119 protein-coding genes and 5 pseudogenes (1 of these 124 cut by a window edge) are annotated in these 115,343 nt (G+C 47.1%); 77 read left to right on the forward strand and 47 right to left on the reverse strand.

Annotated elements, in window-relative coordinates:
* Positions 1–110: 110 nt before the first annotated feature.
* From cls to NQ534_RS05685, 10 genes are all read right to left on the reverse strand, one after another.
* Positions 111–1,730 (reverse strand): cardiolipin synthase, encoded by a 1,620-nt coding sequence (cls, locus tag NQ534_RS05640; protein ID WP_006860123.1) that lies wholly within the window; start codon positions 1,728–1,730, stop codon positions 111–113.
* 112 nt (positions 1,731–1,842) lie between these two features.
* Complete coding sequence (gene ytvI, locus NQ534_RS05645; protein ID WP_006860121.1) at positions 1,843–2,949, reverse strand: sporulation integral membrane protein YtvI; 1,107 nt, start codon at positions 2,947–2,949, stop codon at positions 1,843–1,845.
* Positions 2,950–2,988: 39 nt separating this feature from the next.
* A complete protein-coding gene (locus tag NQ534_RS05650) occupies positions 2,989–4,371 on the reverse strand; it encodes a radical SAM/SPASM domain-containing protein (protein ID WP_006860120.1) in 1,383 nt (460 codons plus the stop codon).
* A gap of 71 nt (positions 4,372–4,442) precedes the next feature.
* Positions 4,443–4,604, reverse strand: a complete 162-nt coding sequence (locus NQ534_RS05655; protein ID WP_006864459.1) for a hypothetical protein — start codon at positions 4,602–4,604, stop codon at positions 4,443–4,445.
* 292 nt (positions 4,605–4,896) lie between these two features.
* Entirely contained in the window at positions 4,897–5,754 is an 858-nt protein-coding gene (locus NQ534_RS05660) for a DegV family protein (protein WP_006864461.1), read from the reverse strand.
* 38 nt (positions 5,755–5,792) lie between these two features.
* The gene (locus tag NQ534_RS05665; protein WP_006864462.1) at positions 5,793–6,506 is read right to left on the reverse strand and encodes a putative ABC transporter permease; all 714 of its coding nucleotides are present in this window, start codon (positions 6,504–6,506) and stop codon (positions 5,793–5,795) included.
* 17 nt (positions 6,507–6,523) lie between these two features.
* Positions 6,524–7,063: a hypothetical protein gene (locus NQ534_RS05670; RefSeq protein WP_006864463.1), complete on the reverse strand. Its 540-nt coding sequence runs from the start codon at positions 7,061–7,063 to the stop codon at positions 6,524–6,526.
* Complete coding sequence (locus tag NQ534_RS05675; protein WP_143115911.1) at positions 7,060–7,671, reverse strand: hypothetical protein; 612 nt, start codon at positions 7,669–7,671, stop codon at positions 7,060–7,062. Before NQ534_RS05675 ends, NQ534_RS05670 begins: the two co-directional genes overlap by 4 nt.
* A 537-nt stretch (positions 7,672–8,208) precedes the next feature.
* Entirely contained in the window at positions 8,209–8,397 is a 189-nt protein-coding gene (locus NQ534_RS05680) for a helix-turn-helix domain-containing protein (protein ID WP_040785465.1), read from the reverse strand.
* A 2-nt stretch (positions 8,398–8,399) separates the two neighbouring features.
* Positions 8,400–8,747: a sigma-70 RNA polymerase sigma factor region 4 domain-containing protein gene (locus tag NQ534_RS05685; protein WP_242655427.1), complete on the reverse strand. Its 348-nt coding sequence runs from the start codon at positions 8,745–8,747 to the stop codon at positions 8,400–8,402.
* Between the two features lie 496 nt (positions 8,748–9,243).
* Here NQ534_RS05685 and NQ534_RS05690 point away from each other — a divergent pair, with 496 nt between their 5' ends.
* On the forward strand, positions 9,244–9,594 hold the full coding sequence (locus tag NQ534_RS05690) for a helix-turn-helix transcriptional regulator (RefSeq protein ID WP_242655428.1): 351 nt from the start codon (positions 9,244–9,246) through the stop codon (positions 9,592–9,594).
* A 124-nt stretch (positions 9,595–9,718) separates the two neighbouring features.
* On the opposite strand, the gene NQ534_RS05695 is transcribed toward NQ534_RS05690, so the two are convergent.
* The 12 genes and pseudogenes from NQ534_RS05695 to NQ534_RS05755 form a co-directional block, all read right to left on the reverse strand.
* Entirely contained in the window at positions 9,719–10,105 is a 387-nt protein-coding gene (locus NQ534_RS05695; protein WP_050778387.1) for a hypothetical protein, read from the reverse strand.
* Positions 10,106–10,110: 5 nt separating this feature from the next.
* Positions 10,111–11,043: a ParM/StbA family protein gene (locus NQ534_RS05700; protein ID WP_040785492.1), complete on the reverse strand. Its 933-nt coding sequence runs from the start codon at positions 11,041–11,043 to the stop codon at positions 10,111–10,113.
* Positions 11,044–11,174: 131 nt separating this feature from the next.
* A pseudogene (locus NQ534_RS21870) lies at positions 11,175–12,287 on the reverse strand (phosphoadenosine phosphosulfate reductase domain-containing protein).
* A gap of 24 nt (positions 12,288–12,311) precedes the next feature.
* Positions 12,312–12,725, reverse strand: coding sequence for a hypothetical protein (locus NQ534_RS05715; protein ID WP_006864473.1), 414 nt, complete (start codon positions 12,723–12,725; stop codon positions 12,312–12,314).
* Positions 12,718–13,479, reverse strand: a complete 762-nt coding sequence (gene srtB, locus NQ534_RS05720; RefSeq protein ID WP_006864474.1) for a class B sortase — start codon at positions 13,477–13,479, stop codon at positions 12,718–12,720. The genes NQ534_RS05715 and srtB (NQ534_RS05720) overlap by 8 nt, the downstream gene beginning before the upstream one ends.
* Before the next feature lie 101 nt (positions 13,480–13,580).
* Positions 13,581–14,783 (reverse strand): CHC2 zinc finger domain-containing protein, encoded by a 1,203-nt coding sequence (locus tag NQ534_RS05725; RefSeq protein WP_006864475.1) that lies wholly within the window; start codon positions 14,781–14,783, stop codon positions 13,581–13,583.
* Positions 14,784–14,837: 54 nt separating this feature from the next.
* Positions 14,838–15,776, reverse strand: a complete 939-nt coding sequence (locus NQ534_RS05730; RefSeq protein ID WP_006864476.1) for a hypothetical protein — start codon at positions 15,774–15,776, stop codon at positions 14,838–14,840.
* 141 nt (positions 15,777–15,917) lie between these two features.
* Positions 15,918–18,137: an SF1B family DNA helicase RecD2 gene (gene recD2, locus NQ534_RS05735; RefSeq protein ID WP_006864477.1), complete on the reverse strand. Its 2,220-nt coding sequence runs from the start codon at positions 18,135–18,137 to the stop codon at positions 15,918–15,920.
* Positions 18,130–18,531, reverse strand: coding sequence for a DUF7768 domain-containing protein (locus NQ534_RS05740; protein ID WP_040785475.1), 402 nt, complete (start codon positions 18,529–18,531; stop codon positions 18,130–18,132). The genes recD2 and NQ534_RS05740 overlap by 8 nt, the downstream gene beginning before the upstream one ends.
* The gene (locus NQ534_RS05745; protein ID WP_040785478.1) at positions 18,531–19,574 is read right to left on the reverse strand and encodes a YqaJ viral recombinase family nuclease; all 1,044 of its coding nucleotides are present in this window, start codon (positions 19,572–19,574) and stop codon (positions 18,531–18,533) included. The genes NQ534_RS05740 and NQ534_RS05745 overlap by 1 nt, the downstream gene beginning before the upstream one ends.
* A 25-nt stretch (positions 19,575–19,599) precedes the next feature.
* Entirely contained in the window at positions 19,600–20,742 is a 1,143-nt protein-coding gene (locus NQ534_RS05750; RefSeq protein WP_040785496.1) for a hypothetical protein, read from the reverse strand.
* Between the two features lie 425 nt (positions 20,743–21,167).
* Positions 21,168–21,362 carry a hypothetical protein gene (locus tag NQ534_RS05755; protein WP_006864481.1) on the reverse strand — a complete coding sequence of 65 codons (195 nt, stop codon included), beginning with the start codon at positions 21,360–21,362 and terminating at the stop codon, positions 21,168–21,170.
* Positions 21,363–21,555: 193 nt separating this feature from the next.
* Between NQ534_RS05755 and NQ534_RS05760 the strand changes: the two genes are divergently transcribed.
* The gene (locus tag NQ534_RS05760; RefSeq protein WP_006864482.1) at positions 21,556–21,870 is read left to right on the forward strand and encodes a helix-turn-helix transcriptional regulator; all 315 of its coding nucleotides are present in this window, start codon (positions 21,556–21,558) and stop codon (positions 21,868–21,870) included.
* A 410-nt stretch (positions 21,871–22,280) separates the two neighbouring features.
* Here the strand turns inward: NQ534_RS05760 and NQ534_RS05765 are convergent, their stop codons facing one another.
* A complete protein-coding gene (locus tag NQ534_RS05765; protein ID WP_040785292.1) occupies positions 22,281–24,008 on the reverse strand; it encodes an IS1634 family transposase in 1,728 nt (575 codons plus the stop codon).
* A 298-nt stretch (positions 24,009–24,306) separates the two neighbouring features.
* Here NQ534_RS05765 and NQ534_RS05770 point away from each other — a divergent pair, with 298 nt between their 5' ends.
* Complete coding sequence (locus NQ534_RS05770; RefSeq protein WP_040782624.1) at positions 24,307–24,501, forward strand: DUF3173 domain-containing protein; 195 nt, start codon at positions 24,307–24,309, stop codon at positions 24,499–24,501.
* A gap of 35 nt (positions 24,502–24,536) precedes the next feature.
* Positions 24,537–25,721, forward strand: coding sequence for a site-specific integrase (locus NQ534_RS05775; protein ID WP_006861256.1), 1,185 nt, complete (start codon positions 24,537–24,539; stop codon positions 25,719–25,721).
* A gap of 305 nt (positions 25,722–26,026) precedes the next feature.
* On the opposite strand, the gene NQ534_RS05780 is transcribed toward NQ534_RS05775, so the two are convergent.
* The 9 genes and pseudogenes from NQ534_RS05780 to NQ534_RS05820 form a co-directional block, all read right to left on the reverse strand.
* A complete protein-coding gene (locus NQ534_RS05780; protein ID WP_006861257.1) occupies positions 26,027–26,206 on the reverse strand; it encodes a cysteine-rich KTR domain-containing protein in 180 nt (59 codons plus the stop codon).
* 2 nt (positions 26,207–26,208) lie between these two features.
* Complete coding sequence (locus tag NQ534_RS05785) at positions 26,209–26,586, reverse strand: thioredoxin family protein (protein ID WP_006861258.1); 378 nt, start codon at positions 26,584–26,586, stop codon at positions 26,209–26,211.
* Between the two features lie 18 nt (positions 26,587–26,604).
* Positions 26,605–27,618 carry a permease gene (locus tag NQ534_RS05790; RefSeq protein ID WP_006861259.1) on the reverse strand — a complete coding sequence of 338 codons (1,014 nt, stop codon included), beginning with the start codon at positions 27,616–27,618 and terminating at the stop codon, positions 26,605–26,607.
* Between the two features lie 88 nt (positions 27,619–27,706).
* The gene (locus tag NQ534_RS05795) at positions 27,707–28,015 is read right to left on the reverse strand and encodes an ArsR/SmtB family transcription factor (protein WP_006861260.1); all 309 of its coding nucleotides are present in this window, start codon (positions 28,013–28,015) and stop codon (positions 27,707–27,709) included.
* Between the two features lie 133 nt (positions 28,016–28,148).
* Entirely contained in the window at positions 28,149–28,526 is a 378-nt protein-coding gene (locus NQ534_RS05800) for a TnpV protein (protein WP_006861261.1), read from the reverse strand.
* A gap of 9 nt (positions 28,527–28,535) precedes the next feature.
* Complete coding sequence (locus NQ534_RS05805) at positions 28,536–29,705, reverse strand: plasmid recombination protein (protein WP_006861262.1); 1,170 nt, start codon at positions 29,703–29,705, stop codon at positions 28,536–28,538.
* Between the two features lie 267 nt (positions 29,706–29,972).
* Positions 29,973–31,115 (reverse strand): AAA family ATPase, encoded by a 1,143-nt coding sequence (locus tag NQ534_RS05810; protein WP_006861264.1) that lies wholly within the window; start codon positions 31,113–31,115, stop codon positions 29,973–29,975.
* The gene (locus tag NQ534_RS05815) at positions 31,105–31,440 is read right to left on the reverse strand and encodes a plasmid mobilization protein (RefSeq protein ID WP_040782627.1); all 336 of its coding nucleotides are present in this window, start codon (positions 31,438–31,440) and stop codon (positions 31,105–31,107) included. The genes NQ534_RS05810 and NQ534_RS05815 overlap by 11 nt, the downstream gene beginning before the upstream one ends.
* A pseudogene (locus NQ534_RS05820) lies at positions 31,430–31,612 on the reverse strand (site-specific integrase); the annotation flags it as partial. The gene NQ534_RS05815 and the pseudogene NQ534_RS05820, both read right to left, overlap by 11 nt.
* 257 nt (positions 31,613–31,869) lie before the next feature.
* Between NQ534_RS05820 and NQ534_RS05825 the strand changes: the two are divergent.
* From NQ534_RS05825 to mobQ, 17 genes and pseudogenes are all read left to right on the forward strand, one after another.
* A complete protein-coding gene (locus tag NQ534_RS05825; RefSeq protein ID WP_006861269.1) occupies positions 31,870–32,391 on the forward strand; it encodes a DUF5720 family protein in 522 nt (173 codons plus the stop codon).
* A 30-nt stretch (positions 32,392–32,421) separates the two neighbouring features.
* Positions 32,422–33,294, forward strand: a complete 873-nt coding sequence (locus NQ534_RS05830) for a DUF6017 domain-containing protein (RefSeq protein ID WP_074679971.1) — start codon at positions 32,422–32,424, stop codon at positions 33,292–33,294.
* A 72-nt stretch (positions 33,295–33,366) separates the two neighbouring features.
* Entirely contained in the window at positions 33,367–34,350 is a 984-nt protein-coding gene (locus NQ534_RS05835) for a toprim domain-containing protein (protein ID WP_006861271.1), read from the forward strand.
* A gap of 16 nt (positions 34,351–34,366) precedes the next feature.
* On the forward strand, positions 34,367–34,651 hold the full coding sequence (locus NQ534_RS05840; RefSeq protein WP_006861272.1) for a helix-turn-helix domain-containing protein: 285 nt from the start codon (positions 34,367–34,369) through the stop codon (positions 34,649–34,651).
* Positions 34,652–35,566: a hypothetical protein gene (locus NQ534_RS05845; RefSeq protein WP_006861273.1), complete on the forward strand. Its 915-nt coding sequence runs from the start codon at positions 34,652–34,654 to the stop codon at positions 35,564–35,566.
* A 30-nt stretch (positions 35,567–35,596) separates the two neighbouring features.
* Positions 35,597–37,621 (forward strand): LPD1 domain-containing protein, encoded by a 2,025-nt coding sequence (locus tag NQ534_RS05850; RefSeq protein WP_006861274.1) that lies wholly within the window; start codon positions 35,597–35,599, stop codon positions 37,619–37,621.
* Between the two features lie 16 nt (positions 37,622–37,637).
* Positions 37,638–38,468 (forward strand): hypothetical protein, encoded by an 831-nt coding sequence (locus NQ534_RS05855; RefSeq protein WP_006861275.1) that lies wholly within the window; start codon positions 37,638–37,640, stop codon positions 38,466–38,468.
* Positions 38,465–39,568 (forward strand): DUF3846 domain-containing protein, encoded by a 1,104-nt coding sequence (locus NQ534_RS05860; RefSeq protein ID WP_006861276.1) that lies wholly within the window; start codon positions 38,465–38,467, stop codon positions 39,566–39,568. Before NQ534_RS05855 ends, NQ534_RS05860 begins: the two co-directional genes overlap by 4 nt.
* A 6-nt stretch (positions 39,569–39,574) precedes the next feature.
* Positions 39,575–40,375 (forward strand): hypothetical protein, encoded by an 801-nt coding sequence (locus tag NQ534_RS05865; RefSeq protein WP_006861277.1) that lies wholly within the window; start codon positions 39,575–39,577, stop codon positions 40,373–40,375.
* Positions 40,376–40,426: 51 nt separating this feature from the next.
* Positions 40,427–40,897 carry a PcfB family protein gene (locus NQ534_RS05870; protein WP_040782631.1) on the forward strand — a complete coding sequence of 157 codons (471 nt, stop codon included), beginning with the start codon at positions 40,427–40,429 and terminating at the stop codon, positions 40,895–40,897.
* Positions 40,894–41,196: pseudogene (locus NQ534_RS05875) on the forward strand (conjugal transfer protein TraG); the annotation flags it as partial. The gene NQ534_RS05870 and the pseudogene NQ534_RS05875, both read left to right, overlap by 4 nt.
* Before the next feature lie 55 nt (positions 41,197–41,251).
* Complete coding sequence (locus NQ534_RS05880) at positions 41,252–43,102, forward strand: recombinase family protein (protein WP_087359840.1); 1,851 nt, start codon at positions 41,252–41,254, stop codon at positions 43,100–43,102.
* A gap of 80 nt (positions 43,103–43,182) precedes the next feature.
* Positions 43,183–43,398, forward strand: coding sequence for a transposon-encoded TnpW family protein (locus NQ534_RS05885; RefSeq protein WP_006861281.1), 216 nt, complete (start codon positions 43,183–43,185; stop codon positions 43,396–43,398).
* Positions 43,399–43,532: 134 nt separating this feature from the next.
* Positions 43,533–43,829 (forward strand): hypothetical protein, encoded by a 297-nt coding sequence (locus NQ534_RS05890; protein ID WP_006861282.1) that lies wholly within the window; start codon positions 43,533–43,535, stop codon positions 43,827–43,829.
* A gap of 130 nt (positions 43,830–43,959) precedes the next feature.
* Positions 43,960–44,583, forward strand: coding sequence for a VanZ family protein (locus tag NQ534_RS05895; protein ID WP_006861283.1), 624 nt, complete (start codon positions 43,960–43,962; stop codon positions 44,581–44,583).
* A 110-nt stretch (positions 44,584–44,693) separates the two neighbouring features.
* Positions 44,694–44,990 (forward strand): DUF3847 domain-containing protein, encoded by a 297-nt coding sequence (locus NQ534_RS05900; protein WP_040782633.1) that lies wholly within the window; start codon positions 44,694–44,696, stop codon positions 44,988–44,990.
* A gap of 242 nt (positions 44,991–45,232) precedes the next feature.
* A complete protein-coding gene (gene mobQ, locus NQ534_RS05905) occupies positions 45,233–46,750 on the forward strand; it encodes a MobQ family relaxase (RefSeq protein WP_006861285.1) in 1,518 nt (505 codons plus the stop codon).
* 77 nt (positions 46,751–46,827) lie between these two features.
* On the opposite strand, the gene NQ534_RS05910 is transcribed toward mobQ, so the two are convergent.
* Positions 46,828–47,247 (reverse strand): nuclear transport factor 2 family protein, encoded by a 420-nt coding sequence (locus NQ534_RS05910; RefSeq protein WP_029679608.1) that lies wholly within the window; start codon positions 47,245–47,247, stop codon positions 46,828–46,830.
* A gap of 89 nt (positions 47,248–47,336) precedes the next feature.
* Between NQ534_RS05910 and NQ534_RS05915 the strand changes: the two genes are divergently transcribed.
* From NQ534_RS05915 to NQ534_RS05990, 16 genes and pseudogenes are all read left to right on the forward strand, one after another.
* The gene (locus tag NQ534_RS05915; protein WP_006861287.1) at positions 47,337–49,214 is read left to right on the forward strand and encodes an AAA family ATPase; all 1,878 of its coding nucleotides are present in this window, start codon (positions 47,337–47,339) and stop codon (positions 49,212–49,214) included.
* Positions 49,215–49,370: 156 nt separating this feature from the next.
* A pseudogene (locus NQ534_RS05920) lies at positions 49,371–50,924 on the forward strand (VirD4-like conjugal transfer protein, CD1115 family); the annotation flags it as partial.
* A 239-nt stretch (positions 50,925–51,163) separates the two neighbouring features.
* A complete protein-coding gene (locus tag NQ534_RS05925) occupies positions 51,164–51,379 on the forward strand; it encodes a Maff2 family mobile element protein (RefSeq protein ID WP_006861290.1) in 216 nt (71 codons plus the stop codon).
* A 6-nt stretch (positions 51,380–51,385) separates the two neighbouring features.
* Positions 51,386–52,249, forward strand: coding sequence for a VirB6/TrbL-like conjugal transfer protein, CD1112 family (locus NQ534_RS05930; RefSeq protein WP_006861291.1), 864 nt, complete (start codon positions 51,386–51,388; stop codon positions 52,247–52,249).
* Between the two features lie 44 nt (positions 52,250–52,293).
* Entirely contained in the window at positions 52,294–52,737 is a 444-nt protein-coding gene (locus NQ534_RS05935) for a SpoVG family protein (RefSeq protein WP_006861292.1), read from the forward strand.
* Positions 52,737–53,294, forward strand: coding sequence for an MT-A70 family methyltransferase (locus NQ534_RS05940; protein WP_006861293.1), 558 nt, complete (start codon positions 52,737–52,739; stop codon positions 53,292–53,294). Before NQ534_RS05935 ends, NQ534_RS05940 begins: the two co-directional genes overlap by 1 nt.
* A 28-nt stretch (positions 53,295–53,322) precedes the next feature.
* Positions 53,323–53,757, forward strand: a complete 435-nt coding sequence (locus NQ534_RS05945; RefSeq protein ID WP_006861294.1) for a PrgI family protein — start codon at positions 53,323–53,325, stop codon at positions 53,755–53,757.
* Complete coding sequence (locus NQ534_RS05950) at positions 53,696–56,125, forward strand: VirB4-like conjugal transfer ATPase, CD1110 family (RefSeq protein ID WP_375339236.1); 2,430 nt, start codon at positions 53,696–53,698, stop codon at positions 56,123–56,125. The genes NQ534_RS05945 and NQ534_RS05950 overlap by 62 nt, the downstream gene beginning before the upstream one ends.
* 35 nt (positions 56,126–56,160) lie before the next feature.
* Positions 56,161–58,833 carry a CD1108 family mobile element protein gene (locus NQ534_RS05955; protein WP_040782642.1) on the forward strand — a complete coding sequence of 891 codons (2,673 nt, stop codon included), beginning with the start codon at positions 56,161–56,163 and terminating at the stop codon, positions 58,831–58,833.
* An 18-nt stretch (positions 58,834–58,851) separates the two neighbouring features.
* Positions 58,852–59,097: a DUF4315 family protein gene (locus NQ534_RS05960; RefSeq protein WP_006861297.1), complete on the forward strand. Its 246-nt coding sequence runs from the start codon at positions 58,852–58,854 to the stop codon at positions 59,095–59,097.
* The gene (locus tag NQ534_RS05965; RefSeq protein ID WP_006861298.1) at positions 59,087–60,331 is read left to right on the forward strand and encodes a DUF4366 domain-containing protein; all 1,245 of its coding nucleotides are present in this window, start codon (positions 59,087–59,089) and stop codon (positions 60,329–60,331) included. Before NQ534_RS05960 ends, NQ534_RS05965 begins: the two co-directional genes overlap by 11 nt.
* Complete coding sequence (gene srtB / locus NQ534_RS05970) at positions 60,216–64,616, forward strand: class B sortase (RefSeq protein WP_242655333.1); 4,401 nt, start codon at positions 60,216–60,218, stop codon at positions 64,614–64,616. Before NQ534_RS05965 ends, srtB (NQ534_RS05970) begins: the two co-directional genes overlap by 116 nt.
* 66 nt (positions 64,617–64,682) lie before the next feature.
* Positions 64,683–65,165: a hypothetical protein gene (locus tag NQ534_RS05975; protein ID WP_006861300.1), complete on the forward strand. Its 483-nt coding sequence runs from the start codon at positions 64,683–64,685 to the stop codon at positions 65,163–65,165.
* Positions 65,166–65,186: 21 nt separating this feature from the next.
* A complete protein-coding gene (locus tag NQ534_RS05980; protein WP_006861301.1) occupies positions 65,187–65,570 on the forward strand; it encodes a hypothetical protein in 384 nt (127 codons plus the stop codon).
* A gap of 46 nt (positions 65,571–65,616) precedes the next feature.
* Positions 65,617–66,339, forward strand: coding sequence for an FAD-dependent thymidylate synthase (locus NQ534_RS05985; protein ID WP_006861302.1), 723 nt, complete (start codon positions 65,617–65,619; stop codon positions 66,337–66,339).
* Positions 66,320–66,733 (forward strand): dUTP diphosphatase, encoded by a 414-nt coding sequence (locus NQ534_RS05990; RefSeq protein ID WP_006861303.1) that lies wholly within the window; start codon positions 66,320–66,322, stop codon positions 66,731–66,733. The genes NQ534_RS05985 and NQ534_RS05990 overlap by 20 nt, the downstream gene beginning before the upstream one ends.
* Before the next feature lie 139 nt (positions 66,734–66,872).
* On the opposite strand, the gene NQ534_RS05995 is transcribed toward NQ534_RS05990, so the two are convergent.
* The 3 genes from NQ534_RS05995 to NQ534_RS06005 all read right to left on the reverse strand — a co-directional run bounded on the left by NQ534_RS05995 (position 66,873) and on the right by NQ534_RS06005 (position 67,847).
* A complete protein-coding gene (locus NQ534_RS05995; protein WP_006861304.1) occupies positions 66,873–67,142 on the reverse strand; it encodes a type II toxin-antitoxin system RelE/ParE family toxin in 270 nt (89 codons plus the stop codon).
* Positions 67,139–67,399, reverse strand: coding sequence for an AbrB/MazE/SpoVT family DNA-binding domain-containing protein (locus NQ534_RS06000; protein ID WP_006861305.1), 261 nt, complete (start codon positions 67,397–67,399; stop codon positions 67,139–67,141). The genes NQ534_RS05995 and NQ534_RS06000 overlap by 4 nt, the downstream gene beginning before the upstream one ends.
* Positions 67,400–67,532: 133 nt before the next feature.
* Complete coding sequence (locus NQ534_RS06005) at positions 67,533–67,847, reverse strand: helix-turn-helix domain-containing protein (protein ID WP_033143530.1); 315 nt, start codon at positions 67,845–67,847, stop codon at positions 67,533–67,535.
* Between the two features lie 148 nt (positions 67,848–67,995).
* Here NQ534_RS06005 and NQ534_RS06010 point away from each other — a divergent pair, with 148 nt between their 5' ends.
* From NQ534_RS06010 to NQ534_RS06185, 36 genes are all read left to right on the forward strand, one after another.
* Positions 67,996–68,505 (forward strand): SLOG family protein, encoded by a 510-nt coding sequence (locus NQ534_RS06010; RefSeq protein ID WP_006861307.1) that lies wholly within the window; start codon positions 67,996–67,998, stop codon positions 68,503–68,505.
* Between the two features lie 81 nt (positions 68,506–68,586).
* Positions 68,587–68,721 carry a DUF3789 domain-containing protein gene (locus tag NQ534_RS06015; RefSeq protein ID WP_006861308.1) on the forward strand — a complete coding sequence of 45 codons (135 nt, stop codon included), beginning with the start codon at positions 68,587–68,589 and terminating at the stop codon, positions 68,719–68,721.
* On the forward strand, positions 68,718–69,743 hold the full coding sequence (locus NQ534_RS06020; RefSeq protein WP_006861309.1) for a DUF5688 family protein: 1,026 nt from the start codon (positions 68,718–68,720) through the stop codon (positions 69,741–69,743). Before NQ534_RS06015 ends, NQ534_RS06020 begins: the two co-directional genes overlap by 4 nt.
* 52 nt (positions 69,744–69,795) lie before the next feature.
* Entirely contained in the window at positions 69,796–71,904 is a 2,109-nt protein-coding gene (locus NQ534_RS06025) for a DNA topoisomerase 3 (RefSeq protein ID WP_040782654.1), read from the forward strand.
* Complete coding sequence (locus NQ534_RS06030; protein ID WP_040782657.1) at positions 71,901–72,272, forward strand: cysteine-rich VLP protein; 372 nt, start codon at positions 71,901–71,903, stop codon at positions 72,270–72,272. The genes NQ534_RS06025 and NQ534_RS06030 overlap by 4 nt, the downstream gene beginning before the upstream one ends.
* Positions 72,273–72,411: 139 nt before the next feature.
* Positions 72,412–72,936, forward strand: a complete 525-nt coding sequence (locus NQ534_RS06035; protein WP_006861312.1) for a hypothetical protein — start codon at positions 72,412–72,414, stop codon at positions 72,934–72,936.
* Between the two features lie 50 nt (positions 72,937–72,986).
* Entirely contained in the window at positions 72,987–73,580 is a 594-nt protein-coding gene (locus NQ534_RS06040) for a hypothetical protein (RefSeq protein ID WP_006861313.1), read from the forward strand.
* A 13-nt stretch (positions 73,581–73,593) separates the two neighbouring features.
* Entirely contained in the window at positions 73,594–74,526 is a 933-nt protein-coding gene (locus NQ534_RS06045) for a DUF4316 domain-containing protein (protein ID WP_006861314.1), read from the forward strand.
* Positions 74,526–75,227: a hypothetical protein gene (locus NQ534_RS06050; protein ID WP_006861315.1), complete on the forward strand. Its 702-nt coding sequence runs from the start codon at positions 74,526–74,528 to the stop codon at positions 75,225–75,227. Before NQ534_RS06045 ends, NQ534_RS06050 begins: the two co-directional genes overlap by 1 nt.
* Positions 75,224–75,568, forward strand: coding sequence for a plasmid mobilization protein (locus NQ534_RS06055; protein ID WP_006861316.1), 345 nt, complete (start codon positions 75,224–75,226; stop codon positions 75,566–75,568). Before NQ534_RS06050 ends, NQ534_RS06055 begins: the two co-directional genes overlap by 4 nt.
* Before the next feature lie 91 nt (positions 75,569–75,659).
* Positions 75,660–75,950 carry a CD1845 family protein gene (locus NQ534_RS06060; RefSeq protein ID WP_006861317.1) on the forward strand — a complete coding sequence of 97 codons (291 nt, stop codon included), beginning with the start codon at positions 75,660–75,662 and terminating at the stop codon, positions 75,948–75,950.
* Positions 75,951–76,039: 89 nt separating this feature from the next.
* On the forward strand, positions 76,040–76,807 hold the full coding sequence (locus NQ534_RS06065) for a DUF3849 domain-containing protein (protein ID WP_006861318.1): 768 nt from the start codon (positions 76,040–76,042) through the stop codon (positions 76,805–76,807).
* Between the two features lie 32 nt (positions 76,808–76,839).
* On the forward strand, positions 76,840–78,249 hold the full coding sequence (locus NQ534_RS06070) for a relaxase/mobilization nuclease domain-containing protein (RefSeq protein ID WP_006861319.1): 1,410 nt from the start codon (positions 76,840–76,842) through the stop codon (positions 78,247–78,249).
* A gap of 368 nt (positions 78,250–78,617) precedes the next feature.
* Positions 78,618–81,026: an ABC transporter permease gene (locus NQ534_RS06075; RefSeq protein WP_006861321.1), complete on the forward strand. Its 2,409-nt coding sequence runs from the start codon at positions 78,618–78,620 to the stop codon at positions 81,024–81,026.
* A gap of 86 nt (positions 81,027–81,112) precedes the next feature.
* Positions 81,113–81,805 carry a response regulator transcription factor gene (locus tag NQ534_RS06080; protein ID WP_006861322.1) on the forward strand — a complete coding sequence of 231 codons (693 nt, stop codon included), beginning with the start codon at positions 81,113–81,115 and terminating at the stop codon, positions 81,803–81,805.
* Positions 81,802–82,833 carry a sensor histidine kinase gene (locus NQ534_RS06085; RefSeq protein WP_006861323.1) on the forward strand — a complete coding sequence of 344 codons (1,032 nt, stop codon included), beginning with the start codon at positions 81,802–81,804 and terminating at the stop codon, positions 82,831–82,833. Before NQ534_RS06080 ends, NQ534_RS06085 begins: the two co-directional genes overlap by 4 nt.
* A gap of 167 nt (positions 82,834–83,000) precedes the next feature.
* Complete coding sequence (locus NQ534_RS06090) at positions 83,001–83,261, forward strand: hypothetical protein (protein ID WP_006861324.1); 261 nt, start codon at positions 83,001–83,003, stop codon at positions 83,259–83,261.
* A 5-nt stretch (positions 83,262–83,266) separates the two neighbouring features.
* Positions 83,267–83,932: an ABC transporter ATP-binding protein gene (locus tag NQ534_RS06095; RefSeq protein WP_006861325.1), complete on the forward strand. Its 666-nt coding sequence runs from the start codon at positions 83,267–83,269 to the stop codon at positions 83,930–83,932.
* 14 nt (positions 83,933–83,946) lie between these two features.
* Complete coding sequence (locus NQ534_RS06100) at positions 83,947–86,331, forward strand: ABC transporter permease (protein WP_006861326.1); 2,385 nt, start codon at positions 83,947–83,949, stop codon at positions 86,329–86,331.
* 187 nt (positions 86,332–86,518) lie between these two features.
* The gene (locus NQ534_RS06105; RefSeq protein ID WP_006861328.1) at positions 86,519–86,779 is read left to right on the forward strand and encodes a hypothetical protein; all 261 of its coding nucleotides are present in this window, start codon (positions 86,519–86,521) and stop codon (positions 86,777–86,779) included.
* A 5-nt stretch (positions 86,780–86,784) separates the two neighbouring features.
* Complete coding sequence (locus NQ534_RS06110) at positions 86,785–87,450, forward strand: ABC transporter ATP-binding protein (RefSeq protein WP_006861329.1); 666 nt, start codon at positions 86,785–86,787, stop codon at positions 87,448–87,450.
* Between the two features lie 14 nt (positions 87,451–87,464).
* Complete coding sequence (locus NQ534_RS06115; RefSeq protein WP_006861330.1) at positions 87,465–89,882, forward strand: ABC transporter permease; 2,418 nt, start codon at positions 87,465–87,467, stop codon at positions 89,880–89,882.
* A gap of 190 nt (positions 89,883–90,072) precedes the next feature.
* Positions 90,073–90,330, forward strand: a complete 258-nt coding sequence (locus NQ534_RS06120; protein ID WP_006861331.1) for a hypothetical protein — start codon at positions 90,073–90,075, stop codon at positions 90,328–90,330.
* Between the two features lie 260 nt (positions 90,331–90,590).
* Positions 90,591–90,974: a GntR family transcriptional regulator gene (locus tag NQ534_RS06125; RefSeq protein ID WP_006861332.1), complete on the forward strand. Its 384-nt coding sequence runs from the start codon at positions 90,591–90,593 to the stop codon at positions 90,972–90,974.
* Positions 90,967–91,827: an ABC transporter ATP-binding protein gene (locus NQ534_RS06130; RefSeq protein WP_006861333.1), complete on the forward strand. Its 861-nt coding sequence runs from the start codon at positions 90,967–90,969 to the stop codon at positions 91,825–91,827. The genes NQ534_RS06125 and NQ534_RS06130 overlap by 8 nt, the downstream gene beginning before the upstream one ends.
* Positions 91,820–92,470: an ABC-2 transporter permease gene (locus NQ534_RS06135; protein WP_006861334.1), complete on the forward strand. Its 651-nt coding sequence runs from the start codon at positions 91,820–91,822 to the stop codon at positions 92,468–92,470. Before NQ534_RS06130 ends, NQ534_RS06135 begins: the two co-directional genes overlap by 8 nt.
* A 128-nt stretch (positions 92,471–92,598) precedes the next feature.
* Entirely contained in the window at positions 92,599–92,787 is a 189-nt protein-coding gene (locus NQ534_RS06140; protein WP_006861335.1) for a cysteine-rich KTR domain-containing protein, read from the forward strand.
* A 66-nt stretch (positions 92,788–92,853) separates the two neighbouring features.
* Positions 92,854–93,579 (forward strand): ABC transporter ATP-binding protein, encoded by a 726-nt coding sequence (locus NQ534_RS06145; protein ID WP_006861336.1) that lies wholly within the window; start codon positions 92,854–92,856, stop codon positions 93,577–93,579.
* Entirely contained in the window at positions 93,576–94,304 is a 729-nt protein-coding gene (locus NQ534_RS06150) for an ABC transporter permease (RefSeq protein ID WP_006861337.1), read from the forward strand. The genes NQ534_RS06145 and NQ534_RS06150 overlap by 4 nt, the downstream gene beginning before the upstream one ends.
* A gap of 81 nt (positions 94,305–94,385) precedes the next feature.
* Positions 94,386–94,643 carry a DUF3592 domain-containing protein gene (locus NQ534_RS06155; protein ID WP_006861338.1) on the forward strand — a complete coding sequence of 86 codons (258 nt, stop codon included), beginning with the start codon at positions 94,386–94,388 and terminating at the stop codon, positions 94,641–94,643.
* Between the two features lie 131 nt (positions 94,644–94,774).
* Positions 94,775–95,167, forward strand: coding sequence for a winged helix-turn-helix domain-containing protein (locus NQ534_RS06160; protein ID WP_006861339.1), 393 nt, complete (start codon positions 94,775–94,777; stop codon positions 95,165–95,167).
* 504 nt (positions 95,168–95,671) lie between these two features.
* On the forward strand, positions 95,672–96,121 hold the full coding sequence (locus NQ534_RS06165) for a sigma-70 family RNA polymerase sigma factor (RefSeq protein ID WP_006861340.1): 450 nt from the start codon (positions 95,672–95,674) through the stop codon (positions 96,119–96,121).
* Between the two features lie 571 nt (positions 96,122–96,692).
* Positions 96,693–96,908: a DUF6870 family protein gene (locus NQ534_RS06170; protein ID WP_005361189.1), complete on the forward strand. Its 216-nt coding sequence runs from the start codon at positions 96,693–96,695 to the stop codon at positions 96,906–96,908.
* 135 nt (positions 96,909–97,043) lie between these two features.
* Positions 97,044–98,672, forward strand: coding sequence for a recombinase family protein (locus tag NQ534_RS06175; RefSeq protein ID WP_006861343.1), 1,629 nt, complete (start codon positions 97,044–97,046; stop codon positions 98,670–98,672).
* Positions 98,673–100,322 (forward strand): recombinase family protein, encoded by a 1,650-nt coding sequence (locus NQ534_RS06180; RefSeq protein WP_006861344.1) that lies wholly within the window; start codon positions 98,673–98,675, stop codon positions 100,320–100,322.
* A complete protein-coding gene (locus NQ534_RS06185) occupies positions 100,307–101,848 on the forward strand; it encodes a recombinase family protein (protein ID WP_040782674.1) in 1,542 nt (513 codons plus the stop codon). The genes NQ534_RS06180 and NQ534_RS06185 overlap by 16 nt, the downstream gene beginning before the upstream one ends.
* Before the next feature lie 89 nt (positions 101,849–101,937).
* On the opposite strand, the pseudogene NQ534_RS06190 reads toward NQ534_RS06185, so the two are convergent.
* Both NQ534_RS06190 and NQ534_RS06195 read right to left on the reverse strand, forming a co-directional pair.
* A pseudogene (locus NQ534_RS06190) lies at positions 101,938–102,861 on the reverse strand (tyrosine-type recombinase/integrase); the annotation flags it as partial.
* Positions 102,861–103,049: a hypothetical protein gene (locus NQ534_RS06195; RefSeq protein WP_006861347.1), complete on the reverse strand. Its 189-nt coding sequence runs from the start codon at positions 103,047–103,049 to the stop codon at positions 102,861–102,863. The gene NQ534_RS06195 and the pseudogene NQ534_RS06190, both read right to left, overlap by 1 nt.
* Positions 103,050–103,357: 308 nt before the next feature.
* On the opposite strand from NQ534_RS06195, the gene NQ534_RS06200 reads away from it, so the two are divergent.
* A complete protein-coding gene (locus NQ534_RS06200; RefSeq protein ID WP_006861348.1) occupies positions 103,358–103,891 on the forward strand; it encodes a helix-turn-helix domain-containing protein in 534 nt (177 codons plus the stop codon).
* A 224-nt stretch (positions 103,892–104,115) separates the two neighbouring features.
* Here NQ534_RS06200 and guaA read toward each other — a convergent pair whose 3' ends face one another.
* From guaA to NQ534_RS06240, 8 genes are all read right to left on the reverse strand, one after another.
* The gene (guaA, locus tag NQ534_RS06205) at positions 104,116–105,660 is read right to left on the reverse strand and encodes a glutamine-hydrolyzing GMP synthase (protein WP_006861349.1); all 1,545 of its coding nucleotides are present in this window, start codon (positions 105,658–105,660) and stop codon (positions 104,116–104,118) included.
* A gap of 1 nt (position 105,661) precedes the next feature.
* Entirely contained in the window at positions 105,662–105,949 is a 288-nt protein-coding gene (locus tag NQ534_RS06210; RefSeq protein ID WP_006861351.1) for a hypothetical protein, read from the reverse strand.
* A 144-nt stretch (positions 105,950–106,093) separates the two neighbouring features.
* Positions 106,094–107,128: an SDR family oxidoreductase gene (locus NQ534_RS06215; protein WP_040782677.1), complete on the reverse strand. Its 1,035-nt coding sequence runs from the start codon at positions 107,126–107,128 to the stop codon at positions 106,094–106,096.
* A 16-nt stretch (positions 107,129–107,144) separates the two neighbouring features.
* Positions 107,145–108,470: an MATE family efflux transporter gene (locus tag NQ534_RS06220; protein ID WP_242655329.1), complete on the reverse strand. Its 1,326-nt coding sequence runs from the start codon at positions 108,468–108,470 to the stop codon at positions 107,145–107,147.
* Between the two features lie 125 nt (positions 108,471–108,595).
* A complete protein-coding gene (locus NQ534_RS06225; RefSeq protein ID WP_006861354.1) occupies positions 108,596–109,099 on the reverse strand; it encodes a DNA-deoxyinosine glycosylase in 504 nt (167 codons plus the stop codon).
* Positions 109,100–109,280: 181 nt separating this feature from the next.
* On the reverse strand, positions 109,281–110,759 hold the full coding sequence (locus NQ534_RS06230) for a M20/M25/M40 family metallo-hydrolase (RefSeq protein WP_260043420.1): 1,479 nt from the start codon (positions 110,757–110,759) through the stop codon (positions 109,281–109,283).
* Positions 110,760–110,977: 218 nt separating this feature from the next.
* Positions 110,978–111,178: a hypothetical protein gene (locus tag NQ534_RS06235; RefSeq protein ID WP_006861357.1), complete on the reverse strand. Its 201-nt coding sequence runs from the start codon at positions 111,176–111,178 to the stop codon at positions 110,978–110,980.
* Positions 111,179–111,186: 8 nt separating this feature from the next.
* Entirely contained in the window at positions 111,187–111,813 is a 627-nt protein-coding gene (locus NQ534_RS06240) for a hypothetical protein (RefSeq protein WP_040782679.1), read from the reverse strand.
* Positions 111,814–112,053: 240 nt separating this feature from the next.
* Between NQ534_RS06240 and NQ534_RS06245 the strand changes: the two genes are divergently transcribed.
* On the forward strand, positions 112,054–113,445 hold the full coding sequence (locus NQ534_RS06245) for an alanine/glycine:cation symporter family protein (RefSeq protein WP_006861360.1): 1,392 nt from the start codon (positions 112,054–112,056) through the stop codon (positions 113,443–113,445).
* Here the strand turns inward: NQ534_RS06245 and trxB are convergent, their stop codons facing one another.
* A complete protein-coding gene (gene trxB, locus NQ534_RS06250) occupies positions 113,446–114,366 on the reverse strand; it encodes a thioredoxin-disulfide reductase (RefSeq protein ID WP_040782681.1) in 921 nt (306 codons plus the stop codon).
* Between the two features lie 250 nt (positions 114,367–114,616).
* On the opposite strand from trxB, the gene NQ534_RS06255 reads away from it, so the two are divergent.
* Both NQ534_RS06255 and NQ534_RS06260 read left to right on the forward strand, forming a co-directional pair.
* Complete coding sequence (locus tag NQ534_RS06255) at positions 114,617–115,192, forward strand: TetR/AcrR family transcriptional regulator (RefSeq protein ID WP_006861362.1); 576 nt, start codon at positions 114,617–114,619, stop codon at positions 115,190–115,192.
* A gap of 39 nt (positions 115,193–115,231) precedes the next feature.
* Positions 115,232–115,343 carry the 5' portion of a flavodoxin domain-containing protein gene (locus NQ534_RS06260; RefSeq protein ID WP_006861363.1) on the forward strand. It continues 434 nt past the right edge of the window, so 112 of the gene's 546 nt are visible here — the first part of the coding sequence; the start codon lies at positions 115,232–115,234; its stop codon lies off the right edge, out of view.

Below are 115,343 nucleotides of genomic sequence, written 5' to 3' on the forward strand. Positions count from 1 at the left end.
ATACAGGCGCCTTGTTTGTTTTTTCTATATCCGGATTATGGCATTCTTTTGTTTCTGTTTTGTCCGGATTTGGTTTCTGAATTATTAATTATCCATTCCTTCTGTTTTTTTTAAAAAAGTGGGGTAAACAGCTTCAAAGTTTCCGCCGGAAGACGCTTCCAGAGCTTCAGGCGCGCCTGTTCCAACAAAATCTCCTGGGATGCCTCCAGGGTTTTTCGGAAATCCTCCTTCATATTCCCAATACAGCCCGTCCGGTACATCCAGACGCCGCATTCATAATGGTGCGCAAGGGAGCGGTAATCCAGATTAATTGTCCCGCATACTGCAAACCGGTCGTCACACACAAAGTTTTTGGCATGAATAAACCCCGGCGTGTATTCATAGATTTTTACTCCCGCCTGGATCAGGGACGGATAATTTGATTGTGTCATCAAAAACACGATCTGCTTATCCGGGATATGAGGCACGATAATCCGCACGTCCACCCCTTTCCCCGCTGCAAGCCGGAGGCTGTTTAATATTTCATGATCGCAGATCAGATAGGGGCTGGTGATATAAAGGTACTCCCTGGCTGTATGGATGATATTCAGATAGACATTTTTCCCAATGCTTTCCGGATATAACAGGTCCGGACCATCCCCGAACGGGATTACCGCTCCCTCCCCTGTTTTCTTTTCCTCTGATGTTTCCATATAGATTCCATAATCAAGGGTATCCTCTGATGTTTCCATATAGATTCCATAATCAAGGGTATCCTCTGTTTTTTCACACTGGGTATTCCAGAAGCTTAAAAATAACGCCGTCAGGCTTCCCACAGCGTCACCCTCCAGCTTTACCGCCGTATCCTTCCAGTATCCGAATTTTTCCACGGCGTTGATGTATTCGTCCGCCAGGTTAATTCCGCCGGTAAAACCTGTATTTCCGTCAATCACCGTGATCTTCCGGTGGTCCCGGTTATTATGTACATTTGACAGCACCGGCCTGAAACGGTTTGACACCATACACCGGATGCCATCCCTGCGCACTATGCGGTCGTACCGTGACGGAAGGGTTCCCATACATCCGATATCGTCATACATCAGGCAGACTTCCACCCCCTGTGCCGCTTTTCTTTGCAGGACCTCATAAATGGGGTCCCACATACTGCCGCTTTCAATAATAAAATATTCCATAAAGATAAACTGCTCTGCACGCTCCAGGCTCTCCAGCAATGCCTGATAAAACTCCTGCCCGGTTCTGTAATAGGTTATCTGCGTATTCCCGCAGCATGGCATTCCCGCTGCCCGCTGAAGGTAAGCCGCCTGCAGCCTTGCTTCCCTGTCCGCTTCCTCTGACAGGAGTTCCGTCTGATCCTTCCGTTTCAGATACGGCGCCAGCTTCGCCGCAGACGCTCTGTGCCTTTTCTGCAGATCCCTGCTGTTTTCCGTGCTGGAAAGCACCACAAAAGCAAAAGCGCCCATTACCGGGACAACCAGCATCAGAAAAGTCCAAGGCAGCTTAAATTCCGGCGTTTCCTCCCGATTGATCAGATAAAGCAGCACGCCTGCATTGAAAAGCTTTCCCGCAACGGTGATTGGAAAGAAATATTTATACAGGAAGGAAAATACCGTCAGTATCTCCACAAATTCCAATACAATGCAGAATGCTGCAAAAAAGTACCTGGATTTTAAGAACCATAAAATTTTCCGGCAAAGCGCCAGTAGCTTATTTGTATTTTTCGCTTTTTTCACCGGCTGCTACCATTAATAATCAAACCTGTCTTCCGGCAGGCATACGGATGTAATCGTGATTCCTGCAATCATTGCCAGCGCTACAATAACCATTATTGTTTTTTTCATAAGATCATTCCCCTTTCTGTTCCTGTGTTCCATTTTCTTCTGTCTGTCCTGTTTTTCTCCAGAATTCCCGTATTACCCCGCTTTTTCCCATATTCACCAGGATCACAACGCCCATAGGAGCCAGAATGATTCCGGGCAGCCCGCCAAGCTGCAGCCCTGTGAACATGGCGACCAGCGTTACCAGCGGATGCAGCCCTACCTGCTTCCCCACAATTTTCGGCTCCAATGTATTCCGGACAATGACGATCACAATATAAAGCACCAGAATCCCCGCTGCCATTGGATAGTTTCCCATGACCAGCAGCACTGCCGTCCAGGGAAGGAGGATTCCTCCCGTCCCCAGTACCGGCAGGATATCGAAAACCGCAATTGCCAGGGCAATAAGCGGTGCATAGGGAATGCGCAGAAGCCAGAGCCCTGCCGCCAGCTCTGCAAATGTGATCAGAAACAATAGAAAATACGATTTCAGGTACGCCTTCAATGTGTTCCCTCCATGCTCTTTCACTGTCCGGACGGTACGCTTCACTTTTTCGGGCAGATATTTTCCGGCTGCTGCCATGATCCTGTCATAATCCGCCGTCATGTAGAATGACGCAACCACCATCACGATCACCTTTACCACCAGAGCAGGGATACCCGTCACAAATTCAGACAGGCCAGTCAGTATATTCATGGACAGCGATGAAAGGTTCTCTCCCATGCTCTGGATCATCTGCTGAATACCTTTTTGTATTTCCCCCGCCAGCGATGCGTCCGTCTTTCCCAGTATAGAACCGATATCCCCGGATACCCCATCCAGAAACGGTACGATCTGCGTCCGGTACAATTCCGGCAGATTTGTAATAAAACCTGCAACGGTTCCGATCATTTTGCTCCCACCCAGAAAGATTGTTCCAAAAAAAATCACATAAAAAAGTGCCAGCAAGAGGGTTGCCGTCCATTTTCCTTTACAGGGAAGCTTCCCTGCGAGTTTCCGGATCAGGAATGCAATGGCAAAGGCCAGAATAAAGGGCATCAGGGCGGGATACAGATATCTCCATGCCAGACAGACCAGTACGGCAAATAAACCATAATAAGCAGCGTTCCATAACAAAGCTTTCTTTTTTTCCATTGCATTCCCCCTTTCCGGATCTGCAGTATTTTTACTTTATCAATTATTTTCTGCTTTGCCGCATCGTCCGCAGGCTGCGCATCCGCCATGAGATTTCTCCCAGAGACGATCCGCTACCGGAGCCCATTTTTCAGCCGTCTCCACACATTTATCAGAAAACTCCTTCGCGCTTTCCAGATTTTGATAATCTGTACTTTTTGCATGGCTTTCTTCCACGATTCTGGTCAGGCTTCCGGGATTGTCCAGCACCGGGCAGGGACGAAGCATGTTTTCATTCCACGGCTGATTGTCGTGGTAACCCATGAACAGCGGAGATTGATATGCCTCCAGCAGAGACTTCTCCCGGATATTGGAATCCGAATAATGAATAAAAGCGCACGGCTCAATATCGCCGTTGGCATTGATATGGCAGTAGCAGCGTCCTCCGGCGATGCAGCCTCCCACATACTCCCCATCGTTCCAGAAATCCACCGTAAAGATTGGTTTTGTCTGGCGGAACTCCCGTATTTTATGGTACATCATTTCCCTCTGTGCGGCGTCCGCCATCAGTTCCTTCACCGCACCTTTTCCCACCGGCATATAGGTGAAAAACCAGGCGAATTTCGCGCCCATATCGATCATCTGGTCAAAATATTCTTCACTGCCGATGACCTCCGCATTGGCGGAAGTGTAACAGCAGGAAATTCCAAAGGGCAGCCTGTTTTCCTTTAAAATATTCATGGCACGGATGATCTTCTGATAAGTGCCGTTCCCCCTCCTGGAATCCGTAGCATCCTCAAAGCCTTCAATACTGATCGCCGGCACAAAATTCTTTACCCGGAGCATTTCCTTTGCAAACGCCTCATCAATCAGGGTGCCATTGGTAAAAGTCGAAAATACACAGTCCGGATGCTCTTCGCAGAGACGGATGATATCTTTTTTCCGCACAAGCGGCTCCCCGCCGGTAAATAAGTAAACATATGTACCAAGTTCCACTCCCTGATTTACAATATCGTCCATCTCCTCATAAGTCAGATTCATATGGTTTCCGTACTCTGCTGCCCAGCAACCGGTACATTTCAGGTTGCAGGCACTGGTAGGATCCAGAAGAATCGCCCACGGGATGTTGCAGTTATATTTTTCCTTATATTCCTTCTGACGCTGGTAACCTAAAAGGCAGCCGTTGATAATAAAGTTTTCAAAAAAACGGTTTCTCACGCCCGGATCGATGTCCTCCCAGAGACTCATGACCAGCTTATGCCAGTTGTTATCCGGATCCATGACCACGCTGCGGATCATCTCCCTCTGGGTTTTCAGCGTGTCCTTCCGGTCGAAACGGTCAAACCAGTCCAAAAGCTTCGGCAGGTTCTTCTCCGGATCCTTATCCAGATAAGATAGCGCCTGTTTCACTGCAAATACTTCTACATTTTCTTTTATCGCCATTGTTTTTTATCCCTTTCGCTTATGTATTTCTCCCTGAGTGGGGAGTTTCATTAAAAACTGTAAACTTCCAATTACTCTTCCTTTGCAAATAAGATCAGAAATCCCTGGTCGGCACTTCCAATAATCTGCTGCACATTCCATCCATTCGCAGCCATCGCCTTGATTGTATTGTTCATTTCATTATCATATCCATTGACGCCAATCTTCTTTACTGTTTTTACTTCATACTGCATATCTGATACCTCTTTTCTTTTTATATTTTTTATACGAATACGATTCGGTATCCTCCTTCCTCCTCTCTCATTGATGTCATGACTTTACCATCTGTATTTTTATGTATTGTTTTATTTATGTTTCTGTTTTATTAGTTTTTAATTTTTTTCGGAACTTTCCATATTATTTAACACGTCAGCGCCGGAGCAATAAAAGAAAAGAAATACACGGCTGCTGCCAGTATAATTAGGATAACCAGGATCCCCATCAGAAGTTTTTCTTTTATCTTATTCATACAAGCCACTTCCTCTCTCACTCTCTTTCATTGAAAAAACCGCATATTCCAAAACCTCCCGGCCCTCCGTGGGCAGAAATGACACATCCCGTACAAAACCAACAAATTTGTGCAAATCCCATATTCCTGGCCTGTTCCGTTATCTCCTTTCGTATTTTTTCATGCAGTCCCGGAGAAAATCCAAAAGCTATCATCTGCTTCTTCAACTGCCTTTCCTCCACAAAGTCTTTCAGCAGTTTTACCGCGCTTTTTCCAATATTCCCACGGTATTTCCGGGTAGCTACAAGTTTTCCTTCTCTCAGCTCGATCAGCGGATTTATAGATAAGAGCTTTGCCCCAAGATACGCCGCATTACTAACGCGCCCTCCCGCTTTCAGATAAACCAGATCTCCCGGGAAAAAACACAGCCTGCACATCCTGCAATATTTATCCACCACATGCAGGACTTCTTCTAATGGACAGTCCGGTTTTTCTCTCAGGTATTCTGCCACCGCCAATACGATCATCCCCTGCCCGATTGTCACAGATCTGGTATCTACGCTGGTTACATAATCTCTTCCTTCTCCGGCAATCAAGGCACTTTGGAAAGAACAGGTGGTAACCGCCGAATACGCCAGATGAAGGATATGCCTACCAGGATACCTGTCATGTATTTCATCAAAGACAGCCCTGAAATCTTCCGGCACACAGCCGCTGGTTACGGGTAGTTTTTTTGTTTCCTCATAATAGGAAAATATCTCGTCTGCCGGAAAGCTCCCGTCATCCTTCGTTTCCGTATCAAAAGAAACGTGCATTGGAACAATGTAAATTCCATATTTATCAGCCAGTTCCGGCGGAATATCGGAACCGGATTCTGCAACAATTACATATCGCATCTGTTTCCTCCTTTGTTATTTGATAAGCCTGTTATTATTCATTCCCATTCCATTTGCTCCCCTCCTCTCTGTTCACTCTGGCTGGTTATATAAATTTTTTCTCCGGTAACCGTGCTTTTCATTTTAGGAAAAAATTTCTGCAGCATACGGTCAGGAAAACAAACATCCAGAAATTTCTCCATACGGCTTGACGCTATAGGACTGTTCTGCCTTTCGTGCATCCTCAACAAGGCTATTCCAGTAAATACCTGTGAAAAAAGTATAAATGCAAGGAACAGATTCAACGCAGCCTTGTGGCTGTCTTTCACTGGTTTATCCAGTTTCTTTTTCAACAGTGGGTAAATCTTGCACACCCACAAAGTTCCGATTACGCCCCATACCATACAAAACGGAATATTGACATATTTCCCTATATGAAATGGCATGTCCGAATAATCCCAAAACGTCACCTCAAGAACCTTTTCCCCCACGTATCCGCATAAAAATTCAAAAAAGGCGCCCAGTATTATACACTTAACAAAAATGTAAGGTATGCTTCCCCATCTGTTTTTCAATGTCAAAAGGTGTAAAACAATTCCACCCGCTCCCCAGACACAGCTGATTGGAAAAAACAGGTTGCTTGTCCGGCTGGTAAATTCATGAAAATCAATCCAGCACCAGGTAGTTTCAATAATAAAACCTGTCACTCCACAGATAACAAAAATCCAAAACAACTTATAGATTACTGCCATTGAGTTTTCTTTAATAACCATTATTTATCCCTTCGTAATTAATAAAGCAGCTTGCTTCCTTTTTCACAGATTTCATAAATCTCATCATACTTTGCTTCGATAAAAGGCGTTATTTCTTCTGTCTTACGCTTTACGACCGCTTTATAGATAAAATAAGGAAGTATCCACCCTATCAGTCCGGGAACCCCCAGAACGATACACAACGGAATATTGGGAGACTGTACCGTTACCGCAAAGGTGCTTCCTGCCATAAAAGCAGTTCCGACAATCCCAACGGCCATCGAAACAATATCTGCCGTGGATTCCTTTGACTGCTCCAGCTTCCGGATCTGGTCAAGACAATCCTCAAAATTCCTCTGCAGCCTTGTCAGCTCTGCTCTGTTCATAATCTTCCTGTCCCGTTTCATCCGAATCACCGTCCGGTCTTTTCCATGTAATTTTTTCTCCATATCAAAATGTCCGTCTATCTGCCATCCAAAATTCTCATATCCATCCAGAATAAAGGGTGCCTGACCTGAATCTGTTTTTATTTCTTTATAATCAAATCCAATAAATCCATTTTCCTTTTTCTCATTCATGATTTATCGCCTCCTTTCCGTGTATTTACCAGATAACTGATCCCGATACCCAAAATAATCAGGCTGACCACCGCCCCTGTAACGCCATTCATCTTCACCGGAAAATTTCTGTCATCTACTGCAAATGCTGCAAACATAGCGGTCTGCAATGTCAGAATAGACATCAGTGCATCTACCAGTCCGATATCCCGTATAATCAGCCAGGTTCTCACCTCCTGTTTTCTTTCCCTGATCATATTGGAAATAGCCAAAACAATCTTTATAAATGAATAGCCGGCTGCCACATAAATCATATATCCCGGATATTCCTTCCCGCCTTCCAGATTGACTAAAAGGATCACTGCCCCGCCAAGAATAATTGACAAGAAAATAAACTGTACCCCGTAGATTTTCCTTAGCTTTTTCTCAGAAATCTTTTGTAGACGCCTGCTTTTTTCCGGGGCTATCTTCATGAAATTTTTTGTAAGCCAATAAACCTTCATAATTCCAAGGAGCAGATAATATGCGGCCAGTGTTCCAAACCAGGGAGATCTGCTGACCCATCCTGTTGAACCGTTCATAAAGGCAAATGCAAAATTCACCAAAACGCCCATCATAGTAAAAATCATTGTCCGATATTCCCGATTCTGCAGGATTCGCTTTGTAAGCATGTGGGACAAAAGTATTTTCAGACAAACCTGTTTCAATCGGACTAAAGTACCGGCAATATAAAAGCAGGAAAGAAAAAAGGCTGATGCCGCAAGCGTGTAAAACAGAACCTCTGCCATCATTGGAAAAAAATCCGGATATAACACGCTGATAAAGGACAGACCTGCAAAAACACCTGTCAGGATATAGATTAAAATCTGATATCTTAATTTTAATGCCGGCATTTTCCTCTTTTTTATTTTATTTATTATCTTTTTGCACCCGGAAAACGGAAGCTTTTGCATTCTTTCACCCCATATCCGTAACTTTCCTGATTACTTTTTCGGCAATCTATTGAAAGCAATATAGCAATCTTTTATTTTTCTCATGTTTCTCTTTTGTTTTCAAAATATTAATTGTCAAATTTATTCTTTATTTTTATATTTCATAAAAGTCACGGTTTTTTTCTTTATACGAATGGAAGCTTTTGTATGTCTTCCATTCGTATAGGATACGATTTATTCCAATTTCTCAAAATACTGAATGCACTTCACTACTTCCACCATCAACTCCTGATACAAATCCTCATCAAAAACCCCATTTACCAAAGCATTTTTAATTACCAACGGCCGATACATTTCTATGATCTGTTCCACCGCCTGCTTATCATCTGCCTTTGCCCGGAATAATAATTCTTCAAACTCCATCTTCATTCATCTCCCATCCATTTTCTGATTTTGCGGATTGCATAGTAATAAAGTCCTTTTACCTTATAAAGCGGCAGGTTGTTTACCCTGCTCATTTCCTCGAAAGTCCATTCTTCAAATACATGCTGGTAAATGAGCTTTCTCTCGTCCTCCCGAAGCATGAAAAGAGCCTGCTGAAGCCGTTTATCTGTAATTTCATTCCATTGTGGATAAACACCTTCTGCTTCTCGCATTAAAAGTCTTTCTCTCATTTCCAGTTCCAGGCTTTCTTCAACGTTAAAGCCAAATGCCTCTCTGGACATTTCATCCATCGGAGACTCCATCTCGCCAATCTGAATCTTCTTTTTCAAATAATCTCTCCTCCGTCCCCGAATCTGCTGTAACAGGTACGCTGTAAACTGATTTTTAATCTTTGAACCGGTGTATGTATATTCTTCCAATATTTTTTCCTCCAGAATTTTAGATTTTTACGTTTCTGAAAATCCTGAAGGCGGCGCCCTACACCAATAACTGTCATTTATCGAGATTTTTCGACAAAAAAGAAAGCCGGACCAGCATATAGCCGGTTCGACTTCAGACCGATTTTTAATAAAATTGTGTAGAATATGAGAGATATATACCTCACATTCTGCGTGTCCACCTGGATATTTTACCCTTCTTCTGCATAAGATTTTTTTGACAACGTGAACAGCCTGGTTTCTTCTTTTGTATCCCTCAAGCTCCTTTTCTCCCTTACGGTTCCACGCCATTAAAAATACGCATTATATTGCATTTCATACGTATCATGGCACGTTTCATATGCTGCAAATCTGGGGTAAAATAATTGCATTAAGTGAGGTGATACAGATGATGGTCAAGAAACTGCTTGGAGATTTGGTTAAGGAAGAACGCCTGCGCAGAGAACTTTCACAGAATGCGTTAGCGGAACGGGCGCATGTTTCTTTGAGGACTGTCTCGGATATCGAATCCTATAATGGGAACCCGCGTTTGGAAACATTAAGCCTCCTGGCCAGTTACCTGGACATCTCCCTTGATTCCATTATTTTAAAAAATCATTCCCCGATGGATCCTCTTACCCGGCAGATCATGGCAGAGCTGGATGCCTGTTCCCCTGAAGAAAAGGAACTGGCACTTTATGCGCTCCGCGGTCTGCTGGAAGGTTTACGGAAGCAGAAAGAATCCTCTTCCCCCACTTAGCAATTCCGTAATTATAAAAAAGGAATCTGTGGGAACTCTGTATGGAATCTGTGAGTTGTCTGTAAGCGCTCCTGCATATTAGTTTGAAAAAAGCAGCCCTATGTGGAAGGCTGCTTCTTTCGTGCTATGTACGCCGGAAAGCGTTCATGGCACTGGTAATATTCTTCATGATATTTTCATTTATGGAAGGCGGAGTTCCTTCTCCGGAAATGTCCGGGACTGATTCCCCGGACGCTTCCCTTTCCGGAACCGTGGAATTTGCGGAATCATCATATTTCTGCAGGGCTTTTTGTACTTCCGTTTGGATCAGGTTCTCAATCATTGGAAGAAAATTCTCAATGTCTGCTCCTCCCGCAGCCACCTTATCATCTTCGCCCATATAACACAGAATCGCTGTCACAATCAGTTCCGCTTTTTCGTCCGTATGGTTCAGAATCTCTACTACCCTCTGATGGTTTGGATTTCGTTTCTTAAAACCAATTGTAAAAATATTCGGGTTTTTCTTTGCCATACGCATCACTTCCCATTCTCATACATCCGATACAGAAAATCATATCCCTTCGCATTTGCTCTAAGATCCTCGATAAACATATAATGCCCTAACCGTTCCGACTTTTCCAGAAAACGTCTGAGCAAAACCGCGCCGCCACCGATAAAAACCGTATACGCAGATTTCGTGTCGATTCCTCGTTCCCGGATTCCATTCAGAAGGTCTGTCACAAAATCCTGTACTTTCTGCTCCACCAGCCGTACTACCTGCTCCCCATAGTATTCTGTCTGTCCTTTTATGATGCCCTCAATGTCCGCCTCTTCCAGAAGCATGTCATATTCACTGTTAATCCGAGAAATAATGTCGTTAAACATGGTAATCACTCCATTTTCCAGAGAATCGCAGTATTCCATATCTGCAGCTCCCCGGCGCATCATCAGATAGTCCGTGGTAAACCCGCCGATATCTATGCCAACCGCTTTGGGAATCTCTCCGATCTCCGTAATCCGTGTCATCATAGCGGCAAAATCCTGGACAAATGCCCGCACTTCTTTGATGCAAAGATGGTAGGTTCTTCCGTTATATTCCATATCAAACACTTTCCCGTCTCCCCGGAAAAAGGTTTCATATTTTTCATAAAGCTCTGCATAGTGTTTAGGCGGCAGGCCGATAGGAAGCTCAACCTGTACAATATCGTCTGCCTGCACCTGCAGGTTGTCTTCCAGCTCCATAGCAACCGCAAACAGCGTTAAAATAAAAAAGCGGAAATCTGCCGTCTTATCCCTCTGGTAAGGGATACGCTTTTCGCTGAGTGTATAATAAACGTCTTTGTAAAAAAGATACGTTTCACCCCGGGCAGGCTTTTTATCCTGCATTGTCACTCCAGACGTAAAGATATGATTACAGGTTTTCATATTCCGGTTTCCATGATCTACCGCGATCCTTAATTTTTTTATCATAGTAAAACCACTCCTTTTTTGTTTAATACTTACCCTATACGCACAGGATACGTAAAACGCAACCAAGAAAAAAGGTGCCAGCTTCTGCCAGCACCAATTTTTATTTCTGTACATCTCTGTTTTTTCTGCCATTAAGCTGCATATTCATGAATCTCTCCATGAATGTCAAAACGCATCTGCCCCACAGATTCCCATGTTTCATATGGTACATCCATATAGCGAAGTACCTCTTTCATTCCAAGCCCTCCTTCCTCAACCGGTTTCATGCACAGGCTATAGTGTTTTGGATGGCTGATCTGCATTCTCTGGAAGCGGTTTGGTTCTTTCTCCTCCGTCACTCCAAACGCACAATACATACAGCCGGTACGCTGCTCCCCTGTCAGATGGAAGATCCCCTGCAGGTCTTTTTCAATTTTCCCGTAAACAGGAGCAATCGCAAAAGGATAGGAAGAACCATCCGGAAGCTCAATCTCCTTCCCCATATGTTCATAGGCAAACCGCAGCACATCCTGCTTTCTCCACGGTCCAAGCGGCTGGCTTTTGATGGTTGTCCCATCGTAGACATTACAGCCCGTTTTGGAATACTGATGCTGCCGCCGGAAGGATTCATCCTGGGTAATCCCCATAAAAGGATAGCGTCCCGTCCGCCTAACATATTTGTTAAACGGCTTTTTCTTCATAATATCACAGCACTTTTCTGATATTTCAAAAGGTGCATAGATATAGCTCTGCCATTTTTACGCAAGCATTCCAAACCTTCCACGCTCATCCCCATTCAATAAATAGTTTCGGTAACGGGGAGACAGATTTCCATGACGCAGCTTCCTTATCTTCGCCGCATTTTCCTTACTGATTACGGGGTATCCCTCCTCCATAATTACCTGGCGGAAATTTTTTCCCGGACGGATTTCTTCAAATGCCCCCGACTCCTGTGCTTTTCTTGCAAACCGCACAAGCTCCGGATATTCCAGGCCGGTATTGCAAAAGACTGCGGGAACATCCTTTCCCAGAGTCATACGGATAAGTGCGAGCAGTACCGTAGAATCCAGCCCGCCGCTATAACTTAAATAGACCATACCATCCCAGTATTCGTACCATTCACGGATACGGCAGACTGCCAGCTTCACTTTACTTTCATACGGCAGATATTTCCTCTGTGCGTAGAAGCCCTCATTTAACTTTAAATCTTCATTTTTAATGTACATAATCTTCCCTCCCAAAAAGCAGAGGTAGGAACGAAGCATACCTCTGCCTTTTATGCTTTCTTCTTACGCTGCCATGTCCTCCACTTTCTTTCCAAAGTAAGCTTCAAACAATTCCACATACCGGTCATATCCTGCCGAAATCAAGGGGCCATTCAGCGAAGTAAGCGACCACAGCATCAGTTCTTCCTCCTCCACATAAAATCTCCCGGTGGGGACAAATTTATTTCCATCATAATGAGGTGTACTTTGCTTTAAAATTTCGTTTATCTCATGTTTTGTTGATGCTTCCATGATAAACTCCGCCTTTTTACAGAACATTTTTTCAATCAGTTCTGAAATGAATCCTTTGCTTTCAAAATACCCTGCATAGTTTCTGAGTCGTATCATTGCTTCAAACCGCCAGTCCTTTACTTCTTCTTTTTCCTCTTCAGAAAGTAGTATTTCTGCCAGATATTTTGCATATTCCAAATCAACCATTTTCTAACGCCTCCTTCATTACAATTTTTTCTTCCAGTTTTCCATGTACCAAATACCGGTAGTTTAAGTCTGTATTTACACAGGTAGATAACGTCACGATCTTATCCGTTTCCTTCGCCTCCACTCCGGTTTCATAAGCCCCATAGGACTGTATTTTTCTGAGAAATTCTTTAAAATCCTCTTTTTCCGGAAAGTAATAGGTATAAGCAGATTCTCTTGACCTTCCTATATAACAGGAAAAAATCCGGTAAACCAGCACATACCCCGGAACATAAATATAAAAGCAGGGATATTCCTGGTACATTCTTTCCTCTTGATAGCGATCCAGGGTTCCGAACATGCTGCCGTCTTTCATATTATGTCCGTAAATGATCGTATTTTGGTCTGTAAAGCCTGGCTGGTTATGGCAGTCAATAAAAATACTGCCGTTCTTATGCTCCTGCCCGTCAAACATGTGGTGCAGGTAATAATCATTATCTTCTTCCTGTACCACCGGATAACTCACTTCCAGGGCAGGAATGACAATCCATCCCGCCGTATCCGGATTCTGTGCCTGAAGTCCGGCAAAATCAATCTGAAGCCAGTCTCCTTCTGTTTCTTCCATTTCTGCTTCCGTCTCTGGTTTCCGTTCCGGTTCCTGCACTTCTGCCACATCCTTCTCCTGCACGTATTTCTGCAGTTCATCATAGGTATCTGCCCCTTTCTTATAATCCAGATAAATACTGATCAGATTTCCTGCCGCAAATAAAAACATTCCGGCGGAGATAAACAGCAGTGCTTTCGATATCCATTTCTTCTTATCCGTAAAAATCGTCTCCTTTCAAAAAGGACCGGAACTTGCGCCCCGGTCTGCTTTCATATAGTTTCCTGCCCTTTTTTCATTGCATAGTAATAGTCATCAATTCCTTTTACCTCTCCTTTCCATTCGCCGTCCGCATCCAGATCCCAGAGGATCCTTTTCACAGGAAGGGAAAACTCCCTGCAGATCTCATAGAGGCGGCTGCACCCGTTCTGAATAATCTCCCGTTTTCTCAAGCGGAATGGACAGTATTCCGGCTGTCCGGTAAGCGTACACTGCGCGCAATGGCTGGAATGGTGGTCACAGTTGATCCGCATCTTTTTATCCATGTCATAAGCCTCCCTGACAAAACGCAGATTCCTTTTTAAAAGTGCTTCCAGTACAGGAGCAATCCCCCTGTGCTGATTCACTCCTGGAGCGCAAAGGAAGGTATTTCCAGACAGATAATGGGCAATCGTTCCTTTTAAAGCCCCTTCCGTCACATATACCTCCTCATCATCCAGATTTCCAATCACATGTACCGGACTGCCGGATGATGTTCCATAAGGGTAATTGGTGCTGGATAACCAGATATATTTCCTGGAATCCGTCACCTGGTCCAGCCGGATCTGGAATCCTTGTATCTTCCCCTCCATAGAGAGAATCGGGATCAGGATTCCGGATTTCCGGGCATTTAAGTTTACCGTCCAGTTTCCATCGGAATCCAGATAAAATCCGGGGACTCCCTGCACGGTGCATTCTTTTTCCAGAAGCCACCTTGTCATTTCCTTCATTCCAAATGCAGGAACACTGCGGTATCTCTGCTCTTCAATCTGCTCCCGGGTAAGTCCTCTTCCTAAAAGATCCTCCCTGTGTTTTTGCGACAATGGAAGCATGGACAGCATCTCCGCATAAGTATGATCCAGCACCTCATCTGACGCACGTTCGCTGTTCTCCATCTCAGGCAGCTCTTTCTTTTTCTCTGGTACCTTATAATCATCCCGGTACTGCCCAAGATTCAGAGCCTCCCGAATCTGCCGGTTTGCTTCTGATTTTGTCAGATGGTACAGCTTCGCATAAAGATCCAGCATACCGCCCTGTTCATTGCAATAATTGCAACGGAACACATCTTTCTGGATGTTGATGTTCATCTTCCCTGTCTCAAAATTACAAAACGGGCAGTCTACATCATACGAATATGAATTTTTACGTCGTATACGCAGATTCAGTACCCGGACAACATCACGGATATCATAATCAAACCCTGACATATCATACATCTATGCCAGAACCTCCTTTCCCCCTGCAGCCGTTTCCGGTCGCAGGGTTTACGATTAACCAGCCATCGGCATGGCTTTTTCTATGAGGATTCTGGCTGCCGCCGGTACCATATGGTTATTACCGCTGTAGCTCTGTGCAAACCAGCCCAGGTTCTGCGGATTTTCCACTGCAACCTGCCCCATAGTCTTTCCTCCGAATTTGCCATTGCCCGGAATCACTACCCGCACCGCCTGTTCATATGTCATGCGCTGCACCAGTTCTTCCACCGGCATCCCCGGATCAAGGGGAGCTGTGCCTCCCGGCTGGGAGGAACCGCCCTGCATGGCAGACTGCGGATTTTGGTTTGCCGCTTTGTTCATGGGCGCTTGTCCCATTCCCTGCTGTCCTACCAGCCTTCCATTTTCCTGGGCCTGCTGATAAAACTGAGCCATCATATTCCCCTGCTGTATAGGCGGCATGGGATTTCCGTAATTCTGCACGCTTTCCTGCACAGAAGTATGGTTGGTTGGAAGGGTCTTCATGCCTTCTGCCGGAATATTTCCATCTGGAACCGGAATCCCCGCATCTACTTGGTTCGGATCATCCGGCTCTCCCACATCTGCAAACTGCAGGCCAAAACCGGCATCAGAAAGAGCCCTTCCAATCGCTGCCGTCTCCGCCATTTCCAGAAACTTATCTCCGAAAACCGGATCCTCGCTCCGGAACTTCTGGGAGAAGGAATTTGCGATATAACTGTCCTCTGAATCTCCTTTATCCAGATAGACCCTCGCTTCCACTAAAGCCATGTTTTCCGTAAAACTGCGGATATAGCTGATGACTTTTCCGGCAGGGTGTACCAGGCGGAACCACAGCTTCCGGTATTTTACATCCAGATAAAGCTGATCCTCCTGCCCTTCCTTCTGCAGTCTTCTTGCAAGCTCCATCGGGTAAAAGCCTTCCACACGGTTCAATGAGGCAACCGCACTTGATTTGTTATACAAAATTTCTTTCATCTATTCTGCTCCCTTCTATTATCTGATGATTCCAGAAAAGCAGACCATCCCCTCTATAAAAGTAATAGTCTGCTTTTCTTCCAGATTGCAAAAAATTGTTTCAATTCAAAAAGAAAATAAGCAAAACCGTCGGTTTCTCTCTCAGACTGCCAGCTTTAACTGCTCATTTTCCGGTTTATTTTTGTTCTGATGCTGCACATAATACAGCCTGATCCGTTCTCCCAGCATAGTCCTGCGTTTCCCGCTGTCATCGGTACGGATTGCCTGGCTGATCGCAGCTTTTTCCCCTACCAGATACACCTTCGTTTTTGCCCTGGTAACTGCGGTATAAAGGATATTCCGTTTCATCATAGTATAAAAAGCCCTTACCCACGGGATGATGACCACGGGGCATTCCGACCCCTGGGACTTGTGGACGGTAATCGCGTTCGCATGCTCTACCATATCCATCTGCTCCGTCCCATACTCTGCTATGCGGTTTTCTGAAAACAAGATTTTTACCTTGACATTTCCTTCCTCATCCTGACTGAAATCCTGGATAAATCCCATATCGCCATTGCTTACCAGTTCCGTATTTTTATTCTGCAGGACTTTATCCCCCGGGCGGAACACCTCATTTCCAAGGTTCAGTTCTTTCCTGCCGCTGATGGGCGGGTTTACCATGTCCTCAAGGGTACGGTTTAATTCCTGTACGCCTGCCGCAGTCTTTACCCGGTACGGCGTAAGGATCTGGACGTTCTCCAGCCCGTTTTTTACCGCTTCATCCAGATAAATCTGCCTGACGATATCCGCCGCAGCTTCCGCTCCCTTACAGGGGACGATCACAAAATCCTCCCCTTCTATGAGATCCGTCCTGTTTTCCTGGATCCGCCTTGCATTAACCGGAATTGTGCTCATGGCTCCCTGACGGTAAACCAGGTCGAGTACCGTTACCGGTATCATCCCGCACCCGATCAACTGCCGGAACACATCACCGGCTCCCACGGAAGGAAGCTGGTCCACATCCCCCAATAAAAGAACTCTCGTATCCGCTTTTACCCGGCGGAAAAATTCATAAGCCAAGTGCATATCTACCATAGAAGTTTCATCTACGTTAAGAAATTCCACGTTCAGGTACGAAAAATCCGGTGTATAATCCGTTCCGCCTATCAGACCAAGCGCCATGTGCATGGTGGAAGAATCCGGATTTCCCGTACTTTCTGACATCCTTCTGGCAGCACGTCCGGTAGGCGCCATCATCTGCACCTGCTTCCCGCATTTCATTCCATAGATATATAGAATGACCTTCAGAACCGTCGTTTTCCCGGTTCCCGGACCTCCTGTAATGATGCTTACCGGATTCTGAAATACCATGCGCACCGCCTGTTTCTGGCGTTCCGACAGGCTGATCGACAGATCCGCCTGGGCTGCCTCCAGTTCCTTTTCCACCTCCATCGGCAGAATATTGGAAAACAGCTTGCCAGCTACCATAGATGCCGTCAGGTTTTCTTCCTCATACTGCTGGAAAATATAAACGCGTTCTCCGTCCATGACAATGCTTTTCTGCATAATGAGACGGTACATAACACTGCTGATATCCTGTTCTGTCACTGCCAGATAAGCCAGATCCTTATTCAGAAGCTGCAGCGCTTTCTCCACCAGCATCTGCCTTGGCATGTAAAGGTGTCCTTCCTTCATGGATTCATGGAGAAGGTAACTGATGCCGCCGGAAATCCGTATGGGGTCATTCAGGGTACGGCAGAGCTGTTTCCCGATTTCATCCACAGTAAGGAATCCAAACCCTTTTACTGCGCACAGCATAAAGGGTCTCTGCCGGATGATATTGATAGAATCCTCCTTAAACGTCTGGAGGATCATGTTCACTTTTTTTGGGGTCACATGGAAAGGTGCCAGGAAGGTCATCAGCTCCCGGAATGTTTTATTCTGCGAAAAGGATTTTTCTATATCCTTCAGCTTCCGCTCCGAGATTCCCCGGATCCTCAAAAGCTTCTCCGGGGTCTTTTCCATAACCTCTAAGGTGTCCAACCCAAACTCCCGATAAATTGCCTCAGCTGTTTTCGCTTTCACACCCTTGATTGCGCCGGAAGATAAGTACCCGATAATCCCTTCCCGTGTCCGCGGCACGATCTCCATAAAGGATTCCACCTTGAACTGCAATCCATATCCGGAATCTTCCCATTCGCCTTCCATTTCCAGCTCTATCTCGTCTGTGAGCGGCAGGCTGTATCCCACCGCCGTAAAGCCGATAAGACCGCTGGACATCAGGCGTTTATCTCTTGCCGGAAGCGGAACGGACGAATCTTCTGTACAGTAAACTGCTACAGTATAGCCGTTTTCCTCACTCCGGTACCTCTTACTCATATATCTGCAGCGCATCCTCTACATACCTCCAGTCCTTTACCTGCATGATCTCAAAGGGCTTTGCAGGGCCGTCATACCAGTACACCCCCATCCCTCTGAAAAATGCTGTCTGAATCTCTCCTGCCATGCCGGAACTGATCCGCCTCCCGCAGATGATCAGGATATCACACAGGGACATCAGCTCCTTTCCAATCCGCAGGGCAGCTTCCCGTTCTCTTGGGACCGTATCATCCAGCATAAGGGGCAGATACGCATGGGACGCCATGCTGCGGCAGTGGTAAAGCTCCGTCATCCTCTCCATGTAAAACCTCGCCATCTCCATGTTATGGAGGATTTCTTTTTGGGATGGTGATGATAAAGGAGAACAGATATAAGCTGTTAATCCGACAAGCATCACGCCGCCTCCTTCTTGATCCGGAATGTGCGGCTCTCGGTTGTTTTCGCATATTCCTCATAAATATCCGGGTGCTGGATCTTCAGCTTTTCCATCTGGTCTTTTCCGATCTGGGTACGCCGGGTTGGGTTATAAGTAATCCGGTACCGGCTGTCGCCATCCAGAAAGACTGCCTTGCAGCCTGCACCCATCTTTTCCACAAACGGGACACTAAGCTCCCTCTGTTTTGCGTCAATCTCCTTCCTTCGCTTCTCAAGCTGCGCCTTTTCTTCCGCAAGGGAAAGATACTGCTCCAAGCTCTTCGTTTCCATACCGGATACTTCAATCTCTGGAAGGCTTTTATCCGCATAACCTCCGTATCTTCGGATGCTCGCAAGGATGAGGTCCGGTTTTCCGCTGTAGGGCGGCTCTATCCGTTTCTCCACATACTCCTTCCAGAAATAGGACTCCTGTTCGATGATATCCTCCTCTTCCATGCGGTCCCGCTCTATGCGCCTTATGAAAAACTCGTCTTCATTGTTTCCATACAGGCAGGCGATATAAGCGCAGTCCATGTTCATAACCGCCAGGTAATGCCTTACCTGAAGGACATAATTTGCAGGGACGGAATCATCCTCCCATTTTCCCCTTGCATTATAATTGCAGGTCTTGCATTCCAGGATACCAAAAGTACCGTCCGGGAATACAATGAAAAAATCCACATCCGCCAGCATGAACGGATACAGGGGGTGCCGGAACATCTTCCGGACCGGAAATACACGGAGTCCTGTTTTCCGAGAGAAAATCTCGGCAACCAGATCCTCCAACCGGTTCCCGACTTCTTTCGCCACCCAGTTGCTTTCTTCTTCCTCTATAAGCGGCAGGATGCCGACTTTATCATTATAGAGGTCTCGGATCGTGGCAAAGGGAGATATCCCCATGATAGCCGCCACATCGCTCCCCCCGATTCCCAGCCTGCGGTATGCAAGCCAGTCCTCCCTGGAAAGCCCTTCCGTATCTACCATAACCTCCGGTTCATAGTTTTTCATTTCTGTCTGGTTCATCCTGTTTCCTCCATTCTGTAATTTTTTACCAGTTAATTGCCCCGCTGACATCAAACTCTTTCCAGTCAAGCTGAAGCGCCCTCGTGATCTGTTCCTCCAGGCTGAGGATGCTGCATCCCTGCATACCCTCACAGGCGCCGAAGAAAGACGCCTCATTCATGGCAAAGTAAAGGTCATGGGCTGTACAGTTTCCGGCACCATGCTGATGTTCAAAAAGCTCCGCAACCTCATTGATAAGATTTTTTCGAATACCAACCTTTTTCATTGCCAGCCGGAGGCAGTTCAGCGGATTCCGGATCTCGATATCCATCAGTTTCGTGATATCCGCAATCGCATCCTGATATCTGGAAAATAGCATCCGCAGGTTATCCATATACCTGGAAATATCCGCGCCGTTGGTATGCGGCAGCCGGATGGGGTTTCCCAGGCTGATCGTCCGGTTTGCGCTTCCGCACAGGAGCATCGGGTAAAGATTTACTCCGCTTGCCGCTACATCGGAAGTTGTGAGCCTTACTGCAGGCGAAATTATGTGGGCGGCAATTCCATGATCTGCCAGAGCCTTCCGGTAAGTATCCAGAAGCTCCTGGTTTCCGCCCAGTTCCCACATAGCCGAAACGACGGAATGGTCATACACTCCGGAACCTTCCACATAGCTGTTTCCGATAAAGTTGTTATTCAGGTACTGAATGGTAACTTCAAAAATAGTCCTCATGTCCAGGATATGGTAATCGCTATCATCTCCCGCATGGACCGCCGATACCTTGCCGTCTGCAACCTTAATCAAGACATCTCCTTTTGCAGCCTTCAGGCAATAATTCACGACCTTTGCGTAATTTCCCGTTTCCAGCCGTTTCAGCCCGTTTCCGGAAATACCGGCACGTTTAAGGATCGTATGGATTGCACAGTCCCTTACCGGGTATGCTTCTCCCCGGATTTTAAGCGCAAGCTTCGTGTTTTCCTGTGTATCCTTCAGAATCCCTTCCCAGTCATCCTCCGCATTTTCCTCCATATGTTCTGCCTCCTCGCTGATTGGAACCAGCCGGAGCATCCTGGCGGGCCTGCGTATCCATTTGGATGTCTTCCCCCTCTCTGCCAGAAATTCCAGTAGCTCTCCGGGTGTGGCAAATGCCGTTTCAAACGCATCTGCAAAAATTCTTGTTTCATTCATGTTTTCTTCCACCTTTCTTTTATTTTTTATCCATAAACAGCACAGAGCTGGTTGTGGCAGCGCCATAAAAACAAAAAAGGAATGAAAAGAGCCTGTTATCTCCATTCATTCCTAAAAGTTTTGTTTTTTTACTTATCATACTCCAGTGAAGTTCACCGGGTCTTTTTATATGATTGGCAGCTCAAAAATGATCTGCCGGACCATTTTCTTATATGTCCTGACAAAAAAAGTGCCACTATTGCACGGTTCTGCATATAGTGACACCTGATACAAACATAAACAACTTATGCCAGACGGAAATTTTTCTTCCACCTGTTTCTTCCGGGATTGTTCAAATCCCGAAATCATCCCGAAACGGGTACGCACAAAAATAAATCATATTTGTATACTAACACAAGATATTGTTTATGTCAATTCATTATATACTATATATTGCTTTCTATTACAAATTCAATCCTATCTCCCAGAAATTCCCGGCAGGTATGATTTACTTTTCCGGAAGCCCTGTAATCTTCTTTTGCCACTCTTTCACAAGTTTCCCCATATGGACAACCCTCGCAGTTGTTTTTCAAGGCTTCCATCACCCACTTGATTTCCTGTTCATTGCCGATAATCTTCATTGCAAACCACTCCTTTATAAACCATCTTACCCCAAAACTCCCAATCCAACACCTATAAATTTTTCAAATGTATTGTATCCGTTGATTACGGAAATAATTCGTATAATACTTCATTTTTTGTTTAATACATCTATTTTATTCCGTAATTTGCATTGCGTAAATAGTTTAAAATATAGAATATGAGGTGTCAATTATGGATGAACGATTCATAGCAGACCGCATCACGGAGCTGCGTCTTAGAAAAAATATATCCGAATACCAGTTAAGCCTTGATTTGGGCAAGAATAAGAGCTATATCCAGAATATCAGTTCTGGACGCTCCCTACCCTCTATGACCCAGTTTTATGAGATCTGTCGCTATTTTGACATTACCCCGCAGGAATTTTTTGATGAAGGGTTGCACAACCTTCCCCTCTACCAGAAAGCAAACGACCTGCTGAAGCAATTGGATGATGACGATATGATGGCTGTCATCGCTATCTTAAAGAGGCTTACCGCTAAAAAATAAAAAAATTTCTTATGGCTGCCTGCGCACATGGCAGCCATTCTTTTTTTTAAAAATTTGCGATCTTCCAATTCTCCCCACTATTTCTAAAATGTAGGGGCAAGGCTCCCACTGTACCTTGAAAACCGCATACCTCTTCCAGAAGATTGATACGGGTGCTGCAGATAGTGCCGCATAATGCGCGCCTGCAGCTTGATGCTTGCACAGCAACGCCGGATACGTGGCCGGAAGGGCATAGGAACTGGACTCTGGGAGACCTATCAGCATTTTTACAGATGGTAATCAATAATAGTAAAATTACTCTAATTTTGATATAATCCCATCTTTGACAGTTGAGAAGGCTAAAACACCTCGCAAACCCAGTGTTTATGCTGGTTGCAAGGTGTTTTGCTCTTGTTTTGAAGTATGGTATTTTATTTTCTCCCTTTACTTTTTTTCTGGATTGTTTTCATTTGGCTTTTTGTAATGAATTGAAAGTCTGTTTCAAAACCACATGCTTCGTGTAAGGCATCGGTTAGTTTGTCCCGTGTATAAAGTGGCATGAACCCCTGTTCCTGTACATCAGCAAAATTCATGGATTTCAGTTTGTCCAGGATTGTTTCACAGGTATAGGCATTTCCCAAACTTTTTTCAAGGTAACGGTATATGACTAATGCAAGAAAACAGATCAGGAAATGTGCTTTGATACGCACATCGTCATGAAGAAATACAGGTCTTGCTTCAAAATCTGTTTTCATGATGCGGAAACATTCTTCGATTTCCCAACGGCCCTCGCTTACTTTTAAAATATCTTTTACGTCATCATCTAACAAATCTGTAGTTACAGCGTACATTCCATCATAGAGCGCTTCGGTTTCTATTTTATCTGTATCCAGATAATTCTTGATTTTAGCAGCTTCTCCTTCTTCTGTAACTGCAATCTTACCTATAAATCGTGCGGGATCGTTCGGGTTTCTGCGTTCTTTTTTTACTTTCCCGGAATGGAGCATTTTTTCGGCACGCTCTACCTGTGCGTCACGTATTGCTTTCTGATATTTTGCATATTTAGGAGAGTAAGTGACAATGAGACGCTGGTGCAGTGAATGAGGGGTATATGGTTCATCCTTATAATACAGGCCGGCATCATCCTCTGTAAGTCTGGAAAGATCTGCCGGAGAATCATCGGAAACACGTTTAAAGCCAGTTTTGTCCAGTGCCCATTTCCTGTCATCTTTATTCAGCTTTTTGATGGACTGGGTAACAATAAAAGCTCTCTGGCCTGCATGGTTTATTCTTTTAATGGCTTCTGAACCAAGTCCGGCATCACTGCAGTAAATAAATTTTGTACAACCAAAGTCCTGGAGGACTTTTTCTTCCAGAGGTTTTAGTGATGTTTGTTCATTCGCATTTCCGGGAAAAAGGGAAAAAGCAAGAGGAATTCCAGCTCCGTCCATAAACATCCCCATTTGAATGATTGGATTAGGCCGGTGTTCTTTTCCTTTCCCGTATTTTCTCTCCCCATCTTCCTGCTCGATCTCAAAGAAATAGTTTGTACAGTCATAATAAAGTATCTTATCATCTCGTTTTCCGAGAAGATGACTGTTTTTATAAACTTCAGACTGGATGAAATCGCATTCATTTCCCAGGACATCAAGAGCCCGGTATATATCATGTAATTGATAAGAAGGTTTTTCCAGGAATTCAGAAGCTATCTTAAAAGAAGAACGCTTACTTGCTGGTTCCAGAACCCTGGCATAGATCAGATCGGAAAGGATGGCATTGATATCATACTTAAATTTATATTTATCTCTGAGCTTTCGGCAAGTCTTATCAAGCTGGATACGATAGTAAAAGGCTTGTGGAAAAAGATATCCTCCGCGGTAAAAGACCTGCTGACTATAATCCAGCTTCTGGTCAGAGTGAAAAGTTATCTGAACCGACTTGGCCTGCTGTTCTTCTTTGTATCTGAGTGTTTCCAGTCTGGCTTCCTCTCTGGCCCATTTCATGACATCATCGCGGGTAGGACCGTGTTCTGGAAGAAGTTCTTTCAAGGTTCCGAGTTTTCGAATAATAACAGAAGTGCTAACACCTTTGTTATTGACGTAACCTTTCGTAATATAAAATGATTCCGAATTTTTTGATTTTGATGTTGTAACTCTCATATAAAAACCCTCCTGGCCCTTATTATACAATACATTGCAATAAAATACAATATAATAAAACAAAAAAGTTGACACAAAAAACGCAGGCTTTATGCGGCCTGCAGAGGATTTTTCGATTATTCAATTGTCAAACTCCCGAGCAACGCCGGATACGTGGCCGGAAGGGCATAGGAACTGGACTCTGGGAGACCTATCAGCATTTTTACAGATGGTAATCAATAATAGTAAAATTACTCTAATTTTGATATAATAATAGACAGGTATTGAAGTTTTCATCCTGTCTATGGAAAGGAGGGGCATGATTACTGTAACAAAAAACGATTTGATAAAACTCGGTTATGGGCCTTCCTTCGCTGCTGACATCATTAAAGAAGCAAAAAAATTGATGATCGCAAAGGGCCATACCTATTATCAATCCAAAAAATTAGACAGGGTACCAAAAGAGGCGGTTGAAGAATTATTAGGTATCACTTTGCCAGAAAATGAAACATAATTGTACTTCTTGCGTTAATGTAAAGGAGTGAAAATATGGCAAAAGATCCAATCAAGAAAGCTGATAACGGAACCTACTATTTTAGGGCTAATTTAGGGAAACATCCTGTTACCGGAAAACAGATTCAAAAATACCGCAGCAATTTTAAAACAAAAAAAGAAGCACGCGAAGCATATTCAAAATTAGTTCTTGCCTCAGCAGAGGAACTTACTGAAAAAAAAGAAACTGTATCCTTCCAGAATTTTATAGAGGAAATTTATCTTCCTTGGTATAAAACACAAGTAAAAGATAGTACCTACAAAAATCGGTACTCCACAATCCAGAAGCATTTTGCATATTTTTATAAAATGGACACTGACAAAATTGAGCCAATTCATGTGCAAAACTGGCAATTAAAGTTAGCAAAGAATTTTAGTCCAAATTATGTACGAATTGTTCAAGGAATGCTTTGCATTGCATTTGACAGGGCAATCATTTTAGGTCTGATTGATAAAAATCCCGCCCGAATGATTGGCAATGTAAAAAGTAAGAAACCCAAAGTAGACTTCTGGACTCTGGAAGAATTCCAAAAAGTAATTTCTTTGCTCTATAAGGGAGATTATTACGAGCATTATCTTTTTATCTCTTTCTGGTTATTATTTATGACTGGTATGAGAATTGGTGAGGCTGCAGCATTACAGTGGGATGATATTGATTTTGAAACAGGTATTCTCAGTATCAACAAAAGCCTGTACTATAAGTCAATGACAGAATATCATTTTACAGAGCCTAAAACACAGGCAGGTATCCGGGATATCGTTATAGATGAGGATACTATCAAAGAACTGAAAGAATGGAAAGAAGTCCAACAGAAAGTTCTTACAAACTGTAATTTTGTAATGAGTTACAGCGGTATTCCCACCAGCAAGCATACCTTACCAAGAGCCCTGGAAAAGCTGGCAGAGCTTGCTGGCGTTCACCGCATCAAAATTCATGCCTTGCGGCATTCCCATGCATCCCTATTAATCAGCATGGGAGAAAACCCATTAATCATCAAAGACCGTTTAGGTCACGAAAAAATCCAAACGACTTTGGGAACCTATGGGCATTTATATCCAAACAGCAACTTTGAAGTAGCAAAGAAGCTGACTGGAAAACTTACATATACGCCTGCGACAGAAAGTGTGGCTGATTATACAAGCAATCAGTTTACCGCACAGTATCATAAGCAGGTAAATTAAAAATGCAATGAAAATGCAATTTTCAAAGGTCGAAGCCCGGAAGCCCCGTAAAATAAGGCTTTCTGGCCCACCGCCTACTATTCAAACTCGACAAATACTAATCAATTTTGTTTAATGATTATTCTCTGCCGTGTTCGTAGTTCTTTTGATTATTTGATGTATCCATATTATCCTGCCTATATGAGCTAATGTTATCATTTTGTTATCGGCATTGATAACACTCGCTCTGCAACTGCGGATAATAGCAATATGTTCCGACTCAAATTATAAGCGATTTTGCTTAGAAAATCAAGATGTCTGAACAATTATCCATCCACTTTTTTGCATACGGATACGGTCATATCCCTCACATTGATTAAAGTTTCGTGCTTACACTTAGGACAATAGAGCGGAAAATTTTTAATGACCGTATCTTTTCTAATTTTATCACGAGTTTTATTGCCGCAAACGGGGCATTTTACCCATTCTGTTTTTTCCTTTTCCACTTTTAAAACCCTAACTTTCGCAATAAAGCCACGACTTCGTTTGCTTTTAGCACTTTGCCCATAGCAACAACCTTTTCATTGACTACAATGGCGGGCATACTCATTACGCCGTATTCCATTACCTTTTGCATATCTGTAATGTATTCCACCTCTACGGAAAGCCCCATATCCTTTATTGCCTGTTTAGCGTTTTCATACTGTTCGTGGCAGGATTTACAGCCTGCACCCAATACCTTAATACAGCAAATTCCGTCCTTTGCTTCAGAACAACAGTCCTTTGTGATTTCTTCTGCCTCACTTGTCGGGCAACCACAACCACAAGCACAAGCAGGTGCTTTCTTTTCTTCTTCTTTTTTCTTTCCGAAATTAAACAATGCCATAGTGATAACCTCCTAAAATTAAACAATTAAATATTGTATTGCGTTGAAGAAATAACCTACAACGATAATACCGACTGTGCATATTGCAATGAAAATGCCGAGCAGCTTTGGCTTAACCGCTTTGCGAAGCATAATCATTGATGGAAGAGAAAGGGTAGTTACGCCCATCATAAAGGAAAGGACAACACCGAGCAAAGCGCCCTTTGCAAGTAAGGCTTCTGCAATCGGGATTGTGCCGAAAATATCCGCATACATTGGAACGCCTGCGATAGTAGCAAGCACAACGCCAAACGGGTTGTTATCCCCAAGTACCTTGACAATGAGATCTTCGGGTATCCAGTTGTGAATAATTGCGCCGATACCGACACCGATTAACACATAAGGTGCAACCTTTTTAGCTGTTGAAACGACCTGTTCCCAAGCATATTTCATACGGTCTTTGAAATGCAGTTCTTCCTGCGGAACATCAATAGCGTGACCGTTTCGGATATATTCTTCCACTTGATTTTCAAGGTGCAGTTTTTCAATCAACGTACCGCCGACAACAGCAATTACCAAACCGAGAACAACATACAAAACGGCAACTTTCCAACCGAATATACTCATCAGTAAAACAAGACTACCGAGGTCAACCATTGGCGAAGAAATCAAAAAGGAAAATGTAACGCCAAGCGGCAAACCCGCACTAGTAAATCCGATAAACAGCGGAATAGAGGAACACGAACAAAACGGCGTTACCGTACCGAGTAATGCGGCAATGATATTTGCCCATATCCCGTGAAACCTGCCAAGTATCTTTTTTGTTCTTTCGGGTGGAAAATAGCTTTGAATATACGAAATAATCAAAATCAACACACCGAGTAGTACCATAATTTTTATAGTATCGTAAATAAAGAACTGAATGCTGCCGCCTACTCTGCTTGTAGTATCTAAACCGCAGGCATTCAATATAGTTGATATGAGCCTACTCAGCCAACCCATACCGAGGACTTCATTTTGAAAAAAGTCCCAACCAATTTTTAATGCTCCCATAAAAAGCTCCTTTCATATAGTTATATTGAAATGTGTCTATATATTGGCGATTTTATAAGCCGTGCGGAAAAGTAATCTATAAACTTACTCACTTTTCACAGCACGACTTGTTTTTGTATTCAACATCAAGAGTTGTCAACTGCTCCAAACATACCTTTGCCTGCTTCACACCTTTTTCTGAAATGGAATAGTGCGTCCATTTTCCCTCTTTGCGACCAACGACAATTTCAGCGTCACAAAGTATTTTCATATGATGAGAAAGCGTGGGCTGTGTCACATTGATTTCTTCCAACAGCTTACAGGCACATTTTTCGCCCGAACGCAGTAGCTTTATAATTCTAATACGGTTTTCATCACAAAATGCTTTGAAGATTGCCGCAGTTCTTCTTTCGTCCATCTCTCAAAATCACCTCCCATAGATAATTGTCTATGTGTAATTATATGCGTCACATAGAAAATTGTCAATATGTATTTTGAAATTTTTTTGAAAAAAGCGGCGGCAGAGATTTCACTCCCTGCCGCTTTGCCAGTTAAGCATAGATTAAATTTGTATAAACAATTTCCATTGCTCTATTACGAATATTATTTATTTTTTGTACCCACAGCATTTGATTTTCAGCCTTGAGCGTCTCGGTCACATCCTCATGCTCTGCCATCTGTCTTACCATCCGAGAAAACCATTCTTCTGCTTGTTCGTCAATATCGGCAAGATAGCTGTTCAACTTGCCGCTTGTGAGCAGAGTAGTATAGGTTGCTTTTTTATGCTCTTGCAAGTAGCGTTTGTGCCGCTGTCCCCATACGCCGATTGGATGATTTTCTTTATCGGCTGGTAGACTAAGGCAAGGGATAAAATAATCCCCTTGCCGTACATAAGTGCCGCCCATTTCTTCAAAAATTGTCTTTGCCATTGTCTGTTCCTACCTTTCGTATTGATTATTTCTAAAGCGTGTGCCACGCTGTTTAGACTGCCTTGCCTGTTCTAACAGGCTGTCAATCTGCTTACTACCGAACACCTTTCGCAGCAACGTATAGTCCTTAATTTCTTCCCTCAATCGGTTATTATCGGAGGTCAACTGTTTATTGTGATTTTTAAGTTTTTCATTGCTACGGTACAGACTGGCGTTTGTCTGATTGAGCCTTTGGTAATCATCAATCGCTTGAAAGCACCGCACCATAAGCGTTTTAATAAGAGATTTCAGCCGCTTAATTAGCGGCTCGACCACTTTGCTCTTATAACTTTTGGCAGTCATAAAACCTTGTGGTTCGGGTAACTGATATTCGGGAGCATTCTCCAGTGCGCTCTGCATTTGCGAAAGTGAATCCGTACCCTTATCAAAATTTTGAATACGCTTTGAAAGCGTTTCAAACTCTGTCTGCTTGTCTATGATTTTGCTTTCCAGTTGTTCAATTTCTTCTGCCCGCTCCTGCTTTTTATAGTCCAAAACAGAGAGATGTTTTTCGTGTGTGCCTTTCTGCTCCCACTCAATTCCGTACCGTTCCATAACGGCGGCAAGCCGTTCTTTTTCGGAAAGTACCCATTGCGACCATTCCGTATCGCCACGAGAGCCGCCCTTAAATCCCTGTGCGGCTAACGCTTGTTTGAGTGATACTCTCGTATCAAGTCCACGCTTGCTGCCTGTTGTAAACGGCACAAAATCAATGTGGAGGTGGGGCGTTGCTTCGTCTAAATGCAGATGAGCCGAGAATACTCTAAGCTGCGGATTTCTCTCTTGAAAACCACGATAATACTCATCTAAGACCTGCCTTGCAAGCTGTCCGTTCTCACTTTCTGCACTCATATTTTCCTTATCGCCAATCTGCAAAATCAATTCGTGGAATGGTTTTTCCTGCTTGGAACTGCGGATTTTTTCATAATAGTTTGCTATCTTTCGGTCTGTTCTTGTCTGTTTAGCGTTGTATCTTTCGAGTGCTTCATCGAACAATTCGTGATAGACTTTTTTAATACTCTCATTACAGTAATCTATGTTGAGGTGGGAACGGTCAGCGTCAACATTCTCCGCTTTGAATTTACGGCTGTTGTGATTGACCGAGCCTTTCCCGACCATTGCGCTTATCGTTCTTTGCATAAATCGTTTCCTCTCCTTTCTGCGCCGTTAGGCGCAAGCCTTTGTTACTTTCTGCGAAAGTAACGCAAAAGCACTTTTGTCAGCTCCGCCAACAAAAATGCAACCTGCAAGCAGGTTTTGCGCTCTCCGAGGGGCAAAGAGCCGCCTTTGAAAAGGCGCTCTCTGCACTCTCCGCCAAACTTTAATCGGTGTCAATGTGTGACGATGGTGACAATGTTTGAGATACCAGTACCACTCTCAAAACATTGTCACCTTTGACACCGTTTGTCACGCCACCCCATCGGTTTCTTTCCAAAGTGAAACCTTTCTGCCATCGTGCGTGCGGCTGTTCTGATAGCGAATACCATAATCACGAAACAGCCTGCTTGCGTTGATACTAAGCCTAAGTGAAAGCACATTCGGTTTTATATCCACGCCGAGCCTTTCGCAAAGTTCTGAAGCTGTTCCCTCCCATCTGTTACTTTCCGAAAAAAGAATAGCTGCAATTTTTTCAAGCAAAGGCTCAGGCGGCTCTTTCCACAGCTCCGTTTCCGATTTTTCAAAGTTCCACACCAAACGCTTGCTATCTCTCACAAGATGAATTTTCATATCCTGCTGATCCCTGCCTGCCACATCAAGCGTGGCATTATTAGAAGTTCTCTTTTCCTTGCTGAGAACAAATGCTCCATCTGCCGCACCCATCAATCCGTTTGTTCCCGAAATCATATCAAAAATATCTTCCGCTTTCTGCTTTCGGGTGTGATGAACGATGAGCATTGTAACTTTATAACTGTCTGCCAACGCTTTGAGCCTTGCCACAATGTCATAGTCGCTTGCGTAGCTGTAATCTGCCCCGCCAGCTTCACGGACACGCTTTAAGGTGTCTATGATTATTAAACCCGTGTCGGAGTGTTCCTGCATAAATTCTCTGATTTGTTCTTCCAAACCACCATTAACCGTTTTACACTCCGTTGCAAAATATAGATTGCCTGTTTCTTCTGCACCGAACATCTGAAACAATCGTTTCTGCAAGCGTGGGTAATCATCTTCAAGAGCAAAGTAAAGCACCGTTGCTTTTCGCACCTTATAATCCCACAGCGGCGTTCCTGTGCTGATATGGTAAGCAAGCTGCGCCATCATAAAACTTTTCCCTACCTTAGGGGAGCCTACAAAAAGGTAAGTTCCCCTTTGGAGCAGACCGTCAATCAGCGGCGTCTGTATATCAAATACGGTATCATACAAAGCCGCCATTGATACCGTTTTGAGATACGAGGGGGATAACTGCCGCAGCATTTCCCTCTGCATTTCTTCAAAACTCTTGATATTTTCATCGCAGTCGGCTATACTATGTTCAGTACATTTAGGAAACGGCTGCTCCGTATCTGTTGCCGCAGATACATTTGGAGTAGTCATTTCTTTTTTATTCTCCATTCCCATCTTCTCCTTTCAGACCGCCGAGGATAACTGTTATCAGTTCAATCACATTCAACAGCTCGTCATTGATTTTTTCGCCCGCTTCAATCCTTTGCAATTCTGTAAGAACGGCGGCAAGTTCCTTGTGAAGTGCCTTAAATACTCTCGGATTGCCCTGCACCACCACATCCTGATTCAGACAGCGGCGGTAACAGTATTCCTGTTTCGGCAAGCCCGATAAGGCAACCGCCTTGTTAATGAGTACGTTTTCTTCGGGCGATACCCGAAACCCTACCGTGATATTCCTCCAACGGTTTTTGCTATCTCTGTTTTTAGCCGACATTTTCAAAATCTCCTTTCCCCAAATCATCTAATCTATCTGCCATTTCCGTCTGTTTGGACGGAAACAGGTGTGCATACTGATAAGTGATGTCAATGCTTTCGTGTCCTACACGGTCAGCAATCGCTACCGCCGAAAATCCCATATCAATCAGCAAACTTATATGGCTGTGCCGTTACGGTATAATAACGACAAACGGAAAAAGCCTTTATTTTCAAGGGGTTTGAGCGTTTGCCGTCATTTATTCAATTCCTTTTCCAAGTTGAAATGTGACGAGAAAATTATCGAAAAAAGGAGGCTGTTTCATTAACGACAAAATTTAATAGCGCCAGCGGTCCGGTACATTGCCGGATCGCTGATTGCCGTGGGCGTTTCACTTTTACAGGTGGGCGTCCTTTTTTCATACCCATTTTCAGGAGAAAGGAGATTCACATGGAATTAAACGAAATGGAAAAACGGCTGCTGTTTCAGGTTGAAGGTGACTATCAATCCAAAATTCTGAATGAGCTTTACATGACCGCCCGGTACACAAAGAATCTCGAACAGCGGAAGGCAGCGGAAAATCTGATGGAAAAGTTACGCGTCCTGACGGATGCCGAGTGCATGGACATCGTGCGGGATATTCAGAAGAATTACCGTCTGCCCTACCCGCCCCGGACGATCGGGGAAAAGATTGCCGAGGCCAGACAGCAATCCGGCGCAGAGAAATTGAAGGGGCATGACATCATGGCGCTGGAACGCTTTGACCCGGAGGTAAGGCACATGATCGTCTTTGATGTGCTGTCTTATGATTCCCCTGTGGGTGACAGGGGCGATAAGATGCGCCTGTTCCTGACGGATGCCGGCTATCAGAAATTCTTAGACAGCCAGGAACGGGGCGAAGTCAAACTGAAAAACCATGCGAAGGTTTCAGGCGGGCACCTCCACTATGACCGCAGGGACCGCGCCTTGTAACGGAAATAACCGGAGAAAGGAGGCTGTGAAATGGCTGTATTCCGGGTAGAAAAAACGAAGGACTTCACGATCATGTGCAACCACCATCTGCGCAATACGGAACTGTCCTTAAAGGCAAAGGGGCTTCTCTCCCTCATGCTGTCGCTGCCGGAAGATTGGGATTATACCACAAAGGGACTCGCCCATATCTGTAAGGACGGTGTGGATTCGATCACTACCGCCCTGAAGGAGCTGGAGCGGCACGGGTATCTCACCAGGCAGCGCCTCCGCTATGAGAACGGGCAGCTCGGAGATATTGAATATACCATCCATGAAAAGCCTGTAAACGCTGAAAAACAGACGTTTCCACCTAAACGGGAAAATCCAAGACAGGTAAATCCAGGACAGGCAAAACCTGAACAGGTGGAACCAGGACAGGAAAATCCCGCACAATTAAATACTAATCCACAAAGAACTAAAAAATCAAAAACGGATATATCAAGAACCCATCAATCAATCTATCCAGCAGAGCCGGAGGCGGCAGGCCGCCCGGATGGGATGGATCGGATTGGATTGATAGACGCATACAGCAAAATCATCAAAGAAAATATTGAGTATGACTGTATGGTCTCCCGGTATGGGAAAGAACGCTTAGACGAGACCGTGGAGCTTATGCTTGAAGTGGTTTTATCCAAACGCCCCTTTATCCGTATCGCCGGGGATGATTTTCCCAGGGAGGTGGTAAAGGGCCGTTTCCTGAAGATCAATTCCGGCCACCTGGAGTATGTCTTTGACTGTATTGACAAGAACACTACAAAAGTCGGGAATATCAAGGCATACCTGCTGGCGGCGCTGTATAATGCCCCGGCAACAATGGACAGTTATTACCGTGCCGAGGTCAACCATGACCTGTACGGCTGTTAGGCGCCTCTGGGCGTCTTTTTTCATCACGGAAAGGAGGCGGGGCACGATGAAAAGAAATACTGTGCCGGCACGATGCCCGGCGTAACCAAAGAACAGATTCAGGCGGCGCGGGAGGCGGACCTGTTCGCATACCTGCAGTTCCATGAGCCTGGGGTACTGAAACGGGACGGGCCCAATTACCGGCACAAGGAACATGACAGCCTGGTCTATGTAACCGGGAAAAGGTACTGGTACTGGAACAGCCGGGGCCGGAGTATCAACGCCCTGGATTATCTGATCCAGATTCGGGGCTATGGGCTGGTGGATGCGGTCCATACGCTGGTAGGCGGAGAAATCCAGCAGGCACCGGCCTATCGGAGTGCAACAGAAAAAGCCCATGTGCAGAAAGAACCGGAGAAGAAACCTTTTTCTCTCCCCTGGGTCAGACGGTGTGCTACCTCTGCTGTTTCCTATTTACAGCGGCGCGGGATCAGCTCTGATGTGATTGGCCGGTGTTTCCGGAAAGGGCTGTTCTATGAGGCACGGTATCATGGCGAGCCGGTCTGTGTGTTTGTGGGAAAGGATGAAGCCGGCAAAGCGAAGTTTGCCTGTATGCGGAGCATTACCGGCAATCTCAGAAAAGATGTTTACGGCAGCGACAAGGAATATAGCTTCTGCTATCCACCGAGGAATCCGGGCAGCCGCCATGTGGCGGTCTTTGAGGCACCCATTGACGCCCTTTCCCATGCCACGCTGCAGGAATTGAAAGGCTGGAAATGGGACGGCTACCGGCTGTCTTTGGGCGGCACTTCCCATGTGGCGCTGACTGCATTTTTGAAACGCCACCCGGAAATCCGGCGCGTCAGCCTCTACATGGACAATGACCTTGGAGGCCTTAAAAATGCCAGGAGGATCAAGGCAATGCTCCATGAAGATCAGCGGTTCAAACATATCCGGGTGGGGATCAACCCGCCCCGTATAGGAAAAGACTACAACGAAATGCTGCTCCATGTTACGAAGAAAATGAAAGACCATCAACAACAATGCCGCCAGAAACAGGCGGCTATTTCAATTTGACAGGAGGATTTTAGAAATGATGAACACAGAGAACACCGCTTTACAGATGATTGCCGAAGCTGCCCGGTGTCCGGACTATGGCCCCGACATGGTTAAGGCGCTGATGAAAAAGCTGGATATGAACGAGAAAGGCTTTGCACTTCTGATGAACGTCGCCCCTTCCACGGTCCGGCTCTGGACCAGCGGTGCAGCGCAGCCATGCGGAACAGCAAAGCGGCTCATGCAGATTTACGAGACCGGGCCGGAGATCGTCGGCAAGATTGCCGGAGGGCAGCCGCCGGCAGATGAGAGGAATCTATAAATGGCACCGGTCACTATGAAAGATGATGCGCTTCCGCAGATTCACTTAGTCCGTGATACAGATTTAGGCGTATTTGCCTATGAACTCCATATCCTGGCCGGGGATTTCCTGCGGGAAAGTGAATTCAACCTGCGCTCACTGGCAACCAACACCGGGCCGGATTCTATCGCTATCATGGGAAAAAACCACATATGGCTTGCTGATGCCCTGTCTGCCTACTATCCCACAGGAGAGCTTTACCGGATGGCCGCCATGACGGAATACCCCGGCGCCAGGGCTTTCCTGTTCCACACAGAGCGTAAGGAGGACGGACGGCTGTACGGGGATGTCCTGATGACGGACCTTGACACGCTGCGGCAGGACATAGAACGGAATACCCTCTACCCTTACGGAGTCAACATGGAATACCGGGACGGCACGAAGGCGGAGGCAGACATTGAAAAATGGGAGGCAATGGAACTATGCGAAAAGGACGCCCTGAAAACCTGGCGCTACCTCTATGCGCCGGAGCAGGTGACGGAATGGCAGCACCACTATTCCAACCTGTTCAGCCAGTGGAAGGCACAGGCATTTTCCTATATGCCCCAGGATTTGGAGGAACGTCTGAATGTGGAGTATATGGAGGAGGCGCAGAATCCGGACACAGATATGTACCGCATACCCCTGGGAACGGCGAAGCAGTTGCTTCTTGACGGGGCTTCGGTCTACCGCCTCCTTCCCGGAGGGGCGGAAAAGATTGCGCCTATTGCGGCTGTCCGGGCGGGCCTCTGGTATGAGCATTATCGGGAGTTTGCCGTTACCCCGGAGGACCTGGGCGCGCTTGACCGGCTGGTCCGCAGGGAGACAGACCGGCTCATGAGAATACGCCCGCAGCTTGATAAATCACAGGAACGCCGCCCTTCCCCGGAGCGGTGATTTTTTATGACAGACTGGAGGTGATATTGATTGGCGGATAACATACAGCATGAAGATTTCGGGGAAAAGATCGGCGGCGCGAAAAAAGACTTATGGAAGGACCGGGGGCTCTATGTGAACGACCTGGACGCCATGAATGAGCGCGAAGCCGAGAAATTTGTAAAAAAGGATAATATCTGGAAGAAACCGGATTATCAGGCCATGCTTGATGATGGGATTCCCCTTGGCGTGGTGTATTTCATCAAAAAGGCGAGGGACGGATTAAATGCCTCCCCGCAGTATTACCGCAGGGATGATACGCCGGAGAAACGCCTTGCAAGGCAGAAAGAATATATCCAGACGGTACGGGAGCTGCAGGGCGCGGTTTCGGAAGTCCGCACCGTGGAGGACGCCATGCAGGTCTATGACCGTTTCTTTGTGGAAAACGGGTATCTGGAACAGGTGCAGGGCTGGGGCAGCGGAATCCATTACCAGGCAACGGAAAAGGGCCGTGAGAACCCGGCCATTACAAACAAGCTGTCCAATACCCTGATGGTCCGCTCGGCAGGATATTTTGAGCGGAACTTCACACAGAAAGCACAGAAGGAACAGTTTGGCGTTTCCAAAGACCAGAAGGTGCCGAAGGGCTATGCGATCCATTTCAACGACGGGAAGAATACTTATTCCAAAAATAATGACTGGAAACCTGATACCTGGTATGTGACGAAGGGCTATTCCATCTTACAGACAAATTTTGAAACGCGGGAGGCTGCCCTGAAATGGGTGCAGGAGCTGGCAAAAGGCCGCAGCAAAAGCGGAAAGACGCGGTTTGTGCCTCCACAGCTTATCGCTGTGCGGCGAACCGGGCCGGATTACAGAAACGGCGCAGAGATTACCGGTCAGCACTACCTTGATACTTTCGGATTTCGCGGCGGTGAGTTTGGGAACTGGATGAACCAGAATGACCGGCAGGCTTCCCTCAACATGGGGTTTGAAGCGCTCAAAGATTTGGCGGCAGCCCTGCAGGTCAGCGACAAAGATATTGCCTATCAGGGGACGCTTGCTATCGCTTTCGGCGCCAGGGGCAGCGGCAATGCGGCAGCCCACTATGAACCGCTTCGCAAGGTTATCAATCTCACGAAGATGCACGGGGCCGGCTCTTTGGCACATGAATGGTGGCACGGGTTGGACGATTACCTGGGTACGAAAATGGGCGCAAAGGGGATGCTCTCAGAACAGCCCCGCCTCTATGCGCCATTTCAGAAGTTAATTGAAGCCATGAAATATAAACCGGAGACACCGGAGCAGGCGGTGGCCCGTACCGAAGCACAGACGGAGCGCACCCGGAAAAATGCGGCAAGCTGGCTGGATTCTGCGGTGCTCGGTTCTCTGAAACGGCATGGCAATGAGGAACAGATGGAAACTTACGCGGTTCTCAGGGAGGCGTTTCTGTCCGGCGAGGCCGGCTCCGTGGAACGGATCAGTGCCTTTAAGAAGTCTGTCACCGGGCGGGTGATCCCCAAAAGTGAGCGGGAAAGGCTGGAAATATTCGAGCACATGCTGTCCGGGATGCAGGCACAGGAGGCCCCGCAGATTGGACGTGTGGAGACCGATTTTTACCGAAATTCCGTGCGCATGGGAAAGGAATGTGAAAAGGACGGCGGCTATTGGGACAGCAACGTGGAAATGACCGCCAGGGCCTTTGCCTGTTACATCAAGGATAAGCTGCCCTATCAATCGGATTATCTGGTGGGCCATGCGGATTGTGCCGTTACCTTTGTTTCCGATAAAGACGGAAAAATGGAGGTTTTGAAAGCCTATCCTGAAGGTGAGGAACGGCGGGCTATCAACGCGGTATTTGACGAGATCGTGGCAGACCTGAAACGGGAGCAGATACTTACCCATTCGGATGTGACGCTGCCCCTTCCGGCGCAGCCATTAGCAGAGAATGAGCAGATTTCCATATTTACGGCAGAGCGGCCTTCGGTCATGGCACAGCTTGCAGCGGCGAAGCCGGCAGAAAAAACTACCCCGGCACAGGCGGTCCCGAAAAAGAGCCGTGTGCCGGAGATTTAAGGAGGTGTGAAAGATTTTGGAAGAAAATAAAGATTACCGTGCTTACCGGTACGGCGATTATTTGGAACCAGGTGCAGAGCTGAAAATCGAGCACAGTGTTTCTTGTGAAGATGTGGATATTTCCTCCCTGATTACAATGGGCGCCGAAAATCTGGAGGCCATGCGCCAGGGAAGTATCGACGGTGAACAGAAAGCCTATGAGATTGTGGTCGCGGCGGCAAAGCAATGGGAAAAGCAGGCAGCCGCCACGCAGATGATCAACCGGGCGCTTTCTTACCTGCGAACCCCGGAGGTGACGCATACCGCAAATGAATGGCGCAAAACCGGCAACTGGCGGAATGACGAAGAAATCAGCAACCGCGTCTACCGCATGAGTTGTGGTATTTGGGAAGATACCAAATATGACCGGGAAACCAAACAGAGCGTACCGGTTGCCTGGTATGTGACCTGGGATGTCTATGTGAACTCCCCAAAGCAGGGCTATGGCGAAAAGATTGCCGGGCAGAATCAGAAACGCTACACGGACAAGGCCGCCGCTGAAAAGTATCTGGAAGGCCGGAAAAAAGCCTACTCCCATTTATTCACGGAAATTTCCCCGCAGATACCAAAACAGTATGAGCACCATTTCACTGTATATGGAGCACTCCTGCCGGGGTACACGGTGGAGGGTCAGGAACCGGTAAAAACAGACCGTACCGCCGCCGATGTTTCGGAGGGCGGTATTTCTATGCCTGAAAAACCGGAGAAGCCTTCCGTGCTGGGAAAGCTGTCTGCGGCCAAAACGCAGGAGAAAACACCTGCCGCTCCCGGTGCGGCAAATAAAAAGAAGGAGGATATGCAGCTATGAAGGTGTTAATGGTAGAGCCGGGCAAATCGCCCTATGAGACTGAAATTGAGGGCGGGCTGGAATCCTTGCAGGCAGCCGTTGGCGGAGATATTCAGGCAACTTATCCCTTTGACGATCTGGTTGGGCTGATCTGCAATGATGAAGGCAAGCTCATAGGTCTGCCCTTAAACCGGGCACTTTATGATGATGAGGGCCATTTGTACGATATTGTTCCCGGCAATTTTTTGATCATCGGTTTGGGCGAAGAAGATTTTACAGACCTTCCCGCTGACCTGATAGAGAAATACACGGAGCGATTCAAATACCCGGAGAAGTTCTTCCGGCTGGCGGGTGAGATCGTTGCGGTGAAGCAGCCCCTCCCACCGGAAGAAAAGCAGCAGCCGGCTTCTGTCATGGAGGAACCGGGCAGGGATGACATAAGGCTTGACGATACCACGGATTTGGCCTTTGACCTGGATGAATTTTTCAGGCAGAACAGCGGGGCCTATGCAGACCTGTACCCGGATTCCCATGCAGAGAAAGAGCGCATGGCGGACGAGCTGCTTTCAGGAGATACCGGAAAAATCCGAATGAGGCTGGCGGCATTTGAGCGCGAGGAACACATGGAGGGAGAAACAGCGCCGCTTTTAGCGCGTATTTCTTCCTATGAAAAAGAGTACGGGATCAGCACTTATTCTATTTATCAGCTTGGCTTATCGGACAATACAGATAACCTCCGTTTTATGTCTCTGGACTGGCTGGAAAGCAAAGGGTTTTCCGTGGATCGGGATCATTACCAGATGGTCTATGCAAGGCAGCGGGAACCGGGCGAAACACTGGAGGATATTTACAGGCGGTTCAATATCGACCACCCGGAAGATTTCAGGGGCCACTCCCTTTCCGTTTCCGATGTGGTGGTCCTGCATGAGAATGGCGCGGACGCCGCATATTACGTGGACAGTATCGGCTTCAAGGAGCTGCCGGGCTTCTTTGACGCAGGGGCACCGGAGGCCAGGCGGGATGTTTCGGTGCGGGAACAGCTTGACAATGCAAGGAAACAGGCAGCGCAGACAGAGCCGAAAGCGCCGGATAAAAGGCCCAGAGAGCCGGAAAGGAGCTGATAGCTTATGCTGATGGCAGTAGAAGGTCCCTATGCCCTGATGGTGCAGCCGGACGATATTTTAATCTCTCCCCGTGAGGTAGACGAGCATTTTGGAACGATGGTCTGCTTCCACTCCCGCTACGCACTGGGTGACAGCCACAATTACATGGATAAAGACGATTTCCTGCGGGAGATGTATTTAGATACCGTGGGACATGATGAAGCGGGCCTGAAACGCTATGAACACATGGTGAACATTGTGAGCAGCCGGTTCCGGCACGGGCCCAAGACGGAGGAACAGGCGGTTGATGACGCCATGCTGAAGGTGATCTCCGAAAAATACATTACGCTGCCCCTTTATCTGATGGATCACAGCGGCCTTGCCATGCAGACCACAAGTTTCAATGATCCCTGGGACAGCGGGCAGGTGGGATGGATTTATGTTTCCAAAGAGGATGCCCTAAAAGAGTTCGGCGGCGAAAAAATGACCGGCGCCCTTCGGAAAAAGGCGGAGGATCTGATGCGCAGCGAAGTGGCCGCTTATGATTCCTACCTGCGGGGCGAGTGCTACGGATTTGAGCTTTACAAAAACGGCGAACTCACGGATAGCTGCTGGGGCTTTATGGGCGACCTGGCCGATGTCTGTAAAGATATGGCTGAATATCTCCCGGAGGGCTGTAAGAATATGGTGGACCACCTGGAGGAACAGGATCACCCGGCGACCATCATCAAGACGCTTTTGAAACATGCGAAAATTCAGGTGAACCAGGCGGCAAAAGCCTTTGAACATACCCCGCGCCAGCAGGTGATCGGGGACGCTCGTTAAACAGTTATTTCCTATTTATTATTACAGATTCTATCAGGAAGGAGGATGCACATGCAGGAAGAATTGGAACAGCGGACCGTTTCGGTCTCCATCCAGGCGGCAAAGCTGTCCGGGCGGGTGCTGCGTTCTGCGATTGCCGCTGTGCTCAGGAAAATGGAGCAGGAACGCACTACCCCGAAAGTCGGCAGGAACAGCATGAAACGGCTGACCTATAAAGACCCTGGAGCCAATACCATTGAAGTGTCCGGCAGAATCCGCTCTTTTGAGCGGTACGCCAGGAAACACCAGGTCCGCTACCATATTGAAAAAGAGCTGGGGACCGATCCCCCGAAATGGACGGTCTATTTCAAAGCAAACCAGGCGGACGCACTGACAGCGGCTTTTAAGGAATTTACGAGGAAGGATCTTACCCGCAGCACCAGGCCGTCGCTTCTTTCCCAGCTTCATAAATTTAAGGAGCTGGCGCAGGCGCTTGGCCGTGACCGGGTAAAGAACAAGGAACACGGAGGGCCGGAACGATGAAGATAGATACCGATGCCCTGAAAAAGCAGGTGATCCTCCATCTGCCCTATCTTCTGTTCCTTCTGGTCTTTGCGAAGCTGGGCGAGGCGGTTCGCCTTGCCCCCGGAGCGGATGCCTCACAGAAATTATTAGGGCTTTCCGAAGGTTTCTCACTGGCTTTTCAGAGTATGTGGCCCGGTGCGGCGCTGGACTGGCTGGTGGGATTATGCGGTGCGGTGATTGTGCGGCTGGCAGTCTATCTTAAAGGAAAGGATGCCAAAAAGTACCGCAAAAATGTGGAATACGGGAGCGCCCGCTGGAGTGCATAATCTTAACTGTAAACAACACCTTTATAGACGCAGGAGGGATATGCACATGAGCAATTACAATAAAATCACAGCCCTTTACTCCCGCCTTTCCGTAGGCGACGAGGACAGGGACGGCGGCGAGAGCAACAGCATACAGAACCAAAAAATCTTTTTGGAGAACTACGCCAAAGGACAGCACCTAACCAATATCCGGCACTACATTGACGACGACGAAAGCGGCAGGTTCTTTGACCGTTCTGCTTATTCCCGCATGATTGAAGATGTGGAAAGCGGCAAAATCGGTGTCTGCATTATGAAAGACCTTACCCGCTGGGGGCGCGACTATCTCCAAGTCGGCAACGCTATGGAGATTTTCAGACGGAACAATGTACGCTTTATCGCAGTCAACAACGGCATAGACAGCGAAAACCCTGACACATTAGAGTTTGCCCCTTTTATCAATATCATGTCGGAGTGGTACGCAAAGGACATCAGCAAAAAAGTGAAAACGGGCATTAAGACCAAAGGCATGAGCGGAAAGCCGGTTGCCACCGAAGCCCCTTACGGCTATATCAAAGACCCGGACAACAAGGACTTTTGGATAATCGACAAGGAAGCCGCCGAGGTTGTACGCCTTATTTTCCGTCTGTTTTTGGACGGGAAAAACCGAAACCAAATCGCCGTATATCTGACACAGGAGCAAATCCCGACCCCTACATTCTACATGAAAGACCGGGGGCGGGGGACTTGTAAAAATAAAACGCTCAATGAGAATAACCGCTACAAGTGGAACAAAGCCACGCTGACCCATATCCTCACGCGGCAAGAGTATTGCGGCGATGTAGTCAACTTCAAGACCGCAAAGCATTTCCGAGATAAGAGAAACCACTATGTAGACAGAAGCCAGTGGCACATCACAGAAAATGTGCATGAGCCGATTATCGACCGCACCGACTTTGAAAATGTGCAGCGGATTTTGGAAAACGCACCTGTCAAACGCCCCAACGGGGACGGAGAAATCCACCCTCTGTCAGGCTTGCTTTTCTGTAAAGACTGCGGCGCAAAAATGCACATCCGCATAGATTACAGGAACGGCGGCAAGCGCCATGTTGCCTATTGCAGCGAGTACCACAAGGGAAAAGCCAAAAATCCCAAGTGCAGCTCTCCGCACATCATGGACGCGGATCTGCTTATGCAGACCGTCGCAGATGTGCTGAAAAAAATCGCGGAATACTCTATCAGCAACCGGGCAGAGTTTGAAGCCTTAGTGAAAAAGAGCCTTGCCATGCAGCAGACTGACAAAGTAAAGAAACAACAGAAGCGTATCCCGCAAATCACGACGCGCCTTGAACAGATTGACAAGGTGCTGAATAAACTTTATGAGGACAACGTGCTGGGTACTATCCCACAAGACCGCTATGAGCAGATGTCGCAGAAGTATTCCGAAGAATACTACTCACTGAAAGCGGAGCTTGAACAGCTTAGGGAGCAGCTATCCGCTTTTGAAAACGCGGGAGGACGGGCGCAGAAGTTTGTAAAGCTGATAGACCGTTACGCTGACTTTACCGACCTTACCCCGACTATCCTCAACGAGTTTATCAGCCGGATTGAAGTGCATGAACGCGACAAGAAAAGGGCAAAACAGGCTATTCAGCATATCGGGATATACTTTAACCATATCGGCAGATTTGAAAATGAACTGACACAGCTTGCAGAGCCGACAGAGCAGGAAATCCGGCAAATGCGTGAGGAAATCGAAGAAGCAAGAAAGGAAAAGAGCCGAGCCTACCACCGCAACTATTCAAGAGAATACCGGGCGAGAAATCTTGAAAAGCAACGGGAGTATGACCGTATCAAAGCGCGGGAATATCGGGCGAAGAAAAAGGCGCAGGCTGCCGCTGCACTGTCCGCACCATAAAACAGAATAGCCAACATCAGAGAGGGATTTTCCGAACTACGGGAAGTCCCTCTTTTGCGCCCGGAGAAAGGAGAAACCGATTGACAGAAAAGAAAGGAACACCTACCCCACTGACTAAGCCGGACGGAGTTATCACGACACAGAGGAACGGGCAGACCATTGTTGCGGAGCTGTTTTTCAATCCCAACGGCACAGAAACATTCTCCGACAAGTTGCTGAAAACGATACTTGCCGACAGTCTGCGTTTTTCTGCGTCTGACGGTCAAGAGCCGGAAAAAACAGAAATCTTGCGATAACAGCCGCCCCGACGATACATTCCCCGTTTGGGCGGTTTTTATCGTCAAAAACGCCGTTTTACCCAAGTCAAGAGTCGAGGAAAACACCCGAAAAATGCCCCTATTGCGTAACAGGGGCGCAGAAAGGAGCTTGCATGAGAACAGGGCTTACCAAACAGGAAAAGACCACTGATATATGGTTTGACGAGAAAGACCCCCTTATCCATATCCGCACCCACAACACCAACCTCAAAAAGCGGCTTGCCGCTTATGCCGAGCAGTACCCCGACGAGTGCTGCAAGACTGACACAGACCCCGAAACAGGTTGCATGGAGTTTGATATTGCAAAGGGGCGTTTCTCTTTCCGTCTGACCGCCCCATACAGCGAGGAACGCCGGGAAGCAGCGCGGCGGTACGCCAGAGAGAACAACGCCGCCGACAGGCTAAAATGATGTAGATACAAGCACAGGTATTCAGGTAAATTGAAGAAAAACTTAATAATATGCGACTTTAATTTTGGCTCACGATTATGTATAATATACTTGAAAACAATTTTTGATAGCAAGTAAAGGAGTGAAAAAAATGTTACCAATTTCTGACATTATTATCCGTTCAATTAGCGGGTATGTGTTTATAGTTCCAATTCTCATATTGTATTTTTTATATCTTAGAAAATCGGGAAGAGAGCAAAGCCTTCTTCATATTGCTGCTGTATTTGTGTTTTGCTATTATCTATTTGGAATTTTAACCGTAGCAGGTATTGGCTATACAAGCACAATATCATTTAGTCCAAAGATTTCCCTGATTCCGTTTCTCGGTATGATAACCGGACCAATAGATACTATACTTAATTTAATTTTATTTGTACCTTTAGGAGTTTTCCTGCCATTTCTGTATAAAAAGTATCATCACATAAAGACAGTTGCATTAACTGGCTTTTTATTCTCTTTATCTGTTGAAATTGTTCAGATGTTTGGCTGGGGTTCATCGGATATAAATGACCTTATTATAAATACGGCTGGAGCCTGTTTGGGATATTGGATTTATTATCTGTTATCAAAAGCTTTGCCGAATAATTTTAGAAAAAAACTTCAATCCGAGAATGTTAATGGTACGGTCGAAGTGCTTTTGTTTGTAATTTATATATATATGGTTATGGTTACAGTTCAACCCTGGGTAATCCATGATGTATTGAACATCGGATAAAGTGTTTTTTCAACAGCACACAACATAAATAAAATAACCCACTCACAAGGGCAGCCGAGAAAATCGACTGTCCTTTTTCTATGCCTATGAGCAGAAAGGAGCGACCAACCATGACAAAACCAAAAGAGAAAACCCGCGAGGAGCTGCAAGCCGAGATTGAGGACGGAAAGAAGAAAATCCGCCAGTTTGAGAACCGGGAAAAGATGTTGCGTCAGAAGCTGTCCAAAGAGGAACGCAGAACACGCAGCCACCGCCTTATCGTCCGGGGCGCAGTCTTTGAAAGCATTGTGCCGGAAGCAAAGAACATGACCGACGAGGAAGCCGCAGCACTTCTTAGGTTTGCACTGACGAGTGAGCCGGTACAGGAATATCTGAAAAAACGAGCCGAGAACGGGGACGCTGAATAAATCCCTTAGACACTAAGGGCGCACTTATACACCCTAACGGGCGTGTGCGCTCTGCCGAGGGCTTTATCTTCGCACAGGGATTTTACCCCGCGCTACGATTGGCGGCTTTGCCGCAGACAGGGGACGCTACACTTCCCCTGCGACAGCTTGCGCTGTCTACCCTTTTGTGTACTTGCGGAAATCGAACACCTTGCTACGCAAGCTATTCATTTTCCACAAGTTTTATATCCGCTATACTGGAGGTGATACCCATAGCCATTTACCATTGTAACATTAGCATAGTCAGCCGGGGCAAAGGCAAATCAGCCGTTGCCGCAGCCGCCTACCGAAGCGGCGAAAAGCTGACAAACGAGTGGGACGGAATGACCCACGACTACACCCGCAAAGGCGGCGTTGTCCATAACGAAATCATGCTGCCGCCCCATGCCCCACCCTCTTTCTCTGACCGTTCTACCTTATGGAACAGCGTGGAGCTTTATGAGAAAGCCGGAAACGCCCAGCTTGCGCGTGAGATTGACGCAGCACTCCCCATAGAATTATCACGAGAGGAACAGATACGGCTTGTCCGGGAATACTGTTCCTCTCAATTTGTTTCCAAAGGAATGTGTGTGGATTTTGCTATCCATGACACCGACAGTGGCAACCCCCATTGTCATATCATGCTAACTATGCGACCACTTGACGAGCGCGGCGCATGGGCGGCGAAGTCCAAAAAGGAATATGACCTTGACGAGAACGGCGAGCGCATACGCTTGCCAAGCGGCAGATACAAGACCCACAAGGTTGACCTCACAGGTTGGAACGACAAAGGTAACGCCCTCTTGTGGCGCAAGGCGTGGGCTGATATTTCAAACAGCTATCTTGAACACGCCGGAAGCACAGAGCGTATCGACCACCGCAGCAACGCCGAGAGAGGAATTGACGAGATACCCACTGTCCACATGGGCGTAGCCGCCTGTCAAATGGAGAAGAAAGGCATAGCCACCGAGAAAGGCGAACTGAACCGGGCTATCCGCAAATCAAACAGACTGATAAAGGAAATCCGGGCGCAGATCGGCAACCTCAAAGAATGGATTGCCGGACTGCTTGCGGCGTGGGAAACTGCCCCAAGAAAACCACAGCCGCCAAAGTCCCCGAACCTTGCAAATCTTCTGATGAGGTATTTGAGCGTTCAGAGGGAAAAGAGCCGGAAGTATTCGCAGAGCTGGCAGCACCAACACGCAGCCGACGAACTGAAAACCATATCACAGGCAGCGAATTATCTTGCGGAGCATGGTATCTCCACTCTTGACGAGTTGGACGCTTCTCTTTCCTCTGTCAGTGATGAAGCCTTTTCTATCCGGGAGGGAATGAAAACCGCCGAGCAGCGCATGAAAGAGCTGCAAAAGCTGATAGAGAACGGCGAGAATTATTTGCAGTACAAGCCCATTCATGCCGAACTGAAAAAGCTGAAAAATGGCTGGACGAACAAACGGGATAAGTATGAGGAAGCCCACCGCGCCGAGCTGACTCTATGGAACGCAGCAAGCCGCTATCTCCATGCAAATCTGACGGATACAAAGACGCTGCCTATCTCCGAATGGAAACAGGAATACGCTGACCTCAAAGCGCAGAGAGATACCGACTACACCAAACTGAAAGCTGCCCGCGCCGAAGTTGCCGAGCTTCAGAAGATACGCAAATGCGTGGATATTGCGCTGAAAGCCGAGCAGCCGGAGCAGACACAGAACCGCACCAAGCGGCAGGAACAGGAGAGATAAAGAAAAGGACGGGCAAGCTATTTTGCCTGTCCGTCCTAAATGTTTTCTGATAAAATGGATGCTATTGATACCTAATATTAAAACCAACTTGCTCTTTCGTCCCTAAATTCGGGCTGGTCACTATGCTCATAAGGATTATAATTATTCAAATTGCAACCAAACTCTTTCAATGATTTTATTTTATTATCCTTTGTCCATTCAACCAGCGAAATTCCATCAAATTCCTCTATGCTCCCATTGTTCATTTCATTTTTGAAATACCACTCCACAATCGTCTGATTTCCTTTGTGGAAAAATTGTTTGATTTCCCAAGCAACGACTTTGCCACGAGTATTCCATTCCTGAAACCAGTGTTTTACGATTTGACGGTTATTATATTTTGGACACCAACTTTCAGTATAAATTACATCTTCTGCAAAAATATCATCAATACCTAAATCCTGTTTTGTAAGCCACATTTCAAACCATAAGTGAATAATTTTTTCTCTTTCATTCACAATCCAGCACCTCACTAACTTCCGATTTTTCGGTTTCATTCTACATCAAAACTATGAACAATTCAACCACAGAAAGAGAGGTATCAACTATGTATTACACCCAAGAACAAATAGACCGCGCCAACCAAGCCGACCTTGTTTCTTTTCTGCAAGGACAGGGCGAGCAGCTTACCCGCGCCGGACAGGAATACCGTTGGAAACGGCATGACAGCTTGACTATCCGGGGAAACAAATGGTACAGGCACAGCCAAAGCAAAGGCGGCGCACCCATTGATTTTGTCATGGAGTTTTTCGGAAAGAGCTTTACCGAAGCCGTAGAACTGCTGACGGGAGAAAAAGGCGCAGCACCGCCGCCGGACAGACCAAGCCCCGCGTCCTTTTCTGACTTCCGATTGCCGCCCCGCAATCCCGACAACCGCATAGTGAGGAACTACCTCACAGCCGTTCGCCGCATTGATGAAGATGTGTCGGGCTTTTTCTTTTCCACCGGGGATATTTACGAGGAAGCCGCCCACCATAACGCCGTATTCGTAGGGCGGGACGAGGACGGAGTACCACGCTACGCCCACCAGCGTGGCACAGCCGGGAACTTCCGGCTTGATGTGAAAGGCAGCGACAAAGCCTTTAACTTCTGCTATCGGGGCGATGGCGAAAGATTGTTTGTCTTTGAAGCCCCTATTGACCTGTTATCTTTTCTCTGTCTGTTCAAAAAGGACTGGCAAAAGCAAAGCTATCTTGCGCTGGGTGGCGTGGGAGATAAAGCCCTTATGCGCTTTCTCTCTGACCGCCCGAACATCAAGACCGTATATCTCTGCCTTGACAGCGACCAAGCCGGAAACGACGCTTGCAGCCGCCTTGTGGAGCTTATGCCGGAGGGCTTGACCGTCCACCGCCTTATTCCTCTTTTCAAAGACTGGAACGAGGTGCAGACGCGCCGGAATGAAATCACAGACGGGAAATATCTGCGGGAAGCTGTCTATGGCTTGAAAGAGCCGCCACAGGAAGAAACCGTTGAGATTATCCGAATGAGCGAGGTTGACACACAGACCGTTGAATGGCTATGGAAACCGTATATCCCCTTTGGGAAAGTAACCATAGTACAGGGCAACCCCGGCGAGGGAAAGACCACCTTTGCGCTGCGCCTTGCCGCTGCCTGTACTACTGGCGGGACGCTTCCGGGCATGAAGCCCATGCAGCCGTTTCAAGTGATTTATCAGACCGCCGAGGACGGTTTGGGCGATACCGTCAAGCCCCGCTTGATAGAAGCTGCCGCAGATCTTGACCGGGTGCTTGTGATTGATGAAGCAAAACGGGAGCTTACCCTGTCCGACGAGCGCATAGAGAAAGCAATCATACAGAACGGGGCGCGTCTGATTATCCTTGACCCCATACAGGCGTATATGGGCGACAAAGCTGACATGAACAAGGCAAACGAGGTGCGCCCCATTTTTCGTCGCCTTGCCGAAGTTGCGGAGCGTACCGGGTGCGCCGTTATCCTTATCGGACACCTCAACAAAGCTGCCGGAGGACAGAGCGCATACAGGGGCTTAGGTTCTATCGACTTTAGAGCCGCAGCAAGGAGCGTCCTTTTAATCGGGCGCGTGAAGCGTGAGCCGAATGTGCGTGTTATCATTCACGACAAATCTTCCCTTGCGCCGGAGGGAAAGCCCGTTGCCTTTTGCCTTGACCCGGAAACAGGCTTTGAGTGGATAGGCGAATATGATATAACCGCCGACGAGTTGCTGTCCGGTGCGGGCGGCAATAACGCCACCAAAACCGAACAGGCTGAAAAGCTGATACTTGACCTACTGGCAGACGGGAAAGAGCTTGCCAGCGAGGACATAGAGAAAGCCGCAGCCGACGCAGGGATTTCTGCCCGTACTGTCCGGGCGGCAAAGAAAAATCTTGACGGGCGCATTACTTCAAAGCGTATCGGCGCAGCATGGTATCACGCCCTAAAAAAGTGAACTGGCAAAATCCAAGTGGCAAAATCCAGATACCTTGCCACTTTGCCACTTCGCCACTTCAACCATAATCCCACAGCCTCATGTATGACCGCGTGGGGCTTTATCGTGGAAAAAAGAGCCTATGTTGCGTCAATAACTCAAAAAGGCACTTGACAAAACGCTTCATGGGGCAACAAAACAGATATTGCCCCTTTTATAGACCCGAAACCGGAAAACAACATTATCCTGACGCAGACCGAGGGGCTTATGATGTCCGGCAGGCCGAAGAATCCGGCCCATGCCCGCAATAAAAATGTGCTGGTAGTCGGTGGTTCCGGCTCTGGCAAGACGAGATTTTTTATCAAGCCCAATCTTATGCAGATGCACAGCTCCTATGTCGTCACCGATCCGAAAGGTACGGTCTTGATTGAGGTGGGAAAGCTGTTAAGCCGCGGCACACCGAAACTGGATAAGGACGGCAACCCGGTCCGGGGAAAGAATGGAAAAATCGTGTATGAGCCTTATAAGATCAAGGTATTCAATACGATCAACTTTTCAAAAAGTATGCACTATAACCCTTTTGCTTACATTCACAATGAGAAGGATATTCTGAAACTGGTAACGGTGCTGATCGCAAATACCAAAGGAGAAGGAAAATCCGGCGACGATTTCTGGGTCAAGGCCGAAACTTTGCTTTACACAGCATTGATCGGCTATATCTATTATGAGGCCCCCACAAACGAGCAGAATTTTTCCACTCTGGTAGAAATGATAAACGCTATGGAGGTCCGGGAGGATGACGAAAGTTTCAAAAATGCCGTTGACCTTCTCTTTGACGCACTGGAACAGAAAGACCCGGACCACTTCGCCTTACGCCAGTATAAAAAATACAAACTTGCGGCGGGCAAGACAGCAAAATCTATCCTTATTTCCTGCGGTGCCAGACTTGCCCCCTTCGACATTAAGGAAGTCCGGGAGATCACTATGTATGACGAGTTGGAGCTTGACTTGGTTGGAGATAGGAAAACGGCGCTGTTTTTTATTATCAGCGATACGGACGCGACCTTCAATTTCCTTGTCAGCATGGCCTATACGCAGTTGTTCAATCTGCTGTGCGAGCGTGCCGATGACAAGTACGGCGGCAGGCTGCCGGTACATGTGCGGTGCCTGATCGACGAGGCCGCCAACATCGGGCAGATTCCAAACCTGGAAAAGCTGATGGCAACGATCCGTTCCAGGGAGATTTCGGCCTGTCTGGTCCTGCAGGCGCAGAGCCAGCTAAAGGCGCTTTATAAGGACAACATGGACACCATCATCGGCAACTGTGACGCTTCCCTTTTCCTGGGAGGCAAGGAAGAAACCACGCTGAAAAGCTGGAACTCCCTGCTTGGGAAAGAGACCATCGACATGTATAACACCAGCGTCACGAAAGGCACCCAGGAATCCCACGGCCAGAATTTTCAGAAGCTGGGAAAGGATTTGATGTCGGTGGACGAGCTGGCCGTCATGGACGGTGGGAAATGTCTGCTGCAGATCAGAGGCGTGCGCCCTTTCCTCTCCCGGAAGTACGATATTACCAGACACCCAAATTACCGGCTGCTTTCCGATTTCAATGAGAAGAACGCTTTTGACATTGAGAAATTTTTATCTACAAAAATGCCGATGCGTCCCGGCGAGCTGTACCGTAATTATGAGGTCACAGCGGAGGATTTGGAGGCTCCGGCTATATGATGATGTAGCTGCCTGTTAAGGTTTCTGGCTTTGACGGGCTTTTTCTTTTCACCGGAAGGAGGTTTTATTGAGGATTCGTGCCCCTCCCTGACAACTGAATATTTTTTCAGGTATATCCTGAACTCTGCCGCCCCTGTGCTTTTTGTAAATGTTCTTGAAGCACAGGGGCGTTTTTTCGTTTCCGGCCTGATATGGCCACAACACAAAAACAATATTTCTTAAATTAAAGGAGGAACTTTATGGCTTTTTTTGCAAGTGCGATTGATACCCTGAAAATCCTGGTTATTGCTCTGGGCGCTGGCCTCGGCGCATGGGGCGTCATCAACCTTCTGGAAGGTTATGGCAATGACAACCCTGGTGCCAAATCCCAGGGCATGAAACAGCTTATGGCTGGCGGCGGCATTGCGCTGGTGGGTGCCACGCTGATCCCGCTGCTCTCCGGCCTGTTCGGTTAATAGCCAATGGGCAGTCTGTTTGAACGGATAACAGACTGGATTAAAGAGGGCTTAATCGAAGCGATTACAGGACAATACACCGGTATCTTTGAGTCCGTCAACAGCCAGGTCTCGGATGTGGCCTCACAGGTAGGACAGACACCGCAGGGCTGGAATGGCGGCGTGTTCAGCATGATCCAGAATCTTTCTGAAACCGTCGTCATTCCCATTGCGGGAATTATCCTGACTTTTGTCCTTGTCTATGAACTGATCCAGATGATCCTGGAAAAGAACAACATGCACGATTTTGATACGTTCAACATCTTCAAGTGGATTTTCAAAACCTTTGTTGCCACATACCTGCTCACCAACTGCTTTACTATCGTCATGGCGGTGTTTGACGTCGCCCAGAATGTGGTGAGCCAGAGCGCCGGCGTGATAAACGGGAACATGGACGTCACCGCTGCGCTGGCCGACCTGGAAACGCAGCTTGAAGCAATGGGGATGTGGGAGCTGATCGGCCTGTGGCTGGAGACCAACATTATCAACCTGTGCATGTGGGTGTTGTCCATCGTGATCTTTGTCATTGTGTATGGCCGTATGATTGAAATATATCTTACAGTCAGCCTGGCACCCATACCCTTTTCCACAATGGCAAACCGTGAATGGGGGCAGATGGGGACAAATTACCTGCGCTCCCTGTTTGCTTTAGGTTTCCAGGGGTTTTTGATCCTGGTCTGCGTTGCAATTTATGCGGTGCTGGTCCAGTCAATCCCTTCTTCCGGCGACATTCACGGCGCAATCTGGGGCACGGCAGGCTATACGGTCCTGCTGGCCTTTGCCCTGTTTAAGACAGGCTCGCTATCCAAAAGTATTTTTAACTCGCATTAGCGTGTAACCAACCTATATTTTAACAAGAAGGAGGACTTTTCTATATGAGTAAGACAAACAACGAACCCATGCAGCCGGAGGCACAGACGGGTGAAAGCTTGAAGCTGGATGTAACTGTGCGCCCGATTGCCCCGATGGGGAACCTGCTGGCTTACGCCAATGTGACGATTGGGGACTGTTTCAAGATTGACGGCTTCCGCATCTGCTCCGGTGAAAACGGCCTGTATGTCAACATGCCTTCCACCCAGGATAAGCAGGGAAAATGGAGGGATGTCTGCTGGCCGGTGACGGCGGATTTCCGCAGGCAGCTTAACGACGCCCTGATCGAAGGGTACGGCCAGGCGATTGAAAATTTGCAGGCCACCCTTGAAGCGACAAAGGGAGCGGCGGAGAAACCTTCCTTGACCGGTGCCCTGAAGGATAATGCCGGCAAGGTCAAGACGCAGCCGGCAAAATCTGCTCCCGCCAAGAATGAGCAGGCCCGATAATGCCGGAGGCTGGAAAATATGGCATCGTGTACGCAGACCCGCCCTGGCGTTACGATATGAAACGCGGCAATGGGGTGGCGGAAAACCATTACCCCACCATGAGCATAGAAGAAATATGCGCACTGCCGGTTACAGACCTTGCGGCCAGAGACAGTGCGCTTTTTCTATGGGCCACCTTCCCACAGCTCAATGAAGCCTTCCGGGTGATCGAAGCATGGGGATTCAAATATAAGACGCTGGCCTTCCTCTGGCTGAAACAGAACCGGAAAGCGGATTCCTGGTTTTATGGGATGGGATTCTGGACCCGCTCTAATGCGGAGGTGTGCTTACTGGCGACCAGGGGGCACCCGAAACGCCAGTGCGCGGGAATCCATCAGTTTGTGATCTCCCATATCGAGCAGCACAGCAAAAAGCCGGACGAGGTACGGGATAAGATTGTGAAGCTCATGGGCGACCAGCCCAGGGTAGAGCTTTTTGCAAGACAGCAGACCCCCGGCTGGGATGTGTGGGGCAATGAAGTGGAATCCACGGTCACGATGCAGGAACGAAATCAGTAAGATACAGCATGAATGGAGGTGAATTTACATGCCCTATGTACCCGTACCCAAAGACTTAACAAAAGTCAAGACCAAGCTGGCGTTTAACCTGACGAAGCGCCAGCTCATTTGTTTCAGCCTGGCCGCACTGGTGGGGCTGCCGGTATATTTCCTTACCCGCGGCGCTATCGGCAACTCGGCGGCAGTGCTGTTGATGATCGGGCTTATGATGCCCTTTTTCTTTTTCGCCATGTATGAGCGGGACGGACAGCCGGCGGAGAAACTTCTGAAAAACAGGCTCCGCCATAAGCTCTGGCCGAAGAAACGGCCATACCGGACGGAAAACCTGTATAAATCCATGTCAAAGAAGGAGGTTACGAGGATTGCCAAAAACCAAACAGCAGGAGGCCCAGGAAAAACGTCTGCAAAGAAACATCAGGCAGGCAAAAAAGACCAGGGCCGACGCAAAGACAAGCGGAAATAAGACTGTCCGCACTAGGCCGCCTAAAAAGGGCGGCTTTTTTGCCGGGCTGAAAACGGACGCCCCGCAGACGGTCCAGCAGAGTATTCCCTATAAGGAAATGTACCGGGATGGAATCTGCCGGCTGACGGATAAGCTCTACACCAAGACGGTGCAGTTTTTTGATATTAACTACCAGCTTGCACAGGCGGATGACAAAGCGCAGATTTTTGAGGGCTACTGTGATTTCCTCAATTATTTTGACGCTTCGATCCATGTGCAGCTTACTTTCATCAACCAGCGGGCCAATATGCAGGATTTTGCCCGCAGTATCGACATTCCCATCCGCGGCGACGAATATGACGGAATCCGCAGAGAGTATGGGGATATGTTAAAGAGCCAGCTCCAAAAAGGCAACAACGGCCTTACAAAGCGGAAATATATCACCTTCGGCATTGAGGCTGACGACCTTCGCACCGCGAAGATGCGCCTGGAGCGGATCGAGGCCGACGTGCTGGCAAATTTCAAAGCCTTAGGAGCGCAGGCAAAGCCGTTAGACGGGCTGGAACGCCTGGAGCTCCTTCACAGCCAGCTACACCCGGACGGGCAGGAAAAGTTTCATTTTACCTGGGCGGACCTGCCGAAAACGGGGCTTTCCACAAAGGATTTTATTGCGCCCTCCGGCCTGTCGTTCTCGAATGACGGAAAGACCTTCCGGGTGGCCGACCATTCCGGGGCGGTGTCTTTTTTGCAGATTTTAGCGCCGGAACTGACGGACCGGCTGCTGGCGGAGCTTTTGGACCTGGACGACGCCGTGACGGTGAACCTGCATATCCAGTCCATTGACCAGACCCAGGCGATCAAGAACATCAAGCGCAAGATGTCCGATTTGCAGAAAATGACCATTGAGGAACAGAAGAAAGCGGTCCGTGCCGGGTATGACATGGACATCATACCTACCGACCTTGCCACCTACGGCGAAGAAGCAAAGAATCTCTTACAGGATTTGCAGAGCCGGAATGAGCGCATGTTTCTTGTGACGGTGCTGGTGGAGAATATCGCTTCCAAACGGCAAAAGCTGTTTAATGATATTCTGTCTGCCTCCGGTATTGCGCAGAAATATAACTGTGCCCTGAAACGTCTGGACTACCAGCAGGAACAGGGGCTTATGTCCTCTCTTGCCTTAGGGTTGAACCAGATTGAAATTGAGCGTGGGCTTACGACCAGCAGCACCGCCATTTTCGTGCCGTTTACGACCTGCGAGCTGTTCCAGGAGGGCGAGGCTCTTTATTATGGTCTGAACGCATTAAGTAATAACCTGATCATGGCGAACCGCAAGAACTTAAAGAATCCAAACGGCCTGTTCCTGGGAACGCCCGGCAGCGGCAAGTCCTTCTCTGCCAAGCGTGAGATCGTCAACGTGTTCCTTTTGACGGAGGATGACATCATTATTGCAGACCCGGAAAATGAGTACGGGCCTCTGGTACAGCAGTTTGGAGCCCAGGGGCAGGTCATTGACATTTCCCCGACTTCCACCAACTATATCAATCCGATGGACATTAACCTGGACTATTCGGACGATGAAAATCCCATCACACTGAAAAGCGATTTTATCCTGTCGCTGTGTGACCTGATTATCGGCGGCAAGGAAGGGCTTTCCCCGATTGAGAGGACCATCATTGACCGCTGCACGAGGCTTGTGTACCGGGATTACCTGCAGAACCCGCGCCCGGAGAATATGCCGGTCCTGGGCGACCTGTATGAGCTGCTTTTGAAACAGGCGGAGCCGGAGGCGCAGAATATCGCTACGGCGCTGGAAATCTACGTCAATGGCTCCCTGAATGTGTTCAATCACCGTTCCAACATTGACATGAACAACCACCGGGTACTCTGCTTCCAGCTCAAATCTCTGGGCAAGGCCCTGAAAGAGATCGGGCTTCTCATTATGCAGGATGCCGTGTGGAACCGTGTTACCGCCAACCGCTCGAAGCACAAGACGACCTGGTTCTATATCGACGAATTCCATCTCCTTTTGAAAGGGCAGACCGGAAGTTTCAGCGTGGAGATATGGAAACGGTTCAGGAAATGGGGCGGCATACCGAGCGGCCTGACGCAGAATGTGAAAGACCTGCTGGCCTCCCGTGAGATTGAGAATATCTTTGAGAACTCGGATTTTATCTACATGCTGAACCAAGCCCAGGGGGACCGGCAGATTTTGGCGAAACAGTTGGGAATTTCCCCGCACCAGCTTTCTTATGTAACCCATTCCGGTCCCGGCGAGGGGCTTCTGTTTTTCGGAAATGTGATTATCCCCTTTGTCGATCATTTTCCGAAAGACACCCTGTTATACAGCGTACTCACAACACGGCCTGATGAAGTGGCAGGTGCATAAATTCCCGAAAATAAAAATGACTGGAGGTGATAACAGTGCCGCGGGAAAAAGAATTTCAGAGGAAAAAGAAAGATACCCGGATGCCGGTCCGTGATTCCCATGCGGAGGAACGGATGGACACCCGGCAGAGCGAACAGGATTTTAACCTGCTGCGGGTCAGGGATGCCCCTTCTTCTTTGGGAACGGCCCGGAGCCGGAGGTATGAAACCGCAGCACAGCAGGCAGCGGATGATACACAGCCTTTCAAAGCGGATGTACCGCAGCAGGCGGATATTTCCATACCGGAACATTTGGAAAGCAGGGATATGGACCATGAGCCGGCACGGGCACCTGAAACACGGAACCCTCTGGAACCGGGAACTTCTGCACCGGAACCGCGCCGGAGGGATTTCAGATATGTGGATTCCCGGCGTGAGGATTCTGACAGCGGCAATTCTGATATAGGGCACTCCACGCAAGGAGAATCCATCCAGACAGATCGCCGTTCCCGGATGCACCAGCACGGCAACAAATACCAGCAGCGTTTCCAGGAGGCGGCAAAATCCGAGGAACCAAAGGAGAAACCACCGGAGGCAGCCGAAGGAGAGCCAAAACGGCCTTCCAAGCTGGAATTTACCGCTGACGAACTCCCACCAGAGGCAAAAGATACAAAGCTCACCAAAGCCCGGAGGAAAGCGGAACGGACAGCGGAAAAACTGGAGCAGGCGGAAAACCGTCTGCCTGCCCGCCGTAAGCTGCGGATGGAAACATCTTCTGATCCTGATACGGGTAAGGCCAAAAAACGCCTGAAATTTGAAAAGGAGGTTAAAACACAACGGGCCCATGTAAAGGGTTCTGTTCCGATGCGCCCGGTTAAGGCCGGCGCAAATATGGCGGTTGGCTACGCCCACAAAAAAATCTACCAGGCGGAGAATGAAAATGTCGGCATTAAAGCGGCCCACCGCACCGAGCTTGTAAGCGAGTCGGGGCTGCGCATGGCATATCACAGGCATAAGACCGCGCCATACCGCAGGGTGGCAAAATTACAGCAGAAATCAGCCAGGGCCAATGCCCGGCTTGCCTACCGGCAGGCATTACAGGACAACCCGGAGCTGAAGAAAAATCTTCTTGCCCGGATGTGGCAGAAACAAAAACTAAAACGCCAGTATGCCAAAGCAGCCAGAGAGGCGAAAAAAGCGGGAAAGCGGGCAAAGGACACCGCCGTTACCACGGAAAAGATTGCTGCAAGTGTGGTTCACGCTGTCAAGCGCCACCCGGTTCTATGCGGAATCGTGATCCTGCTCCTTTTGGTATTTTTCCTGATCGCTTCCTTGTTTTCTTCCTTTTCCAATATTGGAACCGGAGGGCTGGGGAGCCTTGCCGCCTCTACTTATCTGGCGGACGACGCGGACATCAACAATGCGGAGCTTATATATACCGAGTGGGAAACGGACCTGCAGATGCAGATCAACCGTGTGGAATCGGACCGGCCCGGTTATGACGAGTACCGCTATAATATCGGCCCCATTGAGCATGATCCTTATGTTTTAATGGGGTATCTCACCTCTGCGTATCAGGATTTCACCTATGCACAGATCGAGAGCGTCCTCCGGGAGCTTTTTAACGGGCAGTATTCCCTATCCTTCACGGAGGAAACGGAAATCCGCTACCGGACAGAAACAAGCATTGACCCGGAGACCGGCGAGGAAACAGAGGAAGAAGTGCCTTATGAGTGGCACATCTTAAATGTAACGCTTACTTCCATGCCGCTTGAAAACCTGGTGGTTTCACGCATGGACGCAGACCAGAAAGAAATCTGCGAGATTTTATTGCAGACCAAAGGAAACCGGCAGTATGTGAAAAATGTGTTTGGCACCAACTGGCTGCCCTATGTCACCAGCTACTACGGCTACCGGGTACACCCGATCAGCGGGGAAAAGAACTACCATACCGGCGTTGACATCGGGATGCCCCAGGGCACGGAAATTTTGGCCGGGCATGACGGCACGGTCACGCTGGCAGGAAACGCGGGCGGCTATGGCCTGTGCGTCGCCATTGAGGGCGAGGCTTACGAGGGGTACTCCCTTACCACCAAATACGGCCACTGTTCACAAATCTTAGTATCTGCCGGACAGGAGGTAAAGGCCGGGGATGTGATCGCAAAGGTCGGCAGCACCGGAAACTCCACCGGGCCGCACCTGCACCTGGAGGTATTGGTTGACGGACAGTATAGGAACCCGTTGTATTTTGCCGATACCGGCGATACCAGCGAGCGGCATCTGCCGGCAGCAGGCGCAGGCGGCGGGGGGAATTATTTCAATTATGATGTACCGCCGGAGGCCCTTGCGGATGAAAAATTTGCGGCTATGCTTGCGGAGGCTGAAAAGTATTTAGGCTATCCGTATGTGTGGGGAGGCGCAAGCCCTTCCACTTCCTTTGACTGTTCCGGGTATGTTTCCTGGGTAGTTAATCACTGTGGAGTGGGCTGGAATTTCGGACGCCTGACCGCAGACGGGCTTTTAGGCGTGTGTACGCCAGTATCAAGCGCCGATGCAAGGCCCGGCGACCTGATCTTCTTCCAGGGGACCTACAATACCAGCGGCGCAAGCCATGTGGGAATCTATGTGGGTAACGGGATGATGATCCATTGTGGGGACCCGATCTCCTACGCAAACATCAACACAAGCTACTGGCAGCAGCACTTTTATACATTTGGGCGTCTGCCCTGACAGATTGGAGGTAATAAATTGAACCCTAAGATTGAAAAACTGGAGAAAGAGATCGACAAGACAAAAAACAAGATTGCGGAGATGCAGGCCAGGCTCCGCGACCTGGAAAAACAGAAAACGGAGCTGGAGAACACCGACTATGTGGCGATTGCCCGCAGCTTCCATCTGACGCCCCAGCAGTTGGCCGAATTTCTGAAATCGCAGCAGGCCGCTCCGTCCGGAGATGGCCCGCTTAAGAAACAGGAGGACATGAATGAGGACTAAAAAAATCTCTCTGCTACTGGCGCTTGTGCTTGTCATAAGCGCCATCGCTTTGCCCCTGACGGCTTATGCTGCCGGGGACAAAGATACCACACCGCCGGAGCTTGCGGCTTCTCTGGACGGCGGTACGCTGAAAGTAGAAAGCAGCGACGACAATTCCGGCGTAGAAGCGGTCTTTGTGGACGGGAACCGTATCAACTCCCTGACCAATGGGGCGGCTACCGTCACCTTAAAGGATTATGCCGGCACAGGAAAACAGGTAAACGTGTATGCCCAGGATTATGCCGGGAACCGCTCAAAGACCGTGAAGTTTGAAAATCCCTATTATGAGGAACCGACGCCCACGGAAAAACCTGCGGAAACGGTGCAGCAGAACCAGAGCAGCAAGCCGGTAAAACCGGCACAGGTCCAGGCTGCTTCTTCCGGCAGTACCAATCATAACGCCCAAAGCAGCAATTCAGGCAGTAATGCTTCCGGGAATAGTTCTAATGCGGGTACCAATACCGGCAGCAATACAGCCTCCGGCACAAATGGCGGCAGCTCCAATTCCCAGGAAGAAACGGAAACCACTTCCTCTATCCCGGATGGCGCGTTTACCCCGGAGGGAACCGGCACAGTGCTGGATGAAGCTACTGGCGAGGGTGACGATAAGCAGTTTTACACGATCACCACCGAGGCCGGAAATGTGTTCTATCTTATCATTGACGGCAAGCGTGACGACAACAACGTCTACTTCCTGAATGGTGTTACCGAAGCTGACCTGATGGCTCTGGCGGAAAAGAACGAGGGCACCATGAGCGTGATTCCAACAGAGGACGTCTGCACCTGTACGGATAAATGCGAAGCCGGCGAAGTCAATACCGCCTGCTCGGTCTGCAAGAATGACCTCAAAGGCTGCACCGGAAAGGAAAGACCTGCAGAAACAGAGGAACTCGCACAGACCGAACCGCCGAAAAAGGACAACGGCAGCGCCGGCACGATTATCTTTATTATCGTTGCCTTGCTTGCGGTAGGCGGCGTTGGCTATTATGTAAAGATCGTCCGTCCGAAGCAGCAGGCAGAGGATGACGAAGATTTCGAGGATGACGGCTACGGCGAAGGCTTTGACCCGGATGAAGCCTATGGAGAGCCAGCAGCAGCTTCGCAGCGACCCATACAGCCGGCACGGGAACGGCCATGCAGATGCCAACCAGTATTTCAGTGTGATTGCCGGACGTCCTGCGGAAAAAGCCTATAACTGGATTTTGTCACAGGTTGCCTCCCATTCCACGATCCCCTCTTTTACTTCCACGAAGAAAAGCGAGGCACCAGAGCTGGAACTGAAATGGGACACGGAAAAGAAGATTTATACCCTGACTGTCACGGACACCAATAACCTGAAAATCGACCTGGAGACTTTGAAAGGCAGCGGCGTTTCCGTCACAAGAAGCGGGAACAAGTACACGTTCACCAGTAAGAACATGATTATGGACCCCGTCACCTTTGAATTCCGAAAGAATATTCCGGTTGCCAATGACATGCTGATCTGGGGCAGACCCGGCTACCAGACTATGATGACCGGCGCCAGCGACCCGGTTTCCTTCTTTGTAAAGATCAAGACCGAAACCTACGGCACCGCAAAGATTGTCAAGACCAGTGAGGACGGTATTGTGTCCGGGATTCCTTTCCAAATTTCAGGCACGGACATTTTGGGAAATAAAGTGGATGAAACCGTCACTACCGGAGAAAACGGGCAGATTAAAGAAAAGCTGCTGCCCGGCACTTATCTGGTGAAAGAGCTGCCGGTGGACCGTTATGTGACCCCTTCCGCGCAGTATGTCACCATTGAAAGCGGCCAGACCTCCACGGTGCATTTCAGCAATATCCTGAAAAAGTTCCGCGTCCATGTGGTAAAGAGCGACGCTGATACCGGCACCGCCCAGGGCGACGCCACCCTTGCCGGTGCAACTTATGGCATTTATAACAATGGCGAGCTGGTAGACACCTACACCACCGGGCCGGACGGCAGCTTTATGACCCGCTACTATGTCTGCGGTGATAACTGGACGGTGAGGGAGATTGATCCCAGCACCGGCTACCTCTTAAACGATACGGTCTATGAGGTGGGCGCTTCCCCGACCCTGTATGAAGTGGAACTGAATACCACGGAAAACCAGGTTACGGAAACGGTCATTTATGGAAATATCCAGCTGGTGAAGCATACGGACGACCTGGACCCGGATGTGTCCGGGGATGAAAATACGGACGAACCCAATGAGGGCGTCATTGAACGCCCGGAGGCCGGTGCGGTCTTTGAGGTTTACCTGAAGGCGGCAGGCAACTATGATGCGGCAAAGGAAAGCGAGCGTGATCTGCTCACCACCGATGGAGACGGCTTCGCTTCCTCCAAAATGCTCCCTTACGGCCATTATACGATCCACCAGGTTTCCGGCGAGGAAGGAAAAGCGTTTATCCCGGATTTTACGGTCTTTATTTCCTCCAACGGACAGACTTACAGTTATATCCTGAATAACCGCACCATTACCGCAAGGCTGCGTGTGGAGAAATGCGACGCGGAGACCGGCAATATTATCCCCATGACGGGCACCGGTTTCCAGATCAAGGACCTGTCTACCGGGGAATTTGTCACCCAGGATATTTACTATCCGAACCCGGAAACCCTTGATACCTTCTATGTATCGGATGAAGGCTGGCTGATGCTGCCGGAGCCTCTGCACACCGGGGATTATGAGCTTTACGAGGTGGCGGCGCCTTACGGGTATGTACTTTCCAGCGAGCCGGTGCCGTTTACCATTGACGGCAGCGAGGCCGTTGTCACGGTTACGCAGTACAATATGCCGCAGAAGGGGCAGCTTACCATCACCAAGACCGGCGAGGTATTCGCTTCCGTCCAGGAAAACGATGGTCTGTACCAGCCGGTGTATGAGGTCATGGGGCTGCCGGGCGCAGTCTATGACGTGATCGCGGATGAAGATATTTATACCGGTGACGGAACGCTCAGGGCGGCAAAAGATACGGTTGTGGAAACCCTTACCACCGGGGAGGATGGAACCGCCCAGAGCGGGCTTCTCTATCTGGGCCGCTACCGTCTGGAGGAACGCCAGGCGCCGGAGGGGATGGTCTTAAATACCCAGCCGGAATATGCCGAGCTTACTTATGCGGGTGAAACTGTGGAAGTAACGCAGACCGCCATCGGACTTTATGACGAGCGTCAGAAGGTGGATGTGAGCCTGTTCAAAGCACTGGAAACGGACGATCTTTTTGGGCTTGGCATGAATGAGGAATACAAAGATATTTCTTTCGGCTTGTATGCTTCCGCAGACCTGACGGCTCTTGACGGCAGCGTAATTCCGGCTGGCGGGCTTTTAGAGGTGGTTTCCGTTGACCCGAATGAGGCGGGCGGCTATGACGCTTCCTTTGCTTCCGACCTGCCTTTTGGCAGCTACTATGTGAAGGAACGCACCACAAACAACGCCTATATCCTCTCTGATACCGAATATCCGGTTGTCTTTGAGTATGCCGGCCAGGAGGCGGCGCTGGTGCAGATTCTTGTAAATGAAGGCGAGGTTGTTTCCAACGACCTGCTGCGCGGGCGTGTGGACGGCGTGAAAGTCGGCGAAAACCCGGAGGGCGGCGAAGATGTGAAGCTGTCCGGGGCACTGATGGGATTATTCAGGCCGGACACGGAAGAATTTACCGAGGAAAATGCGCTGCTTACTGTCACCACTGCCGAGGATGGCAGCTTTGCCTTTGAGAATATCCCTTACGGCCACTGGATTGTAAAGGAAATTTCCTCTCCGGCACTTTATACGGTAAGCCCGCAGCAGCACCATATCTATATCGGTGTGGACGGCCAGCGCATTGAAATCAAAGTGGAAAATACCCTGATCCGCGGCAGCGTGCAGGTGATGAAAACCGAGGCAGTAGACGAGCCTTCTTCTGTGAAGAAAGAGGACAAAGATAACAACACCTTCCTGCGTTTCCTCTACGGCGCGGTATTCGATCTGTATGAGGACGCCAACGGCAATAAGGAATTTGATTCCGAAGATACGAAGATCGGCACACTGAAAGAATCGGATGCAGGCTACCATACCGCGGAGGGCCTTCTGGCAAAGGGCTACTTTGTGAAGGAAAGCAAGGCACCGGAGGGCTACCAGCTTGACGGGAACGCCTACTACTTTGCCATCACAGAGGACGGCCAGGTTGCGGTTGTGGAAAATGGTGAGGCCGGACGGGGCTTTACCAATGAGGCGTACCGCGGGAACCTGAAGATTACAAAGGATTCCAGTGACGGGCGCAAGGATGGGTTCGCTTTTGAGGTCAAGAGCGCAGACGGCTCCTACTGTGAGACCTTTACCAGCCCAAAATCCGGCGTGATCGAGGTCAAAGGGCTGCGTGTTGGCATTTATACCGTAACGGAAATCTCCAACCGGGCAAGCAGGGACTATATCATTCCTGACGCTGCCACCGTGGAGATCAAGGCAGACGAAACCGCAACGGTCCAGTTCTTCAATGAAAAGCCGGAGAAACCGACCACCCCGGATAACCCGGATAATCCGAAAACACCGTCCAATCCGTCCACACCATCTAACCCTGATAAAGCGGTACCGCAGACTGGGGATGACAATTTCATTTTCCTGTATGGCGGGCTCCTGGCGCTGGCTGTGATTGGCGGCGGGCTGTTTGCCGCAGCCTATTTCAAAAAGGGCAAGTACAGCAGAAATACCCCAAAGAGAAAAGTTGTTGGTATTGCGGTGGTTTCCCTCTGCGGGTTGTTGGCACTTGGCAGCGGGTTTCTGATGGTACGCGACCTTAACCAGTATTCCGAGAGCGCCGGGGCCTATGAGGACATTGCTTCCCATGTAGAGCTGCCAGAGCAGACCGAAGCGCCGGAGGACGATAATACGGAAACGGAACCTGCCGGGGAGGACCCTTCTGTGGTCCTCCCCACAGTGGATTTTGATGCGCTCCGGGAAACCGGGCCGGACATCATCGGGTGGCTTACCCTTCCTGATACGGCCATTAACTACCCGGTCACGCAGACAGACGACAACGAGTATTACCTGCACCACCTGTATGACGGTACCTATAATAAGACGGGCTGCCTGTTTGCGGATTATGAAAATCAGGAGGATTTTTCGGACCGCAATACCATTATCTACGGCCACAATATGCGGGACGGCTCCATGTTCGCCACGCTGAATGAGTATGACGAACAGAGCTATTATGACGGACACCCGCAGATGTATCTTGTCACCCCTGACGGCGGCTATGTCGTGGAAATTTTCACGGCGTTTGTAGCAAAACCCAGCGAGTCCGGCAGCGACACTTCCCCCTGGAGGCTTAGCTTCAAGGATGACGGGGCCTACACCACATGGCTTTCTGAAATGGCGGGCCGTTCTGTCATTGAAACCGATGTTACGGTGACTTCCAGTGACAAGGTGCTGACCCTTTCCACCTGTACGCCCGGAGGCGCGAGCCGCTTCATTGTCATGGGAAAACTGGCGGCTGTAAACGATTAACAAGAATATGGGAAACCGGTGCGGGGGCTGTCTGCTCCCGCACCTGCTATTTAGGAGGATTTTTCTATGGTGAATGCCATTATTCCAATACCCGGCTACGTCCATCTGTACCGCTCCCTTTTGCGGTTCTATGATATGCCGGAAAATGAGGTCCGGGAAATGCTCTATCTTTTGAACACGGCAAACCTGGACTGCTACGAGTATTACCACCCGGAGCGTGATGTGATCCAGAGCGGGCCGGTAGCCTTTAGCAACTGGCTGGAACATATGAACTGCCGCCCTTACCGGACAGAGGTACAGCTTTATAAATCCCTGCTGTTCTTAAAGCGCAGCATTGACCGGGATTTGATCGTGACCTCACAGCGGGAGGCGCTGCAGACGCTCCGCTGTATCATTTCCAACCTGGAATACCGCTTCTATAAGGCGTATGGCATGGAGATTGAGGACAAACGGACCGTGTACGGGGAATGTACCTACCGCCTGGTTCCCAGGGAGGACGAACCCAGCGTGTGCCTGATGCACGACTGGATCTACCTTCCCAGCGCATAATGCCGGGAACTTTATATAAATTTGTCCCGAATAATAGACAAAATTCGGGACAGTTCATTTTCAAAGGAGGGATGCCATATCACACAAAAGGAAGTCAATGCCGTATTTGACGAGCAGGTGCAGCTCTGCGCTGACACTCTGCAAAAGAAAACCAAAGAATACACCGGGGACGATACGGACCGGCTGGGGGCTTTTAAGGCGGCGGCAGCTTTACAGCACACCACGCCGGAGCGTGCCCTTGCCGGGATGCTGGCGAAGCATATCGTTTCCCTGTATGACATGTGCTTTGACGATGATACGGATTACGATTTAAGTACATGGAATGAAAAGATCACAGACAGTCTCAACTATCTGTTCTTACTGAAAGCTATTGTAAAGGAGGGACATACCAATCAAACGGATTGAAGTAAAAATATTAAACTGTCAGGCGATTGCAGAGGCCGAGAAAAACATGGTCTTTGCCGCCCGGCTCACGCAAAGGGGCCACCGGATTGCCACAATGGATGATCTGATGGCTCTTTATGAAAAATCATTCAGCGAAAATACCGTGGCGGCAATCAGCGGCCTTCCGCACCCCACGGTTCAGAAATTTGCGGTGATCACCGTTGCTGTTGTGGGGGCAAGCAGGCGGTTCCTGTCGCAGATCACGCGCCATCAGAACGAAGTAAAGTTTATGAGCGCGTCCTTACAGTACAGCAATTATGCGGGGCAGGCGGATTTTGCCGTACCCTATGAGATTCTGGCCGCCCCGGCTGCGGTCCGGGAACTGTACTTAAAAAGCTGTCACGAAGGTATGGACTGTTACGAAAAGCTGTGTGCCGAGGGAATCGGCCATGACGCGGCGGGCTATGCCACACCCCAGGGGCTTCGGAATGTGCTGATTATCAGCGCCACGCCCTATCAGTGGAAACACATCATCGGCCAGCGGGTATGCCGGCGCAATACGGACGAAACCCGGATCGTACTTTTGAAAATCTGGCAGGAGCTTTATACCTTAAGCCCGGCGCTGTTTGCCCCTGGCCTTACAGGATCGTTCTGCCAACGGGACAAATGCCTGGAGGGGAAAATGGCCTGCGGCAGAAAAATAGACGCGGATATAACGCCGGAGGATCTTCTGAAAGCGGACTATCCGGCACTTTCGGAAGGAGGCGCGCATGAAGATCAAATTGATTGACTTTGGCGTGCCGGAGGGCCGCCGCCCTTTCCGTCCGCATGGGAACGATGCCGGCGCGGATGTTTACATGCCCTATGACTGTACTTTGCAGCCGGGAGAGATCGCAAAGGTTCCTCTTGGATTCGGGATTGAAGTGCCGGACGGCTATGCGGGCTATGTGTTCCCACGTACCAGCATGGCGGTAAAAGGGCTGGTCTGTGAACTGCCTCCTGTGGATTCCGGCTACCGTGGGGAAATCCATGCGATCATCAGTAATGTAAGCAATCAGACGCAGGAGCTTTCCAAAGGCTCCCGCGTGGGCCAGCTTGTGATCACCCCGGTTGTGATCGCGGATTTTGTTACCGAACTTGGCGAGCAGCGCGGCACAGGCGGATTTGGAAGTACAGGAAAATAAAAAAGTGACTTTTAGAGAGTAATTAGGGAATTATCGCCGGTAGTGAGATTGGGCATATCAGGAAGATTGCAGGGTACAATAAAAGAAAGGCAGAAGGCAGCAAAAGGCGGTACACTGTCATAGCGTACCGCCCTGCTGCTTAAAACTGCTTTAATATGTCGTGGTGCCCTACGTCCACCAGGATAATCATTTTGTCGCCTTCGTAATACCAGATAATGCGGATGTCCATGTTGACGCTGCACTCAAAAAGATCCGTGGTTCCCTGGATGCGTTTAGTGCGCAGCGACGGATGGGAAGGATTTTCGGCCAAAAGTTCCAGCTTGTTTTTAAGCTGCTTCTTCTCCTGTACGGTCAGACCCTTAAAATGCTTTTGGAAACGGGGCGTAAAGGTAAACTCATACGCCATCATTCCGCCTCCAATTTGTCAAACAGGGCGTCCACGCTGTCAAAGACAGGCTGCTCCCCGGATGCGATTTTTGCTTTTACATCCCCGATTTCTTCTTTAAGCTCGCTTAAATATTTTTTGGGGTAGACAACCACCGGCATGATGCAGATGGAACCGTCCTTCTCGAAGATGTCCAGTTTATCGCCTTCGGACAGACCGAGTTTGACAATGATTTCTCTTGGAATTGTGACCTGGGCTTTTTGACGCAATTCGGCCAGCATACGATCATCTCCTTTGCTTTAAGTTTGAAAGTAAGAAATTCTTACTTTCTTACTTATAGTATATCCACTTTGAGGGATTTATGCAAGGGGTACGAAAAAAATTTACAAATAAAGCGGCCAGCACCGTGACCGCTTACTTTCTGCTATTGAGTTCTTTCATAATACCGAGGATATACTGCATGGATTTGGAGTCGAGCTGTTTCGCCTCTGCGATAAATTCCCGCAAGGCTTCGGGGCAGGTGTTACCCTCATCAAAGAATTCCTGCGGTGTTACACCCAGGTATTCACAGATATAGAAAAAAGACTGCATGGCGGGAAGTGACTTTTTGTTTTCAATGTTGTTGATGTAGTTGTTTGCCTGTCCTAACGATAGAGACATATCGCGCGCAGATACGCCTTTCTGTGTCCGCAGCTTTGCCAGCCGTTCCGGGACAAAATCTTCATACATCGCCTTCACCTCCCATTCTGTAATAGATTGTACCTCACGCCCTTGTATTATTCGCAAAGGGAAAAAGGGTGTTTTCGTTGACTTGCTAAATTAAATCTATTACAATATGGAAAGTGAAGAATAATACCTATCGGACGGAGGAATAAAAATGGAAGGAAAGACCTGCTGTGTCACCGGACACAGGGATTTACCCCAGAAAGAGATTAACCATGTAAAGACCGCCCTGCGGCGTGAAATTGATTCAGCGGTTGCAGACGGGTTTACCCGCTTTATGAGCGGTTTCGCAGACGGCGTGGACCAGTATTTTGCCGAGATTGTGCTGGAGAAAAAAAAGACAAATCCGGCGCTGGAGCTGATTGCTGTCATTCCCTATCAAAAGCGTCTGGACAGCCTGATGGCAAAGGGCCGGACTTATGAAATGCTGGAGGCTTGCGCGGATGTTGTTGTCATGCAGGAGGAATACCACCCCAGCGTCTATTCCCACCGGAACCGCTACATGGTGGAACACTCAGACCGGGTGATCGCTGTGTATGACGGGAGGGAAAAAGGCGGCACGGTGAGGACAATCCGGTTTGCCCACCAGATGAAAAAGGTACTGCGGGAAATCCCTGTCGGGGAGATTGTTCTGCCAGGCCAACCCATTGCGAAAAGAAAATGAAAAAATGGATAACTGATACTTGATGATGCGCTCACTTTTCGGTGGGCGTTTTTCTTTACCTATTTTTTAGGAGGATTTTTTATGTGGAACATGATTACACACTTTCTTACATTCACCGGGGGAATGTCTGCCGGCGTTGTGCTGATGTGTCTTTTGCAGACGGGAAAGCAGGAAGATGAATGGTTAGAAAACAGGAAACGGGAGGAAAACGAATGAACCAGGAATTTGCAGAAAATATCAAAAACCATATCCGGGAATATCTGCCGGTGGACTATCAGGATGCAAAGATAACCCTTGAAAAAGTCACCAAAGGAAATGACCGGATTCTTACAGGGCTTATCATCCGAAAGGATGATGAAACGGCTGTACCGTCCATTTATCTGGAACACTATGAGGAACAGTTTGGCAAAGGCCGCCCGATGGACGACATTATGAAGGAAATTGCACAGATAAAAATGGAAAACAGCCTGGAACTTCCTATTGATGTGAAAGGACTTCAGGATTATGAAACAGCCAGGCCGCTGCTTGCGATCCGTCTGTGCGACCCGGAAAAGAATCAGGAATATTTGAAAGATAAACCCCATACCGCATGTGGGGAACTGGCGGCAACCTACCGTATTCAGATCATGGAGGACAGCAGCGGAACGGCTTCCGCTGTTGTTACAAATGATATGTTGAATCTTTGGGGAATTACACCAGAGCAGCTTCACCACGATACGGTGTCAGCAGAAAACGCCCGGAATCCTGTCTGTTTATACACAATGGATGATGTGATGTCAGAAATAATGCTGTCCGTAAAGCCTGAGAATCTTTTTGAACAGACGGAACCATTAGAATCTGAAATGATACCTATGTATATCCTGACAAACCAGAATAAAGTAAATGGCGCCGGGGTTCTGGCAAGAGACGGCGTACTGGATAAAATCGGCGAGCTGCTTGGTTCTGATTTTTATGTCCTCCCATCATCGACCCATGAAGTTATCCTTGTGCCGGATAACGGGAATATGCAGACTAAAGAACTGGAGGATATGGTAAAAGAAGTGAATGCTACCCAGGTGCCGCCAGAGGATTTACTTTCTGATAAGGTGCAGTATTATGACCGGGCAGCAAAAACCCTGGGACGAAAACAGGAAAAAGGACTATTGGAACGTCTTTCCGAAAATAAAGCACAGGTACAGGAAAGAGAGGCAAAAGCACCAAAAGAAAGACAGAAAACCAAACAGGAACCGAGCTTATAAGGGGCAGCGGCTATGCTGCCTTTTCTAATTCAAAGAAATGGAGGTTACAGGAATGAAGTTAGTAATTGCGGAAAAGCCCTCCGTCGCCATGTCGCTGGCGGCGGTTCTGGGTGCGAATGAGAAAAAAGACGGCTACATGGAGGGCGGGGGTTATCTGGTAAGCTGGTGCGTGGGACACCTTCTGGAACTGGCGCAGCCGGAGGCTTATGGGGAACGGTATGCCAGATGGCGTTATGGTGATCTGCCGATTCTGCCGGAAACATGGAAATATGAAGTGCCGAAGGATAAGAAAAAGCAGCTTGACCTTCTTTGCCGGCTGATGAAAGACAAACGGGTGGATTCCGTGGTATGCGCTACGGACGCCGGACGGGAGGGCGAACTGATCTTCCGTCTGGTCTATGAACACGCCGGATGTAAGAAACCGATGGAACGTCTCTGGATTTCCAGTATGGAGGATGCGGCAATCCGTGACGGGTTTGAGCACCTGCGTCCTGGCAGCGACTACGATAAGCTCTATGACGCGGCGGTCTGCCGGGCCGGGGCTGACTGGCTGATCGGTATTAACGCCACCCGGCTTTTCTCTGTCCTGTATGGCGTCACGCTGAATGTGGGGCGCGTCATGTCGCCCACGCTGGCCCTTCTGGTACAGCGGGAGGCAGATATTCGGGCATTTACGAGCAAGCCCTTCTATGTGCCGGAGATCACCTGCGGCGGCTTTACTGCCTCTGGGGAAAAGCTGTCCGGGAAAAATGAAGCTGAAAAAATCTGTATGGACTGTGACGGGCAGGGTGCTTTAGTGCTATCCGTGGAGAAGCAGGTCAAGACGGTGCAGCCGCCCCGCCTGTATGACCTGACAACTTTGCAGCGGGAATGTAACCGCATTTATGGCTATACGGCACAGCAGACCCTTGATTATGTGCAATCCCTCTATGAGAAAAAACTGGCGACCTATCCCCGGACGGACAGCCAGTATCTGACTGAGGACATGCAGGCAACCGCCGCCTCCCTGGTTCTCTGGCTGCGGGATTATATGCCCTTTGGAAAAGGCTGCACAGGGGAACCTGATATTGACCGCGTAACGGACGGCAGCAAAGTCACCGACCATCACGCGATTATCCCTACGGTGGAGGTTGCCCGGACGGATTTATCGGAGCTGCCTTCCGGGGAGCGGGATGTACTGACGCTGATTGCCGCAAGGCTGCTTTCTGCCACGGCCCAGGCGCACCGGTTCGAGGCGGTGACGGCGGTCCTGGACTGCCGGGGTAATTCCTTTACAGCAAAAGGGAAAACCGTATTGCAGGCCGGATGGAAGGAAGTGGAACGCCTCTACCGCATGGGATTGAAACAATCCAAACCGGAGGATGACGAGAGTACGGATGCTTCCCTTCCCATGCTGCAGGAGGGGCAGGTTTTTGAAACGGTCTCTGCCAGCGTCCGGGAGGGCAGAACCTCCCCGCCGAAACACTATACGGAGGATTCCCTTCTGGCAGCAATGGAGACCGCCGGAGCCGGGGATATGCCGGAGGATACCGAGCGTAAAGGATTAGGCACCCCGGCCACTCGTGCGGCTACACTGGAAAAACTGGTCTCTGCCGGATTTGTGGATCGGAAAAAAAAGCAGCTTATTCCAACGGAAAAAGGTACGAACCTGATCCTGGTCCTGCCGGACAATATCAAATCGCCTACGCTCACCGCAGAATGGGAATCCATGTTGAAGCAGGTAGAACGCGGCGAGCTGGCTGCAGAATCCTTTATGGGGCAGATTGCGGATATGAGCCGGACGCTGGTAAAGGAACATACCGCCCCGGAGGAACGCTTTTCCGGCCTCTTCCCGGATGCAAAAAGAAACGGAGGTGAGGCTGTCGGCACCTGCCCCCGCTGCGGCGGAACCGTATATGAGGGTAAAAAAGGATTCTTTTGTGATAACCGGGACTGTGCTTTTGCGCTGTGGAAAGACAATAAATTCTTTTCCGGCAAGAAAAAATCCATAACAAAATCCGTGGCGGCGGCCCTTCTGAAAGAGGGCCGCGTTTCCATGTCCGGGCTTTACAGCGAAAAGACGGGAAAGACCTATGACGCGGTGGTGCTGCTGGATGATACGGGCGGAAAATATGTGAATTTCAAGCTGGAATTTCCGGCTAAGAAAGGCAGAAAGAAATGACCGGGCAGCCCTCACGGGAATTAACAAGACAGGAACGGGCAGCAATCCGAAGGCTGGTAACAGACCTTTGCGCTAACCATGACAATCAGGATAGGCTCTGCCTCCCCTTAGACTGCCCCTGTTATATGCTGCAAAAATGGTGGACCGGCTCTTTCTGCCGATACTTCCGGGAGGCGGTGCTGCCGGTGGACCCGGCGCTAGAATCTGCCATTACCGGCGAGGACACTTCCCTGAAACAGAAAACATGCCCGGTTTGTGGGAAAGCCTATCTGCCTACTACCAGCCAGGCGTATTGTTCGGATTCCTGCCGCACCTTTGCCAGACGGAAATCCGAGCGGGAACGCAAGCGCCGGATCAGAAAAAATTAAAGGTAATATGTCCGCAACTTAACCAAAATGAGGCTTGATTTTCAAGGCTTTCGGGACCCGGTTTGAGGGGTGGCTGTATTAGAATACTCTGACGCCCCGAAACAGGTCTAAGTTGCGGACAAATAAACAAACGGGAGGGATGCAGATAGAAAAGACAGCGATTACAAAAGAGCTTATGCGGATTGATACCAGGAGGCAGATGATTGATATACAGCAGATTGATAACCGGCGCTTTATGTATAACCCCAAAACCGGCATATTGGTCTTAGGTTATCAGTATGCAGCTACAAGTACAATGGTTTCCAGCCATGCCAACGAACTGGCCGACGCCGGGATTACAAAAGGCTATGACAATTTTGTCCGGGGCTGGATCGGCACTGGCGGGGACTACCCCAAAGGGGTGATCCACTTTGCCCCCTGTGTAGATAAGAGAAATATCACGCTGTTTGACCGGGCTTTTGACACACTGAAAATGTTTCAGGAAAACGGCGCGCTGGCGGGCACGGTGGTCCGTGGCTTCGGGGAAAACTGGGAGCAGCCGTTATCCGATATTTTTACGGATATGCGGGAACCGGGGCAGAAACCCTCTGTCCGCAGGCAGCTAAAAAAACAGCCGGAGGCAAAAGCCACCCGGCAGAAAACCAATCATCAACAGGAACGATAGGAGGCGATTTTTTGAATATCAATACGATCACAATCGATGACCTGCGGCACATGGAGGGCAAAGACGGCCTGATCTTACAGGGCTGCGGCGGGGATTTGAAGGAATGGGTGGACGGGATCAATGAGATGTTCACCGAAGCGGGCATTTTGAAGGATGGCAGTAAATTTGAGGGTGTTTCCACTTTCCAGTATGGGGAGCTTACCTGTCTGCTCTATCCTTTTGAGAATGTGAAGCTGGACATTGGGAAACTTGCCATGTGGCGATTGCAGACCCATGAAGTCTATGGCGGCACATGGCTGTCGGACTTTGTGCCGAATTATTTAGGCGGTTTTATCGGGGAGCCTTCGCCGGAGCCGGAAAAACCGGATTGTCCGCTGATCGGAGCAGATGGGAACATTTTTAATCTGCTGGGTATTGCTTCCCGTACTTTGCGGGAGCATGGTTTGAAAGAACAGGCAAAAGAAATGTCTGATCGGGTATTTGCTTCCGGCAGTTATGGAGAAGCGCTCTGTATCATTGGCGAATATGTCAACATCACAGATTCCGAACCGGAGCATAAGAATTCTCTCCGTCAGCAGCTAAAAGCAACAAAACCGGCAGACCCGGTAAAAAAGCAACAAACTTCCAAACAGCAGGAACGATAAGGAGGGATGCGGAATGGAAAAGAAACGGACCTATGGTGTATGGGCAGTACGAAGCAGCACTTCTATTTTCGGACCGGCACAAAGCTGGTGCAAGGAAAATGGAAAACCGTTGGAGTTTGATACCAAAGCTGCTGCTGAAAACTATGCAAAGGAAGCCAACGAGCATACGACAGCAAATGTCCGATACTATGTGAAAGAAAAAGAACCGGAGCCCGGTGCTGTTCGGAAAGGAACATCTCAACCGGAGCTGGATGCACGCAGCCATGAAGAAGTGATACCAAGAAATGATGCAGCGGAAAAACAAAATGAGATTCCGGGCAGACAGATTCCTTCTCAAACAGATCCGCTGGTAGAAATCCGCTCTGCGGTTCATAGTAATTACGCGGGTATGGTCGCTATGCTGGGTGCGGACAACCGTGTGTATTTGGGGCATGAGGAACGCTGCCATTACCAGGATATGCAGCCATCTTACTATGACAATCAGGACGGTTCCCTGTGTTTTGTCTGTGATCAGCCCGATATGTATTATTTTCTTTATGGAGAAGGCTGGGCGCATACCCAGGCGGAAATGCTGGAACGAGGACTCACCCTGCACCAGTACGAAGAATTTGCGAGACTGCAAAATGGCGTCCTTGCACAGTTTACCACCCAAAGAGAAATCCTGTTCGCCGGGCAGCCCTTCCAGCCGCCGGAGAGCTATCTGCGTAATGCGGAACTCTACGAGGAAGGACAGACCGGAAACTATAATATGCTGGATGGCCGGCTGAATAATGAGCCGCCGGAACGCCCTGACTTAACGGACGGCCAGACCTATGAGGAAATCCGGGAGCTTGCACCGGAGACTTTGCCGGAGGAAAAACCTTCCCTGATGGAGCGGCTGAAAGCGGAACGCCCGGAGCATGAGGCGAAACAGGCAGCGCCGCCTGTGCCGGAAAGGGAACGCTGATGGGCGCGGTAAAATTTGAGGGCGTGGATGTGCTGGACTTTTTAGGGAAGGTTGTAGAGCTGCACACGCAGCATTATAAGGACGATTTTGATATTGACAAGGAACTGATACAAAATCTTGCGGCTTGCAGAAATGGAGAAAATGAACAGCTTTTATGGATGTCCAGGACCTGCGGCACTTACTGTTTATGGGAAAGGGATGTTTACCTGCAGGACAGCCACGAAAATAAGGTGTGGCGGTTTTACCATGAGCAGACGAAAGATTCTATCCTGGCGTATGCAATCCAACTGGACGGCATACAGGACGGGAAAGTCACCGGCTGTATCTGGCCTCTCGATTATCACGCCCATGTGGAACGGGTCAAGCTGCTGTCCTGTGCGATTGAAAAAGTATCAGTATTGTTCCAGGATGGTACACAGGCGGTATTCCCCTATGATTCCTATATACAGCAGATTAACATGTTTAAGGCAGAGCATGGAACTTCCAAATGTGTGACCTGGCTGCCGGAAAGTGAGCGGGAATTACAAACAATCCTGCGGCGGGAGCACGTTAAGCGGGATTACCATGCAAAGCCCGGTGATATTCAGGAATATATGGATAGCCTGAAAAAGAGCACACTGCGGGGGAAACTGAAAGAGGTGCAGGCGGTAGCCGCTTTCACCCGGAAACCGCCTTCCCATAAAAAGGAGCCTGAACGATGAAGGCCGGGCATAACAAAAAATCCGTCCGTGTCGAATTTGTCATGTCCGAACCGGAGGCCGAACTGGTAAAAGAACGCATGGCGGAACTTGGCATTACCAACCTCTCCGCATATCTGCGCAAGATGGCGGTGGACGGTTATATCATCCATCTGGATATGAGCGACATTCAGGAAATGATACGGCTCCTTCGCATTTGCTCCAATAACCTGAACCAGTACACCCGGCGTGCCAATGAGACCGGCAGTATTTACGCTGCCGACGTGGACGATCTGCGCACACGCCTGGACAGTTTATGGGATGGCATGGATAAGCTGCTGCGGGGATTTGCGAACATTTCGTAAACAGGAAAAAAACGCCGTTGCTTTCCGGCAACCGGCACGGTAGAATTTTGATAGAGGGACAATATGTTTCTCTTTGAAAGGAGGCGGGCGTATGCGTCTGATTGGTAAATTACTGGCACTTCCCTTTGTACTGGTTACGGGGATTCTCTATCTGGTGTGTAAATTCCTGGTGGTCGTTTCCGGCGCTGTGCTGGGGATTCTATCGGGGATCGTATTTCTGGCGGCGCTGGCGCTGTTCTTTGCAGCCGGGTTCTGGCCGGGGCTTTCATGGCTGGTGATCGCGTTCCTGATCAGCCCCTACGGTCTGCCAATGGCGGCGGCCTGGCTGGTGGGGATCATCGGAGGCGCAAACAGCGCGTTAAAGGATTTCGTATTTGGTTAAACAGTTTCGGCGGGGCTCATTGGCAGCCCCGCCCTTTTTCTATAATTATGGCTGTCTGCTATGGCAGCTTTTTGATTGGAGGGATTTGATTGAAAGATACAACGCCAATTTATTTTCATTCTGCCACCTATGCGCATGAGCATGGGGAGCTGGATCAGTACCGTGCTTCCCACAAGGCAAACATTGCGTGTAAAGAGGCAATCGAACAGGCCATTGCGGACAACTACCGGGATAACCGTTTAGGCCCCGCATGTGTGCAGCAGGTCTTACAACAATTTGATCCTGGCCGGATTTTCTATGTCCTTGCCAACACGGTCCGGCAGAAAGAACATGACGGGCGAATTTCCCGTGATAACAAAGCCTGGGCGCAGACAATCCCGGTCTGTGAAGATAAGGACGGTTTCGGATATGACAGGAATGTTTCCTTTGTGGTAGACCGTAGCCATCCAGGACTAATGGATTTATTTCTTACCCAAGCCAGAGACATTGCAAAGGAGGATTTCAAGATGAATCAAGAGTTTACGAGCCGTAACCAAGTGGAGTTTATACGTCAGACCTACCCACCGAATACCCGGATTTTGTTGCAGCATATGGATGATCCCTATGCCCCGGTGCCCGCTGGCACCCGTGGAACTGTCAAGTATGTGGATGACATAGGCCAGATTGGGGTTGCCTGGGACAATGGACGCAGCCTTTCACTGATTCCCGGTATGGACACATATCGGAAACTGACCCAACAGGAGCTTACTCAGGAACAAGGTGAAAAGCCTTCCATACATGACAGTCTGGGCAAACATGCCGGGCAGCAGGCGGCTCACAGCGACAAACCGAAAATGAAAAAAGAACAGACACGATAACAGAGCCGGTTTTACAGTAAGGGGGTGATGGGATGGCGACCACACGGCTCATGCCGCTGCATGTCGGTAAAGGCCGGGATGTTTCCACGGCGATTGCAGACATCATTGACTACGTAGAGAATCCGCAGAAAACCGATTTTGGAAAATTCATTTATGGTTATGAGTGTGACACCCGAACCGCCGATGCGGAGTTTCTTTTATCCAAACGGCAGTATGCGAACCTGACCGGACGTAACCGGGGCGCGGATGATGTGATTGCCTACCATCTCCGGCAGGCGTTCAAGCCCGGCGAGGTCACGCCAGAAGAAGCGAACCAGATCGGGCGGGAGCTGGCACTAAAACTGACGAAGGAAAACCATGCTTTTGTTGTCTGCACCCATGTGGATAAACACCATGTCCATAACCACATCATCATAAATTCTACCACGCTGGACTGTCAGAAAAAATTCCGCAACTTCTGGGGTTCCACCTGGGCGATCCGGCGCATGAATGACAAGCTGTGCCTGGAGCATGGGCTTTCCATTGTAGAGAATCCGAAGCCCAGCCGCAACCACTACGGCACATGGATGGGAAGTCAGAAACAGCCTTCCCATCAGGAGCAGCTACGCTGGGCCATCGATGCTGCCCTGGAGGAAAAGCCGAAGGACTTTGAAGAACTTTTGAAGAAGCTGGAGGCGGCCGGGATCGAAGTCAACCGGGAGCGGAAGTACCTCCGTTTTCGCCTGTCACCGGAAGATAGATATACCCGGTGTGATACGCTAAAGGGCGACTATACCGAGCAGGCCATCAGAGAACGGATCGCCGGCATCCGGACGGTGAAACCGCGCCGTATCTCTCCCCAAAAGCCAGTTTCCAAAGTCGGACTGCTGGTGGACATTGAGGCGGCGGTCCGTTCCGGCAAAGGGCCGGGGTATGAACGCTGGGCGAAGGTGTTCAACTTAAAGCAGCTTTCCCAGGCGGTAATCTATCTCAAAGAGCATGGCGATATGAGCTATGAGGATTTGCAGAAAAAATCAGATGCCGCTACCGCCAGCTTCAATGCGCTGTCGGTACAGATCAAGGAACTGGAATCACAGATGGCCGCCAACGGGGAGCTGCAGAAACAGATCGTAAATTATGCCAAGACGCGGGCGGCCTATGTGGAGTACCGGAAAGCCGGGTACAGCAAAAAATTCCGTGCGGTGCATGAGACGGAAATCCTTCTGCACCAGGCGGCGAAGAAACACTTTGACGAGGTTGGGATTACAAAGCTGCCCTCCGTCAAATCTCTGCGTGAGGAATATGCCGGACTTCTGGAACAGAAACGGAAAGCCTATTCTTCTTACAAACAGGCCAGAGCCGATATGAAGGAGCTTTATAATATCCGGGCAAATGTGGAGCATTTGCTGGACATTCCTACCGGACGGGAACCGCAGAAGGAATCGCAGAAGTCGCGGCAATAGTTTTCCTTCTGCTTTCGGTTTTCAGCGTTCCAACGGAACGCGCAGCCATCACCGCAGGTGATGATCTCAGGGGTTTGGGGATATGTCACCAACAAGCATTTTGGCAGGAATACCGGAAACGGATTCCTGCCAAAATACGCAATCTTACGGAAGATTGCATTGCTTGCCAGTAGTTTTAAGAGTCTTTGGCAGAGGATCTGTTTACAGTTGCCGCATTGATAAACCTTTGATAACTGCCTATAATAGAGTTATTATTTTGAACTGCTATAACAGAGAAATGCAAAAAATTAAAATTTTCCGCCCGTTGTAACATTTCGCGGACATTTGGGGTTTACAATGGCCTTATCAAATATGGAGGTGATACAACTATGACATGGCCTTTTGAGAATGACACCAGCGCCATTGTAAAAAAATTAGCAGACCGAAGCATGAAAGCGGATAAAAGACGCAATGCGTTTATTATCATAACGATTGCTTTTGCAGTTAGTTTGATGATGGTATTAGCACTATATAATCTCGGAACAGACCGTGAAAATAGGCTTTATCTGCAAGGACGCTACCAGAGCAGCTTTATTAACAGTACCAGTGCCGTCTTTGAAAAACTGGAACATAACAACCAGATTGAAGCAGTCGGCAAAGAGGCTGCAATGGGAACGAGCCGTATCAATGACTACACTTTGGATGTGTATTACAGAGATCAAAATGCACTTGAACTAAAAGGCGTTACTGACTTGCTGGGAAAAATGCCGGAGGCAGAAAATGAAATCATTGTGGAACAGTCCTATTTGGAGCATTTAGGGCTGCCGGTTCAACTGGATCAAACCGTTACACTGGATATGCCTTTTGGAGAAAATCAGACATATCATGTTTGCGGCATTATTCAAAGCAGTAATGCGTCCCGTATTTATCAAGTCATTGTATCGGATGGCTTATATAGCCGGTATGGAAAAGCAAACTGTTACGATCTTTTGGTTCGCGTGAAAAATACCGAAAATATGGACAGCGAAACTTTGAAACTGCTGATAAACGAAATTGCGGAACAAAGCGGTGTACCTGAACAGTATGTTATGTATAGCTCTACCTACTTTGGATTGGCAGAAGAAAAATCCACGCAGGAGCTATTGGTGATTATCGGAGCAAGCAGTTTAATTGTACTGGCCTGTTCTTTGGTTATTTACAGCCTGTTCTACATTTCTGTTATCGGGAAAACACATGAATATGGCAGACTGCGTGTGCTGGGGGCTACATCGGTTCAGATCAAGCGTATCGTGCGAAAAGAAAGTTTTTTGTTATCCTGTGCTGCAATTCCTATCGGCGTTGTATTGGGAAGTGTTTTGGGCTATTGTTTCGTCCCGGACGGCTGGCATTGGATGACTACACTGGAATGTGCCGTTGTGATTGCCCTTGTTACAGAAATTGCCTTAAAAATTGCTGTCCATACCCCTGTAAAGAAAGCCTCTATGGTATCGCCTATTGAGGCGCTGCGAATCAATACGACTGATACACCGGCGACAGAAAAAACGCGGATCGAACATCGAAAAATCACGCCATCTTCGCTTGCCCGAATGAGCTTTGCCCGGAACAAGAAAAAAGCTATACTAACCATATTGTCTTTGGGATTTGCCGGAGTTTTACTGATGTGTGCCGCCACCTACCTTAATTCAACTGATGTAGAAAGCATGGCAAAACAGCAATTTGCAAATGGCGACATTGTACTTTCCCTTGATCCCGCCAACACAAATGCGGAAGATCGCCCCGCCGGGATCAATGCACTTCAAACAAAAAATCCATTGGATGAAGTTTTGGAAGAAACGATTTCAGATATGGATGGCGTAAAGAATATTGAATTTATACAGGGCTGTGTTTCAAATATGGAATTTCCCACTCCTTTCAAGGATGGTAACAGCCATTTCTTTACCCAAATTGGAATCCCCGAAAATCAGTACGAGGCCTTTTCACAAGGACTAATTGAGGGAACCGCAGACCGCCAGAAACTTATCAATGGAAAAGGAGTTATCGTTGATAATTCCGCCAAGCTGTTAAGCGACTATTATAATTACACTCCTCAAATTGGCGATATAGTCAAAGTGGAAACAGCGGATGGACAATGGGAAGAATTTACTGTAATGGGGATTGGGAAAGCTCCTAATCTCGGTGGGGATTCAGCTTCTTTCTATTTTCCGCAGGAACTCTTACCTATGATGAAAGAAAATGTTTCCAACTTCAACATAACCTGCATTGTAGATGTGGAAAGAGATCAGCTTACAGAAGTTGAGAATAAGATTTTCCAGTTGGCGGAAAATCGTGGAGGTATAGAAGTTTTCAGTATCAGCGATATTATTACTTATCTGCAAGAGGAAATGGATAACATAAAAATGCCGTTATACGGATTGGTATTTTTCATTGCTGTTTTTGGGCTAATCAGCCTTATCAACACGCTAATGACAAACATTATATCAAGACAGCAGGAATTTGGTATTTTACAGTCTGTGGGATTGAGCAGTAAGCAATTCTCCAAAATGCTGCAAACAGAATGTTTCTATTATGTTTCTGGTACGGCTATTCTAACTTTAACGATTGGAACTTTAACAGGATTTGTACTTTGCAAAGTTTTCAATCAGGTTGGGACATTCGGGACATTGACTTATCATTTTCCAGTTTTAGAAATAAGCATATATTTTGTAGCGCTTTTCTTCATACTGGCAGCTTACTCCGTTTTCTCTGTACGATATAGCAAAAGACATCCTGTGATCGAGCGCATTAAAACAATGGAGTAAATTTTCCTTTATCAGAAAATTGTGTTTTCTGCAACTAAGGACATTTGCCTGTTATACTATCTGCAAAAAGCAAAGGAAGTGAGGATATGAAGCAGATTTTAATTGTCGAGGACGACAGTTTTTTGAATAAGATGTTAGACTATAACCTGACCGCAGACGGCTACGGCGTGACTTCTGCCCTAAATGCCAGAACCGCAGCCGACGCCATCCGCCAGCGGGAATTTGATTTAGTGCTGCTGGACATCAACCTGCCGGACGGGAACGGTTTTGAGCTGTGCAAGCTGATAAAGCCCCAGCACCCGGACACCATCGTAATATTCCTGACCGCCAACGATCAGGAGAGCGACCAGATACGGGGCTATGAGGTGGGTGCGGTGGACTACATCACAAAGCCTTTTGTGATTGGGGCCTTGCAGCGGAAAATCAAAGCCATGTTCGCCATGCTGGAACACCACAAACCGGCCAAGGACATTTACGACGACGGGCGGCTGTTTCTGGACTTCTCGGAGCAGACGGCTTCCTTAAATGGCAAGCCCCTGACCCTATCCCCGATGGAGTACAAAATGCTGAACCTGTTCCGCAAAAATCCCCGGCAAGTGCTGACCCGTGGGCAGCTTTTGGAAAAGCTGTGGGATATAGACGAAAGGTTTGTGGACGAACACACCCTGACAACCTCCATCAGCCGGATTCGCAGCAAGATCGAAGCCGACGGCGGCGCGCCCTACATCAAGACCGTTTACGGCATGGGCTATCAATGGACGGGAGGCGAGGCAAAATGAAGTTTCAAAACCTCTCGGTAAAGCGGCTGTTTGGCCGGGTGGCAATAGGGCTTGTCCTCTCCATGTCCGGGATTACCATAGCCCTGTTTCTTGTGACAAAACAGATTGCGGTGCTGCTGACGGGCGGGGCGCTGCTGCTGTGCGCCCTTGTGGGGATTTTTGTACTGACGCAGGCGTTTGGAAAGCGGCTGTCGCAGTTTACCGCTGACCTGTGCCAGACTTTAGACCACATGATCGCTGGGAATGAAGCGCCCCAGCGCCCAGAGGACAGCGAAACCCAGCTTGCCAGAATCGGACACCGGCTGGCAAGGCTTTACCAGATCATGCAGGAGAACCGCCGCCGGGTGGACGAGGAACGGCAGGAGTTACAGACCCTTGTATCGGATATTTCCCATCAGGTGAAAACGCCGGTAAGCAATCTGAAAATGGCGACGGACACCCTGCTGGAAAAGCCTATGACCGAGGCGGAGCGCACCGACTTTATCCGGGGAATCCGCAGCCAGACGGATAAGCTGGACTTTCTCTTTCAGGCCCTTGTGAAAACCTCCCGTCTGGAAACAGGCGTGATCCAGTTGGACAAGAAGCTGAGCCGCCTCTTTGATACCGTGGCGCAGGCCATGAGTGGGATCGTGTATGCAGCGGAGAAAAAGGAAATCGCCGTGTCTGTGGACTGCCCGGAGGATTTGACCGTTTCCCATGACAGCAAGTGGACATCCGAAGCCCTCTTTAACTTGTTGGACAATGCGGTGAAGTACACCCCGGCGGGCGGGAAAATCGCTGTGTCGGTGGTGCTGTGGGAAATGTATGTGGAGATCAAAGTGACCGACACCGGCAAGGGCATTTCCGAAAGCAATCAGGCTGCCATCTTCCGGCGCTTCTATCGTGAGGAAGAAGTACACGAACAGCAGGGCGTGGGCATTGGCCTGTATCTGGCCCGCGAGATTGTAACGCGGCAGGGCGGCTATATCAAAGTGGTTTCGGAGCCGGGCAAGGGTTCAGAATTTTCCATTATGCTGCCTACAAAATAGAACGCGGCGGACGGCCATTTCCGGCTGCCCGCCGTAAATTTTTTTGAAATGTCCGAGCGTTGTAACATTTCACCCCGATTTTCAATGAAATTTTTTGGCCGCTGTAACATTTCGCGGACATTTGGGTTTTACAATGACCTTATCAACAAAAGTGAGGAGGCGACGCAATGGAACTGACCCCTACCTTGATTTTGAATTTGGCGCTGCTGATCGTCCCGCCCGTTACCCTTGTGCTGGTGTTCCGGCAATGGCTGGCCCGGCACATCCGCTGGACAGTTGCCTTGACTGCCCTCTGGGATGTTCTCCTGTTTTGGGATGAACTGTTTTACTATGAGAGCTTCGGCCTGTTCGCTGTGCTGATTCTGGTACAGTTGGCGGCCACCGGCGCAGCAGCGTTCCGCTTTTACAACAAACAAAGAAAGGATTGAATTTTATGAGCATTTTACAGACTATCGACCTGAAAAAGTATTACGGTACAGAGCCGAACATTACCCGCGCCCTTGACGGCGTGAACTTCTCCGTAAATGACGGCGAATTTGTGGCCGTTGTGGGAACCTCCGGCAGCGGCAAGTCTACCCTGCTTCACATGATGGGCGGGCTGGACACCCCTACTTCCGGCAATGTGATTGTCCGGGACAAAGAGCTGTCGAAAATGAACGACGAACAGCTCACCATCTTCCGCCGCCGCAACATCGGCTTTATCTTCCAGAACTATAACCTTGTTCCGATCCTGAATGTGTATGAGAACATTGTCCTGCCGGTGGAGCTGGACGGGGACACGGTGGATCAGAAGTTTTTGGACGAGATCGTTTACCTGCTGGGGCTGGAAGATAAACTGAAAAATATGCCGAACAATCTTTCCGGCGGACAGCAGCAGCGTGTGGCGATTGCCCGCGCCCTGATTACCAAACCGGCTATCGTGCTGGCCGACGAACCGACCGGCAACCTTGACAGCAAGACCAGTGCCGAGGTGCTGGGGCTTATCAAGCGCACCAGTGCGGAGTTCCGGCAAACTGTCGTGATGATTACCCACAACAACGACATTGCCCGCCTTGCAGATCGGATTGTCCGCATTGAGGACGGCAAGATTGTGGAGTAAGGAGGTGGCAGGCTATGACATGGCCTTTTGAAAATGATACCAGCGCCATAGTAAAGCGCATATCAAACCGCAGTATATCGGCAAATCGAAAAAGAAATATCTTTATTGTTTTGACGATTGCACTTGCCAGCGCATTGCTATCTGCTATTGTCCTCTATGGCTTTGGGGTTATGCAGGAAACGCAGAACCGCAACCAAAAAACAGCGCAGATTATGTATCATGCGATTTCTGAACAACAGGGACAGGAACTATACAAGCAAGAAGAAATTGCGTGGGTTGGGGAATTTTTTAACGCATTTTCTGAACAGGTAAACCATTCAACCGTGAATTTTACTTATGCAAATGCAGATATGCTAAAATCCCAAAGTATGCCCTATTCGGGAGATTTACCAGCTTCGGAGAATGAAATTGTAGTGCAAGAATCCTTTTTGGATAGTTTGGGCTATTCAAATGAATTGGGACAGACAATTCAAATCCCCTTTTCTGACGGCACTACCCATGATTTCAAATTGACGGGAATCTTAGATGTGAAAACCGGCGATATTGGGCGCTATACAGCCATTATATCGAAAGAATTAGTAAGACAGCAGTATGGCGACGAGGGCATGATTGATTATTACATTGGGCTGAAAGGCGCTCAAAATATGAGCGAGGAAGAAGCCACCAACTATGCAAACACTCTGGCACAGGAATTAGAAATTTCCGATGATAGTGTGATTGTCCGTTCCACATATTTTAACTTAAAGGACGAAAATCACGGAAGCGATATGCTGTTCTATTTCTTGATCGGTTTTGTAACTTTCATTGGTTCCGGCATTGTGATCTATTCGATTTTTTATATTTCAGTAGCAAGCAGTATCCGTAACTATGGACAGCTTCGCACAATCGGAACTACAAAACGACAGATCAAAAAGATGGTTTACCGCGAGGGAAAATTACTTGCTGCCATTGCTATCCCGATTGGTCTGGTTATTGGAAATGTGATTGGGTACTTCCTGATTCCTGCCGGTTGGTACTGGCTGACTACTTTATGTGTGACGGCCGGGGTTGGCCTTTTTGCATTTATTATTGTGATGATTGCCATTCATACTCCTGTAAAAAGAGCTGCGGCAGTATCTCCGCTGGAAGCATTGCGATATTCCGATTATCAGGGGAAGATGAAAGAAAGTTCCGTGTTGCACCGTAAAATAACGCCTGCTTCACTTGCTAAAATGAATCTGTCCAGACAAAAGGCAAAGTCCACTTTAACAATACTTTCTCTTTCACTCGGCGGAGTATTGGTTGTATTGATTTCGACAATGTTAGTTTCCTATGATGGCGTTGCAGAGGCAAGAGGCAGGGCTTTCCCTGTCGGTGAATTTAACATTCAGCTCAACGCAAATCAATCGTGGGACACTGCTGGTATTTCTTTGTCTGGATTGCAGCAAAAGAATTTTCTAAATGCCGATTTTGTAAATGCAGTAGAATCTATTGATGGGGTTACAGGAATCAAGCGCTGGTATTACACGGACGCAGAATATCGTGTAAATGGTAATTCTGGAAAATGGATTCAGGGCTTTTGCCGAGATGAACAGCAGAATTTGGAGAAAGAGCGAATTGCGGGAACGACTGATTATGATGAACTGGTGGCAGGCAATGGAATTGTCTTGCTTCAAGAGCGTGCCGATTTCTATGATATTGAGGCCGCGTTGGGTGATACCGTCGAAGTGGACTATAAAACCGAATCCGGCCAAATTCGCTCAAAGACCTATACCGTCATGGGCATTGTAAACGAATATTCTTACTCCGGCTTCTCAAAATGCTTTGCGCTTCCGGAGCAGTTTATGAATGAAGCGACCGGGATAGATTGCACAGGTACGATTTCCGTAATTACCGATATGGAAAAATATGATACGGTTGAAGCTGCATTAAATCAACTGATAGACGGAAATAGCGATTTGGTTATGGAAACCATAAAAGAAAGTATCACTTATTATAGCGGACTTCAACAACTTTCTTTCGGAGTATTGTTGATCGTGGCTGTTATTGTCGTGTGCTTTTCTTTAATCAACCTTGTCAATACGACAATCACAAACTTTCTGTCCCGCAGGCAGGAAATTGGAATGTTACAGGCGATTGGTTTGAGTAAAAAGCAGCTTATCAAAATGCTGTGCTATGAGGGGTTGATGTATTCAGTTTTTGCTACGCTGGTAACATTGGTTTTAGGGACTGGACTGGGCTTCCTATCCGTACAGGTAGTTGTGAAAACGATGAATCCATACTTTCACTATTCATTTCCGTGGCTGATCGTATTGATATATTTAGCAATCCTGCTGATTGTGCAATTCACCTTGATTTCTTACACAACTGGAAATCTGAAAAAGCAATCTCTTGTTGAGCAAATCAGGACGATGGAATAGCCGTATGGGATCGGCGGGGCGGCGTGTGCTGCCCCGCTTTTTTCGCCATTTCTCAAAAAATTTTTGAAATGTCCGAGCGTTGTAACATTTCACCCCGATTTTCAATGAAATTTTTTAGCCGCTGTAACATTTCGCGGACATTTGGGTTTTACAATGACCTTATCAACAAAAGTGAGGAGGCGACGCAATGGAATTGACTCCGACATTGATTTTGAATCTGGCGCTGCTGATCGTCCCGCCCGTTACCCTTGTGCTGGTGTTCTGGCAATGGCTGGCCCGGCACATCCGCTGGGTGGTTGCCTTGACTGCTCTCTGTGATGTTCTCCTGTTTTGGGATGAATTGTTCTACTATGAGAGCTTCGGCCTGTTCGCTGTGCTGATTCTGGTGCAGTTGGTGGCCACCGGCGCAGCAGCGTTCCGCATTTACAACAAACAAAGAAAGGATTGAATTTTATGAGCATTTTACAGACTATCAACCTGAAAAAGTATTACGGCACAGAGCCGAATATCACCCGCGCCCTTGATGGCGTGAACTTCTCCGTGGAGGACGGCGAGTTTGTGGCCGTTGTGGGAACCTCCGGCAGCGGCAAGTCCACCCTGCTTCACATGATGGGCGGGCTGGACACCCCTACTTCCGGCAATGTGATTGTCCGGGACAAAGAGCTGTCGAAAATGAACGACGAACAGCTCACCATCTTCCGCCGCCGCAACATCGGCTTTATCTTCCAGAACTATAACCTTGTTCCCATCCTGAATGTGTATGAGAACATCGTCCTGCCGGTGGAGCTGGACGGGGACACGGTGGATCAGAAGTTTTTGGACGAGATCGTTCACCTGCTGGGACTGGAAGATAAACTGAAAAATATGCCGAACAATCTTTCCGGCGGACAGCAGCAGCGTGTGGCGATTGCCCGCGCCTTGATTACCAAACCGGCTATTGTGCTGGCCGACGAGCCGACCGGCAACCTTGACAGTAAGACCAGCGCCGAGGTGCTGGGGCTTATCAAGCGCACCAGTGCAGAGTTCCGGCAAACTGTTGTGATGATTACCCACAACAACGACATAGCCCGCCTTGCAGATCGGATTGTCCGCATTGAGGACGGAAAAATTGTGGAGTAAGGAGGTGGCAGGCGATGACATGGCCTTTTGAGAATGACACCAGCACTATTATAAAGAAACTGGCGAAAGCTGACCTAAAGGAACATAAGCTCAAGACTTTAATCACTGCAATTATTATTGTAATTGCGACTTGCCTAATGGCAACCGTCTTTTCGATTTTAGTAAATGACGCACTAAAACAATCCACACAAGCACCTTATCATGCTATGTTTCGCGCTGTGAGCGAAGATACGAAAAACAAGTTACAGACCGATAATGATTTTGAAACAGTTGGTGTTTACAAAACTTTTGGTAATATTGTGAACAGTGATGGGCGCACTGATCTGGCATACATGGATGATTCGGCAATGTCCTTTTTGGGCTTTGAACTGATGGATGGAAACCTACCGCAAAGCAACACAGAGGTACTTGTATCTGAAACTTATCTGTCTATTCACAAATTGGTATTAGGTGATTCATTTTCCTTTGAATATGTAGACACCTTGACAAACGAATTGAAAGAAAACACATTTACTGTTTGCGGCATTATCCAAAACAAAACGCAGGAAAAAGGAAAACAGTTTTATATTCTGACCTCTGATCGTTTCCGCACAGAATATGCACAACAGTACAGCGAGCTTTCTTTAACTTACAGCACACAAACTGCCTCGACTGTTGATGTATTAGTTTCACTTAATTCGGAAAAAGCCGATATGAGTCCTGACACTCAAAAAGATTTCTTAAAAAGTAAGGGTGAAGCCGAAGGTATTAAAGATTTTGACATCATACTAAATGACAGATATATTGATGGAATCTATATTGATGGTGCTGTGGCGGTCGGTATTGTCTTTTTTGCGATATTCATTATGTTCGCCAGCAGCTTTGTAATTTACAGTATTTTTTATATTTCCATTGTCAATTCGATGCCTATGTATGCCCAGTTTATTTCATTAGGGACGACGAAAAAACAGTTGCGTTACTTTTTGAAAATGCAGGGGAATTTACTGGCATTACGGTTTATCCCTTTGGGAGCATTGATTTCTATTTTGATTGTAGTTATTCTCTCCGGGGTACGATGGCTTTTATATGATATGGCGATTGTTTTATTGTCTGGATTCTTGATTTTTGCTGTTATCAAGTTCGCTTTGAGAAAGCCGGCGAAACTTCTTGCCAAAACTTCTCCTATTGAAGCAATGAAATTTCAAGGGGAAAAGGCCGGACAAGGACACAAAACATTGAAGCGGATTACACCAAACACTTTGGCGCAAAGCAACCTGAAAATGAATCAGAAGAAAAACCGTATGTCAATTATTTCATTGAGCATTAGTGGAACCTTGATGATTGCATTAGCTATCCTTATTTCTTCCATCAATCTTCCGGCTATGTTGCGACAAAGCTATCCATTAGACGAGGATTTCCAGATTGGCATACAGATGGATAACTTTTATGAGCGTTTTCCGACTATCATTCAAGACAATCCTCTATCAGAGGATTTGCAGGCACAAATATATAAAATTCCCGGCGTAGAAAAGATTGTATTGGATGGATGTGTCGTGGGCCGCTTAGTAGAATCAAAAGTTGTCTACGATTCGCCAGAGGACAATTTAGAAACTGTAAACAGTCTATCACCAGAACTTGTTGCTAATGCAAGTGAACTTGTGGACGGTACAATCAATTATGATGAAGTCGGTCTGGATGGCATGGTTGTCAATAAATACCGTACAGATCGAAGTGATACAAACTATGGCGATTTGAAAATTGGAGATACACTATTATTCCATTTTGATGTTGCCGGACAAACCATTGAAAAAACTTTTACCGTTGCCGGGATTGCTTACTTCCCATCAACAGGGTTGTTCTATTGTACCAGCGAAGCAATAGCAGAACTTTCCCCTTATAATAATACATCACATTTATCCGTTTTTTGCGACCCGGATTATAAGGAATCTGTTCAAGATGGGATCATGGCGCTTATAAGCGGAAATCCGAATTTGAGGCTCAAAATTTACGATGAAGAATTTTCTACAATTAGAGGATTCATAAAGGCAACCACAAGCAGTCTGTACGGTATCTCTGCATTTGTAATTCTTTTCGGGCTATTAAATATGGTGAATATGCTAATCAGCAGCGCTATTGTCCGTAAACGGGAATTTGCTCTTTTGCAGGCAGTCGGAATGACAAATCAGCAACTAAGAAAAATGCTTTACCGAGAGGGAATGAGCATTAGTGTAAAGTCTGCAATATTGGCAACCTTTTTTGGCGTTACAGTAGGTGTCCTGCTATGTTATTTGGCAAATAAGGTATTGGCCCTGAAATTTATCCTTTTTGAGTTTAATATATTCCCGATTCTTTTATTCTCCATTTTGCTTGTTGGATTGCAGATTTGCATTAGCTATGGGGTTAGCCGATCCATTGAGAAAGATACTTTGGTGGAACGGTTGAGAACGGAATAGCAACTGTATGGGATTGGCGGGGTGGCGTGTGCTACCCCGCTTTTTTACCGTTCCTCAAGGAAATTTTTGAAATGTCCGAGCGTTGTAACATTTCACCCCGATTTTCAATGAAATTTTTTGGCCGCTGTAACATTTCGCGGACATTTGGGTTTTACAATACCCTTATCAACAAAAGTGAGGAGGCGACGCAATGGAACTGACCCCAACATTGATTTTGAATCTGGCGCTGCTGATCGTCCCGCCCGTTGCCCTTGTGCTGGTGTTCCGGCAATGGCTGGCCCGGCACATCCGCTGGACGGTTGCCTTGACTGCCCTCTGTGATGTTCTTCTGTTCTGGGATGAACTGTTCTACTATGAGAGCTTCGGCCTGTTCGCTGTGCTGGTTCTGGTGCAGTTGGCGGCCACCGGCGCAGCAGCGTTCCGCATTTACTGCAAACAAAGAAAGTAAAATACAGCCTCATTACTACTCTGGTAAATATCCCGGAACTGATTAGACGGGGTGTTTTTTGTGGAATAAAGTTGGATGGAATATTAGCGGATGAAATAGGCACTTCCTGTTAAAAGAAATTGGTCAGGATAGTAATTTTATTATCCCGACCAATTTTTGCTATTATGAACTTTTCTTAAACTATATTGCTTTTTGGAGCCTTGCGTGTTATACTGTTATACACAACAGCATAACAGTTAAAACACACGGAGGATGCAGCAATGAAACTGATTATTTCAAATGTATCTGGCGTCCCCATATACGAGCAGATTAAACAGCAGATCAAGGCGGCTATTTTATCTGGCGATCTTCAAGCCGAAGAAACTTTGCCTTCCCTTAGAACACTTGCCAAAGACTTAAAGATCAGCGTCTTAACAGTGACAAAGGCATACACAGAATTAGAGCAAGAGGGCTTTGTTAAAAATGTGCAGGGGCGCGGATGTTTCGTAATGGGGTCTGGTTCAGAACTGATTAAGGAGCAGCTTATTTGCAAAGTAGAAAACAATCTCACCGAAGCAATAAAAGCTGCAAGAATGGCAAATCTATCCACAGAGGAATTACATCGCCTTTTGGACATTTTAACGGAGGTAAAAACAGATGACTAATTATTTAGAGGTAACGAACCTTTCAAAATCTTTTGATTCTTTTCAGCTTCACAATATCAGCTTTACTTTGCCAAAGGGATATATTATGGGCTTGATCGGCCCGAATGGTTCTGGCAAAACAACGACAATCAAACTGATTTTGAATATGCTCAAGCGCACCGGCGGCACAGTCAAAGTGATGGGGCTGGATAATATCGCAGAAGAACAAAAAGTAAAATCAGAGCTGGGCGTTGTTTTCGATACAAATTATTTCAGTGATGATTGGAAAGTGTCGCAGGTTGAAAAATCCATTTCGGTATTTTATCCAAATTGGGACAGCCAGAAATTTGTGGATATGTTACGGAAATTTCACATTGCACCAACCAAAAAGGTAAAAGAACTTTCCAAAGGTATGCAGATGAAGTTAATGCTTGCCTGTGCGTTTTCATACGACGCCAAACTGTTGATCCTCGACGAGCCGACCAGTGGACTTGATCCGGTTTCCAGAGATGAACTTTTGAAAATTCTTTCAGAGTATATTGAAGATGGCGAGCATAGTGTTTTGTTCTCCACCCATATCACAGGCGATTTGGAGCGTGCAGCCGATTATATTACCTACATCAGTTATGGCGAGTTGTTCTTTACTGGCAGCAAAGATGATTTTGTAGATATGTTCCGCATTGTAAAAGGTGGAATTGAGGAACTGTCCGATGATCTGAAAAATAAGGCGGCTGGTATTCGTACATTCCCTACGGGATTTGAGGCTCTGATGAAAACCGAAGATATTAACGGTTTCTCCAACCTGACTGTTGAGCCTGCCACTATTGATGAAATTGTAGTGTTTACAAGCAAGAAAGGTGACGATTATGAGTAATATTTTGAAATCCACAAAATTAGATATTGCATTGGTAAAACCATATTTTAAGACGATTTGCTTTACCCTGCTTCTGCCGATTGTGTTTGCCGCAATCAACCGTTCTTTGCTGACAGGGGTATCATTTGCTATGTGCTTTATTGCCATGACGACGGGATATACCTTTTCCATCACAGAAAAAAACAGTATGGATCGTCTGTTTGGTATTTTACCTGTTCGGAAAAGCGAGCTTGTGATCGGACGCTATGTTTTCGTCCTTGCAATGGGGCTTCTTTCCTTGATTATTTCTTTGATTGCACAGCCGCTTGTCTTGAAAGTGCTGGGTGAAACAGTTGGCGTATTTGACATTGTAACTGCCGCTATTGCAGGAGTATTCTTATTTGCACTCTATACTGTGTTCCAGATTCCGGGATATTACAAGTACGGCTCAATCAAAGGACGGGTATTTATGTATATTCCAGTGGCCGGTTTTTTGGTGACTTTACTTCTTCTCTCTAAAATGCCAGCCATCGGGAAATCAATTATTTCAGTCGTTGAATCTTCTCCGATACTTCTCGTTTTCCTTGCGGTTTTTGCTATTGTCGTGATGTATGCGGTTTCGATCTTCTTGTCCATTCGGATTATGAAGAACAAAGAAATGTGAGGTGATTGTATGGATTTCACAATTTTGGCAGTTGTGCTTTTGCTTGGTGTTGGCGTTCCTATCCGTAATAAACTCATACGGAAATATCGGGATAAGAAAAAGAATGATCGCTATTCGGAGTGAACAATATGGAGAAAACAGAGTTCATCCGCTGCCCAGTCTGCGGGAATAAAACACGCGACAAAATTCGGGAAGATACCGTACTTAAAAATTTTCCTCTCTTTTGTCCAAAATGCAAAAGTGAATGTCTAATCGACATTGAACAATTCCATATAACCGTTATCAAAGCGCCAGACGCACAGCCGCAGAGCCGATAACATAAAGGAGAAATTCTCTTTTATGGTTGGCTCTGCTTTTTTTATTAAATTAAGGAGAGAACAACTATGGGAGACTATGCACTTACAACAAGTAAACTATGCAAGTATTATGGGCAAAATCAAATATTAGAGAATGTAACAATGTCAGTACCGTCAAAAAGCATCTACGGCTTGGTTGGAGAAAATGGAGCGGGAAAGACAACTCTTTTCCGAATTTTAGCAGGTTTGTCAAAGCCGTCATCCGGCACATTTTCAATCATGCAATCAGTGTCCTTACAGGAACTATCGGAGGCTCGCAGAAGAATTGGCTTTATGATTGAGATGCCAGCCCTTTATCCCGATATGACTGTATTGCAAAACATTTTTGTCCAGCAAATTCAATATAACGGTCACAAAGATGCCTCAAAAGCTATCAGTGTGCTGCAAATAGTTGGGTTAGATACGCAGCAAAACAAAAAGGCCCGTCACCTTTCGTTAGGTATGAAGCAGCGTCTTGCGTTAGCGATTGCGCTATTGAACGATCCTGAAATACTTATTTTGGACGAACCTATCAATGGACTCGATCCGATGGGGATTGTTGAAATCAGAGAATTGCTACTATCACTTAATCAAACGAATGGTATTACGATTGTTATATCAAGCCATATTTTGAGCGAGTTAGAGCACATTGCTACGCATTACGGATTTTTACATAATGGGAAACTGCTACGAGAAGTATCTTCTTCCTCCATCCCGCAATCTTCTGACGGCTTGGAAGGCTTTTATAAAGATATGTTGGAGGGCGGAAAATGAAACGATTGATGAAAGCGGAATTATATAAATTCGGACATGAAAAATCTGTTTGGATTATTTCTGCCGTTCTTATTGCTTGTGCGTGTATTTCTATTTTTACGCAGGTATATGCCAGTGCTGAAAATGCCTTTACTAATTTAGGAAAAGATGTAATGGTTCTATATTTGGCCTGTGCTATCTATGCCGGAGTATCGTTTGCCGACGAATTTAACAATCGAACAATTATTCATATTATTGCACATGGATATAGCCGTATGCAGTTTTTGATGGCAAAACTCATTCACTATTTACTTGGATGTCTGTTGATTATACTTGCCTATTTAACCATATCTACCGGAATTGCAGCGGCGGTTTTAGGAACAAGTACCCCTGCCTCGGTTTTTATAGGTCACATATTATATAACATATTAAGGGGATTACCTTTCTATTTTGTTATGACAATGGTTTTCTTTTTCTTTGTAATTGTAACACGAAAAGGAGCCTTAGCTATTGCGGGATCAGTTTCATCTGCCATTCTGTTTGTCGTTTTTACAAATAAGGCATATTCAGCTCAAGCATTTCCTGAGCAGAGTTGGTTGAGGTTACTTCCCAACATACAGTTATCTATGCTTTATGATGGTTCTCTGATATTCACGGATTATTTGATTGCAATAGCACTATCTGTAATTTCCAGCATTATTATATTTACAGTATGTATCGCAATTATTCGGAAAACTGAATTATAAGCTGTTATCAAAAAATCTGAAGCACAGTTACAGAATTACAAGGATGAACCTTGTGAGTGTTTTTTTAATCGGAGGGAACTTATGGAAAAAGAAACAATGGGAACTGTAATTTCAGTTACAAAACAATGGTGGTTAAAAGTGAATCGTAAACCTGTCCGCGCTCATGCTATGGATGGCGCAGCCTTTCCGCATACTATCAAGGTCAAATATACGATAGACGGCAAAGAATACATCTGCCGAAAATGGATTGGCGCAGGAAACAAAATTCCTGACAAGGGAACAACGATTAAAGTTACCTATTGTGAAGATAATCCATCGAAAGCAAGAATTGAACTCTAATCAATAAATTTATCAAAATACGGAGGTGATGATGTGATGGGACATTAGCTGTTTTTGATATAGAAGAATCCGGCAAGCAGATTGGCGAAAAGTTATTTCTGCTTCTTAACGAGGAACAAAAGAATGCTCTAATGCAATATATTTTGGAGCAAGGAGTCTGTCATGGAACAGTACTCAATTCCTGTCACACTTCCTCCGCAGCAAAGAAGAATCCTCTAACAGAAATACAGGAAGGCGAGCTTTATCTATGCCTGGAACATCGTACTGTCAGGGTTCGCGAACGGATTATCAACCTGACAAGTAAGGAGTTTGATATACTGGCATTACTCATTGCCAATCCCAAACGTGTTTTTACTTACGAACTGATTACCGATTTGGTTTGGAAAGAGGATTGTGATTTCTATTCGAGAAAAGCGATTCATAATCATATAAGTAAGTTGCGTAAGAAATTGCGCTTTGAACCGGATCTTCCAAACTATATTGAGAGTGTCGCCGGGATCGGCTATAAATTTGAACATCTATAACATGAGCCCACAAGGTGTTGTTTTCCCTTGTGGGCTTGCTTTTTGTAGCATATATTTTAAGAGCAGAATATGTAGAAAATTGCGAATATAAAGAGTAAAAAGCGAATGTCTGCGGACTGATACAGGAAACATAAACGATATAATTTTCTCCCAAGGAGGTATCAAGCAGCCGATTCAGGTTCCTCCTTGATGGGAGGAAATGCCTATGCGTCTATGCAACACAGATCCGCAGATAAACTGCTTTACATTCAGTCACCTATACGTCGTAGTCCAGCTCGTATGGATTGCGGCGTTTTTGGTTTCGACAAAGTTTGAGCATTTTCGCTGTCAACCTCCCGGAAAAATTTCATACTGCTGCTTTGGCGCGCCTGTTCTTTGTACGGGCGCGCTTTTTTGTACCCTTTTTTTAATCAGAAAGAGACTTAGACCTTATCGCTGCCGCAGCCCACCCTCTGATTTCGATTTTTGCCATCAACTCAAACATCGAAATTGGAGGAAATTACTATGAAGAAAATCAATCTTCGGGATTATTACCCGTATTATACACAGGACATGATCGTTGAGGTGCCGGATGAAGTTGCGGACATTCTCCGGGAATATAAACTTGCTGAAGCAGCTTATTTTTTGCGTACATACCGGCATAAAGCCTATTTTTCTTTGGATTATGACATCAATGTGGAACATGAGGCTATGGTGCTTGTTTTGACACCGGCAGATATTTTTGAACAGAAGGAAGAAAACGCCAGACTATATGAAGCGCTTGCCTCGTTGCCGGAAAAACAGCGTAACCGTATCACTTCACATTTTCTGTTGGGAATGAGTTTATCGGATATTGCAAAAAGCGAAGGAACCGGCGTCAGCTCTGTACATGAAGGAATCCAACGCGGACTTCGGCGTTTGAAAAAAAATTTAGAAAAAATGAATACAGACCCCGAAAATTACCATCAAAAATGAAATGTATAATAGAGGGACATATTCGGCGGGACAAGCCGGACGGGTGTGGTAAGGAAGCATATACATCCTCCACCCTAACTGTAATATCAATTTGTCTGCCATGCCCCTTGCTTGTTCCTTGACAACCGAATATACGCTGTTACAGGTACTTCATTCTGTGTTCCGAGCGACAGATGGGGCGGCGCGGTGACAGGCGGCCTAAGGAGGTGATGAATCCAGGCTGTCCGAGCGATAAACGCAACCTACGAAACCGGCTGTGGCAGGCCGGACGCGATAACGACACAGATCATAATGGTACTTCTTCACAGCTTCCTAAAGACTTGGGGAGAGTTCCTGCGGCGTTTGCTTGCTCTGGCAAAGCGGCGGCGTATGTGGGACTATGATGCGGTGACGCTACCCGCAGCCTGTAACAGCCCCGTCCTTATAACAGAAGGACTTGCCGGGGTGCGTGGCAAATACGGCAGTAAAATCGAAATCAGATATAATGGGCCGGATTTATGTGTGTAATAACCATAGATCCGACCTATTCATGTGGTCTTGATAACACAGTTTTCAGAAGGGAGTTGATACTATGGAATTGAACACCATTGTCAGTGAAGTGGGTACGCTGGTAGACATTCGGGATGTCTCTGTCAACAAAGAACTTTCCCGTGATGAACGGATTGCAGAATTTGTTCAGCAAATCAAAAATCCATACCATTTTAAGTGTGGACGTTTTACTGTACAAGCCAGTTTTTCTGCTGAAGGTGCTACCCTGGAAGAATGTATCAAGGGTATTTTGCGATAGCTGCAATTTTAAGAAAGGGGCTGACTTTTCCGTAAAAGCATGGTAGAATAAGAATCGGAAAAGGAATTGAATATGGAATAACCACACTTCTTGAATTGCGGGGATTTTTCTGTGCAACGAAAGGAGTGTTTTTTTATGCAGATTTACAAAGCGATTAAGTACATCCGTCTTTCTTATACGGATGATAAAACAGTAGAAAGTGACAGCGTTGCTAACCAGCGGCGCCTGATCGATGACTACATAGCCCGACACCCGGAAATTGAGGTTGTGGCAGAAAAAATTGACGATGGTTATAGTGGTGTTTTGTTTGATCGCCCGGCATTTCAGGAAATGATGCGGATGATCGAACAAGGCGAAGCTAACTGTGTGATTGTCAAAGACCTCTCCCGCTTAGGTCGTGAGTACATAGAAACAGGCCGTTATATGCGCAGGGTATTTCCAGCCTATGGAGTGCGTTTTATCGCAATTAACGATAATGTGGACACGGAAAATGACGCTGCCGATGATCTCACGGTTTCTGTCAAAAACATTATGAATGAGGCTTACTGTCGGGATATTTCTGTTAAGACACGGAGCGCCCTGGAAGTAAAACGGCGCAGCGGGGATTTTGTAGGTGCTTTTACCATTTATGGTTATGTGAAAGTCGGCGATAAACACAAGAGTCTGGAAGTAGACGAATATGCTGCTAATGTTGTGAGGGATATTTTCAGAAAACGGCTGGAGGGATTCAGCGCTTCCCATATAGCGGATGAACTGAACCGATTAGGAATTCTTTCGCCTTTAGCGTATAAGCGCAATCACGGAATGCCTCATGCAAAAGGTGGCTATACAGACCGAAAGGATTGCAAATGGTCTGCAACTACAATCATCCGCATTTTGCAGGATGAAACTTACACCGGAACACTGGTCCAGGGCAAACAGACAACGCCCCATTTCAAATTAAAAGAGCGTGAGGACAAACCTTCTTCGGAATGGATTCGTGTGGAGGGAACCCATGAAGCGATCATACAAAAGCACGATTTTGATCTGGTGCAACGGCTCCGCAGGATTGACACAAGGACTTCTCCCAAATCGGATAAGGTTTACCTGTTTTCCGGTATTTTGATCTGCGGCTGCTGTGGCTGCCGTATGACCCGCAAGACGAACCGCTATAAAGATAAAGAGTATCACTATTATTACTGCCCGACCGGCAAAAAGAATGGCTGCACATCGTCGGTCATGCTGAAAGAGTCGGATCTGATTGAATGTGTGCAGGACAGTTTGAAAGGACATATTGAAAATGTTGCTTCTCTGGATGCCCTGCTGTCCAGTATCAGTCAGGAACGGATCAACCGGGAATTGGCGCAGGAATATGCCGCACAGATCAGAGTAAATGAAAAGCGTGTGGCACAGACCGAGGGCTTTAAGGCAAAACTCTATGAAAATCTGGTGAGTGGAATTCTGACAAAGGAAGAATTTCTCTCTTATAAGCGAAAATACAATGCAGATATTGAACTGTTCCAAAAGGCAATCGCTGAATGGAACGATAAACTTACAGATGTATTGGAAAACCGAAGCGAACGAAACCGTTGGATCAACCATTTTATGAAATTTTCTACTATGGAGGATATTGACCGCCGGGCAGTCATGCAGCTTATCCGAAGCATACGGGTAATGGGTAAAGATGAACTGCATATTGAATTTAATTACCAGGATGAATATCAGAAAGCAATCTCTTTGGCGGAACAGATTGCTACAAAAAATAAAGAAAGGATGGTGGGCTAAATGGCAAGAAAAAGCAGAAAACAGACGGCAGCGCCTATGCTGGCACCATCTTTATATGTACATGTGGCTCTGTATATCCGTCTTTCTGTGGAGGATAACAAAAAGCGGGGCTGCTCAGTAGAAAATCAAAAGCTGGTACTGAATGACTTTCTTTCAGATAAACCGGACTTCGTTGTGTATGATACCTATATCGACAACGGAGCGACAGGGACAAATTTTCACCGCCCTGGATTTCAGCAAATGCTATCTGACATTGAAGCAGGCCACATTAACTGTGTGATTGTTAAGGATCTTTCCCGATTAGGGCGAAATTCTATTGACACAGGTTATTATATCGAACAGTATTTCCATGCTCATAATGTTCGCTTCATTGCTGTTACGGATCAGTTTGATACAGCGGATTCCGGAAATCTTCATGGCGGTATCATGCTGCCTTTGAAAAATATGATCAATGAAGCCTATGCTCTGGACATTGGACGAAAAATCAAAGCACAAGCGCGGCAGGCTATGAAAGATGGCGACTATATTGGTGCACGGGCACCTTATGGTTACAGGAAAGACCCTGATAATTGCCATAAACTTCTGATTGATGAAAATACTGCCCCTGTGGTAAAACAGATTTTTGAATGGGCACATGAGCATGTGTCTCTGAACCGGATTGTCCGCAATCTAAATGAGATGGGGATTCCGGCACCGAGCCATTATAAAAAGGCCACTGGCGAGATTACCAGTCCGGGCCTGATTGGAAGCGGCAAATGGCAGACCCGTACAGTGATGAAAATTTTAGAAAGCGAAGTCTATACAGGCGATCTGGTGCAAGGAAAAACAAAGATTGTAGATCATCAGCAGGTCAAGGCTGGAGAAGATAATCTGATTATTGCCAAATGCACCCATGAACCGATCATTAGCTATGAATTGTTTAATGCAGTTCAGGAATACAGAAAACAGATCTGTGAAGAAAGCAAAGCAACTCCAAAACGCCCCTACACGCCAAACATTTTCAAAGGCAAAGTGTTCTGTGCTGATTGTGGCAGAAGCCTTCACCGGCAACGTGCCGAGCGCCGGAAAGGCCCCGATACTTATTGGTTCCACTGCCTTACAAACAGCCGGGTAGAAAAAGATAGCTGCAAAGGCGCAACGATGCAGGAAAAGGAACTGATTTCTATTGTTACGGCTATTCTTGAAAAAGAGCTGACAGTTGCGCTGGGAATGTCGCTGCCACTCTTTCAGTTGGAGGCAAGACAAAAACAGGAAAAAGATAAGCTGAAAATTCAGATGTCGGCCAAACGGCAGGAAATTGAAAAAACACGCCGGCTGATCCGTGGTCTATATGAAAATTTTGTGCAGGGTATTTTGACAAATGATGAATACTTTGAATTGAAGGCGGATTATGAATATGCTATCAATGCTCTGTCTGGTGAGATTGAAGTATTTGAAAAATCTATGGACTCCCTGGACAACCAGCTTGCCCGATACCGTGCAATGGAAAAGGATGCAAAAACACTGGCACAGGATCATGTGCTGACTGCAGAACTGATTGAACGGCTCATTGAACGAATTGAGATCGACCACGAGCGGAATATTCATGTAACCTTCCGTTTCAAAAATGAATTTCAGGGAAAGGCGGTGGAACCGTGCGCAACTATGTGATTGCCCTTTATATCCGTCTTTCTGTGGAAGATTTCAAAACCGAAAGTTTGAGCATACCAAATCAAAAACTGATTCTTCGTGAAAAAGCTATGTCTCTGCCGGAATGGGATAATAGTGAGATTTTGGAATTTATTGACAACGGTCATACAGGGACAAACTTTGAGCGTCCGGCGGTGCAGGAACTTTTAACAATGGTTCAGGCCGGAAAGATCAACTGTATTATTGTAAAAGACCTTTCCCGATTTGGACGTAACAGCATTGAAACCGGCTATTTTATTGAGCGGGTATTTCCTCTTTACCACACCCGTTTTATTTCCGTCAGTGATGATTTTGACACAGCTAATTTCAAAGGTGATACCGGAGGGATTGATATTGCTTTCAAGTATCTTATTAGCGAGTGTTATAGCCGAGATATGTCCATGAAAACCAAAAGTGCAAAATACGCGAAGATGCGTCGTGGGGAATATCAGAGTGTCATCTGTCCTTACGGCTATCGCAAGAGTGCAGACGGACGTATGGAACCGGACGAGGATGTTGCCCCGAATGTGCAGATGATATTTCAATGGGCGTCTGAAGGCAACACCGCAGCCGAGATCACAAGAAAACTGTATGCCATGAATATCCCCACCCCTGGGGAATATCGCAAACTTAAAGGCAAGGACTATTACAATGTTTCCCGAACAAACGGCGTTTGGAGTACATCAACGGTCCTGCGTATTTTAGAAGATCAAAGATATATCGGTACCTATGTAATTGGCAAGAGAAAGGTAAAAGAGATTGGCAGCCGACATACACAGTTAAAGGATGAAAGTGAGTGGTTCAAAATACCGAACCATCATCCGGCTATTGTAAGTGTGGATTTATTTGAGAAAGCCAATGCTTCTATTAAACGTTTCTCTCTGTCAAATAAAAAGCCGCGTGATTATCTGCTCCGTGGTAAGGTATTCTGTGGATGCTGCGATCATGCAATGGCTCTACGAAATGATGCGTGGTTTTATTGCCGTCATTCCGAGGTGGCTGAAACGCTTCCTTGTCATGGTGTGCGCATAAAGATGGCAGATCTGGAGCAGGTTGTATTTGAAACAATTCGGGCTCAAATGTGTCCGGCATTGGGAATTGATAGCAATAAGGATAAATTGGATTTGCAGACAGTCCAGCAGGCCGAACATGAAGAAAAACTCCGTTCTATTCAAGACAGCAAGCGGCATCTTTATGAGCAGTATGCACTCGGAGAGATTGATTTGGAAACCTATCGAACACGAAAAGCGGTTTATGACACGGAACTGGTACAAGCCAAAAATGTTCATGCTGTCATCACTGCACAGACAAAGCGGATAAAAAGTGATTATGAGATTAAGCTGAAACAACAGGAAATTGTGCAGGAAGTCGGAAACGCCAACATGCTGACAAAAGCTCTGATTGACCGGCTTATCAACAAAGTTTACGTCTTTCCAGGAGATCGGATTGAGATTGAATATGCAACACAGGATTTCTTAGAAACTAAGGAATCCGAAAAGGAAGTATAACCGTGAACACCCATTTGAAACAGCTATGGGCAGCTATGAAGCTGCCCGAAAAACTTCAAAAAAAGTTATATTTTTTTTGTCGTGGGCTTGACATACGGGTGCCGCAAATCGTGAATTCTTATACGCTTTACGCCTGCGGCTTTCGCCCCTCTGTCCATCTCGTGATGAAGATAGCTTTTTGTTACCGTAAAGATACGGTCTTTCTTTTTCAAACCATAGAGCATACCGAGATATTCCTGCATTTCCTCACAGAGAAAATGCGGCATTTTAATTGTGCGATTGCTTTTCTTTGTTTTCGGTGTGGTAATCACATCTTCGCCGTGTAAACGCTGATAGGATTTGTTAATCGTGACCGTTTCCTTATCAAAATTGAAATCAGCGGCGGTTAAGGCTAATAATTCGCCCTCACGAATGCCGCACCAGTAGAGCATTTCAAAGGCATAAAAGGAAACAGGTTTGTCCATCATTTCATAGGAAAATTTCTTGTATTCTTCCTTTGTCCAAAACAGCATTTCCTTGTGTTCCTCACTTCCCATATTTCCCACCTTTGCGGCAGGATTGGAACGCAATTCATAATAGCGTACAGCGTGATTGAAGATAGCCGACAACTGATTGTGCAGCGTTTTCAGATAGGTTTGTGAATACGGTTTTTTCTTCTCGTCACGGTAGGCAAGCATTTCATTCTGCCAAGTGATAATCTCCTTTGTGGAAATCTCGCTTATTTTCAACTTGCCGAAATAGGGCAGTATCTTCGTGCGAATGATATGCTCCTTTGTCAGCCAAGTGTTTTCTTTCAGGCGGTTTTTTACATCGTTGATATACAGTTCCGTAAAGGCTTCAAAGCTCATATCAAGGTCAGACGAATTTTGTAGCTGAAACATTCGCTCCCATTCCTGCGCTTCTTTCTTTGTGGCGAAACCCCGCTTACATTTCTGCTTGCGTTCGCCTTTCCAGTTCATATATCTCGCCATCACATACCAAGTGCCGTTGTCCTCATTTTTGAATACTGGCATTATTTACTCTCCTTTCCTGCTCCGTAGAGCCTTTCATAAAAATACTGGCGGTTTACACGACCCGCAATCGTAATAAAGCCCTGTTCTTTCAACTCTTCGTTCAGTTTTCTGATGAGCTTATAGGCATAGGGCTTTGATACGCTTAGTTCCTGTGCCACATCATCGGCACGAATAAATTTGTTTTCCATATCGTCAGTCCTTTCATAAGATTTTTAAGTTGCCGTTCTCTCCGAATATCGTTCCTGCCCCCATTTCAGCGGCGTTATCTCGTTCACTCTTGAATAAATCAAAAGGTCTTGGCGAAGTATCCTACTCGGACGGTCATCTAGTTTTTATTAAGCATATTCGCTTAGTGTTTTCTATTATACTAAGCAGATATGCTTTTGTCAAGAGGCTTTCGAGAAAATATTAAACTTTTTTGTTTCATTCCCTCTTGACAATTCCTAAACATATCTGCTATACTGATTGCAGTACATAAGCAAGGAGTGTAAACACTATGGCTATTGGCGAAAGAATACATTTTTTCAGACTCTTGCGTGGTATGACGCAAAAATATCTTGGTACGGCTGTCGGCTTTCCCGAACGGAGCGCAGATGTGCGTCTGGCACAATACGAAACTGGCTCCCGTAAACCAAAAGCAGACTTAACGGCTGCACTGGCACAGGTGCTTGAGGTTTCCCCGCAAGCTCTTGATGTTCCCGACATTGACAGCTACATCGGTCTTATGCATACCTTATTTACCCTTGAAGATATTTACGGTCTTACCGTCAGCGAAGCAGACGGAGAAGTCTGTCTGAAAGTCAACAAGGACAAAGGTAAGGACGCTGCCGAGTTATCAAAAATGCTCTGTGCTTGGAAAGAACAGGCAGACAAGCTATCTTCCGAGGAAATCAGCAGGGAAGAATACGACAACTGGCGTTATCACTATCCGAAATTCGATACCACACAAATCTGGGCGAAAGTTCCCTCAAAAGAATTAAGCGACACATTAGCCGAAGCATTCAAAGAGCAACTCAAACCCGATAAATAAAGAACGACAAAAAGCCCTTAGCTATGAGTTACTACCCACAGCTAAGGGCTTTGTTTATAATATGGATTTTTTGTTGTACAGCCGCCTGTCAATCATTCTGTAACCCTAAAACCACTGGATTACAAGAATAACGGCTCTTACACAACTGTTATCAAATTGTTATCAAAAGACCTCTTGAAAGTCCACAAACCCGCATAAATACTGGATTTCTTCGACCTCTCAACTTATTCGAACTCAATCGTTCCTGGCGGCTTACTGGTCAAATCATAAAATACCCGATTGACCCCCTTCACTTCATTAATAATCCGGCTCATTACTTTCTGCAATACACTAAACGGTATTTCTGCAGCTTCTGCCGTCATAAAATCAATCGTGTTCACTGCTCTCAAAGCAACTGCATAATCATATGTCCGCTCATCGCCCATAACGCCGACTGAACGCATATTCGTAAGTGCTGCAAAATATTGTCCAATGGACCGCGCAAGCCCGGCTTTCGCAACCTCTTCCCGGTATATTGCATCCGCGTCCTGCACAATGCGGACTTTTTCTGCAGTAATATCGCCGATAATACGGATGCCAAGCCCTGGTCCCGGAAACGGCTGACGAAAAACAAGGTTTTCCGGTATGCCAAGCTCCAGCCCCGCCTTACGCACTTCATCCTTAAAAAGGTCGCGCAGCGGCTCAATGATTTCTTTAAAATCAACATAATCCGGGAGACCGCCAACATTATGATGTGACTTAATAACCGCGGATTCCCCGCCCAGACCACTTTCCACCACATCCGGATAGATAGTTCCCTGAACCAGAAAATCAACCGCCCCAATCTTCTTCGCTTCTTCCTCAAACACCCGGATGAATTCTTCGCCAATAATTTTCCGTTTCTTTTCCGGTTCTGTTACGCCAGACAGCTTATCATAAAAGCGCTGCTGCGCATTTACACGGATAAAGTTTAAATTATATGGTCCTTTAGGACCAAATACCGCTTCGACCTCATCACCTTCATTTTTGCGAAGCAGACCGTGGTCCACAAACACGCAGGTGAGCTGTTCTCCTACGGCTTTCGACAGCAGCACTGCAGCCACAGAAGAATCCACTCCACCGGAAAGTGCACAAAGTACCCTGCCGCTGCCAACTTTTTCCCGAATTGCCTTTATGGATTCTTCTACAAAAGAATCCATACGCCAGCTTCCGGAGCATCCACAGATATTCAACACAAAGTTTGAGAGCATTTTCGTACCTTCCTGTGTGTGAAGCACCTCCGGATGAAACTGGATTGCATACAATTTTTCACTTTCATTTTCTGCTGCCGCCACTGGACAATCTGCTGTATGGGCAGTAATTCTGAAGCCCGGCGCCACCTCTGAAATATAATCAAAATGACTCATCCAACATATTGTTTTCTCCGAAACACCATTAAATATCGGAGAAGAAGTATCTGTAAATACCTCTGTTTTCCCGTATTCGCGTACTTTTGCGCGCTCTACTCTTCCTCCCAGCACATGCTGCATAAGTTGTGCTCCATAACACAGCCCCAGCACCGGAATGCCCATTTTAAACAGCTCTGCTGAGTATGTCGGAGAATCCGGCTCATAACAGCTATTAGGTCCTCCTGTCAGAATAATTCCTTTCGGGTTCATGGCTTTGATTTTTTCCAAATCTGTTTTGTAGGAATAAATCTCGCAGTATACGTTACATTCCCGTACCCGTCTGGCCACAAGCTGATTATATTGACCGCCAAAATCCAGTACAATCACTAATTCCCGCTTCACGTTATGCCTCCTGTTCTTTTTGTGATATTTTTCTTATAATATTTTTGCAGATACATTTTGCCATGTATTTTTTTCTTATAATTTTTTCATGTCGTCCTGCAGCTTTGCACCACAGAAATTCTGACACATGTCCGGACAGTTTTACTGTCCTTTTGCGCATCCAGACTTTCCTTTTACCACCTCGCCAGGCTTTCAGATGCATCATTTGCTTTTCGTGACATTCTCCATTATAAATTAGTACATAACATTTGGCAATTCCCAAATCTTGTTCTTTTGCAGAATTTTTCATTTACCGTCCGCACAGAAAATGTCAGAAACAAATGTGATATATCACACATATAATATATTTTCCAATATTCTGCTCTCCATATGTGCAAACTCAAGCTTTATAATATAACGCGCAATCATAGCTTGCCGGTCCGGAATCACTTTCTTACCTTTTCTGCGACATCTGTACTTTCTTCAAAGCTTCCTCCTGCGCTTCAATCACGCAATCGCACCATGCATCAAATTCCGGATCCTCTATCTGACATTCCGGATGGGACATCACATAAGCTACCGCTTTGCGAACTCCCTGGTCAAAACGGATATCCGCGCAAAAACCCGGCACAAGCTTTTTCAATTTAGTGTTATCAAATACCACGGTATGAGCCTTATCCCCCAGGAGGCTTCCCTCTATATTAAGCCTCTGCGTGTCACATTTTGCAAGAAAATGTGATGACACATAATATGGATTCAGCTCCACGCCCAGAGCATCCGCTACCGTCTGGTAAATCTGATTCCATGTCAGAGATTCATCCCCGGTAATCTGCACCGCCTCTCCAATCGCATGAATATTCCCCATCAGCCCGACAAAACCTTTTGCAAAATCACTATTAAAGGTTAAGGTCCACAGCGACGTTCCATCACCGTGAATGAGAACCGGCTTTCCTTCCATCATACGTTTTAGTACCTGATAGCTGCCGTTTTTCCCATGCAATCCCACCGGAACACTTCTCTCACTGTATGTGTGACTTGGACGCACGATTGTCACCGGAAAATCTTCTTCCCGGTAGAGCTTCATCAGAAGCTCCTCTCCTGCAATTTTGTTTCTGGAATAATCCCAATAACGGTTAGCCAGCGGCGTTCCCTCCGTAATCCGGTAATCTGACAGCGGCTTCTGATATGCCGATGCCGAACTGATGTAAATATACTGCCTGGTCTTTCCTTTAAACAGCCGGTAATCCCGCTCCAGCTGCTCTGGAACAAATGCAATAAAATCCGCAACCACATCAAACTGCTGTCCAGCAAGCTGCTCTGCAACATACTTTTCATCATTAATATCCGCAGTAATAATATGTGCGCCTTCCGGAAGCTCCCGGTTCCGGTTTCCTCTGTTAATCAGCCACAGTTCATGCCCTTCTTCCAGCAGCTTTCTTGAAATTGCTGTACTAATTGTACCCGTTCCTCCAATAAACAACGCCTTCATATCGTCCATTCTCCTTTTATATATTCTGATACTGCCATTTTCCCCTTATGTAACGGATTGTAAAACAAATTGCACGGAACAGCCAGTCAATCGTCATAGCCACCCAGATGCCAAAGACGCCCCAGCTCATGTACTCTCCCAATATGTAACTAAATAATATCCGGAAAATCCACATGGAAAAGATGGATATCCACATAGTAATTTTTACATCATTTGCCGCCCGCAAGGTATTCGGCAGTGAAAACGACATCGGCCAGATTGTACATGCGCAACATGCATGATATGTTAAAATCTGCCTTGTCATTGCCGCCGTCTCCGGCTGAAGATGATAAACCTGGATAATCACCGGCAGCATAAGATAAACAACCACATTTATCGCAACCATCGCAATATATTCAATAACCAGCAGCTTTTTTGTGTAATATCTCACCTGCTTATAATCGCCCGCACCAGCGCACTGCGCCGCTACAGTCAAAATAGCAAACCCCATCGCCATTCCAGGCAGTGTCTGAAACATAGCAATCGTATTCGAAACCGCATTTGCCGCAATAGATGCGGTTCCAAATGTCGCCACAAGACTTAGTACCAGAATTTTCCCTAATTGAAACATACTGTTTTCCAGTCCGTTTGGCACTCCGATGTGCAATATTTTATGTATCATATGCTTATCAAAGTGCATTTGTATCTTTCGAGACATATGGACCGGTTGATTTTCCCTGCGAAGCAACACAATCATTATGAGAGCTGCAAACATTCTGGAAACCAGCGTTGGTATTGCCGCACCCTCAACGCCCATTTTACAGCCATAAATCAGAATCGCATTTCCAGTAATATTTACCGCGTTCATCAGCAAAGATGATTCCATAGAGATTTTGGAATTACCAACGGAACGGAAAATCGCCGCGCCTCCATTATACAATGCAATAAAAGGAACGGATGCCGTTACTATCAGAAGATATATTCTCGCATTTTTCATGACATCTTCCTCTATCTGTCCGAAAATACCATGAAGAATCAGATTCTGTCCGGCATAAACCCCCACTGTTACTATAATAGACAAAACTGTAACAAATAACATCAGCTGGTCAGTTGCTTTACAGGCATATTCTTTTCTCTGCTGCCCGATATAATGTCCTGCCACTACCGCCCCACCGGTAGCCAGTGCCGCAAAAATATTGATAATCAGTACCATAATCGTATCTACCAGAGAAACCCCCGAAACAGCCGCTTCTCCTACACTCGCGACCATGACAGAATCCGCCAGTCCCACTGTAACACTCAGCAGTTGCTCAATAATCAGCGGGACAATCAACTGGCGCAGTTGTTTGTTTGTAAACATCATACTGTTCATCTCCTCAAGCATACTCTGTTACGCAATATTTTTACTGCATTTTTCCATTTATTGCAATATGTTTTTCTGAATTTTTGTTTTATAATTTTCTGGTTTTGCTGTACATCTTTTCATTTTTATTTCAGGGCTTGTCTCACCGGTTCCCACTCCATTAAAAGCCTGTCCATCTGGTAAGCCGCGTTTGCCGGGCTGGTAGACGGCAGCTTTATAATTTCTTTTTTCAGCAGCGGGTAGCTATACTTCTGATATAATTCATATGCTTTTCCACCATTTGCAAAAATCTGTTTTATTGGTGCATGTAACAGAATTCTGCCCAGGTCACAGGGAACCGCATTTTTTATCGAGCTGTCACTGGAACCAATAATATCACATTCTGCTATTACATCCCATATTGCTATGTGATTTTGTAAAAGAAATTTTTTCTTTTCCTCTATTGTCCCAGGCACAGGAGCCATACAGAGAGCACTCAGCACTTTCCAGAACCGGTTTTGCGGATGTCCATAATAAAAATGATTTTCCCTGGATTTTACAGAAGGAAATGTCCCAAGAATCAATATCCTGGATTTTCCGTCATAAACCGGTTCAAAAGTATGTGTAACATGCTGATAATCCTGTGCCATCCTGTTTCTCTGCCTTTCTGATTGATATGTGTTTCACATAGCTGCTGTTATGTGCACTGTTTGTATTTTACAGACTACCGGTCATCCTGTCTGCTATTTTACATGCCCCGGCATATGTTGTATTTTCCTCTGTTTTACCTGTTTTCTTCTGCACATCTGACTTTCCGACCTCCCAGATTCTTTATCCGGATATTAGGTCACATATAAGTTCAACTGCTATCTTCTGTCCTGTTTTCATGCTTTCTATCTCAACTGTTTCCTGCCGGGTATGCGTTCCGTCCCCAAGCGCAGTTCCTATCGTAACGGACGGTACTCCATGAGACAACGGAATATTTCCATCTGTAGACCCCGCATCACATATAATATCGCCGTCATAATATTTTCTGATAATATTCCGGCAACGCTGTGTCAGTTTTTCCTGCTTTTTTTCATCCACCCTGCCGTTTCCCGGACGGATTCCTAACACTTCTGCCTCTATCCGGACTCCTTTTTTCTGATAACGCTGCAATGTATTCTGCAAAAAATTCTCCATAAACTGCATTGCTTCTTCAGATTCCGACCGGAATTCGTAAAGCATAGATGCTTCCTGTGCAATTGTATTCACGGTAGTGCCGCCTTCTATCCTTCCCACATTGTATGTGACCCTGGCATTTTGCGGAAGAGCCACCTGATACAATTCAGTAATAACCTCCGCAAGCCGCACAATCGCATTCTCTTTTCCGAAGTCTTTATAAGAATGTCCACCCTCCGAATGTACCGAAATACGATATCTCCTGGAGCCTACAGCACGATTGTAAATTACATTATAATTCAAATCAAAGCATATCCACCTGTCAATTCGGCTTCCATAATCCTTCCATATCTGACGGCTGCCTTTCAGGTTTCCCAACCCCTCTTCTCCCACATCTGCGACAAATAGAATCCCATTTTCTCTCCTGCCACATAAAGCTGACGCTGCCTTATCACATAATTTTTCTGCTTCATGTGAAAAAAGAAATTTAATTGCCATCAGCATATTTACCAGATTTGCTGTATCATCCCGTACTCCCGGTCCAATCAGATAACCATCCGCCTCTTTTAATGGAAGTTCTTCGGTATCCTGACACACAACATCCATATGTGCCATCACTACTGTCAACTTTTGTTCTGTCTCACATTGATATGGATAGACAACATTGCCTACCTCATCTATAAAGGCTTCCGTCGCTCCCTGCTTATGTAACCATTTGCACACAAATGCTGCACGTTTTTCTTCCTGTCCGGAAGGAGCCGGAATCACCGCAAGCTTCTTTAGCAGAGCAATCGTCTCATCATGATGTAATTCCACATATTCCCGTATGATATGCTCACATTTTTGTGTACCATATCCCAGTGTAGCATGTTCGCATTCCTGTGTATCACATCCACGTGTAGCATGTTCGCATTCCTGTGTATCACATCCACGTGTAGCATGTTCGCATTCCTGTGTATCACATCCGTGTGTAACATGCTCACATTCCTGTATATCATATCTTCGTGTAACATGTTCACATTTCTGTGCGCCGAATTCCACAACATTGTCCTCTTGTGTGATATGTTCCATAACAATATGTTCTCCTGTCACCTTTCTGAAATTTCCGAAATCCGGTTTTCTTGACTTTTCCAGATATTCTTCCGCCAAAATCTCTATTCTTCTTTCCAGACATCCTCCCATAAGACGTTTCTAGTTCTTTTTCTGCTACATCTCCGGAACTCATCCTTCTTTCCAGACATCTTCCCATAAAACGTTTCCAGTTCTTTCTCTGATTCATCTCTGGAAACCGTCCTCATTCTTCTTTCCAGGCATCTTCCCATAAGATGTTTCCGGTTCTTTCTCTGATTCGTCTCTGGAAATCATCCTCATCCTTCTTTCCAGACATCCTCCCATAAAATGTTTCCGGTTCTTTCTCTGATTCGTCTCCGTAAATCATCTTCATCCTTCTTTCCAGACATCCTCCCATAAAACGTTTCCAGTTCTTTTTCTGCTACGTCTCCGGAAACCATGTCCAGCTTCCCTTTTCCTTCCTGCGCATTTTGGGGGAAAGCTTCTGTTTTTTCCATAAACGGTCTTATCTGCCTGTACAAATATGATTCCGGAAAATATTTCCACTTTCATACCAGTTTCCGCAATCCGGGCACTGCACCATTTCCTGCTCCGTCTGCCCGCCCGCCGGGTCGTTTGCCCGTTCTTCCGCTACATGAAGCTCGTAAGAGCTGGCTGATGTACCATCCGTTTCAGCGCTGAACCAATAGCCGCAATATGGGCACTTTTGTGCTTCGCCTTCATACTGCTGCATAACACCGGATTCATCATATTCCGGAATAATTGCATTTTCCGGCGATGTCTGCAGGGTGTTTTTCACGGTACTATCCTCCGTTGCAGGCTGTATCTGTTCTACTTTGCTCTCCGTCTGCACATTTCCCGACGCTCCGCTTCCAGCAGGCACATTTCCAGATAATGTCTCTTTTCCAGATGTTACATTTTTCCCGGTCAATAAGCTTTCCTTCTCTGTCTCCTTATCTGTATCTGTTTCTGTCTCCATTTCTGTTTCACTTATAGTTTCTGTTTCACTTATAGTTTCTGTAACCTTTTCTGTTTCTGCTTTCTCCCGTGTTCCATTCGCAGACTGGCATCCTAACAACAATACCGCCGCTGCCACACAGCAGCCCAGGAGCGCAATTCGTTTCTTCCTCATACACATTTCCTCCCAAATCGTCACTAAAAAACGTCCACCGGACGTTTTTGTCGCATGCATGGCAACTAAAAATTTTACAGCCCGGCCTTCTTTAAATTCCGTTTTCTTTTACCTCATTGTATCAGACCTGCTGTTTCTGCGCCACTATTATTTTTTAAGATATCAGGGTTGTTTCTGTACATTTTTCTGAAAATATGATAAACTTGGAATACTGCATTTCACATAAGAAAGGAATTTTATATGTTAAAAACGATTGAAACCATCAATACAGTTGTGAATAACTTTGTCTGGGGTGTTCCCGCCATGATTTGCATTATTGGTGTCGGACTTCTTCTGAGTATCCGGACACGCTTTATTCAGATACGCAAATTTCCCTATGCCATCAAAACAACCATCGGAAGAATGTTCCGCAAAAAAGAAGCCTCGGATGGCGCCATGACACCATTCCAGGCTGTCTGTACTGCGCTTGCCGCCACAGTCGGCACCGGAAATATCGCCGGTGTCGCCGGGGCAATCGCGATTGGCGGACCGGGCGCTGTTTTCTGGATGTGGGTTTCCGCTCTTCTCGGAATGTGTACAAAATTCTCAGAAGTAACGCTCGCGGTTCACTTCCGCGAAAAAAATGAACAGGGCGATTTCGTTGGCGGACCAATGTACTATATTAAAAATGGTCTTGGAAAACACTGGCAATGGCTCGCCGTCCTGTTTTCCGCATTCGGCGTGCTTACCGTATTCGGGACCGGAAATGCCACCCAGGCAAATACTATTACGACCGCTGTCAACTCCGCTCTGCTGAATTACAACATCATACAGGATTCCCAGACAGACTTCTGCAATCTGCTTATCGGCATTATCATTACGATTCTGGTTGCCCTGGTGCTCTTTGGCGGCGTCAAGCGTATCGGAAAGGTCACAGAAAAACTGGTGCCCTTTATGGCGCTTCTCTACATTCTTCTGGCATTGGGCGTTGTATTGTTGCATATTGAAAATGTACCTTCCGTTTTCCGTATGATTTTCGAAGGAGCCTTCTCACCTTCCGCTGTGACCGGAGGCGCTGTCGGAAGCTTTTTCCTCAGCATGCAGAAAGGCGTTTCCCGCGGTATTTTCTCCAATGAAGCCGGGCTCGGTACCGGTTCCATTGCACATGCCTGCGCGGACACCCGCAAACCGGTACAGCAGGGACTTTTCGGTATTTTTGAGGTATTCACCGACACCATCGTTATCTGCACGCTGACCGCCCTGGTCATCCTTTGCAGCGGTGTTCCTGTTTCCTACGGCAGCGCCGCCGGCGCAGAACTGACCATTTCCGGCTTTACCGCCACCTATGGAAACTGGGTATCCATCTTTACCGCCGTCGCCATGTGCTGCTTTGCCTTCTCCACTATCATCGGATGGGGACTGTACGGCGCCCGCTGCATTGAATTTCTGTTTTCATCAAAAGTCATCCGGCCATTTATGCTGGTATACTCCCTCGTTTCCATTCTCGGAACGACAATGGACCTCGGTCTTTTGTGGAGCATTGCGGAAACCTTCAACGGTCTGATGGCGATTCCAAACCTGATTGCGCTGTTTCTGCTTTCCGGTACAGTGGTCCGGCTGGTACAGAATTATTTTGAACCTTCTGCCCGGTAATCAAATCTGCAGCAGATATTCCTCCGCGTAATGCACGGCGACGGCACCGTCCGCCGCCGCTGTCACAATCTGGCGCAGCGCCTTCGTGCGGACATCACCTGCTGCAAACACTCCCGGCAGCGAGGTGCGCGTAGTCTCATCCGCTTTTATATACCCGGCGGCATCCAGCTCCAGCCGGTCTTTTACCAAATCTGTCACCGGTTTTCTTCCGATTGCCACAAATACGCCGTCCAAAGCAATGTCCGTTTCCTCTCCGGTATGCACATTTTTCACCCTCAGCCCGTCCAGCCGGTCCGTATGCAGCAGCTCTGATACCGTGCTGTTCCAGACAAATTCGATATTCTCCGCCGACATCAGCGATTCATGATATACCTTCGATGCGCGCAAAGTATCTCTGCGGTGTACGACATACACTTTTTTCGCTACCCGTGCAAGAAGAAGCGCGTCTGCCGCCGCAGTATTGCCCCCGCCCACAACGGCAACCGTTTTTCCGCGGTAAAACATTCCGTCGCAGGCTGCGCAATAATGTATACCGCGACCGGTAAACTCTTTTTCTCCCGGAAGCCCCATCTCGCGCGGCCCGGCCCCGGTGGAAACGATCACAGTGCGTCCATAAAACGTTCCGTCACTTGTACGCACTTCCTTTATATCCGGCGCAAGCTCCACAGAATGTACCTCTGTCAGCCTTGTCTGCGCGCCAAAACGTTCTGCACCCTTCCGCATTTTTTCTCCGAGCAGGAAGCCGTCAATCCCCTCCTCAAATCCCGGATAATTATCAATCTGCTCCGTCTGCACCATCTGTCCTCCAACTGACATTTTTTCAAAAAGAATAGTATCCAGACCTGCCCGCGCTCCGTATAATGCCGCGGTATATCCACCCGGTCCGCCGCCAATAATCATCACATCATAAATATGTTTCATCGTACCGCCTCCTTTTTCGCATGTAGAAATGCTGTTATACAACATATCTGTTTTTTATAATATAACTCATTTTTCATGTTACTTCTGTGAGCTTGTCACATTCTAGTTGAGGCTGGCGTGAACAATAACGATAAGAGCTCTTTTCCCATCCGGATATCCAAAAGGGTATTGACACTTCCCATATATTTTTATATAATCCAGTTATATAATTATTTTATATAACTTATTTATCAATGATTGGAGATAAACAATGCCAAAGCAAAAAATCACAAAAGAAATGGTTGTCAATGCTGCTTTTGAAATTGCCAGAAGCAGCGGTATGGAGCAGGTTATGGTAAAAAATATTGCTGACAAAATAGGCTGTTCTGTACAGCCAATTTACAGTTACTGCAATAATATGGACGGACTGCGCCAGGATGTAATCGAAAAGGTAAATTGTTTTATACAGGAATATGTGACAAATCACATCGACATAAATGACCTGTTTCGCAGTTCGGGGCACGCATATATCCGTCTGGCGAAAGAAGAGCCTCATTTGTTTAAAATCTTTATTTTGCACCAGCGCAGCGGGATTTCCTCACTGGATGATTTGTATCAGTCTGAAACAAATCCCGGTATCGCACAGTTTATTTCTGAAAAGCTGCACATCAGTCTGGCAAAAGCAAAGCAGTTGCATTTAAATATGCTTATTTATACAATCGGTATCGGCACTATTTTTTCCGTGACAATGCCGGGAATTTCGACCGACGAAATATATACACAGCAGGAAATTGCATATGAAGCCTTTTTAAAACAGGCATTAGATTGCAGGACTAGTGTATTCTGAAAGCTGTTAAAAATACAGCAGAAAGAGAGATAATTCACTATGAATAAAACAGCAGTTCTTTACAAATCAAAGTATGGGGCAACCAAAAAATATGCCGCAATGTTAAAGGAAGAATTATCCTGTGACATTTATGAAGCCACTGATTATAAAA

This window comes from Marvinbryantia formatexigens DSM 14469 (assembly GCF_025148285.1).
GTDB lineage: Bacteria > Bacillota > Clostridia > Lachnospirales > Lachnospiraceae > Marvinbryantia > Marvinbryantia formatexigens.

Bases quoted from the DNA above. Each gene is read 5' to 3' on its own strand.
- ytvI (WP_006860121.1), bottom strand. From the start codon at position 2,949: ATGGAAAAAAAGAAAGCTTTGTTATGGAACGCTGCTTATTATGGTTTA.
- NQ534_RS05650 (WP_006860120.1), bottom strand. From the start codon at position 4,371: ATGGCGATAAAAGAAAATGTAGAAGTATTTGCAGTGAAACAGGCGCTA.
- NQ534_RS05655 (WP_006864459.1), bottom strand. From the start codon at position 4,604: ATGCAGTATGAAGTAAAAACAGTAAAGAAGATTGGCGTCAATGGATAT.
- NQ534_RS05660 (WP_006864461.1), bottom strand. From the start codon at position 5,754: ATGCGATATGTAATTGTTGCAGAATCCGGTTCCGATATTCCGCCGGAA.
- NQ534_RS05665 (WP_006864462.1), bottom strand. From the start codon at position 6,506: ATGGTTATTAAAGAAAACTCAATGGCAGTAATCTATAAGTTGTTTTGG.
- NQ534_RS05670 (WP_006864463.1), bottom strand. From the start codon at position 7,063: ATGAATGAGAAAAAGGAAAATGGATTTATTGGATTTGATTATAAAGAA.
- NQ534_RS05675 (WP_143115911.1), bottom strand. From the start codon at position 7,671: ATGATTTTTACTATGATGGGCGTTTTGGTGAATTTTGCATTTGCCTTT.
- NQ534_RS05680 (WP_040785465.1), bottom strand. From the start codon at position 8,397: ATGGAGTTTGAAGAATTATTATTCCGGGCAAAGGCAGATGATAAGCAG.
- NQ534_RS05690 (WP_242655428.1), top strand. From the start codon at position 9,244: ATGATGGTCAAGAAACTGCTTGGAGATTTGGTTAAGGAAGAACGCCTG.
- NQ534_RS05695 (WP_050778387.1), bottom strand. From the start codon at position 10,105: ATGGCAAAGAAAAACCCGAATATTTTTACAATTGGTTTTAAGAAACGA.
- NQ534_RS05700 (WP_040785492.1), bottom strand. From the start codon at position 11,043: ATGATAAAAAAATTAAGGATCGCGGTAGATCATGGAAACCGGAATATG.
- NQ534_RS05715 (WP_006864473.1), bottom strand. From the start codon at position 12,725: ATGGTTGATTTGGAATATGCAAAATATCTGGCAGAAATACTACTTTCT.
- srtB (WP_006864474.1), bottom strand. From the start codon at position 13,479: ATGTTTTTATTTGCGGCAGGAAATCTGATCAGTATTTATCTGGATTAT.
- NQ534_RS05725 (WP_006864475.1), bottom strand. From the start codon at position 14,783: ATGTATGATATGTCAGGGTTTGATTATGATATCCGTGATGTTGTCCGG.
- NQ534_RS05730 (WP_006864476.1), bottom strand. From the start codon at position 15,776: ATGAAAGAAATTTTGTATAACAAATCAAGTGCGGTTGCCTCATTGAAC.
- recD2 (WP_006864477.1), bottom strand. From the start codon at position 18,137: ATGAGTAAGAGGTACCGGAGTGAGGAAAACGGCTATACTGTAGCAGTT.
- NQ534_RS05740 (WP_040785475.1), bottom strand. From the start codon at position 18,531: ATGCTTGTCGGATTAACAGCTTATATCTGTTCTCCTTTATCATCACCA.
- NQ534_RS05745 (WP_040785478.1), bottom strand. From the start codon at position 19,574: ATGAACCAGACAGAAATGAAAAACTATGAACCGGAGGTTATGGTAGAT.
- NQ534_RS05750 (WP_040785496.1), bottom strand. From the start codon at position 20,742: ATGAATGAAACAAGAATTTTTGCAGATGCGTTTGAAACGGCATTTGCC.
- NQ534_RS05755 (WP_006864481.1), bottom strand. From the start codon at position 21,362: ATGAAGATTATCGGCAATGAACAGGAAATCAAGTGGGTGATGGAAGCC.
- NQ534_RS05760 (WP_006864482.1), top strand. From the start codon at position 21,556: ATGGATGAACGATTCATAGCAGACCGCATCACGGAGCTGCGTCTTAGA.
- NQ534_RS05765 (WP_040785292.1), bottom strand. From the start codon at position 24,008: ATGAGAGTTACAACATCAAAATCAAAAAATTCGGAATCATTTTATATT.
- NQ534_RS05770 (WP_040782624.1), top strand. From the start codon at position 24,307: ATGATTACTGTAACAAAAAACGATTTGATAAAACTCGGTTATGGGCCT.
- NQ534_RS05775 (WP_006861256.1), top strand. From the start codon at position 24,537: ATGGCAAAAGATCCAATCAAGAAAGCTGATAACGGAACCTACTATTTT.
- NQ534_RS05785 (WP_006861258.1), bottom strand. From the start codon at position 26,586: ATGGCATTGTTTAATTTCGGAAAGAAAAAAGAAGAAGAAAAGAAAGCA.
- NQ534_RS05790 (WP_006861259.1), bottom strand. From the start codon at position 27,618: ATGGGAGCATTAAAAATTGGTTGGGACTTTTTTCAAAATGAAGTCCTC.
- NQ534_RS05795 (WP_006861260.1), bottom strand. From the start codon at position 28,015: ATGGACGAAAGAAGAACTGCGGCAATCTTCAAAGCATTTTGTGATGAA.
- NQ534_RS05800 (WP_006861261.1), bottom strand. From the start codon at position 28,526: ATGGCAAAGACAATTTTTGAAGAAATGGGCGGCACTTATGTACGGCAA.
- NQ534_RS05805 (WP_006861262.1), bottom strand. From the start codon at position 29,705: ATGCAAAGAACGATAAGCGCAATGGTCGGGAAAGGCTCGGTCAATCAC.
- NQ534_RS05810 (WP_006861264.1), bottom strand. From the start codon at position 31,115: ATGGAGAATAAAAAAGAAATGACTACTCCAAATGTATCTGCGGCAACA.
- NQ534_RS05815 (WP_040782627.1), bottom strand. From the start codon at position 31,440: ATGTCGGCTAAAAACAGAGATAGCAAAAACCGTTGGAGGAATATCACG.
- NQ534_RS05825 (WP_006861269.1), top strand. From the start codon at position 31,870: ATGGAATTAAACGAAATGGAAAAACGGCTGCTGTTTCAGGTTGAAGGT.
- NQ534_RS05830 (WP_074679971.1), top strand. From the start codon at position 32,422: ATGGCTGTATTCCGGGTAGAAAAAACGAAGGACTTCACGATCATGTGC.
- NQ534_RS05835 (WP_006861271.1), top strand. From the start codon at position 33,367: ATGCCCGGCGTAACCAAAGAACAGATTCAGGCGGCGCGGGAGGCGGAC.
- NQ534_RS05840 (WP_006861272.1), top strand. From the start codon at position 34,367: ATGATGAACACAGAGAACACCGCTTTACAGATGATTGCCGAAGCTGCC.
- NQ534_RS05845 (WP_006861273.1), top strand. From the start codon at position 34,652: ATGGCACCGGTCACTATGAAAGATGATGCGCTTCCGCAGATTCACTTA.
- NQ534_RS05860 (WP_006861276.1), top strand. From the start codon at position 38,465: ATGAAGGTGTTAATGGTAGAGCCGGGCAAATCGCCCTATGAGACTGAA.
- NQ534_RS05865 (WP_006861277.1), top strand. From the start codon at position 39,575: ATGCTGATGGCAGTAGAAGGTCCCTATGCCCTGATGGTGCAGCCGGAC.
- NQ534_RS05870 (WP_040782631.1), top strand. From the start codon at position 40,427: ATGCAGGAAGAATTGGAACAGCGGACCGTTTCGGTCTCCATCCAGGCG.
- NQ534_RS05880 (WP_087359840.1), top strand. From the start codon at position 41,252: ATGAGCAATTACAATAAAATCACAGCCCTTTACTCCCGCCTTTCCGTA.
- NQ534_RS05890 (WP_006861282.1), top strand. From the start codon at position 43,533: ATGAGAACAGGGCTTACCAAACAGGAAAAGACCACTGATATATGGTTT.
- NQ534_RS05895 (WP_006861283.1), top strand. From the start codon at position 43,960: ATGTTACCAATTTCTGACATTATTATCCGTTCAATTAGCGGGTATGTG.
- NQ534_RS05900 (WP_040782633.1), top strand. From the start codon at position 44,694: ATGACAAAACCAAAAGAGAAAACCCGCGAGGAGCTGCAAGCCGAGATT.
- NQ534_RS05915 (WP_006861287.1), top strand. From the start codon at position 47,337: ATGTATTACACCCAAGAACAAATAGACCGCGCCAACCAAGCCGACCTT.
- NQ534_RS05925 (WP_006861290.1), top strand. From the start codon at position 51,164: ATGGCTTTTTTTGCAAGTGCGATTGATACCCTGAAAATCCTGGTTATT.
- NQ534_RS05930 (WP_006861291.1), top strand. From the start codon at position 51,386: ATGGGCAGTCTGTTTGAACGGATAACAGACTGGATTAAAGAGGGCTTA.
- NQ534_RS05935 (WP_006861292.1), top strand. From the start codon at position 52,294: ATGAGTAAGACAAACAACGAACCCATGCAGCCGGAGGCACAGACGGGT.
- NQ534_RS05940 (WP_006861293.1), top strand. From the start codon at position 52,737: ATGCCGGAGGCTGGAAAATATGGCATCGTGTACGCAGACCCGCCCTGG.
- NQ534_RS05945 (WP_006861294.1), top strand. From the start codon at position 53,323: ATGCCCTATGTACCCGTACCCAAAGACTTAACAAAAGTCAAGACCAAG.
- NQ534_RS05965 (WP_006861298.1), top strand. From the start codon at position 59,087: ATGAGGACTAAAAAAATCTCTCTGCTACTGGCGCTTGTGCTTGTCATA.
- srtB (WP_242655333.1), top strand. From the start codon at position 60,216: ATGGAGAGCCAGCAGCAGCTTCGCAGCGACCCATACAGCCGGCACGGG.
- NQ534_RS05975 (WP_006861300.1), top strand. From the start codon at position 64,683: ATGGTGAATGCCATTATTCCAATACCCGGCTACGTCCATCTGTACCGC.
- NQ534_RS05985 (WP_006861302.1), top strand. From the start codon at position 65,617: ATGGTCTTTGCCGCCCGGCTCACGCAAAGGGGCCACCGGATTGCCACA.
- NQ534_RS05990 (WP_006861303.1), top strand. From the start codon at position 66,320: ATGAAGATCAAATTGATTGACTTTGGCGTGCCGGAGGGCCGCCGCCCT.
- NQ534_RS05995 (WP_006861304.1), bottom strand. From the start codon at position 67,142: ATGATGGCGTATGAGTTTACCTTTACGCCCCGTTTCCAAAAGCATTTT.
- NQ534_RS06000 (WP_006861305.1), bottom strand. From the start codon at position 67,399: ATGCTGGCCGAATTGCGTCAAAAAGCCCAGGTCACAATTCCAAGAGAA.
- NQ534_RS06005 (WP_033143530.1), bottom strand. From the start codon at position 67,847: ATGTATGAAGATTTTGTCCCGGAACGGCTGGCAAAGCTGCGGACACAG.
- NQ534_RS06010 (WP_006861307.1), top strand. From the start codon at position 67,996: ATGGAAGGAAAGACCTGCTGTGTCACCGGACACAGGGATTTACCCCAG.
- NQ534_RS06015 (WP_006861308.1), top strand. From the start codon at position 68,587: ATGTGGAACATGATTACACACTTTCTTACATTCACCGGGGGAATGTCT.
- NQ534_RS06020 (WP_006861309.1), top strand. From the start codon at position 68,718: ATGAACCAGGAATTTGCAGAAAATATCAAAAACCATATCCGGGAATAT.
- NQ534_RS06025 (WP_040782654.1), top strand. From the start codon at position 69,796: ATGAAGTTAGTAATTGCGGAAAAGCCCTCCGTCGCCATGTCGCTGGCG.
- NQ534_RS06030 (WP_040782657.1), top strand. From the start codon at position 71,901: ATGACCGGGCAGCCCTCACGGGAATTAACAAGACAGGAACGGGCAGCA.
- NQ534_RS06035 (WP_006861312.1), top strand. From the start codon at position 72,412: ATGCAGATAGAAAAGACAGCGATTACAAAAGAGCTTATGCGGATTGAT.
- NQ534_RS06040 (WP_006861313.1), top strand. From the start codon at position 72,987: ATGGAGGGCAAAGACGGCCTGATCTTACAGGGCTGCGGCGGGGATTTG.
- NQ534_RS06045 (WP_006861314.1), top strand. From the start codon at position 73,594: ATGGAAAAGAAACGGACCTATGGTGTATGGGCAGTACGAAGCAGCACT.
- NQ534_RS06050 (WP_006861315.1), top strand. From the start codon at position 74,526: ATGGGCGCGGTAAAATTTGAGGGCGTGGATGTGCTGGACTTTTTAGGG.
- NQ534_RS06055 (WP_006861316.1), top strand. From the start codon at position 75,224: ATGAAGGCCGGGCATAACAAAAAATCCGTCCGTGTCGAATTTGTCATG.
- NQ534_RS06060 (WP_006861317.1), top strand. From the start codon at position 75,660: ATGCGTCTGATTGGTAAATTACTGGCACTTCCCTTTGTACTGGTTACG.
- NQ534_RS06070 (WP_006861319.1), top strand. From the start codon at position 76,840: ATGGCGACCACACGGCTCATGCCGCTGCATGTCGGTAAAGGCCGGGAT.
- NQ534_RS06075 (WP_006861321.1), top strand. From the start codon at position 78,618: ATGACATGGCCTTTTGAGAATGACACCAGCGCCATTGTAAAAAAATTA.
- NQ534_RS06080 (WP_006861322.1), top strand. From the start codon at position 81,113: ATGAAGCAGATTTTAATTGTCGAGGACGACAGTTTTTTGAATAAGATG.
- NQ534_RS06085 (WP_006861323.1), top strand. From the start codon at position 81,802: ATGAAGTTTCAAAACCTCTCGGTAAAGCGGCTGTTTGGCCGGGTGGCA.
- NQ534_RS06090 (WP_006861324.1), top strand. From the start codon at position 83,001: ATGGAACTGACCCCTACCTTGATTTTGAATTTGGCGCTGCTGATCGTC.
- NQ534_RS06095 (WP_006861325.1), top strand. From the start codon at position 83,267: ATGAGCATTTTACAGACTATCGACCTGAAAAAGTATTACGGTACAGAG.
- NQ534_RS06100 (WP_006861326.1), top strand. From the start codon at position 83,947: ATGACATGGCCTTTTGAAAATGATACCAGCGCCATAGTAAAGCGCATA.
- NQ534_RS06105 (WP_006861328.1), top strand. From the start codon at position 86,519: ATGGAATTGACTCCGACATTGATTTTGAATCTGGCGCTGCTGATCGTC.
- NQ534_RS06110 (WP_006861329.1), top strand. From the start codon at position 86,785: ATGAGCATTTTACAGACTATCAACCTGAAAAAGTATTACGGCACAGAG.
- NQ534_RS06115 (WP_006861330.1), top strand. From the start codon at position 87,465: ATGACATGGCCTTTTGAGAATGACACCAGCACTATTATAAAGAAACTG.
- NQ534_RS06120 (WP_006861331.1), top strand. From the start codon at position 90,073: ATGGAACTGACCCCAACATTGATTTTGAATCTGGCGCTGCTGATCGTC.
- NQ534_RS06125 (WP_006861332.1), top strand. From the start codon at position 90,591: ATGAAACTGATTATTTCAAATGTATCTGGCGTCCCCATATACGAGCAG.
- NQ534_RS06130 (WP_006861333.1), top strand. From the start codon at position 90,967: ATGACTAATTATTTAGAGGTAACGAACCTTTCAAAATCTTTTGATTCT.
- NQ534_RS06135 (WP_006861334.1), top strand. From the start codon at position 91,820: ATGAGTAATATTTTGAAATCCACAAAATTAGATATTGCATTGGTAAAA.
- NQ534_RS06140 (WP_006861335.1), top strand. From the start codon at position 92,599: ATGGAGAAAACAGAGTTCATCCGCTGCCCAGTCTGCGGGAATAAAACA.
- NQ534_RS06145 (WP_006861336.1), top strand. From the start codon at position 92,854: ATGGGAGACTATGCACTTACAACAAGTAAACTATGCAAGTATTATGGG.
- NQ534_RS06150 (WP_006861337.1), top strand. From the start codon at position 93,576: ATGAAACGATTGATGAAAGCGGAATTATATAAATTCGGACATGAAAAA.
- NQ534_RS06155 (WP_006861338.1), top strand. From the start codon at position 94,386: ATGGAAAAAGAAACAATGGGAACTGTAATTTCAGTTACAAAACAATGG.
- NQ534_RS06160 (WP_006861339.1), top strand. From the start codon at position 94,775: ATGCAATATATTTTGGAGCAAGGAGTCTGTCATGGAACAGTACTCAAT.
- NQ534_RS06165 (WP_006861340.1), top strand. From the start codon at position 95,672: ATGAAGAAAATCAATCTTCGGGATTATTACCCGTATTATACACAGGAC.
- NQ534_RS06170 (WP_005361189.1), top strand. From the start codon at position 96,693: ATGGAATTGAACACCATTGTCAGTGAAGTGGGTACGCTGGTAGACATT.
- NQ534_RS06175 (WP_006861343.1), top strand. From the start codon at position 97,044: ATGCAGATTTACAAAGCGATTAAGTACATCCGTCTTTCTTATACGGAT.
- NQ534_RS06180 (WP_006861344.1), top strand. From the start codon at position 98,673: ATGGCAAGAAAAAGCAGAAAACAGACGGCAGCGCCTATGCTGGCACCA.
- NQ534_RS06195 (WP_006861347.1), bottom strand. From the start codon at position 103,049: ATGGAAAACAAATTTATTCGTGCCGATGATGTGGCACAGGAACTAAGC.
- NQ534_RS06200 (WP_006861348.1), top strand. From the start codon at position 103,358: ATGGCTATTGGCGAAAGAATACATTTTTTCAGACTCTTGCGTGGTATG.
- NQ534_RS06210 (WP_006861351.1), bottom strand. From the start codon at position 105,949: ATGAAAAATTCTGCAAAAGAACAAGATTTGGGAATTGCCAAATGTTAT.
- NQ534_RS06215 (WP_040782677.1), bottom strand. From the start codon at position 107,128: ATGAAGGCGTTGTTTATTGGAGGAACGGGTACAATTAGTACAGCAATT.
- NQ534_RS06220 (WP_242655329.1), bottom strand. From the start codon at position 108,470: ATGATGTTTACAAACAAACAACTGCGCCAGTTGATTGTCCCGCTGATT.
- NQ534_RS06225 (WP_006861354.1), bottom strand. From the start codon at position 109,099: ATGGCACAGGATTATCAGCATGTTACACATACTTTTGAACCGGTTTAT.
- NQ534_RS06235 (WP_006861357.1), bottom strand. From the start codon at position 111,178: ATGGAAAAAACAGAAGCTTTCCCCCAAAATGCGCAGGAAGGAAAAGGG.
- NQ534_RS06240 (WP_040782679.1), bottom strand. From the start codon at position 111,813: ATGAGGAAGAAACGAATTGCGCTCCTGGGCTGCTGTGTGGCAGCGGCG.
- NQ534_RS06245 (WP_006861360.1), top strand. From the start codon at position 112,054: ATGTTAAAAACGATTGAAACCATCAATACAGTTGTGAATAACTTTGTC.
- trxB (WP_040782681.1), bottom strand. From the start codon at position 114,366: ATGAAACATATTTATGATGTGATGATTATTGGCGGCGGACCGGGTGGA.
- NQ534_RS06255 (WP_006861362.1), top strand. From the start codon at position 114,617: ATGCCAAAGCAAAAAATCACAAAAGAAATGGTTGTCAATGCTGCTTTT.